The sequence below is a fragment of the Chryseobacterium sp. KBW03 genome (genome assembly GCF_003852415.1).
GTDB classification, from domain to species: Bacteria; Bacteroidota; Bacteroidia; order Flavobacteriales; family Weeksellaceae; genus Chryseobacterium; species Chryseobacterium viscerum.
Genome location: NZ_QAJO01000007.1, coordinates 115,344 through 230,686, shown reverse-complemented (window position 1 = coordinate 230,686; position 115,343 = coordinate 115,344). Strand labels below are relative to the sequence as shown.

Here is a 115,343-nt window from a genome sequence, read left to right as displayed (position 1 = left end):
AGATCTACAACGGCTCTATGCTTCCCTATGGTTGCCAGCGAGCCTTTATCATCATACTCATATTCTTTCCATTCGTCCTGATTTTTCTTTAATAGATTTTTACCTAAATTTTTTGCCTGATTAATGGCTACGTTAGCAACCTGAGGGTGCCCTTGTGGATACTTTGGTGTTTCCATATAGGCAATATCTCCGATCGCATAAATATTGTCGTACCCTTTTATTTTATTATATCGATCTACAATATATCTGTTTCGCATTAAATTTTCTTCCGGGAAACCTCCTACAACATTTCCGGTAACTCCAGCAGCCCAGATTACATTGTTGGAAGAAATTTCTTTTCCACTTTTAAGATGCACTTTATCTCCATCATAGTCTGTTACCACTTCTCCACTAAGAAAAGTGACTCCAAGATCCTTAAGGTACTTTTCCGATTTTTCTTGTGCTTCGCTGCTCATCACAGCAAGTGGTTTTTCGGTAGAGCTCACCAGAATAATCTTCAGATGGTCAAAGTTCATATAAGGGTAATCTCTTGGAAGAATATCTTTTTTCATCTCAGCAAAAGCTCCCGCAAGCTCCACTCCTGTAGGCCCGCTTCCTACAATCACGATATTCCAGTTTCCGTCATCGCTTCTGCTTTTTTCAATGATGAGTTTTTCAAAGGTCATCAGTACATGATTTCTGATACTGATGGCTTCCTGGGTATTTTTCATCCCAAAAGCTCTTCCTTCTAATTCCTTGTTTCCGAAAAAATTGGTTTTACAGCCCGTTGCAATGATGAGTTTATCATATGTAAATTCGGCTTCGTCGGTAATGACTTTATTGCTGGCAGGGTCTATTTCTTTTACCTCTGTCATCCGGAACTGTGTGTTTCTGGATTGCTGAAAAATCTTTCTGAAGGGGAAAGAAATGTTGGAAGGTTCTATCCTTCCTGAGGCTACCTGATAAAAAAGCGGCTGAAACATATGGTGGTTCATCCGATCCAGAACAATGACCTTTTTGTTCTTGTTATTCAATGTTTTTGCAAGCTGCAGCCCCGCAAATCCTCCTCCTATAATGATGATTTTTTCGCGTGTTTCCATAATACACAAATTTACTGATTTTATTTTAGCATTTAGCAGTGAAAAAAGTTAGTTTTGCAAAACTTTATGACACCAAAAAAGTACACCAAAAAAACTGCCAAACAGGTCCATAAATCAAGACGGAAGAAGTATTTTTTCCGAAGATGGGTAATATTGGGGATATTGATCGTAGCATTGATAGGAACCGGATTTTATTTAAAGCAGTCTGTAAGCTATTATTATGCAATGTACTTTAATAAGTTTAAGCACAAAAAACTTCACAACAGTGAAAAGGAAGCGGCAAGAATTCAGAGAATACTAAGCAGTAACCTGGATAAGACGTATGGTTTTGATGTTTCTCATTATCAAAACAGGGAAGATATCAAATGGGACAGTCTCAGTATTGGCAATAAAACAATCCCATTAGAGTTTGTCGTGATGCGTGCTACGATGGGAAACCGAAGTGCCGATAAGCATTTTGATGAATTTTGGGAAAGTGCTAAAAAACATGATCTTATCCGTGGTGCCTATCATTTTTACAGAGCCGATGAAGATCCCGTTATTCAGGCTAATAACTTTTTAAACAATGTAAAACTGGAAAGTGGCGACCTGCCTCCTATTTTAGATATTGAAAAAATTCCAAAGCGTAAGACCAATAAAAAATTGATTGAAGACCTGAAAGTATGGTGTAAAATCGTGGAGGATACGTATGGTCAAAAACCTATCATTTATACGTATTATCATTATTATAAAGATTTTCTGAAAGGTGAGTTCGAAGGTTATCCTTTATGGCTGGCCAATTACAATGATGTTCCCTCTCCTTCTCCGGATGATCAGTGGGATTTCTGGCAGTTCACAGAAAACGGTATTGTCCATGGCATCAACGCCAAAGTGGATATTGATATTTATAATGGAAACTCCTGGTCGTTAAAAAGACTGACACTGGATTAAAAATACGAAAGGAAGCTAGAAGCAGGGAGCTAATACTGACCGCATAATTTCATATCGGCTTTCAGAAATAATCTGTCTTATATAACTTCCAGCCTCCATCTTCACACTTCCAGCCTTTAAGATAATTTTAAAGGATATTCATCACGTCTTCCCAGGAATGCACTCTTTTATAAGTATTATTTTCTATCAGCTCATTATGAGGCTGGGTGAATATTAATCTTTCCCCTGAAAAATGATCCAGATTTTTTGGATAATCATCAATCATTACATCTCCGGAAACCACTTTTTTACTTCCGCAAAGAACAATCTGTTCCCAGGTGATGAATGGAAAATGCTCTGCCAGCCAGTCGTATTTTTCTCTTAAGCTATTGGGAAACTCCATTCCTGCAGATACGATATAGAGATCATATTTGTTATTCAGATATTCCATCGCTTCGCGGCTTCCTTTCATTACAGGTAAGGTTCTGAAAAACCCAACTTCATTAACGTGTTTTTTTCCATTGGGAAAAGACTCTATTTCAGGTTTACCCGTCAAATCACTGATTGGAATTTCTCTTCCTGTATCTCTTTTTTCAAATTGCACCAGCTGATGATATACATCCGCCATTACCCCATCCATGTCGACAATAACTTTTTTCATTACTTCAATCAGGTTTTTATATTAATATTTTTACTGTGCTAATTAAATTATAGGCTATCAAATTTACTGAATAGTTTTTTCAGACAATGGACACAGTCTATTAAAAAATTATAAATATTCATTTTATAAAAGAGGTTCAGGAAAATTTTAGGCTACATTTTCGTACTTTTGCGGTTCAATTCAAAATCAATATCAAACCATTACATTCCAATGAATTACGTTTCTGTAGAAAACCTTACTAAATCTTATGGCATCAAAGTTTTGTTCGAAAATATCTCTTTTCATGTCAATGAAGGTGATAAAATAGCCATTGTTGCCAAAAACGGAAGCGGAAAATCCACCCTTCTAAAAATATTAATGGGGAAAGAAATTGCAGACAGTGGCAATGTGATGATCAATAAGGATATTCAGGTAGTTTTATTTGACCAGGAAATCGAGTTTGATTCTCATCTCACTATTGACGAATTTATGATGACGCTTGATTCTGCGCCCATTCAGGCCTTAAAAAATTATCATAAATCATTACTTTCAACAGATTATGATTTCATTGAAAAAGCTCTGGCTGAAATGGAAATTCATAAAGCTTGGGACCTGGAGAATGATATGAAACAAATTCTCTCTCAGTTGAAAATCACAGATCTGGAAGCTAAAATGGGAACACTTTCCGGAGGACAGATCAAACGTGTGGCTTTAGCAAAATTGTTAACTGAAACAAGAGCCGAGCACCGTCACACTCTTTTGATTATGGATGAGCCAACCAACCACCTTGATGTAGAAATGGTAGAATGGCTTGAAAGCTATCTAAGCAAAGCCAAAATAACATTAATTCTGGTTACTCACGACAGGTATTTCCTTGACAGCGTTTGTGACATTATCTGGGAAATGGAAGATAAAAATCTATATTTCCACAATGGTTCGTATGCGACTTATCTTGAGAACAAAATGATTCGTGAGGACAATATGAATTCCACAATCGACAAGGCGAATAATCTTTACAGAAAAGAACTGGAATGGATGCGAAGACAGCCTAAGGCCAGAACTACAAAATCAAAGTCTAGACAAGAAGACTTTTACGAAACTGAAAAAATAGCTAAAACCGATACCCGAAAAGAGTCTCTGGAACTCGATTTTGAAATGAAAAGACTCGGAAATAAAATTTTGGAACTTCGAGATATTTCTAAAAGCTATGACGATAAATTATTAATAAAAGATTTCAGTTATCAGTTTCAAAGAGGTGAGAAAGTAGGAATTGTAGGAAAAAATGGTGCTGGAAAATCTACATTACTGAATATTATCCAAGGTCTTGAGCCAAAGGATTCCGGAGAAATTGAAACCGGAGAAACGATCAAATTCGGATATTTTTCACAAAAAGGACTGAAATATAAAGAAGAGGAAAGAGTAATTGACTTTATCAAAGAAATTTCCGAAAACTTCCCTTTAGCTAACGGAAGAACGATCTCTGCATCGCAATTTTTGAGGCTGTTCTTATTTGATGACCAAACGCAATACTCACCTATTTCAAAACTTTCGGGAGGTGAAAAAAGAAGGCTCCACCTGATGTATATTTTGTATCAGAATCCCAACTTTCTGATATTTGATGAACCTACCAATGATTTGGATCTTCCAACTTTGACTGTTCTGGAAAATTTCTTGCTCAACTTTCAGGGTAGTTTGATTATTGTTTCCCACGACAGATATTTCATGGACAGAATCGTAGGTCATGTTCTTGCATTTGAAGGAGATGGAAAAATCAGAAATTTTGTTGGAACTTTCTCAGAATACAGAGAAGCTAAAAGCCGTGAGGATGCCTTAGAAAAAAATACAGTATCAAAGCCAGAACCTGTAAAAGAAATCGAGGCAGTAAAAGAGGTTTCTGAACCTGTTTCTAAAAAAAGAAAAATGTCTTTTAAGGAACAACGTGAACTGGAAACCATAGAAAAAGAAATGCCAGAACTTGAACAAAAGCGTGCTAAAATAATGGATCAGCTTAATAATGAAACGGAATATGAAAAGGTTGCAAAACTATCTGCCGAGCTGGAAACTATTTCTGAAAAGCTAGAAGAGTATGAAATGAAGTGGCTGGAACTTCAGGAAATCCTTTAATAATAATGAATTAAAAATTATGAATTATGAGTTGGTATAAAGTTGACAACCGCTATTATTCTCCAACTCATAATTCATAAATCATAATTTATAATTCAATTACTCTTTCTTCATTTGCACTTTTCAGGGAAGCATCAATGATTTTCATATTCTGAATAACTTCTTTTCCCGGAGATGGCAGCGCATATCCAAAAACGATGTGTTCATAAATCTGCTGGTAATAATTCATGTAGTTTCCGGCTTCACTGGAAGTCAGTATTCTTTCTGTTTCAGAATTCTCATACAAGACATTTAAAATTCCGTCTGTTCCTTTTAACGGTTCAGCCCACTCTTTACCATATTCGGGAATCGCTCCTGCTACCAATTCGTTTTCCTGATTATCGGTTCTTTCCTGCAGGAAAGTTCCTTTGTCCCCATGAATAGTATAGGCATAATGTGCTTCTTTACTGAAAACCGATGATTTTAGTCTTACTCTCAGATCATTTTTATAGAACAGCAGGATCTCGAAATAATCATTCGCAAACTCCTTCCCTTTCATAGAAAATACATCGGCAAACAGTTTTTCAGGATATCCGAAATACTGCACTGCCTGATCTACAAGGTGCGACCCCAGATCATGAAGCGATCCTGAACCTACCTGATCCGGGCTTTCCTTATGCTGCTTTCCACTGGGTGTGGTACGGAATCTGTCGAAACGGATTTCAGCTTCTTTAATATTCCCTATTTTCTGATCATTTAATATCTTTTGTACCTGTAAAAAATCACGGTCAAATCTTCGGTTTTGGTACACGCTTAAGAACAGTCCTTTTTCTTCTGCCAGCTGCACCAGCTCTTCAGCCTCGGAAACATTGACTGTAAAAGGTTTTTCTACAATAATATTTTTTCCTGCTTCCAATGCTTTTTTTGCATATTCATAGTGTGTCTGAACCGGAGTGTTGATGATGACCAGCTCTATATCTGCTTGCTGAAGCATTTCTTCAACAGAGCGGTAAATGGTTGCTTCAGGATATTTTTCTTTTGACTCTTCTTTACTTCTTTCTACCACTGCAGAAATAAAAAATCCCGGATGCTCCTTTAAAAAGGGTGCATGGAAAACTTTCCCACTCATTCCAAAGGCACAAAGCCCTGCTTTTACCAATTGCATATTATAATTTTTAACAAATATATTCATAAAAAATTCTCTATCCCTTCGTATAAAGTAACTATAGAAATAATCCATGCCATTATTAACAGAATATGATTTAAATCATAAAATTATTTTTATCTATTCTAAACAAATACTTACATTTGCGCCTTATTTAAAACTGTTCTACATAAAAATAATATGAAAAGACAATTACTTTCTTTAGGTCTTCTATTTATCGCTGTTTCAGCGAGTTCGCAGATGAAAAATGCTGAAGCAGATACCATCAGAACCCAGACCATTGAAGATATCAACTTACACAAAACCGGAAATCCGAACCAGGCAAAGCCATTTTCAACAAAATCTAATTTGACGGTAATGGAAACCCCTCAGCCTATTGCCATTGTCACTCATGAAATTATTGAGCAGCAGCAGGCAAAACAGCTAAGTGATGTTCTTCAGAATATAAACGGAATGTACATTACTTCATCCAGAGGTAATTCTCAGGACAGTTTTGGTGGACGTGGTTTTATCTTGGGAAATGACAATATTTTCAAGAATGGAGCAAGGATAAACAGTGGAGTTTTCCCTGAAGTAAGTGGTCTTGAAAGAGTGGAAGTATTAAAAGGAGCCAACGCAATGCTTTATGGAAATACTGCTGCCGGAGGTATTATTAATATGATTACGAAAAAGCCTAAATTCAATTTTGGCGGAAGTGTAGGATTAAATGGTGGAAGCTGGAATTCTTACAAACCAACAGTTGATATTTACGGACCACTATCTAAGAATGTTGCTTTCAGAATAAATGGAACTTACGAATATGCTGAAAGTTTCAGAGATGTTGTACAATCTGAAAAATACTACTTCAATCCTTCATTTTTATTTAATTTAAGTGAAAAATCTCAATTAATTGTTGAGGCAGATTATCTTAAAAATAATTTCACCCCGGATTTCGGGATTGGATCTATTACTGAAAAAGACCAAAGCTATAGATTGAATGATGTTGTTTCCAGAAACGCGTTCTTCGGAACCGACTGGCAATATCAAAATGTACAGCAAGCTTCTACGAATGTAACTTTTAATCATCAATTTAACGAAAAATGGTCTTTGAATGCTACAGCTTCTTACCAAAACTATACTAAAGATTATTTTTCTTCTGAAAGAGTACAATGGGGCTACAGCTCACCTACTGCTACCAGACTTTCATGGAACAGACCTTTTGGTAAAACATACAATGAACAAAACTATACTTCTGCACAAGTAAACTTAAACGGTGAATTCAATACAGGAAAAATCAACCATAAAGTTTTGATTGGTGCTGATGCAGATTACAGCCAGGCAGATGCTTATACCTATACTTTAGGTGCTACTTCTAATGTTTTATTCTTAGATGACCCTTCAACATGGGGAAGTGTTGACATGCCAAGTTCTACCCTTAATACAAGAAACAGAATTAACACAAGAAGAATCGGGGTATATGCACAAGATTTCATTAGCTTAACAAAACAACTTAAAGTTATTGCAGGTTTAAGATGGTCTTATGTAGAAAACATGCCTACATTGACTACTCGTTTTACGGCAAATGAAAAATTTGAAGTATCCAATTCCTCAACTGCGGACAATGCATTTTCTCCAAAAGTAGGGTTGGTGTATGCTCCTAATGAAAACCTTTCAGTATTTGCAACGTATACTAACTCATTTGCTTCAAATGCAGGATATACTTCAGATCAATTTAATACGGTAAATACCAATCAACCGGTTGCGCAAGTTCAAAATCAGTTAGCTACTTTATCTAGACAGAGCATAAAACCATCAACAGTTGATCAATACGAAATTGGTGTTAAAAAGAATTTCTGGAACAATGCTTTAGCTGTTAACTTAACGGCTTATCAGATTATGTACAATAATTATTACCAAACCTATTGGTTCGCTTCTACTCCAAACGGAGCTCCGGTAAATTCAACAGATACGAATCTTAAAGAATTTGCAGGAAATATGAGAAGCCGTGGTGTGGAATTAGATATTACAGGAAATCCGACAGAAAACTTATCTATAATCGGAGGTTTCTCTTATAACAATTCCGTATATACTGACACTCCTGAAAAAGGATATGTTGAAAACCAAAGATTGGTAAGAACACCAGCTACAACAGCGAATGCTTCCGTTTTCTATAAATTTACAAACTACGTAAAAGGATTAAAAATCGGAGCTGGAATTTACTTTATCGGAGACAGAATCGCTGGGTGGAATGACACAAAATCTACAAACACAAGTAGAAACAACGTGAGTAGAATGTTTGATCTAAAAGACTATACAACAGTTTCTGTATCAGTTGGCTACGAGTGGAAGAAGTTCTCTATCCAAGGAAGAGTGGGGAACCTGTTTGATGTTGTAAATTACAATGTTCACGAAAATTATTCTGTGAACCCAATCACTCCGAGAAACTATTATTTTACTTTGACGTACAAACTTTAGAATTCTTTATATAATAATTCTTTCATTAAAAGTGGAAATTGCATTTTTGCAGTTTCCACTTTTGAAATTTAAAAACAAAAACAAACAATAAGATATGGACAAGATTAAAGACACAAGAAGCTTTATGAGAATCACCCACCGTTATCTGGGATATTTCCTTGCAGGTATTATGGCTGTGTATTCATTAAGCGGAATTCTTCTGGTTTACAGAGACACAGATTTTCTTAAGAATGAAAAGAAATATGAAAAAAACATCGCTGCCAACCTTTCAGAGAAAGAACTGAAAAAAGAGCTGAAGATGAAAGGTCTTGAAGTAGAGAAAACAGAAGGAAGTGTTCTTTATTTTAAGCAGGGAACGTATGACAGTGCAACCGGAAAGGCAAAGTATACTAAGAAGGAATTACCTTTCGTACTAGACAAAATGGTTTCTCTTCACAAATCTCAGTCTAAAGATGCAATCTCCCCCTTAAGTGTGTTCTTCGGAGTTTCTCTTTTCTTTTTTGTAATTTCAAGTTTCTGGATGTTCAATCCTAAGACGAAAGCATTCAAGCGTGGAATCAAGTTTACTATTGCTGGTCTTATTATTTCTATCATTCTTTTATTTATATAACAATATCAGAAAACTGAAAGAAGGAAAAAGCAAGCATTTTCATTACCAAATTTTTATCATAAAATTTTATCATTTTTATTTCAAGGAATATTTATCATTACGATATCACCATTAAATATGTTAAAAAAATAAAATAAATCCACCTTACAATATTAACGTTTATTTAGAAAAATTACGTAAAATTAAGAGTATGGCACATTTATTGTTTTTTCTATAATTCGTGAATAATAAACATTTAATTATTAAAATAATAAATTATGAAAAAACTTATTTTAACAGGGATATTAGCCGTAGCAGGCTTAACGGCAACTGCAAACGCTCAGATTCAGAAAGGTAATTGGATGGTAGGAAGCAGCTTGGCAACAAGTAATTTTGGATTGAATACAGGTGGTGGATACCAAATTAACCTACAGCCAAAAGGAGCTTATTTTATCGAAGATAACGTAGCTGTTGGGGGATATGTTAATTTAGGCATTGGTAAATCTTCTAATACCTCTAATACTAGGTTTGATTATGGCGTAGGAGCTTTAGGACGTTATTATCTTTCTCCTGGAGAACAAGGAGTAAATAACTTATTACACCACGGAAGATGGTTTTTCGAAGGGAACTTAGGTGTTGGTGGTTATTCTATCAGCAAAGGAGGTAACTCTACAACAGGTCTTGACTTCGGTGCTGGACCAGGGTATTCTTACTTTATCACTCCAAACATTGGTCTAGAAGGTTTAGTAAAATATGCTGGTGTTACAGGTTTCGGAAATCAAGGTTTAACATCTAACATTACTTTTAACCTAGGGTTTAGTATTTATTTACCAACCTCTAAAGCTAAGCAAGTTGTTAATGAAGTAAAGTAATCAAACGCTTTACTATACATACATAAGTATACATTGAAATCGCCTCGAAAAATTTTTCGAGGCGATTTTCGTACAAATTAAAACTAAACTATAAAAAATCAAATAAATCATGTATTAGGTTGCGGGGTGTATCTTAAGTACGGTTTTATTTCCGTTACCCCTTTTGGGAATATTTTCCTGGCTTCCTCTGTAGAGATGGTTGGAGGCACAATAACGTCTTCTCCATTTTCCCAATTAACAGGTGTAGCCACCCGATAATTATCTACCAACTGTAAAGAATCCAGCACTCTAAGGATCTCATCAAAATTCCTCCCTGTAGAGGCCGGATAGGTAATAATCAGTCTTACTTTTTTGTCTGGATCAATGATCAATAAAGAACGAACAGTAGCCGTAGCCGATGCATTCGGGTGAATAAAATCATAGAGTTCGGAAATCTTTCTGTCCTTATCTGCGATAATAGGAAACAATACACTTGTATTCTGCGTTTCATTAATATCTTTCACCCAGTTTTGGTGGTCCTCTACTCCATCTACACTTAACGCGATTACCTTTGTCCCTCTGGCATCAAACTCAGACTGCAATTTTGCTGTATACCCCAATTCTGTAGTGCATACCGGGGTATAATCTGCCGGATGTGAAAATAAAATCCCCCATGAATCTCCCAAATAATGATATAAACTGATATCACCTAAAGATGATTCTGCCTGAAAGTTGGGTGCTGTATCTCCTAGTTTGATCGACATAATATTCCGCTTTTATAGTCTACAAATTTAGTAGACTTTTTGGAACTGGCAAATTTTTTGCTGAAAATTTATATATTTAACTAAAATTTTATTCATGGAGAAAACCGGACTCACCTATATTGATTTGGTGTACAAGGTATTAGAGAATTGGTATGTAACTTTTGCAAAACTTACCCCAAAACTAATTGTCGGCATTTTAGTATTTACGTTCTTTCTGATTACCAGTAAATATTTAAGTCAGGCCGCCGTAAAATTATTTCACAAATTTTTCCCGAAAAGCCAAAAAGAAAGCTCGCTGGTTACTTTAATCAGCATATTCCGATTTCTGATCATGTTGATGGGAACCTTTATAGCCCTTGAAATAATGGGCTTCAGTGGTTTTCTTTGGAAGTTTATCGGAAGTTTAGGAGTAGCAGGAGTTATTGCCGGAGTCGCTTTAAAAGATCTTGTTTCAAGTATATTCTCCGGTATGCTGATCGGAATAGACAAAGCCTATAAAGTTGGAGATTATATTACAATTGGAGCACATTCTGGTACGGTACAGGAAATTGGTTTTTTAACCACCAAAATTCTTACGGATGACGGAAAGAAAGCATATATCCCCAATCAGGTCGTTTTCAATGCCCCCTTCTATAATATTACAGCCTCACCACAACGCAGAATTATTTTAAATTTTGAAATCCCTGCAGATGAAGATATCAGCAAAGCACAGAAAGGAATTCTTGATGTCGTTAAAAATCTTGATAATGTAGATAAGCTAGATACTGTAGAGGTGATCTTCACAGATCTGAAACAAGGCGCATTTAATCTTCAGGTGAAGTTCTGGATAAAAATAGGAGCTAATCTTGCACAGGTAAGAAGTAAGGCGTATTTAGGCATTAAAGAACGCTTTGATGCAGATAAAATTCTGTTGGTAACTCCTACGAGCATCAGTATTACAAGTGGAGAAAATATTGTACCTGAAAGTCATCAGGATAAGTAAAAAATCATTTATAAAAAGAAAACGTCACCTCAAAAAAGAGGTGGCTTTTTTATGGTGGTTCATTGAAGATGTTTAAACCTTATAGGTTTTAAAAACCTATAAGGTTTAGAATTTGAAAAAGTAAAATTTTTCTTCCTATATCCTTACAATTTCATCTCCGATAAAATTGTATACTTTATATTTCACCCTGATTTTGCAGATATATAAAAATCTGCGTAATCGCGTGATCAGCGAGAAAATTATAATATAAAATTTTGCGTCAGTATGTCTTTATCCAATAAAAAAACCGCTCCAAAAATGGAACGGTTTCTTATTTATTTGAAAATTTTAGATTACGCTAAAACTTCTTTTACTTTGTTTGCAGCTTCTTCTAAAGTAATTGCAGAGTGTACCGGAAGACCAGACTCGTCAATTAATTTCTTAGCTTCTACAGCGTTAGTTCCTTGTAATCTTACGATCAATGGAACCGGAAGGCTACCCATAGCTTTGTAAGCATCTACAACTCCCTGCGCTACTCTATCACATCTTACGATACCTCCGAAGATGTTGATCAAGATTGCTTTTACGTTTGGATCTCTTAAGATGATTCCGAAAGCAGTCTGTACTCTCTGAGCATCTGCAGTACCTCCTACGTCAAGGAAGTTAGCAGGGTTACCACCTGATAATTTGATGATATCCATAGTTGCCATTGCAAGACCAGCTCCGTTTACCATACAAGCAACGTTACCGTCTAGTTTTACGAAGTTAAGACCAGCTTCACCAGCTTCAACATCGATAGGATCTTCTTCTCTTGTATCTCTAAGAGCTTCAAGATCTTTGTGACGGAACAATGAGTTACCATCCAAAGTTACTTTAGCATCTACAGCGATAATTTTGTTATCAGAAGTTTTCAAAACCGGGTTGATTTCGAAAAGAGAAGCATCAATTCCTACATAAGCGTTATATAGAGAAGTAATGAATTTTGTGAATTCTTTGAAAGCATTCCCTTCAAGACCTAAGTTGAAAGCAATTTTTCTAGCCTGGAAACCTTGAAGTCCTAAAGTAGGATCAATCAATTCATTGTGGATCAAATGAGGAGTTACTTCAGCAACGTGCTCAATATCCATACCTCCTTCAGTAGAATATACGATTGTATTTTTACCTTCAGCTCTGTCTAAAAGAATAGAAACATAAAATTCTTTAGTTTCAGATTCTCCAGGATAATAAACATCCTCTGCCACCAATACAGAATTTACCAATTTACCTTCAGCAGAAGTTTGTGGAGTGATCAACTGCATTCCGATGATGTTCTGAGCGTTTTCTTTAAGTTTATCCATGTTTGGAGAGAACTTTACACCACCACCTTTACCACGTCCACCTGCGTGAATCTGTGCTTTTACAACCCAAGCCTGTGCTCCGGTTTCAGCAGTCAATTTCTCAGCAGCTGCTACAGCTTCATCTACGTTGTTTGCAACGAAACCACGTTGGATAGCTACTCCATACTTTGATAAAATCTCTTTTGATTGATACTCGTGAAGATTCATATTATTTTTATTATTTTATTTAAAAATTTAAAGGTTGACAAATTTACTAAAAATGAACAAGGTTAAAAAGAAATTTGTCGAACTTTTAATTCATTCTGCAACTTTAGGGACGATCTTCTCAGATTCAAAGCGGTGAATCTATGAATAATATGATAATGATCATAAAAAAACAGAATATCAGTCCTATATTCTAATGACATTTTAATCCCATTCTAATGTAGATAAGAACATTAACAAATCTCATCTCCTATCTTTGAAGCCCAGAAATAAAAGATATCTATGACATGAATTTTCATATAAAATTCACTTTGGATAAAAGCCTTATTTCATAAACTCAGAAAAATGTTTTCCGCTTATCATAATAAGTTTTCCGGAAAACGAAATGACATGTACTGAGACCGCATGTAATACTCCTGAGAAAATTCATCACCAAAAAAACAGTTAACCTTTTACTAAAGAAAGAAGAAAAAATGGAAATACCAGCTAATGAACAGGGAAAAAGGCTCATACGCTACATTACGAAAGAAAAAAAAGATGTTACCAATATTTATTTCTATGCTATTCTTAATGGTTTAGTCCTGCTAAGTGTTCCTTTAGGAATACAGTCTATTGTAAGTTTTGTAATGGGAGCTACCATGACAACTTCCATTTATATTCTCATATTTTTTGTTGTGGTAGGAACATGGCTTGCCGGGTATTTCAGGTTAAAGGTAATACAGATTATTGAAAAAATTCAGCAGAAAATATTTGTGGAATTTTCTATCGCTATTGCAGATAAAATACCTAAAGCAGATCTTTCTTATACCAGAAAATATTATCTCCCGGAGCTGGTCAACCGATTTTTTGACATTCCAAACCTACAGAAAGGAATTTCAAAAATTCTGTTGGAAATTCCCACCGCTCTGATCCAGATTGTTTTCGGAATTCTTTTGCTTTCTTTTTATCACGCATGGTTTCTAGCATTCGGAGCATTGGTGATTATTTCTGTGGTCATTATCTTCCGGTATACTATGGAAAGCGGGATCAAATCCAGTATTGAAGAAAGCAACAAAAAGTATGATACTGCAGCCTGGATAGAAGATATTGCAGGATCTGTGAAAACCTTTAAAATGCATTCTGAGAATCACCCTCACTTAAAAGGAACCGATGAAAGAGTGGTAGAATATCTGAAACACAGAACTTCTCATTTTAAAATTCTTGTATTTCAGTACAAGACCATTATCGCTTTTAAAGTCATTATTACATTAGCAATGCTAGCTATTGGGACGTATCTTCTGATCAATCAGAAATTGAATATCGGGGCTTTTATTGCCACAGAAATTGTTGTTTTAAGCATTATGTCTGCGGTAGAAAAGCTGATTGTAAGTCTTGAGAGTTATTATGATCTTATTGCCTCTTTTGCCAAACTTTCAAAAATCACGGAGCTTAAAGAAGAGCCCAACGGTGAAATTGTATTAGCTCAGAAAGAGAAGGGAACAGAGATAGAATTTAAAAATGTTAGTTTTTCATTTAATGAAAGTACTCTCATTTTTTCAGATTTGAATTTTAAAATTCGAGAAAACAGCATTACTGTTTTAACAGGTAAACTGGGAGCCGGAAAAACACTGCTTCTCAATATGATCACGGGATTTTTCGAGCCCAGCTCAGGAACAATACTATTGGACCGAATTCCTTTAAAAAACATTGATAAGCAGAAATTTAGAAATAATATAGGCCTGTACCTTGAAAATATGAAAATCATTCAGGGAACGGTGAAAGAGAATATCATATTGGGCAACTCCAAAAGCCATACGGAAGATATTCTTGAACTCTCAGAAAATATAGGAATAGAAAATATTTCCAGCATGTTCAGCAGCGGATTCTTCACTGAGGTAAGCGAGACTGATTCTGAAATCACCTTCAGTTCAAAGAAAAAAATACTGCTTCTGCGTGCTCTTCTTGGAGAAAAAAGGCTCATCATTCTCGAAAATCCTTTTGTGGGAATCCATGAAGAGTATCAGGATAAAATGATACAGTATCTCCAGCAGATAAAAGAAAAAACGACAATCATTATTGTGTCACAGGATCCTGAACTTCTGCAATATGCCGATCAGCATATTCATCTGGAAAACGGCACTTTAAAAACATATCAAAAAAAACAGTAAAATGAAATTACAGTCATTTGACAAAATATACCATATTCATAAGAAACCAAGGGTAAAAAGATGGTTCTTTTTTATTTTCATTGGGGGAATTATTACTTTATTCCTTCCCTGGACACAGAACATAAAAGTGAAAGGAAATGTAACTTCTCTTTATCAGGAACAGCGCCCGCAACAACTCCACTCTCCTATTCCAGGAAAAATTATCAGATGGAATGTAAAAAATGGAGATTATGTAAAGAAAGGAGATACTTTGCTGCAACTTTCAGAGATTAAAGATGATTATTTGGACCCCCTTTTAGTACAGAGAACACTGGAGCAGGTAAATGCTAAAAAAGGAGTCAGAAACTTCTATGAAGCTAAAGTAGGAACTGTTAAAAGCCAGCTGCAGGCACTACATTCGGCAAGAGAGCTAAAGCTTAGCCAGCTAAAGATCAAAATCAGCCAGCTAAACAACAAACTTATCGGTGAAGAGGCTGAACTGGAAGCTGCTGCCAATGAGCTTAAACTCTCCGAGGATCAGTTTACCCGGCAGAAAAAAATGTATGAGGAAGGTTTAGTTTCCCTTACCCAGTTTCAGCAGAGAAACATCTCCTATCAGAATGCCATCGCCAAAAAAACAGCTTCAGAAAATAAAACAGCTCAAACCCGCCAAGAAATTATCAATACAGGCATTGAACAGAATGCTGTGATTCAGGATTATACGGAGAAACTCAGTAAAATAGAAGGAGACCGCTTTCAGAACATGGGACAAATTGAAGGCAGTGACGGAGATATCGCCAAGCTTGAAAACCAGGTAGCCAACTACAAAGCAAGGCAGGGCCTATATTTCATTATTGCTTCGCAGGACGGTCAGGTGATACAACTCAACAAAACAGGGATTGGCGAAGTTTTAAAAGAGGGTGAAAACATAGGAACCATAGTCCCTACAACACTAGATTATGCCGTAGAGATTTTTATAAAACCGGTAGACCTTCCGCTTGTTAAAGAAGGGCAGCGCGTCATGTGTATCTTTGACGGTTTTCCGGCTATTGTATTTTCGGGATGGCCCAACTCCAGCTACGGAACATTTGCAGGCGAAGTGGTTGCCGTGGAAAGTAATATCAGTGCAAACGGACTTTTTAAAGCCCTGGTTATTGAGAATAAAGATGAAAAAAGATGGCCTCCTAAAATTAAAATGGGAGCCGGAGTACAGGGAATTGCTATTCTCAATGATGTTCCTATCTGGTATGAACTCTGGAGAAATATCAACGGCTTCCCACCGGATTATTATGAAGTGAAAAATGATCAAGCCACTAAATATGAAAAAACAAAATAAGCTTCTTTTTATACTAATCCTACTTTTTTTCCAACAGAGTAAAGCTCAGGACTCTCTCATGATTTCAGCAAAGGAGTTTCTGGAAGTAGTAAAGAATTATCATCCGCTGGCATTGAAATATCAGCTTCAAAATAAAATAGCCCAGTCAGAGATCACTAAAGCCAGAGGAAGCTTTGATCCGGTTTTGGGAGGAAAACTTGGAGAAAAAAACATTGACGGAGTGCCGTATTACAGACAGAAAAATATCGAGTTGGGTATTCCCACCTGGTATGGGGTTGATCTTACAGCAGGATATCAATATCTGGATGGTGAAAAACTCAATTCCAGTGAAACCAAAGGAGGCCTTTACAGTATGGGAATCACAGTTCCTTTGGCTAAAAATTTTTTGTATGATAAAAGAAGAGCAGTATTGGATCAGTCAAAATTTGCTTTAAAAATGACAGAAGCCGAACAGATTGTATTAACCAATGAACTTCTTCTTGAAGCAGAAAACACCTATTGGGAATGGACACAAAGCTTCGAAATTTACCAGATACAGACCCAAGCAGTTGAGATCAGCAGAAAGCGTTTAAAGTTTACCCAAAAAACTTTTGAATATGGTGAAAGAGCGGCTATAGATACTGTTGAGGCATCTTCACAACTACAGAACTTTGAACTTAAGCAGAAAGAAGCTTATTTAAACTTTATCAAAAACACCCAGCAGCTGCAGTTATTTCTATGGAAAGAGAATTGTGAAATTTATGAAATCTCACAGCTTATTTATCCCGCAGACCACCTTTCAGATCATACCGCTTACTCAGATTTTGAATTTCTATTACAGGAAATCAAAACAAAAGAAGCCGGCAGTCATTGGTCTGTATATTATTATCATCAGAAACATCATATTTTAGAAAGTGAACGGAAACTGAAATGGCAGAGCTTTCTTCCTAAACTTGATTTCACTTATAATTTTTTCAACAAAGAAAACTATCAGACGGATTATCTTCCCCTTTTTGATAACAATTTCCAATATGGCTTAAAGCTTGAAATTCCTGTATTCCAAAGGGAAGCCAAAGCAAGTTATCAAATGGCTAAAATTAAAATAGAACAAAATAAACTTGATACTGAATTTAAAAAGAGAGAACTTACGACTAAGATTGAAACCTATAAAAACGAACTTGTCAATTATCATGCTCAAATGAGCCTTTCACAAAACAATCTCGTGAATTATCAAAAACTTCTTACTGCAGAAGAAACAAAGTACACAAACGGTGAAAGCTCACTTTTCCTGATCAATTCGAGAGAAAATAAAATGATTGAGGCACAGGAAAAATTTATTTCCATCAAAACAAAATTTCTCAAAAGCTTCAATAAGCTTAAATGGATGAAAGAAAACTTCGCTTTATAAAACCAAAAAGTTCAGGAAATTCCTGAACTTTTTTATTGATATTCTGATTGTAAAAATACATCAGAAATTATTGTATAGATAAATATTCCTATTCTTCCGCTAATTTCTCAGACTGAGATCCAATGAACGGAATTTTCGGAGCCAGGAAATATCCTGTCAGGCTCGCAAATAATATCGGCACAAAATAGGTAAATCCGGTAAGAGTTCCCAAAATGATGGTTGTACTCATCGGGGTTCTTGTCACACAGGCATTGATGGCTGCCATACAGCTTACAATTGCTAAAGTGGTATCCACAGTTGGAAATAAATTGTGGATAATTAATCCCAACGTTGTTCCTACAAAAAACAGGGGAATGATAAAACCTCCTCTCCATCCCGAAGTTACCGTAATGGCAATGGCCAATATTTTAAAAATCAGAACTAAGATTAAAAAATTCAATCCGAAATTCCCGCCGATCAGCTGGTTGATTTCGTTATGTCCGAAGTATCTTGTAATGGGAAAATTATAGGCGATAATTCCTAAAATAATTCCCCCTACAAATGTTTTAATATAAATAGGAAATTGTCTGTATTCAAAAACTTTTTTGAAAAATTTGACTACAAAAATAAAGATCCATCCGAATAAAGTACCCACGATTCCAAAGGCTGTGGCATAAGCGAAGTCATATACTCCCGTGTAATGATATGCTTTCAGGTCCCAGGCTGCCCCAATTCCCAGATGGATGATCAAAGCAAACATCAGATAGCTGAAACAGCTTGCTACCAATGCAGGAATAATGGCTTTATAATACTCTACAGCATGTTTATGATGCAGAATTTCAAGAGAAAAAAGACTTCCTCCCAGCGGAGCTCCAAACAATGCTGTAAAACCTGAAGCCATCCCGGCAATACTCAAAGACCTCAGCTCTTCTCCTTTCAATCTGAAAATTTTCCCCAGCCAGGTTCCGGTGCTTCCAGTGACCTGTACCAACGGGGCTTCCGGTCCTAAACTTCCTCCTGATGCTACACAAAAAAGAGAAGAAAGGATCATTGAAGGATTATTCTTTGGCTCCAGTTTTCCTTTATTGAATCGGATGTTATTAACAATCAAATGAATTTCTCCGGGATCACCAATAAAATGAATGACTAGCCCAGCCAGCAATCCACAGATTGCCATCGTTGGAATCACCTGCCAGCCTTGAAATTCAGCCAGAAATTCGGTGAAATGCTCCAACACGATCCAATATCCGCCGGCAATGATACCGCCTACAAGACCTGTAACGGCCCACATAAAAAAAGTACGGCTGAACACAAACGGGTTAAATCTGATGGGCTGATCCAAAAGATCAAATGTTCTGATTAAGCGTCTTCTTCTATTGATTTTCATTTTAATTTATTTTAAATAGTAAAAGAATATCATCATTTGTCTTTACTGATTATTACCGTTTTGATAATACGTATCTTATTTATTCGAATCTTAATATAATGGGCTGTGCAAAGGTTTGGACAATCGGTTTTTTGTTATAAAGCAAAGGCTTTTCCAAGCCTCCGATTGCATACAGGAACAGTGCACTAATGATGCTGAATTCTGTATTAGATGATTCGCTATATTTTACTTTTTTGAACCTCCCATCCACATCAATTGTAAAATTCAGTTTACAACGATAGCTTTCTCCGTAAAAATCTTCCATTAAATAAATGGGAAAATCAAGCGTCAACCGTTTTTTCAACTCTTCAAGCTGTTGGTAGTTTTCAACCTCAGCAATATCAACGGATTTATTTTTCACTTCCTTCGGAGGCGTAATTCCTGTTTGAGATACATTATTTTCGACCTGTATTCCGCTCGCTGTTTTAAAGGAAATACTTGGATCTATTTTTCCGATGATCACTTCTTTGTCATAGATGCTTTGATACAGTTTTTTTAGATCCTTTAATTTTTCACCGTAAAAGCCTCCATACTTTTGACGATATAAAGCCGCATCTTTTTTGTAATCGTAGCGTTTAACACTATCGGAAAAGCGCTTTTGTATATTTTTTACTTCTGTTATAATAGTACTATTCTGTAATTTCTTTCCTTGGGCATTCATTTTTTGAACACTTAAACAAGAAATCATCAGCGCAACAAAAAACAGTAAAAAACGATAAGCCATGGTGGAATTCTTCAATAAAGAATCTAGATAATATATCGTAGATTTCATTTTTTGCCTGAATTGCAAAATTAAATTCTGTTTTTAGTAAAATAAAAAATAAGCATTCCCCAGCTTAAAATCATCATCAATCCTCCAAGCGGTGTAATAGGTCCTAAGAATTTAAGATTCATTCCTAAATAATCCTGCATGCTCAGGAAATAGATGCTCACTGAGAATAAAAGTGTTCCTGCAATCATTAAAATGGAAGTCCATTTTTCAGCAGAAGTTTCAAATTTTAAGATATATCCAATGATCAGCAGGAAAAAAGCTGCATACATCTGGTATCGTACTCCTGTTTCAAAACTTTCCAGTCTTTCCACAGCTAATATTTTCTTTAAAGCATGCGCACCGAATGCACCCAGGATCACAGATACCATTCCGTAAACCGCTCCAAAAACTAAAGTAATTGTTTTCATTTTATAACTCTTCTAATTCTAAGGTTAAATATTTTTTTGTTTTATGATCTTGCCAGGTTCCGATGATTTTATTTCCCTTCAGGTCGGCTTCCACCAGAGCTCTTGGGATCCATTCATTCAGTTCTTCACTATGATAATCATCTTCTGTGATAGAAAAATGGTTATGAACAAATTCTCCTCTCCAATTGATTGGCTTCTTATTCTTATCATACCAATAGGTGGCTGAGAAGGAATCGTCCTCATTGATTTCGTTAAATAAAACCGTAATAGGATATTTTCCGTCAATTTTTCCTTTGTATAATTTATTTCCGGGACCCGTCTGACCTATCTTTTCAGAACCTGATATTAGATTTTTCCCATAAATGCTCAAGTATTTTTCAAGTTCTTTATAGGTAAATTCAAGTTCATGGCTTCCCAGATCATCCAATGCCCGCATCGCATGGTTGGAGCATCTGCCTGCCACAAAAGTAATTTTATCCTTTCCAAAAAAATATCGGATCCCATTCAAAGTATAATCCATGAAGCATCCCTCATACAACCCAATCTGCTCCTGAACTTCTTCTGATGGTTTCTTTTCTGATCTTAATCTAGCAAGAAAGTCACTCACTCTTTTTTTGACTTTCTTTTGGATCAAACCATTGACCGTTTTGGTGCTTCCTGTTTGAAATAAATCTTCAGCATTGATATAGTTTCCTGTTCTCAGATCGAAATTTTTCCAGTCTGCAAATTCTTCAGGATATGCTCCCGAAGCTTCTCCATTGATCCCTATACTTAAAATATTTTTGGGCGTATCCAGTTTCTCCCAATTATAAAAATAAACATAATTGGAGTATGAATTCGTTGCTGTAGAAGCCAGTTTAAAAGGATTCCCGCCTGAATTCGGAATATATTCCAATTCGTTTACCTGCAGAAATGTATTGATCTTACTGGCAACCTCCGGATTTCCTGCATACGTAACAACAGGAAATACAAAGTTTTCAGATTTCGGCTGCAAATCATTTATTTTCAAATTTTTCTGCTGCGAAAAACTTAAACCGGAAATCAACAGGAAGAATACAATACTTTTTTTCACTATTTTGATTTTAGGTACATTAAAATGAACTTGGCAACCAAAGTAGAAATTCCCAGGATGATAAACATATTGGCAAATCTCTTGGAGCTTCTGAAGCCTTCATTATTCGTTTTCTTTAAAAAAAATCCGAAGAGAAGGAATACGATTGGCAAAATGATCTGTAACATTAGTTTCCTCTCATTCTGTTAAACTCATTGATCACCTCATGATGGCTTACCGTTTTATCTTTGAAATACGTCACAAAGTGCTGTTTTTCTTCTTCGGTAGCTCCCAATTGGTTCAGAATATTTAATAGGTGCATTTTCATGTGTCCTTTCTGGATCCCTGTGGTTACCAAAGAACGTAATGCACCAAAGTTTTGGGCCAGACCTGAAACTGCCAGAATACTCATCAATTCCTGTGCAGAAGGTTTTCCAAGAAGTGCTAAAGAGAATTTTACCAAAGGGTGAAGATTGGTAAGCCCTCCTACTACTCCAACAGAAATAGGAAGATCAATCCAGAATCTGAAAACTCCGTTGTCTGTAGTACAGTGTGTCAGAGATCTGTATTGTCCGTCTCTCGCTGCATAAGCATGTGCGCAGGCTTCTGTAGCCCTGAAGTCATTTCCGGTAGCAATCACAACAGCATCTACTCCGTTCATTACTCCTTTATTGTGTGTTGTAGCACGGTAAGGTTCAATTTCTGCAATGGTAACTGCCTGTTTGAATTTAGAAGCAAATTCTTCAGGAGAAATTCCACTGTCATCTTTTAAATCTTCCATTTTACAGGAAACCTCAGCTCTCACGATACAGTCAGGAGTAAAGTTGGAAAGGATATTCATTACGATCTGCAATGAATTCTTTTCGTCCTGAGTAAAGTCTTCGCTGGTAGCAACTTCCTGTCTCAATGTTTTCCCGAACTGCTCCAGACAAGAATTGATAAAGTTTGCTCCCATTGAGTCTACCGTATCAAAGCTTGCTTTCAACTGGTAATAATTCGGCATTTCTGCAGTTTTATCAACCAGAGCGATATTAAGAATACCTCCACCACGTTTTCTCATGTTGGCGGTAATATCTTCTGTTATTTCAAATAACTTTTTCTTTAAATTAAAATTAAAGAAATGTAATAGTTTGTGAGGCTCTACATTAAAAATAAAGTGGGTGTGTCCCAGTTTTTCAGTATTGATAATGGTTGTTTTAAAACCTCCTTTGTCGATCCAGAATTTTGCTGCTTTGGAAGCGGCTGCTACTACAGAACTTTCTTCAACAGCCATTGGAAGTGCCAATAGTTTTCCGTCGATCAAGAAGTTCGGAGCAATTCCGTAGGGCATATAAAAATTGGAGATGGTATTTTCAGAAAATTCTTCGTGAAGTTTCTGAAGATCTGCATCATCGTTCCAATACTGCTTTAATATATGTTGATATTCCTGGTTTCCTTCAAGGTATTCGTTTACGAGCCATTCAATTTTCCCCTGCTTTGGAAGCTTAGAAAAACCTTCGATTGGTTTATGATTCATGATATAAACTTTAATGAGCCGTAAATATAATGATTTTGAGGTTCTTTTTTGTTGATAACTTCTATGAAAAAAGGTTGACATTTATCAATTTTGGAACTAAATTTGAACAAAAATACAACAGTATTTAGATACAAACAATATCAAACATTTAAAAGTATGAATTTTGACCGCCTTAAAGAAAAGCTTGAAATCCTTGCAGATGCAGCGAAATATGATGTTTCCTGTTCATCAAGCGGAGGTACGAGGAAGAATAAAAAAGGAGCTTTAGGGGACAGTTCCGCAAGCGGGATTTGTCATACTTATACAGAAGACGGCAGATGTGTTTCTTTGCTTAAAATTCTATTGACCAATCATTGTATCTACGATTGTGCCTACTGTGTTTCCAGAAGTTCAAATGATATTAAAAGGGCTGCTTTTACGGTAGAAGAAGTCGTAGATCTTACCATCAGTTTTTACCGCAGAAATTATATTGAAGGGTTGTTTCTCAGCTCGGGAATTTTCAAAAATGCAGATACAACGATGGAAAGGCTTGTAAGAGTTGCCAAAAAACTTCGTCTGGAAGAAAACTTTAACGGGTATATTCATCTAAAATCTATTCCGGGAGCAAGCGATGAGCTGATGCAGGAAGCGGCTTTGTATGCAGACAGATTATCGGTAAATATTGAAATCCCCACAGAAAGCGGATTAAAGCTTCTGGCACCGGAGAAGAACAGACAGGATATGATCAGCCCGATGCGCTATATTCAAAAGGGAATTATTCAGTATCAGGATGAAAAAAAGATACTGAGGAAAGTTCCCAAATTTGCTCCGGCAGGGCAGTCTACCCAGATGATTGTGGGAGCAACCAATGAAAATGACCTGCAGATCATCAAAGTTGCCGATCATTTTTATAAAAATTTCAATCTGAAAAGGGTTTATTATTCGGGGTATGTTCCGGTTTTGGAAGATAAAAGGCTGCCGTCTTTAACAACGGAGGTTCCCATGCTTCGCGAAAACCGGCTGTATCAGTCGGACTGGCTGATGAGATTTTATGGTTTCAAAGCGGAGGAGATTTTAGATCCGAATGTTCCTTTCCTTGATCTGGAGGTAGATCCTAAATTAAGCTGGGCATTACGAAATCTGGATCAGTTTCCGGTGAATCTACAGACCGCAGAGTACCAAATGATTCTAAGAATTCCGGGAATTGGGGTAAAAACGGCCCAGAAAATTGTCAGTGCTAGACGTTTTCAGATCTTAACAATGGATCATTTGAAAAAACTGGGAGCAGCCGTCAACCGGGCAAAATATTTTATTGACTTCAATGCCGGGAATGCATATCTCAGATATTTAACCGATAAAAACTTTAGAAAGATGTTAGTAGGTGGAAGTTCATCCAAATTTCACAATCAGTTTTCCCAACAGCTGAGTTTATTTTGATCTTCAACACAAATGACACAAACATTTTCACGAATCATCACTAATTTATTGCTTCGATATAACAGCACATTTGTCATTCCAACGAAGGAAGAATCTTTCCAACCAACCAGATTCTTCATTTTATTTCATTCAGAATGACAAACCAACTCAATTTTAAATTTTAATTAAATACATGACAACCCTACTCTACGACGGAAGTTTTGACGGTCTTTTCACAGCGATATTTGAAGTTTTCGAATACCGTTATAATGATGTGGAGATTGCAAACAGGGAAAGGTTTCATCAGGAAAATATTTTTGCAGAGATTCATGAAGTCATTACCCAGCCAGAAAAATCTGAGAGAGTTGTTAATAAATTGGAACAAAATATTGGAAAATCCGGAATTCATCAGCTTTTGAAAGTTTTTTTATCTGAAGATCCAGAACTTGAAAACCTCATCTTATCTACTGTCAGACAATCCATCAAACATCCGGCAATAAATATTCTTGAAAATTTTGCAGACTCTGATATTTTAAAAATTTCTAAAATCTGTAAATCTGTGGACAGAGAAAGACACCGAATGACCGCTTTTGTCCGTTTTGAAAAAATGAAAGATGATGTTTTTTTCGCTAAAATAGATCCCGACTTCAATGTTCTTCCATTGATCAGAAAACATTTTAATGATCGGTATCAGGATCAGAAATGGATGATCTACGATCTACGGAGAAATTACGGAATCCTTTATGACCTGGAAAGCTGTGACTTCTTCTCTCCTGATGAAAAGCTGGATTTCCATCAGTATCAGCAGAAATTCCATGATGAGGAAAAAAATTACCAGACTCTTTGGCAGCGCTATTTTACAAAAACCAATATTGTGGAAAGGAAAAATATGAAGCTCCACATTCAGCATGTTCCAAAAAGGTACTGGAAGTATCTGACTGAAAAATGGTAAAATGATCCTCAAAAACTTTAATTGTGTTCTCGCTGATTAAGCTGATCACGTAGATTTTCAGTGATCAATTTCCTCCTGTATTCTTGTCATATCCGTCTAAAATTTGAATCAATAATTCCATATTGTGGATAACTTTTTATTTTGACGAAAAAACAGATCGCTTCAAGCTCTTTTGTGAAGCATACTATTTAATCAACTCATTTTATGATAGATATAATTCACATTAATCGAAAACCGACATTGTGGATAACTTTTTTTCAGTTAACAAATAGTTAACATTGGAACTATTTCAATAGTATTCTACATTTAAAAACTGAGCAAATAAAGTCATTCCTTAAAAGAATAAGGACTATGAAAAGGTTATATAAACGTATGTAAATCTGTAATTTATCTGATAAAAAACTAAACCTACATCTGCTTTTTGTGGATAACTTTTACTTTTTGATGGTTCGTAAGGCTTTCTTGACGATATATTGCGTTTCTTTTGTCGGACTTTCCCGAAGCCATTCATCACAGATTTCTACCACAAACTCGGGTTGTGATTTACTGGCATCATTCAGCCAATTACCGACACTATCTTGTACATATCTGGAAGAATCGGATCGCAGGGATTCTAAAATTTCCAGTCCTAATCCCGGATTTTGTTTTAAAACATTGATATGCTCACACCAAACTCCTCTTGGTCTGGTAGATTCACTGGCAAAGCGTCTGACGTTTTCATTATCATGCTGAGTCCATTCTAATAAAATGGATAAACTTTCATCAAGATTTTTTGAGATATCAGGCCGTACAGTCATCCAGCAGATTTCTCTCACTCCAAAATGAGTATCACAAGCGAATGCCTGAATTCTGTTTAATTTTTCATTAAGTTTTAATGCATCGTTTCTTCCAATAGTATAAGCAGCCCAGCAACGCACCAGGTCTGCCGGATGGGTTGAGAGTTTCTGCAGAAATTCATCATCTTTATTTTTTGTTGCCAAAGTAAGCAGTCCAACTCCAATAGCTTCATTAATGGTATTAACAGTTTGCTTTTTCAGTTGGTCAACATTTTCTAAAACCGGCTTCAAATATTCTATCCGATTATTCTGTTGAAGTAAATTTTCTAACAATAGCCTCTGATCTACCGCAAGCCACTCTGTAAGATTTGCCGTTTCAATGTCTCCCCGATTCAATTGTTCTAAAATATCCGGAGGAATCTCTTTGATGGAGCGGGCGCCTTTTCGTTTTTCTGCCATAGCACTTTTATGATTAATTTTACAAAAATCTGAAACTAAGTGAATATAAGCAATACCGCATATTTTTCACCCATAGGGATAAAAAAGTCAATTTTATGGAAACAAAGGAAAGAGCTGAAGAAAATAAAATTTGCCCATTAGAAGTAGCCGTGAATACAATTAGTGGAAAATGGAAAATTCCTATTGTATGGCAGATCAATGAAGGGAAAAAACGTCCGAGTGAGTTTCTTCGGGGAATCGCCAAAGTCGATCGAAGAGTTCTGAATCAGCAACTCAACGAAATGGTAGAGGATGGTATTCTGGAAAAGCAATCATTTAATGAGCTGCCACCACGCGTGGAATATACACTTACAGAACTCGGACAAAAATTGGTTGATATTCTTTGGCAGCTAAACGACTGGGGAAAACTTTTAATTCCTATTGATAAAAACAGGTAAATACTCCCCATTATTTTATCTCTCTCAAATGTAATATAGGTGGTAGTTTTCCACTAACTTCTATAAAATCGGTTACATTTGAGAGAAATAAAAAGTAAAAATAATATTGCGTGAGATTTTCAAACTGACAGCTTTCTTTCCTATCCATTACTCCTTGATGAGTTTATAATGTACCCAGCCTGAATTCTCCAAAAGAATTTTAATAAAATAAATTCCAGAACTGTATGAGGAAACTTCTTCCTGATACACTTTTGATCTGATATTTTTCTTTTTCATTACCATATTTCCTGAAGCTGTATAAATTTCTATGGCTGAAATAAGTTCTGCACTCTCAATTTTAAAAAATTCTGTTGCCGGATTTGGATATATTTTCAGCTTTTGACTATTCACCTCACTAACAGATAATTGAGATGTTGAAATTTGTTTGATTTTAGTTATCTGACAGTTTCCACTAAAAGCAGATAAGCTGACATTGTAAGTACCAGGTACTGCAAACTGATGAACTGGATTCTGTTGTACAGAAGTTGAACCATCTCCAAAATTCCATAAAACATTCGTAAAGTTTACCGATTGGTTCTGAAAATTCACATTCAGACCATTCATATTATAATTAAAATTTGAAAAAAGATTAAAACTTGAAAGATTCCAGTCGTTGATATTATTAAGAACGACATCATCAGCAATTCCCTGAAAATATGCGGCATCAGCCTGTGAAACTCCGGCAAGATAAGAGCTTTGAGATATATTTTCCTGATAAATTGAAGCATATATAGCAGAAGCAATTAAGTAGCTGCCATTCAAATTTGGATGTACATCTCCATAACTGGAATGTAAACGAAGGTCCTGAGTACTCTGATAATGCTTCTTGGCAGCTTCCCCCGCAGGAATCATCGGAATCTGCATCAATCCGGACATCTTGTGTATAGAATCTCTGATCTTTTGCTGGGTAATATAATAGTTCGGATAAGCATTGGCAGAAGCTATTCCATTGCTTATTTCATATAAAAAGATCTGGGCGCATGGACTGTATTTTTTGATAGAATCTTTTATACGGTTTCCTCTTTGCGCTGTAATACTAACCGGAAAACTAGCTCCTCCGGATTCACCTGTACCCGGCTGCATGACTACTTTGTCAAAAATATTGCTTCTGATAATATCATATAATGTGCTGTTACTTACATGATCTACAAACCCTGTTCCCCCCGGAGTATGCTGAACAGTCTGGATGGTCCTTCCTTTTGACTGGGCAATCCCGGAAAAAATATCCGGCATATTATTAAAATAGGTCATACTATTTCCGATAAACAATACTTTTTCTGTCGTATTTTGTGAAAAGATGTTAATCCAGAAACCCAATAAAAAAACAAATAGATATTTTACCATATTTACATTATTAAAAATAAACGCTTGAAATTACATATTCCTTTCCAATCTATCCGAGAATGAATGGTTTATTTTCATTTTCATTAATATTATTATCCAATTGATAAACAAAGATTTGAATACTTAATTTTAAAGCTGGTTAATATTAAAAATTTAAACACAAGTATCCTTAATAATGAAAAAAATTATACTGAATCTTCTCATTGCTTCATTAGCTTTGAGCTGCAGCAAAGAAAAGTTGAATGGCAGGCTTTTAGAAAAGTCTGGTAGAAACGAAAATTCGACAGCCCAAAATGCTTTATCCATCCATAAAGATAAAAATACCATCCGCGAAAGATTTTCTCCTCCGAAAGGATATACATGGGTGGAAGAAAAACCAGATTCTTTCGGATATTTTATTGAAAATTTTAAGCTGAAACCTTATGGAACTCAGATTTTGAAATATGATGGTACTCCTATTTCCACCCAACACCTTCATGAAGCCGTTTTTGATCTTGACACTGGAAATAAGGATCTCCAGCAATGCGCCGATGCCGCCATTCGTATGAGAGCTGAATATCTTTATAAAGCAAAAAAATTTGATGAAATAAAATTTCATTTTACAAGCGGAGACCTGTTTTCCTGGAATGATTATAAAAACGGAATAAGAGCTTTTGTCAGCGGAAATTCTGTAAGTTTCAGAAAAACGGCAGCTTTTGACGATTCTTATCATAGTTTCAGAGACTATCTGGATCTGATTTTCAATTATGCCGGAACGATTTCATTAAATAAAGAAACGAAACCGGTAACGAAAAATTCTGATCTGAAAACCGGGGATATTCTGATCACACCAGGCAGTCCGGGGCATATTGTTTTTATTTCCGGGGTCTGCAGGAATCAGGAAGGAAAAAAGTTGTTCTTGCTAAGTGAAGGATTTACGCCGGCTCAGTCTGTTCATGTGCTCTCAAATCCATTTAATCCTTATTTTACTCCCTGGTATGACCTTGACATCAATGCTGCGGAAACGAAAACAGCACGATATATTTTTAAACCTACAAACTTCAGAAGCTTTTAATAATTTATATTCAAAACTATTGGAAAGTTACTACGATAATCTGAACTTGTTTTTGTAAATTTGTGTTCGAAATTTTTTACTTGATGAAAGAGAGTGCTGTAAAAAAGATTGCAGTTCTTACTTCAGGAGGTGACTCTCCGGGTATGAATGCGGCATTAAGAGCCGTGGTAAGAACCGCCAATTACTATAATATCGAATGCTACGGAGTGAGAGAAGGCTACAATGGCCTTATCAACGATGATTTCCTGAAAATGGGAGCACGTTCCGTAAAAAATATAATCAACCAGGGTGGAACAATTCTAAAGTCTGCCAGATCCGCTGAATTCAGAACCAAAGAAGGCCGTCAGAAAGCTTACGACAACTGCGTAAAGCTTGGAATAGACGGATTAGTATGTATTGGGGGAGACGGAACGTTTACCGGTGCCAAAATCTTTAACGAAGAATTCGGAATCAGAGTAATCGGTATTCCGGGAACGATCGACAATGATATTTTCGGAACGGATAACACCATCGGTTACGACACTGCATTGAATACTGCAATGGATGCTATTGATAAAATCCGTGATACGGCTACTTCCCATAACAGAGTTTTCTTTGTGGAGGTAATGGGTCGTGATGCTGGTTTCATTGCTTTAAACAGTGGATTGGCAACAGGTGCTTTAGATATCCTAATTCCTGAGAAAAAAGATAGTATTGATGAGCTTTTTGCGAAATTCAGAAATGCTGAAAAAACAGGAAAGGCATCAAGTATCGTAGTGGTAGCTGAAGGTGAAAAATTAGCCAACGTTTATGAACTTGCAGAAAAAACAAAACTGACATTCCCTGACTATGACATTCGTGTAGCAATTCTGGGACATATGCAAAGAGGAGGTTCTCCAAGCTGTGCAGACAGAGTTTTAGCAAGCAGACTTGGATATGGTGCCGTAGTGGGATTAATGGATGGACAAAGCAATGTAATGGCAGGAATGCGTTCCAATGATTTGACGTATACACCTATTGAAGAAGCCATTAAAAAACATAACGAAATCAATAGCGATCTTTTGCTGATTTCAGAAATTTTAGCAATCTAATTATTTTTATAATCTAATAAAAACAAACTATTATGTCAACAATTAAAGTAGGTATCAACGGTTTTGGTAGAATTGGACGTCTTGTTTTCAGAGCAATGACTGAAAGAGACAACATTGAAGTTGTAGGAATCAATGACCTAATCAATGCAGAATACATGGCTTACATGTTAAAATATGACTCTGTACACGGTATTTTCCCAGGTGAAGTTTCTGTAGAAGGAAATGATCTTGTAGTAAACGGGAAAAGAATCAGAGTAACTGCTGAAAGAGATCCTAACAACCTAAAGTGGAATGAAATCGGTGCTGACTATATCGTAGAATCTACAGGTCTTTTCTTATCTAAAGATACTGCTCAGGCTCACATCAATGCAGGTGCAAAGAAAGTAATCCTTTCTGCTCCTTCTAAAGATGATACTCCAATGTTCGTAATGGGTGTAAACCACAAGGAACTTACTGACGATATCAAAATTTTATCAAACGCTTCTTGTACGACAAACTGTTTAGCTCCTTTAGCTAAAGTTATCCACGATAACTTCGGAATCGTAGAAGGTTTAATGACAACTGTACACGCTACAACAGCTACTCAAAAAACTGTTGACGGTCCTTCAGTAAAAGACTGGAGAGGTGGTAGAGCTGCTCTAAACAATATCATCCCTTCTTCTACAGGTGCTGCTAAAGCGGTAGGAAAAGTAATCCCTTCATTAAACGGAAAATTAACAGGTATGTCTTTCAGAGTACCAACTGTTGACGTTTCTGTAGTAGATTTAACAGTGAGAATTGAAAAAGCTGCTTCTTATGAAGAAATCTGTTCAGTAATCAAAGCTGCTTCTGAAGGTGAATTGAAAGGTATCCTAGGATATACTGAAGATGCAGTAGTATCTCAGGACTTCGTAGGAGATAAGAGAACTTCTATCTTCGACAAAGATGCTGGTATCATGCTTTCTCCTAACTTCGTGAAACTTGTTTCTTGGTATGACAACGAAATGGGTTACTCTAACAAGTTAGTTGATATGCTTGTACACGCTGCTTCTTTATAATAAGTAATAAGCGATAAGTAATAAAAACCTTCCCGATGGGAAGGTTTTTTTAGTTTTATATTCAGCAGATGGTATCAATTTACGATAACCTTTTTCATTAAAAAGCTTACTCGCTTTTCCCAGTACCTTTCTCAAGATCATTATTGAAGTTGAGCCCCCAACGTAACCCAAGTGTAGTAACCAAATCATTCTGATTTTCAAAGTTTTTTCCAAAACCTCCGATAAGACTTACGTTATCATTTATTTTATACATGATACTTCCTACACTTCTATAATCTTCAAAATCACCAAACCTGCGGATATATTCGTAGGCTACACTTAATCTATTAAATTCAAAATTCACTTTACCACCAAGATCATAAAAAGAATTTTTATCATAAGCATCAGCCTTTTTATTATAAATCATCCTATCGACAAGAAACCTATTAAGAATATACAGTTTAAGATAATTCTTTTTCTCTTCTTTGTCAGGACGATCTAAATTAATATTCCAATTCATCGTGAGCCATGTTCCAAACCGCCCAAAGCTTCCTGAAGAAAATCTCTCTTTATCAAAAAAATGATTATATGCACCAGCGAAGTCAATAGAAAATACAGGCTTAGATTCTGACAAATTATTTACGAATTTTTGGAATTCCTTCATCTTGGTGATATTAATTTCACTAAATTTTTTCTGATCAAATAAAGATTTACTAACCTTTACTCTAATGACATTATATAAATCACTAATATTAGATTTATTAATATTGAAACTTTCTTCATCTTTTGCTAAACCATCCATATCCTTGATGAGATCGTTTAGAGCTTCTTTCTCTAATGAAGATCCTTTAATCTGTAATTTAATACTGGTATAATTATCGTTAAAATCATCATACTTTGTATTGCTTGTTACGTTTATAAAATTTTTGCTGATTGTAGAACTTTCTTTTGCAGCCTCATTAGTAAGCCTATCATATTCAGTGTCATTAATTTTATTAAGATCTTTTACTTTCTTATCTAATAAATTAACATCTTCTTTATATTTTTTATTCATTACTCTGAATAAATTGGTTCGATAACCTACTGACAGGTTTTGGACACTATCATTCCTCACAAAGGCCATTGATATAGACTGATTGTGAACAAATCCTGAATGCATCTCATCTTCAAAATATTTTTTCACAGTCGTATTTCTTTTAAAAATCCAATAGGGATTAAATTCTACCCCATAATTTTGAGGGAGTCCATTATCTTTAAAAGAATTAATAATTGAAAGTCCAAATTCTTTTACTGTTTTTGGGGCTTCAATTGAAGTGACATTCTGATCTAATAATACGACAGCCGGGGTCGTAGGAATGTCTAAATTCTCTAGCTTCACTTTATTATTCATCTGAGAAAAAGATTTCAGAAAAATAAAACAGCATACAAATATCAGTTTTGCTTTCATCTTAATCTAAATTATGTCAATAGTTAATCTGGCAATATTATTTACAATATTAGTCGAATGATAATTTGAACCATTAACAAATGGGGTATTGATATCGTCATCTTCTACCAGTGCACATATGATGTCAACATTATTTGTGTCTGAAAGCAAAGTATCTATATTAAGCTGTTTTCCTACGAAATTGATCGTCCTGCCTAATTTATACCAGCTATATTTATCAGGAGGAATAGAACCATTACTCGCCTTAGGAGACGATTGTACAATAATCACCCCTCCGGGATGCACCGTAACATACGTTCTTGAGTATATTAGTGAGTTTGCTCTTACGCTTACTTTTAAATACAAAAAAGTATTTTGCGCTTGTTGTGTCTGAAATGTTGCCATGATTATTAATTTTTGGTTAAAATTTTTGAACTGTTATTAAAAACCGGTGCATTATCATTTTACATCAAAGGTTAGTGAAATTAGAGCACCCATGGTTATTAATTTTTATTTAAAGCTACGAGACTTTCCTACCACACGAAATACCACAAAAGGGTGATTTTATTTAACATAATTTTATTATTTTTAAGAAAACATTAACCAATGGAGAAAAAACATCTGACTCACGCAAAAAAACCGCATCCCCTCATTAAAGTATGGAATGACTATCCTGAAATTTTACAGAATGACAACAGAATATTGCCTATTCCAACGATTGAAAACATTATCGGAGAAGTCTTTGCTCCGGGAAAATTCTATTATTATGTCATTAATTTCGCAGACAGCACCATTATCTGTGATCACCACGAAGATATTCTGACAGTCCATGGTCTTAATAAATATCCCATACACCTGAAAGAAATTATAGACCTCATCCATCCTGACGACGTGGAATTTGTGATGGAAGCAGAGAGAATGTCCATAGAAAAAATAAAGGAAATAGACGGTTTTGATTACCAGCAGGAACTGAAAACCAGCTATTGTTTCAGAATGAGAACTTCAAAAGGAAATTATGAACTATTCCACCATCAGGCTTTACACACCTACAAAGATGAAAATGGCAGGCTTTTGCAGGCAGTTAACATCCATACCAATATTGAACATATCACCCACCAAAATTCTTATATTGTACTCGTTTCCGGAATTAACGGACGGGAAGATTTCCATCAGATGCAGTGGATGGAACACAATAAATCTTCTGAATCTACTTTCGTCATTTTTACCAAAAGAGAAGTCGAGATCATTAATTGTATTGCGAAAGGATACCCAACAGGAAAAATATCCAATCTTTTACATATCTCGGAAGAAACCGTACGTACCCACAGAAAAAATATTTTAAGAAAATCTGACTGTAAAAACAGCTCTGAACTCGTCAGGAAGACCTTTGAATGGGGATACCTGTAAACAGCTTATCACAATCCTGATAAATCTCACCAAAGAACTTCAGCATAAAACTTGTACTTTTATAGGTAAAGGAATGAACATGATACAACCAAGGTTTAAAGATTCTCCCCATTTCAAGGATTTTTGGGAAAAAGGTAACGGAAAACTTCTTATTGAATTTTCCGGAGCAGAAGTGAGTTTTGAAAATTTTGAAAAATTCGCACCCTTTTTTCATCATGCAGATGAAATGGGCGACGAGGTTGTAAAGGATGTTTATTTCACTAAGAAATTTAATGAAGCTTCCAAAGAAATTGAACATTATATAAGAAATGGAGTTTCCGAAACAGATTCAGTTCCCGAAAGTGTAAAAAAAATGTTCAGCCAGACGCAGAAAGTTCCCGATTGGCTTGATTACAATCTACTCAAAAGTGGCGCTGAACTTTGCATGAGAAGTAACCTCGACTCTTTAATTTCCCTAAGGGATTACTGTCTCATTGGCGGTTACGATTACGCTTACCTCAATAAACCACTCATCGTTACAGAAGCATTGAAAAAAGGAGCGGTAAAACGCCTTTCAGAAACACTGGATTTCTGGGTAAATGCAACCCGTTACAATGCACTGGAACTTCATGCAAAAGGGTATGAGTTTGCCATAAAAACCCGTCTGATTCACTCCTATGCAAGACTTTCCATAAAAAAACATTATAAAGACTGGGACACTGAAAACTGGGGTGAGCCCATCAATTCCTGGGATATGATGGCTACGTATATCGGGTTCAGCCTGGTATTTCTTCACAGTCTTCAAAAACTTGGAAATCGTTTTTCCGTTGAAGAGGAACAAGGAATGTTCCACCTTTGGAAATATGTAGGTTATCTTTTGGGAATTCCGGAACAGCTTCTTCCAGACGACAAGAAACAGGCTGCTGAGTATTTTTATTTATGGACTTCTGTTCAGCCGCCTTCCGATAAAGATTCTGTTCTTCTGGCCCATTCTTTACTGAATGAATCCCTGGAAAATCCTATTTTAAAATTTAAGTTTCAACGAAAAAACTTAAGATATCTGCACATCTGCTGTACCTGGTTTTTGCTGGATGATGAAGTCTGCAAAAGATTAGAGATCCCGGAAGTTTCCTACAAAAACCTGTTTCCAAAATCGAAAATACTTTTCAACAAAATTTATGACAGTCTGGTAAGCCGGGAGGCAAGAATACAAAGAGGAAATAAGGATCAGATGAAAGTACTGGAAGACTATTTGAACATCACCAAAAATTCTAATTTTCATTAAAAACTCCATTTTTGAAGGAAACTAGAAGCTGAAAGTGATTTCAATCTGAAATTTGATATCTCTCAATTTGATAAAAAAAATACAATGTTACATTTCTTCACTTTCCTTAAAGTTATCCGAAGAAAGTTTTCTCCTCCTCAAATTCCAGATCAGATACAATAAAAATAAGATAAACCAAACACTGATGATAACACTGATGAAAATTCCCATGATGGAAGGATGAAGATAATTCGGCTTGTAGAACAATCGGTCAAGGGTTGCAAATTTCTCTTTCAAGTTATTCCTTTCATAAGTATTTCGTATCTCATTCAAAGGCTCCTGCTGACGATCCCGGTAATAAAAAACATCTTTAGTCAGCTCTTTCGGAACGATATGCGTTTCTATATTATATTTTTTTAAAAGGACATTCAGCCTCTGAAAAGAATAAAGGAGTGAATCCTGATTATATTTGTAAAGCAAATTGTACCTTTTGACTGCATTTTGATATTGCTGCTGCTGTTCAGGGATTTTATGCAACGGAGAAAACAAACTTTTGTTTTCAAGAAAAATACACATCTTTTCGTCGTATTGAGGATGCACCTCTGCTCCTTTAAATATAATTTCGGTACTATCCCCTATCTCATTTTTAGAAATAATTCTTTTTTCCAGCTCCTTGGCATCAAGCCCAAGAAAATCAAGCACCAATTTCGTTTTATTGTTTAATTTTTCATGATTGGTACTCAGCATTCTTAGCGTATCAATACTGTAATAGCTGGATTGTGTTGAATAATAATCCTTATTATCTGGATCGTAGTACAGCGTATCTCTCTCTTCAATCACAGGATAAGGTTTGGGATATAAAATATTTTCGGGATTAAACAGTTTCTCTGAACTGTAGGAAGTATAGTTGTATAAAAAAGGCTGTAAGACATTTAGCAGCGTCTTGTCTTTATTAAGATCCTTTTCAGGCAATTCAGTTCGTAGCTTTGCATTTAATCCAAAACTATAACTGATGAAAAAGGTCAGTGAGAAAAATGATACCAACAGAAGTATAATCCCGATTTTCAAAATTTTTGAAAGTCCATCTCTTTTTTTGGAATGATTTCTAAGAAGTATAATAACAAAGAAAAACAAAAAAAGACCAGATATGAAAAAGTGAGAAATGGAGACATCATCATAAAATTTAAATCTATAAAATTCTGTATAAATATCAATTTTTTGAACACCTTCAAACTTTACATATCCGTAAATAAAATAAGCCAGGTGTATGACTGCTAATACAGCAAAAGATTTAATCAGAAATAGTTTCAATTTTCTGTCCATATTATGATCTTTAAAAACAAGGTTTTAAGATAAGCATTTTTTTATATTGGATAGGGATAAAACGATGGTGATAATCATCAATAAGTTATCAAAACGGGAAATCATTCATTCAATACTAGCTTCCAGCCTCATGCTTATTGCTTCCAGCTATAACTTTCCTATATCAAATTTATTTTTTCAATATTTCCTGATACCACATTCTGCATCTCATTCGTTATGAATAACATCACTCATAAAACTTTATCGTTTTTTAACTCTAAAAACAGATTCCAGATACAAATAATATTAGCTTTTGATATTTAAATTATGTATTTTTGAGAAATTATTTTAATAGCGATGAGTAACATTGATGATAAGAAAAAAGCACTTGCACTAGTGCTTGACAAGTTAGATAAAACATACGGGAAAGGGACTGTAATGACTTTGGGAGATGATGCCGTAGACAATACAATAGAAGTAATTCCTTCCGGTTCTTTAGGAGTAGATATTGCCTTAGGAATAGGTGGATATCCAAAAGGAAGAATCATTGAAATATATGGTCCTGAATCTTCAGGTAAAACAACTTTGACCCTTCATGCTATTGCTGAAGCTCAAAAGGCAGGTGGTATTGCAGCATTCATTGATGCAGAGCACGCTTTCGACAGAACATATGCTGCAAAATTAGGAATTGATCTTGAAAACCTGATCATTTCTCAGCCGGACAACGGGGAGCAGGCTTTAGAAATTGCAGATAACCTGATCCGTTCAGGGGCGATTGATATCGTTGTGATTGACTCTGTTGCTGCTCTTACACCAAAAGCAGAAATCGAAGGTGAAATGGGAGATTCTAAAATGGGTCTTCATGCAAGATTGATGTCTCAGGCATTAAGAAAATTGACTGCTACTATTTCAAGAACAAAATGTACCGTAATTTTCATCAACCAGTTGAGAGAAAAAATCGGTGTCATGTTCGGAAACCCTGAAACCACTACCGGAGGTAACGCTCTTAAGTTCTACGCTTCTGTAAGAATTGATATCAGAAAAGCGAGTGCACCAATCAAACAAGGTGACGAAGCTATTGGTAGCCGTGTGAAAGTGAAGATTGTGAAAAACAAAGTAGCACCTCCTTTCAAACAGGCAGAATTCGATATCATGTATGGTGAAGGAGTTTCTAAAGTAGGTGAAATTCTTGATACTGCAGTAGATATGGGAATCGTGAAGAAAAGCGGTTCTTGGTTCAGCTACGAAGAGACTAAACTTGGTCAGGGACGTGATGCTGTAAAAGATGTTTTAAAAGACAATCCAGATCTTTCTGAGGAATTGGAAAACAAGATCAAGGAAGAAATGAAAAAGAAATAATTTTTCAAACAAAATAATAGAAAAGGCAGTCTTCGGATTGCCTTTTTTGTTTTTAATACGGATAGGGCTATTTTTTTAAACGCAAAGATTTCATCTGTATATCGTAAGATTTTAAGAGAGCAAAGACGGAATCAATTTCATTGATTCTTTCTGAGCAAACGCATCATTTACCCCAAAACGTCATCAGCAACATAATCGCAATTCTCTGCATCCTTAAGATCAACTTTCGAATCTCTTATTCCTTTTTGTTAAAATAATCTTTCAGATTTTATTTACAATAAAAAAGAGGTCATTCCTTGGAACAACCTCTCTTTAGTTTTTATATTTTTAAAAATTATTCAGCAATTTTACCTTGCAGCTGGAGTGCTCCGGTTACCTTCATTCCTTTTGTAAGGGTTTCCAATCTTACATTCTCTTTATTGACAAAAGCATCAATCGTGAAGAAGTCTTCATTTTCTTCATTGGTGATCAATTTCAGTTTCAGAATATATCCTTTAACGCTGCCGTCTTCAAGCAATTCTGTTTCCTTAAAATCTACCAGTTGAGCAATAAAATCAAAACATGCATAATTAGGAAGATCCTGACTTGGTACATAGGTCGTGAAGTCCTCACTCATTTTAGTACCGTCTGGTAGATCATTATTGGTATGAACATCAAGAATGAAAACAATTCCGCTCACATTTACCTTCAGATGAGGCTGTGTCATATATCTGTTTCTGTTTTCAGCATAATCCGTAGCAAAGAACCAAACTCCGAAAGTATCTCTGGCAGGACCAGCGACAATCGCCTGTAAATTCAGTGCGTTTTCCCACTCTCTGATTGATCTTGTTTCAAAATCCAAAGTATAATCAGTTTTTACTTCCGGAATTATTGTGCTAAGCTCATCTGTAACAATGGTTTTGAATCTTACATCTTCAAATTCTGTTTTGCTTTTATCCTCACCAGCCGGATCAGCAACCGTAGATTGCATTAAAACATTGGTAAGATACTGACCGTAATCTTTAGTCTGGAAATTTTCGTGGCCAAAAATCCCGCTCCATGTATTCACAAGATTATGAATGTTAGATTTTCTTATGATAATTCCGGCCTCGTTAGTCGTTTCAGGAGCTGCAATTCCTTCTGTATTTGGGAAATAATCTCTGCCATCAACCAATTGATGATTCATAATCTCATTATTTTCTTCATGAGAAAACTCTGCAAAACCTTTATATGTAACATTTTGATTCTCGAAAACATAAGGTAGACCTGTTTTCGCTTTATCATCACCTGCAAAATGATACGCAAGAGAAATCCCTTTGAACTCCCCTTCCTGAATTGCCGGAGTATGATTTCCGTTATGATCAAACTGAGAGTGATACAAAATCATATAAGACTTGATCTTACCTTCCTGAAGTTCATTTTCAAATCTTTCTTCCATTTGTCCAATTGCCTGCTGTGGAGAAAGTGCATAAGCATCTTCTGTCACCATATAAGCAAAACCTTCTACCTCACCATTTTCTTTTTCAAAGGCAGAAATAGGAGTATATTCTCCTCTTAGCTGAAGTGCTATAGAATACACTATATAATCATTATAAGTCTTGATTTTTTCGTACTCACTATTTATTTTAGGCTCTTCTATTGGTTGCGAAGGAATTTCCGGTATTATTTCTACAACTTCTTCCACCACTTCCTCTACTACTTTTTCCTCTGGCATTTCCATTTCCTGAACCGGAGTACTCACATTTTCCTGACTGTTACTTTTCTTCTTAAAAAAATCAAAGATTCCCATACTGTTATTTATAATTGGCGGTAAATATAATAAAAAGCGACCAACAGATCCATCATAAAAAAATGCCATTGTGTCAGTTTATCCTTCTTCGCATTTTTTTTAAATATTTCTTAAAAAATAATCGGCGGAGCCTTGGGCTCCGCCGATTATTTTATCAATTAGGCTTATCATCTGTCAATTCAAATCCCCAATCTTTTCCTTTTTGGGTGGCCGGAACCCCTTTTGTCATCCAGGCCGGAGCTTTAGCACCTTTGAGATAATAATCAAAAAACTGCTGTTCACGGATTTGGATATCTTTTCTGTTCTGGCGCTTTACAAGATTATGATCATCCCCATTATAATTCAGAAGCCATACAGGTTTTCCGAGACGGCGCAATGCGGTAAACATTTCAATTCCCTGGTACCAAGGCACTGCTCCATCTTTATCGTTACTCATAATGACTACCGGAGTTTTCACTTTATCAATCATAAAAAGCGGTGAATTTTTAATATAAAGATCCGGTGCTTCCCATAGGTTTTTTCCTAATCTGCTTTGAGATTTTTCATACTGAAATTGTCTGTTCATCCCTGAAGTCCATCGTATTCCCCCATATGCGGAAGTCATGTTTACAACCGGAGCTCCACTCCAGGCCGCAGCATACATATTAGTATGAGCAATAAGATAGGCTACCTGATAACCACCCCAACTTTGTCCCTGGATTCCTATTTTAGTACCATCTACCCATGAATTTTGCTTTAATTTTTCAACTCCGGAATTAATATATTCCATTGCAGATTCTCCGGGAAAACCGTCAGTGTAAGAAATATCAGGAGTAAAAACCAGATACCCGTTGCTCACAAAATAAGAAATATTTAATCTTGAAGGTGTTGGAGCTGGTGCTACATAACGGTTCAGGTTATCCGAAAGTTTTTCATAGAAATAGACAATCATAGGATATTTTTTATTCGGATCAAAGTTTTCCGGTTTGTATAAAACTCCTGTAGATGAATTTCCTTTTGGTGTTGTCCAGTTTACCAGTTCGTCTGTACCCCAGTTATAATGGGTTTGTTGTGGGTTTGTATCACTCAGCTTCTGCTGCTTTGAAAAATCTGATGTGGCAAAAATATTGGGAGAATCCGTATATGACTCTTTTACTAAAATATATTCTTCCGTATTTTTCGCTTTTTGAAGACTCCTATATCCCCAGACATTTTCCATCTGAATCTTTACAGGATCAGAATTCGACTGAATAGAGGTTTTAAAAATTCCGTTCGCCTTAGATGTATTATCAAATGCTGACAAATAAATAGATGATTTTCGGTTTAAACTTTTAATATCTTTATCTAAGTCGTACGTATCAAATGTGATTTTATTTTTACGCCCAAATCCATTCGTGATATTTCTTGGCTTTTTTGAACCGTTTAGGAAAAACTCCCAAAGATCGAAACGGTCTCTGATAATCACAGACTCATCATTATCCGTCCAGGAGGCAATTCCATAAGAACTTGGAAAATCAGGCATATCAAACTCCTCATCCACGAAGGAAACCGGCAATCCACTGCTCAATGGAAGTGTTTGCTTTGTTTTAATATTATAGCTCAACCATTTTCCTTTTTCTCTGTCAAAAATCACAACGAATTTTCCCAGTGGAGAGACAGCTACTGCCCCGTTCAGGTTTTGGATAACTTCCGTTCTTTCCCCTGTCTTATTATCGATAAGGAAATAGGTTTTCTTTGTTGAGCCTTCCCATTGTGAAGAAATACGGTTATTCAAACTTGTAATACCTAGCGCAAATTCTGCATTTCCTTCGTTGACCAATCGTAAAGTATCCAAATCCTCGCTGTCAATATTTCTAAAGAAATCCGGTTTTTCTGTTTGCATTACGGCAGCATAAGATTTTTTCAAGTCATTTTTCAATTCCTTTAACTGTACCGTTTGCAGGTAATCATCCTTATAGTTCCAGATATCTACAACAGCATGGTCGTTTGCAATCATTGCAGTATCTTTTGCAATAGGCTTTGGGGCAACCCCAAAATACAGCTGCTTTCCATTTTTGCTGAATAGAGGTAACCGGTTTTCAGAAATCACCCAATTCTTTTTCATTTGTGAATGATCATTGGTGACAACTTCTTTTTTATTTCCTTTAAAATTAAAGTAGTACAACTGATACAATTTCACCAGATCATTCTGCGCAGAAGAAGTTCCCACAAATGCCAGCTGATTTCCTTCTTCATCAAAAGACAATTGTGAAAAATCGCCTTCCATTTCTGAAATTTTCGTTACCACTCCTTTTTGCAGATCTACTACCTGTACGGTTTGAAATGCATATTTCTTCGGCTTTGATTTGTCATTATCTTTTTTCTCCTCAGATTTTTCATCTGCGGATTCCTTTTCCTCTTTTTTATCCTTCTTGGCTTTCTCTTCAGGTTTCTTAGTGACAAAAGCTAGTTGCTTTCCATTTTCACTAAACTCATAGCGGACTACATTATCATACGTTGTAGTCTTCCCGTCCAAAAGGTTTCGCACAACCAACTGCAGAGGCTTTACATTTTTATCTTCATCTTTATTTTCGTCTCCGTCTTCTTTATCAGATGCGTCATCCGAAGATTTATCTTTTGTATTTTCCAGAAGATAAGCAACGTAAGAACCTGATTTTTCAGGAATTTTAAATGATTTTACATTAGGAATTTTCTCCGTTTTATCACTCAAAAAGTCAACTATTGCAAGGCTGTCTTTTGTTAATTTATTTTTTTTAAGCTTTTTATCCTTTACCGCTTTTATATCTTTATACAATGGACGGATTTGAAAAACAGCAAATCTGGAATCATTGGTAAAATCTACTTTTGTTCCCCTTTCAAACTTCTTTGAGGTTTTATTTTTCACTGAATATAAAGAAAGGTTAGGATTTCCTTCCTGAACATCTACAGAATAGGCAATCCATTTTCCGTCATTTGAGATTTTTCTCGCACCGATATTCTGCCAGCTGTCATAGACAGAATGGTCTAGAGGTTTTTTCTGTCCATACACCCAACAGGTCATTATGAGCAGAATAAAGACTGTACATTTCAACTTCATTTTCAAAAATTTTTAAGAATTAAAAATAAGATATTTCTTTGACAAATCCATATGAACTTGTTTCATTATCCATCGAAAAAATGTCATTCTGTCATCATTCCTCTTCATGGTATTTTTTTTGAGAAATATTATGCAAATTAAAAAATCTAAAATATGATGACTAAAGGAAATATTAATGTATCTGTGGAAAACATCTTTCCGCTTATTAAAAAATTTCTTTACAGTGACCACGAAATATTCTTAAGAGAGTTGATCTCCAACGCTACTGATGCAACATTGAAGTTGAAACATTTAACCAGCATTGGGGAAGCAAACGTGGAATACGGAAACCCAAAGCTTGAAGTTAAAATTGATAAAGACCAGAAAACCTTACGCATCATCGACCAAGGTATTGGTATGACTGGTGAAGAAGTTGAGAAATACATCAACCAGGTTGCTTTCTCAGGCGCTGAAGAGTTTCTTGAAAAATATAAAGATTCTGCAAAAGATTCAGGGATTATCGGGCATTTCGGTCTTGGGTTCTACTCTGCATTCATGGTGGCAGAAAAAGTAGAGATTATTACAAAGTCTTACAAAGATGAGCCGGCAGTACGTTGGATCTGTGATGGAAGCCCGGAATTTACTCTTGAGGAAACCACTGATAAAACTGACAGAGGTACGGAGATCATTCTTCATATTGCTGAAGATTCTGTAGAATTTTTAGAAGAAACAAAAATCCGTGAACTGTTATTAAAATATAATAAATTCATGCCTGTTCCGATCAAATTCGGGACTAAAACACATACACTTCCATTACCGGAAGATGCTCCTGAAGATGCAGTAGCTGAAACAGAAGAAGTAGACAACATCATCAACAATCCGGTGCCTGCATGGACGATTGCTCCAAGCGAACTGACCAATGAGGATTACATGAAGTTTTACCATGAGCTGTATCCAACACAGTTTGAGGAGCCTCTATTCAATATCCACCTGAATGTTGATTATCCGTTCAATCTTACCGGAGTTCTATTCTTCCCTAAGCTGAGCAATAATCTAAATATTGATAAAGATAAAATCCAATTATACCAAAACCAGGTATTCGTAACGGATGAAGTAAAAGGTATCGTTCCCGATTTCCTGATGCTTCTGAGAGGTGTTATTGATTCTCCGGACATTCCGTTGAATGTTTCCCGTTCTTATCTTCAGGCAGATGGTGCTGTAAAGAAAATTTCATCTTACATCACGAAAAAAGTAGCCGACAAAATGGCTTCTTTAATCAATGAAAATCGTGAAGACTACGAGCAAAAATGGAACGATATCAAGATCGTAATCGAGTATGGAATCATTACAGAAGAGAAATTTGCCGAGAAAGCAGACAAATTTACGCTGTACCCTACTACAGATGGAAAATATTTCCTTTGGGATGAATTGATTGAAAAAATCAAACCTATACAAACAGATAAGGATAACAAACTGGTTGTATTATACGCTACAAACGCCGATGAACAGCACAGTTACATCCAGTCTGCAAAGGATAAAGGATATGAAGTTCTTTTATTAGATTCTCCTATCACTCCGCACGTTATTCAGAAACTGGAAACTTCAAAGGACAATATTTCTTTTGCAAGAGTAGATGCAGATCACGTAAACAACCTGATCAAAAAGGATGAGCCTGTTATTTCAAAACTGAATGAAACGGAAAAAGAGTCTTTAAAAAAGAACGTGGAAGAGGCTATTCAGGATACTAAATTCACCGTACAGCTTGAAGATCTTGACAGCAATGATGCTCCATTTACGATTACCCAGCCGGAATTCATGAGAAGAATGAAGGAAATGCAAGCTACTGGCGGCGGCGGTATGTTCGGAATGGGAGGTTTCCCTGAGATGTACAATCTTGTTGTGAACTCAAACAGTGAGTTTTCTAATCAGATTTTAAAGACTGAGAATGCTGAAGAGAAAGATAATCTGATCAAATATGCTTTGGATCTCGCCAAACTTTCTCAAAATTTACTGAAAGGAAAAGACCTTACAGATTTTATACAGAGAAGCTATAAGCAACTTGAAAAATAATATACAAGAGACTGTTTCATTTTGAAACAGTCTTTTTTTATATGAAAAGTTTGGAAAAACGCAAAGACACCAGTTTTTTATATAACTCATGCTTTAAGATGTAAAGATTTTATCTCCGATAAAATCATGTACTGCATATTTTATTTTTTCTCACGCAGATTTACATAAACATCTACACAATCTGTATAATCTGCAAGAAAATTTAATTTTAGATTAAACGTTTTCCTTTGCTGAAAATCTTAGATTTTCTTGCGCCTTGAAATTTCTGTGACCTATTAAACTCTTTGCGCCCTTGCGTTTCCAACAACTCCAAAAACAGTCTGAAAATCACCAATAATTAATCTAAACCTTATAGATTTAAGTCTTGTCTCTAACCAAATAATCTTTGATCAATCGGAAGTTATTATGAAATAAACAACTGGTTCAAAGAAAATTTTTAACAATTAATATACACAGCATGCATATTATAAACCTTTTTTATTTTTTACCTTAGCCCTCATTCCTCTATTCTATATTTTTTCTACTTTTTATTGTATAGCTTATGCTTTTTTGCCATTTTTGTATAAAATGTCGGTCATGCAAAAAGAAAAATTACGCGTCATCAGAAAGCAAAAAGGCTACACGCAACAACAGGTAGCTGATTTTATCGCCACAGATGTATCTAATTACAGCAGAAAAGAAAGTGGTGATGTGAGGATCGTAAAGGATGAATGGGACAAACTTGCCCGTTTTCTGGATGTGCCGATTGAAGATATTTATGAAGAGGAAGAAGCTACAGTAATTGTAAATAATGATCATCCTGTATTTAATGATAGATCTTCTTCTGCGGGAGTAATTACTACTCAGAATAATTATGATAATATTCCGGGAGCTATCATTGAAAACCTACAAAACTATATTGCTTTATTAAAAGAGGAGAACGAAAGGCTGAAAGATGAACTAAAAGGTCTCCCAAAAGGAAGAAAATAATACGGTTTGAAACAGTAAAAAATATAGATGTCACTCATATTAAGTTATGGAGTGACATTTTTTTATGCAGATTATAATTAATTTTTTTTTGACGCGAAAGATTACTAATTCGAGAATTTTATTTCAGGTGGCATAGAGTTGTGACTTTGTCGCTGATGGAGCTTTGGGATAAATGATGTGTTTGCTTAGAAAGAATCAATTTCATTGATTCCAACTTTGCTCCCTTAAAATCTTACGATATAAAAATGAAAACTTTGCGTTAAAAAAACTCTTTAATTTAAATCCGTTGAAATTTACAATTCCTCCAACGGATTCCAGAACAGTTTTTTGAAATTTTTTATTCTGAAATTTTCAATAGTAATCCCTTCAGCTTCAAGTTTTGGCTGAAATTCCGGGACAGATAATACTCCTGAACTGGAAATAACCCGGTGAGCGGGAACATCTTTCGGGCATCCTCCCATTGCTTTTCCGACATGTCTGGAATGATTAGGATACCCAACTGCTTTTGCAATAGCACCATAAGTAGAGACTCTTCCTTTAGGAATAAGCCTTGCCACTTCGTATACCTGTTGTTTGAAAATTTCGTCCATATCCCTTTTTTGTTTTTAGCTGACTATCTTTTTTGCATCATTTTTGAACTATTACAGGCTCGATGATGTTTCATTAAAAGATAAAGATATGAAAAAATCATTTTTCAGGCTGTTGAATGCAGTCAATAAAAAGGTTCTCCCGAAGCTGAGTAAGAAAGATCCCAATCATCTGACTAAGATTGAAAAGGGAATTCTTGCCTATCGTTATTTTGTGCTGGTGAATTCGTTGGATTGATTTTTATTTTCCCACGGATTACACAGATTTTCACAAATGCTTATGTATGTTTTTTGGAGAATGTAAAGATGCAAAATTATTTTGAATACTAAATGTTGTGAGGCGCAAGGATTTTATCTTCGATAAAATTTTATACCACATAGTTTATTTTTTCTCATGCTGATTTTAAAGATTATGCAGATAGTATAAAAATCGGTGTGATCCGGGAGAAACTATATACCACTTATTTGAACCGTTAAGAGTATTTAAGTTGTAAAGAGTATTAAGGGAAATAGCTAAAGCTATTTTATGTAGCTATGTGCTTTATTTTTCATCAAAGATGAAACTTAATTATTCTTATTAATTTCACTTTCTTAATGGTTTAAATATTTTTTAGTTTTCAAAACAAATCTATTTCCAAATCATAAAATAAAAAAGCGCTTCAAATGAATTGAAGCGCTGATATTGTAATCTCTTTTGAGAATTGTATTCTTAATTTTCTAAGATATAAGAGAACATCAATGGTGCACAGATTGTTGCATCACTTTCAACGATAAATTTCGGTGTAGTGATATCCAGTTTACCCCAAGTAATTTTCTCATTAGGAACTGCTCCTGAATATGAACCGTAAGATGTTGTAGAATCAGAAATCTGGCAGAAATAAGACCAGAAAGGAATGTCATGCATTTCCATATCCTGATACAACATTGGTACTACACAGATCGGGAAATCTCCTGCGATACCTCCACCAATCTGGAAGAATCCAACTCCTTTTCCTCCTGAATTTTTAGTATACCAGTCAGCAAGGTAAGTCATATATTCGATTCCTGATTTCATTGTAGTAGCTGTAAGTTCTCCTTTAATACAGTAAGAAGCGAAAATATTACCCATTGTAGAATCTTCCCATCCTGGTACTACGATTGGTAAGTTTGCTTCTGCGGCAGCGATCATCCAAGAGTTTTCCCTAGGAATTTCATAATATTGCTCCAATACTCCTGAAAGGATCATTTTGTACATGAATTCGTGCGGGAAATATCTTTCTCCTTTAGCTTCTGCATCTTTCCAGATCTCTACAATATGTTTCTGTAATCTTCTGAAAGCTTCTTCTTCAGGGATACATGTATCTGTAACTCTATTTAAACCTCTTTCCAAAAGATCCCATTCATCCTGAGCAGTTAAATCTCTATAATGAGGAACTCTTTCGTAGTGAGAGTGTGCCACAAGGTTCATTAAATCTTCTTCAAGATTGGCACCTGTACAAGAGATGAAATCTACTTTTCCCTGACGGATCATTTCTGCAAGAATCTTCCCCAATTCAGCAGTAGACATTGCTCCTGCTAAAGTAATCATCATTTTCCCACCATCTTTAAGATGTGCAACATATCCTTTAGAAGCATCCACCAATGCAGCTGCGTTGAAGTGCAGGTAATACTTTTCTATGAATTCAGTTATCGGTTTGCTCATTTTTTTAATTTTTGCAAAGATAAAACTTAAAAACGGAATGCAGTCAAAGCACTTCAAGAAAGTACCGTAGAGGGATCTTTTTTTATCATTTGTTAAATTGCATTTGTTGGAAACGCGAAGGCGCAAAGAGTTTAATGCGTTGTGAAAATTTGAAGGTGCAAGAAAATCTAAGATTTTCAGCAAGGGGAAACATTAAATTTTCGTGAAAATCATACAGATTGTGTAGATGTTTATGTAAATCAGCGTAATCTGCAAAATCAGCCTGAGAAAAAAAATAAAATATATAATAGTACACAATTTTATCAAAGATAAAATCCTTGCACCTCACAACACATAACATTCAAAATAATTTTACGTCTTTGCGTTTTCCAACATTAAGTCTATAAAAAAGCGCAGCTCATACGAGCCACGCTTTCATTGTAATTCAACCTAATAGCATTCAACGGGAATTTATCCTTCCCAGGTTTCTACTTTCAGGATCTCAATCTTCCTCTCTCCATCTTTGAAAGGCCAGTCAATAACATCTCCTACTTTATATCCTACGACTGCAAGAGCAATATCCGACAGTATGGAGTGCTTATTCTTTTTAAGCTTTGCTTTGGTGGAAGGCACAAAAATATATTCGTGTTCAAAATTTAATGTATGATCTTTTAAAGTTACTTTCCTGTCAACCGTTACGATATCAGTTGGAAGATCTCTTCTCAAAACTTGTTTTGCTTTTCTAAGTTCTTCAGTAAGTCTTTTTTCTTCTCCGATGCTCACTTCTTTTCTTCTGAGTGTATCTTTTATAGCATCATAAATCCCGGTGGTTACAATAATATGATTGGACATTTTCTTCAATTTTTTTTAATTAAAATGCAGTTACTCCCTAACGATCCAATGTAGAATCCAGGCGTATGACAGCCTCCTTCTATAGAAAACCGCAAAAAATAATAATAAAAATCCGGAGTGATTCCCTGTCTTGAATCCTGACAGGGCTTAATTGATAAAGTCCTTAGAACTTTTCAGAAAAGAATCTGTATGAAGATAAAGTAATGACAGCAACAATCCTGATTGTCGGCTTCCTGCTGATAAAGAGATTGTTGCTGCCATTATTTATTATGAGATATTTTGTAATCCTTACAAATATAGCACTTAAAAACGGAATGTAGCAGCTGCACTTAAAGTAACCCTATGCAAACCTTCTTTTTGATCATCATCAAATTTGTATGTTACTCCATTGAACTTCATTTTATTCAGTGTACCACCACTTAATCCTACTTTTGGTCCTATCAGGAAATTCCTGCTGACCTGATATTGATAACCAAGGTCTATTTCTGCCCCTAAAGTACTTCCTGTACCTTTCACATCTCCTGTTTTTGTAGTATAAGACATTACTCCCAGCGCCACATCTGCAAATATTTTATGTCTTGTAGGTAAATGATTATTTGAAATGAGCCCGGAGAATCCGAAAAATGTAATATTATCTTTTGTGGTCACAGGAACAGAGACAGGCATTCCATTTACATATCCAAGCATAAACCCGTCACTGGACGCACTGTAGTTGGAATATTTCAAACCAAATGCAAGTCCTTTACTCACCTCATAATGGGCTGCAATATCAAAGTTCAACCCATTTTTCAGATCTTTTACATATTCTTTTTCTTCCTTGCTAAGCCCTGAAATTGTTTTTGCTGTTCTCCATGCATAGCCGACGGAAGGTCTGATGGAAAATTTTTGAGCAAAAGATATGATGGAGATTGAGAATAACCCCAGTGTTATTAATTTTTTTATCATGGTTTTAAAAGTTTTCGCAAAAATAAAGTTTTTGCGGGAGAAACAAGTTTAAAACCTGAAACGTCTGTTTTCTTTTTTATCCGAAATCTTTTTCTTGCTATCCAGTCTTTTCTGTTTCTGACCTTTTGAAGGTTTTGTTGCGGTTCTTTTTTTAGGAACGATAAGTGCTTTGTTGACGATTTCAAATATTTTCTCAATCGCTTTATTTTTGTTCATCAACTGGGTTCTGCTTTCGGAAACCGTCAGAAATAAAAAACCTTCTGCATTGATTCTATTTTTCACTTTATTCTGAATCAATACTTTTTCATCATCATTAAAAAATTCTGAGGCATCTACTTTCCAAAGTACGGTAACAGCAGTCTCCACTTTGTTGACATTCTGTCCTCCTGCTCCGCTGCTGCGGGAAGTTTTGAAACTGAGTTCTTTTGAAAAGTCTTTCATTGTTTTATTTTTTTTAGAGTCCAGATTCAAGAGCTAAGAATCATGATACATGCTAGAGATTTATATTTATATTTTTATACAATTCTATTCTGTTTACTTTTCCGTTGGGTGTCCGGGGAATTTCATTGATGAAAATAATTTCTTTTGGTTTATGGAAATTTTTCTCAAATGGTATTTCCGAAATTTTCCTGATCACCTCATCTGACTCCCCTCCTTCTATTACCAATATCAGTTTTTGCCCCAGGCTTTCATCCGGTAAACCGATAAATACAGCTTCATTCGAGAGTTCTTTTTTTACCAATACTTCAAGAGTTTCCGGGAAAATTTTTGCTCCTCCAGAATTGATAATGTTATCAATTCTTCCGAGAAATTTAAATTGTCTTTCATTCCTAATATCAACTAAATCATTAGTTTGCAATTCTTCAGCATTCACATTAGGAGCAAATATTTTCAGGCAACCTCTATCATCCAGCGAGATAGATACATTTTCAAAAGCTGTGAAATAATCTTCCTGCTGTGGCACCAATTGTTTTAAAGCGATATGAGAAAGCGTTTCCGACATTCCATAGGTTTCAAAAATATGGTTTGAAGTGCTGAGATTCATTTGTTGAATTTTATTTTTCAGACTTTCTGAAACTGCAGCACCCCCAATGATTAAATTTTTAATCAGATGGAGTTTTTCCAATGAGTTTTCTACCTGAAGCGGCGTCATAGCACAAAAATCTATTTCTTCCTCTAAGTTCTCAACAGGCTTCAGAGAAGGTTCTGCAATTCTTAATCTCAATCTTCTTTCTGCAGAACGGACAATCATCATTTTCCCCGAAATATATTCTACAGGCAGGCAGAGTAATGCCGTATTACCTTCTTCCAATCCCAAAAAGTTGCACGTCATCACTGCAGAATTGATCATTTTCTTTTTCTCAATTTCAAAAATTTTAGGGATACCTGTAGAGCCCGAAGTCTGTACATTCACCTCTGTTTTTTCTGAAAGCCATTCTTCGAGAAAAATTCTCACTTTTTTTTCAAATTCAGTATTAAATGATAAATTATTAATATTGAGATTATTGAAGTCTATCCGCATATTTTCCATAAATAAAATCCACAGTAAATTTAAAAAAAAAATCAAAAATCCTTGTATATAAATAAAAAAGATGTAAATTTGCACCACCAAAATAAAACAGACCTATAGTGTAACGGTAACACTCCGGTTTTTGGTACCGTCATTCGGGGTTCGAATCCCTGTGGGTCTACAAACCATCCTTTTTAAGGATGGTTTTTGTTTTTATCATTAACCGAATATTTTTCATTTAAAATTCTATCGTCCCGGATTTTATTTCCCCGCAAAAAGATCTTATCTGCTTCAATGAACCCAGAAATAGAAAAATCAAATTCTATTTTTTCATGTAAAACAGTAGAAAATTGAAAGAAGATATTTGTAAATAAGAAAAAAATATATAAATTTGCATCACCAAAATAAAGCAGACCTATAGTGTAACGGTAGCACTCCGGTTTTTGGTACCGTCAGTCGGGGTTCGAATCCCTGTGGGTCTACAAACCACCTTTTTAAAGGTGGTTTTTTTTATTCCTGATTAAATTCTTATAAAAAAACTATAACCTATGAAAAAACATTATTTCTTATTCTTTTCAATTTTTACCATTTTTTTGAATGCACAAAGCATTAGTTTAGATCCTACATTTGGAAATGGTGGGTATTGCATGTATGATGATTATAGAGAAGTATCGGATGCTGTAATGCTACCGGATGGTCAATTTATTACTGCAACGTCAACAGGTTCCATCACTATCAGAAAGGTAAACCAAGGCGGGATCGTTGATACGTCTTTTGGAACAAAGAATTATGATATGGGCAGCAATTCATCAGATAAAAGTGAATCCATCAAAAAAATTGTTTTAAATAATAACAAAATATTGATCTATGGAAGAGTTAATGCCACTCCAACCCACAGCTTATATGATTGGTTTCTGACCAGAATTAATCTGGACGGATCTCTGGATACCAGCTTTGGCACGAATGGTTTTACCACTCAATCTGTGAGCCAAAATGGTACAGCGGATGATTTTGCGGTAGATCAGAATGGCAACAGCTATCTTCTTATTTCTAACATGGGTTCTTATATGGTAAAAGTAAACCAGAATGGTGTGATTGATAATAATTTCGGTACCAATGGAAAGTTATCGCTTAATACGTTTTATCCTAAAAAATTCTACATCCAGAATGATGGGAAACTGGTCATGGCGGGTACTAAAACCAATACCTTAACCTACACAGAGGATTCTTACATCGAAAGAAGGCTGCCTGACGGTACCTACGATTCTACATTTGGCAGCAATGGATCTGTTTTTATTCCTAATACGGAAGGTTCTGCAGTCAAAAATTTTGAATATGATTATGCAAATAATTCCATTCTGGTATTGCATCAGAAAAGTTCTCCCTACCGAGGTACTTTCTTTTTATCTAAAATTCAAATTTCAGATGGTGCTTCTGTTTCTGGATTTGCTAATAATGGAAGAACAGCTAATTATAACTTTACCACTGCAGAAGAGCTGCAATTAGGTCAAATTACAGTATTACCCAATTCAAAAATAGTAATAATGGGGGCTATTATGAATATGTACAATGGTACTCCAAACCTTATCTATCAATTATTTATAACTAGACTGAATGCTAATGGAAGCGTAGATTATACCACTTCCAGCAACGGTTTTCAGTATTTTATGGCTGCACCTCCTACTACATCACTAAGAGCTGACTATATTAAAAAGTTATTTAATCTGAATGACGGTTCACTTGTTCTTTGCTATTCCGGAGGGAGTGTAACCCATGGCTCTAAGTCATATTTGACCAAATTTAACAGTGGTTTTTTAGGGCTGGATGACATTTCTGCTAAAGATCAGAATACTACTTTTACCCTTTATCCTAACCCGGCGGGTGATAACATTACGATACAAAATAATAAATACAGCAGCGAAAGTTTTGAGTACAGCATTTTTGATCTATCCGGGAAAAAAATTCAAAGCGGTTCTTCAATATTCAATGAACAAATGAATATTCAGAGATTAGAAAAAGGGAATTACATCATCCAATTTGAAACTAAAAAAGGAGATAGAAAGTCTTTGAAATTAGTGAAGAAATAAAAGCAGATATTTACACTACCCCCAAAAAGTTAGACACTTTTTGGGGGTAGTCTATTGTCAAGGCCTTTTATATCAGAAAATACGGTTTATTATTTTTTCAGATCATCAATCTCCTCCTGTATAGATTTGATTCTGTCTCTTAATTCCTGACTTACTTTTCCAGGAATTTTTTTAATTTTCCTTAAATCCAGAGCCAGCATAATAGAAGCTATTCCCATAAAAATAAAGGAAACACCTGTAAGGGTAACTAATGAAATTCCTGTAAACACGGGATTAAATATCAGCAACAGAGAAAAGATAATTCCTCCAACGCTGGCAAGAGCTACATTTCCCCAGCTCATTATTTTCATACTTTTCAGGTCGAAAGCAAAACCCAGCAATTGAAAGGAACGAAACAGTAAAGTAAATCCAATTACAAATGGAAGTACAGTCATCGAGATCTGAGGATTCGCAATAAGATAAACCCCAATTGCGGTAGTCAATAATCCACTGACTAAAAACCAGCCCCATCCCTGCAGGGATTTGCTATTCTGTAAGGAAAAGAATACTTCCGTAATTCCGGAGAATAGGAATGAAACACTGAAAAAAATTGAAAGGGTTACATACGTTGCAAGCGGCACACTGAATACATAAAATCCACAGATTAGAAAAATGATTCCAAAAATTAATGGAATGTACCAATGCTTTACCGTGTTAGTAAGCGTTTGAAACAAATTTGCCATAGGTGTGTTTTTTTAATTTTGCCTACTCTTGATAGCGGTTTTCGGCATACCCGCAGGAGATTTCAAACAGATAATAATTTTTCACCTTAATTTGAAATATAACCTCTTACTAAGATACAAAAAAACAAAGAAACGAGCCAGATTCTGAAAGTTGTTTTCACAAAAAAAGCATCAGATGAAGCCAATCTAATCATTGGGTTCACCTGATGCACAAAAAATCACTTAATTCTATGAATTTATTTTGCTAGGTTTCCGGCAGGCTGTTGCTGCGTAACGCAATGCACCATTCCTCCGTTTTCATATAGATTTCTTACATCTATTCCTATTACTTTTCTATCCGGATACTGCTCCTGGATAATCTTATTGGCAACTGTATCATTAGGATCTCCATAATTAGGAACAAGTACCACGGTATTAGCTACGTAATAATTTACATAAGAGCCTTTTTCTTCTAATTGCTTTCCGTATGCTGTTTTCACTTTGTTTTTGGTAGCAGGTACATAAACTTTTTTATATTCTTTTCCGTCCACATTGGTAGCGGTATAGAGTGTATTGACATCCTTCTCTGAAATCCCAAGCTCAAGAAGATCATCTTCATTCATGGTAATCATTTTATTATGATTAATAAATTTCATGAAACCATCAATGTGCATATCGGTAACGTCCAATCCGGTCACTCCATCAAGCCAAATTACTTTGGATACTCCGTAATAGGTTTCAAACATTTCTTCAGCTTCTTCCTGAGTGATATCTTTGTTCCTGGTAGCTCCTTTTTTCTGACTGATTACTGAACTTTTACAAGCCATCAACACACCATTTCCATCCGTTTCCACAGAGCCTCCTTCGTTGACCATTTCCTCATTCAGATCGATTACTTTTATTCCAAGATCACTGCCCAGCTTCTGTGGGATTGCGTCACAGTTTTCAAAATCAAATTTCTCGCCCCAGCCGTTAAAACCCCAATCTTCAATAAGAACATTTCCTTTATTATCTTTTACGAAAATAGGTCCGTTATCTCTGATCCATACATCATCAGTAGGATAAACTTTGAAATCAACATTCTTCATAGGAACTTTATTTTCCTCCAGAAGACGGATAATTCTATTTTTTTCCTCTGCATTATAAGCAATAATGTGAACTTTCTCCCCTGACTGAAGGGCCTTTGTCATATCTACCCATGTCTGCTCTACCCTTTTACGGTACGTCATCCCATGTTGATAGTGATGCGGCCATTGCAGCCACGTTCCTTCATGCCGCGAAGATTCTTCGGGAAAATGATAATCTGTTTGTGCCATACTTAATATAAAACTCAATACAAAAGTGAGTGTGAATAATTTTTTCATATCATTAAAATTTCTTTCCAATAAATACACCGAAATTGACATCGGTTTCAAAACTACTTCCTGTCTGTGAAATATTACTTCCTATTCCCAACTGCATTTTTTTCTTATTCTCTATTCCTAAACGGATAACCTGACTGCTGGACTGATGTTCTTTAAAACTGAAATCGGATTCTACGATCAACATGCTGTAAAGATTAAGCTTCTCATTGATTTTTGGAGTATATTCCAATAAAGTATAGAGTCCAAGTCCGAATTCTTTCGCATCAGTAGAATAGGTAAATGCAGGAAATACATTGATGGCGAAAACATCATTTTCTTTGCCATACGCCAATCCTACAGACGGCATGATATCTTTCTCTGAAATATGAACGCCTGCAGAAACACCCAGGTTCTTTATAATTCCATAATTAAGATTCTGATAAAGCTCAGGACTTACTTTTCCTAAGTCATAGTTGTAGCTAATAGTTCCTGAAGCAAAATAATTCCACTTGCCACTGAAATCTTTATTATATATTCCCAAAAGTTCAGTCTCTTTATTTCCACCATAAGCCTGAATAGAAATTTGTGACTTGACACAAAAAGGGAGTAGTAAGATGAGGAGAAGTATATTTTTCATTCTATTTGTTTTTTTGAAGTTCAATCATCATTGTGATGATTTGATGATGCAAAATTACGCCTATCAAAAAAACAAATCTTGTCCTAAATTGACATTCTATTCATACAAAGGAAAATAAATACAAGTGATAATATCTACTGTTTCCGACTGTAAATTATTCTTCAATTCTATCGGAATGATCCGGTAGAAGTTGTTATTCAACAAACCAAAACAATAGCCAAAAAATGATATATTTTCACCATATATCTTACTACCAATTTACAGAAAATAAAAACAAAAAAGGTGAAAATCATTTAATTTTCACCTTTCTAAAACCTATTTAAATTTGTTTTTATATTGTTATTTCGGTTTGTACAATTTGTACATTACGAATAAAAAGCCAATCCATACGGGAATCAGAATCACCTGAATTTCCATTCCTGTAATACTCATCAATCCTAAAATAAGAATCAAAAACGCAATACAGATGTAATTGGATACAGGGTAAAATATAGATGGGAATTTTGAATGAATTCCTGATGCATTGATTGATTTTTTAAACTTCAAATGGGTGTAGCATATCATCAGCCAGTTGATGATCAAGGTAGATACCACCAAAGCCATTAAGTATTCAAAAGCTTTTTCCGGTACCAGCTTATTGATGATAATACATATTCCGGCAAAGCAAGAAGAAATAATGATTGCATTAGTAGGAACGGAGTTTTTATTCAGTTTTTTCAGGAATTTTGGAGCATTCCCCTGCTGAGCCAATCCGAAAAGCATTCTACTGTTACTGTAAACACTACTGTTATACACCGATAAAGCCGCCGTTAAAACAATCAGGTTAAGAACATTCGCAATTAATGTATTGAACTGAATGACCTTACCAAAAAGACTGAATTCAAGACCGTTCAGGTTTTGGAAAACCATTACAAACGGGCTGGATCCTTCTGTAATATCTCTCCAAGGGCTTAATGCAAACAAGATTACCAAAGCACCTACATAGAAAATAAGGATTCTATAGATCACCTGATTGGTAGCCTGTGGAATGGTTTTTTCCGGATTCTTTGCTTCTGCAGCCGTAATCCCGATTAACTCCAACCCACCGAAAGAGAACATAATCATTGCCATCGCTGAAAATAATCCCGAATATCCGTTTTCTGTTTTATTAAATAATCCTTTGGGGAAGAATCCACCATCGTTCCATAAATTGGTAATTGTTGCTTTTTCTCCTCCTGTACCACTTATTAAAAGATATATCCCGAAAATAATCATAGCGATAATAGCCACTACTTTGATGATGGAAAACCAGAATTCTGTTTCTCCGTATACCTTCACAGAAGCCAGGTTAAGCGCATTGATCACAACAAAGAAGAATAAACTGGAAACCCAAAGCGGAATATCAGGCCACCAAAAATGAATATAATGACCTATTGCTGTAAGTTCTGCCATACTTACCAGGATATAGAGAATCCAGTAGTTCCATCCGGAAGCAAACCCCGGAAAATTTCCCCAATATTTGTAAGCAAAGTGGCTAAAACTTCCCGATACGGGTTCCTGAACAACCATCTCACCAAGCTGACGCATAATAAAAAAGGCGATAATCCCAGCTAAAGCATAGCCTAAAATTACTGATGGTCCAGCCAGTACTGCAGCTGGTCCAATTCCCAGGAATAACCCGGTTCCGATGGCACCTCCAAGGGCAATTAATTGAATGTGTCGATTTGTTAATCCTCTAACTAAAGTCTCGTTTTGTCCTGTTTTATTTTCGTTGCTCATTGAATGAATTATTCGGTCGCTAAATATATAAAAACTTTTGAGAGAAATTCACATTCCATGGGGTAAATTGACAATTCACTCTCCTTCAAATCGGAAAGCCCCTTTCTATTTATACCTTTGCTGGCAAAATGTAAAATATAATTACAAAAAGTGGTCTTAATCTATCGGATCAAGACCACTTTTTCACAATACCAATATTATTTTAATTCGCTATTTTATATCCAAACATAGTACTTGTCACTACTTCGTACTTGTTACCAGAAGACACCCCCGCTACAGAAACCATGCTTACCGTTTCTCCTGCGCTAAGATATGCTATGCATGAAATACTCGAACCAAAAACCCTCGTTACAGTAGGTTGATAGGATTGAACTAATATACTTCCTCCGTTACCAGGAGCATAGTTTTTTATCAGGTAAAGTACCGTCCAGGTAAAATTCGGATTTCCTGCCACATTCCCATTGTCAAACTGTGTAGATCCCTGAATCATATAGTATCCATCGTTGGGTGCCTTAAAAGCCCCTGTAGAGGTATTGAGTACATTTCCTTTATTAAGAACTGTACCTTGAGGATAAATAATTGCTGTCCTTATCCACGGATCAGAGGGAGTGGCAGTAGCATCACACATTTGTCGGCTTGTAGTAGACACCGCTGAAAACGGATAAGTAGATTCTGCTGAAGGAATACTGTTGGAGCTAGAAACCAGTACCAGCTCCCATGTAGTACCGGTAGTTGTTCCTTTATTAACCAAAAACGCATAATACCCGGGAGGAATCGTAATAGCAGGAACTCCCAACCCGGTTCCATTTTGATCATCAATCAATTCGGATCCATTAGCAGAAACGGTAAGTATTTTTCCTCCCGTATTTTTGAAGTGATAAGTACGTCCGGCAAAATTACCTGCACCATTGATAGCTGCCGGTAACGCTAATGTCCCATCAGCATTTCCGTTATAAGCAACATAATAATCATTGGCTCCTACAACACCACTTGCAGTAACTATTTTGTAAGTGGCAGCAAATGAACCATTGACAGTAAGGGCACTGCCGGGATTTGCAGTATTAATCCCCACATTACCTATCTGGGCTTTTACCAGAACACCATTTAAACCGGCCAATAAGGCCATGAAAAGCATCTTTTTTTTCATAAACAAATACGTATTTTTAGAATCTAAAGGGTCCTGAATAATATCCAATACCTTCAATTATTTAATGGAATTTTTCGCAATACGAACCTACTGCGAAAAACAAGTAAATAAAGTTTAGATCCTGTACGCATTTTTCCACAAAATCGTAGTGGTTTTATGACAAGAGCGGATGAGGGATTAATGTATTTCGTTATAAATATCAAGCAATTCAACCAGATTGGTAATCTTCAGTTTCTGATATACCCTTCTTTTGTAGGTACCTACAGTAGATTCTTCAATGTTAAGGGCATTCGCTATTTCAAGATTTCCATTTCCTTTGGCCAAAAGATTAAAAACCTGCAATTCTCTCTCTGATAAATCATCTACTGCTTTTTTCTTTTTATTCCCTTTCAATATTTCATGCATAATCTCCGGAGTATAATAGAACCCCTCTTTAAGGACAGATTCAACAGCTTTGACAAAATTTTCCGGATCACTCTGCTTATTCAAAAAACCATTCGCTCCTTCTTCAATATACTGCAGGGCAATATTTTCTTTGTAGGATGTAAATATTAAGATAAGAGTATCTTCAGAGATATTTTTGATCTCTTTGACCATAGATTTGAGAATGCTTCCCGGAAGTTCAATATCCAGAATAACGAGGTCATATTTTTCAGATTCAATTTTCTTTTTTGCTTCTCCATAGGTCTCTGCAAAATCGACTTCAAAATGATTAAAATTTTTCTCCAGGATCATAGCTGTACCGATTCTTACCACATGATGGTCATCTGCAATGAGTATTTTTTTTGTCATATTTTAATAAGGATTTTTATGATGGTTCCTTTAAGAGGATTTTTATGAAAAGTCATTTCGGAATTGATTTTCAGCATCAGCTGAACAACCATATGAAGGCCTAATCCATAATTTTTAAAAATCATATGTTCGCTGCCTTTTTTCTTAAAAAGTTCGGAATAATAAATTCGTTGTTCATCAGACATCCCACTGCCGGTATCCATAATACTGATTTCTATATGTGATCCTATAGAGGCAGATGTAATCGTAATTTCCCCATCTGAAGTATTTTTCACTGCATTATCGATGATATTATGAAAAACTGCAAGGAGAATATTTTTATTAAGCTTAGTATTCAGTTGGTGATCACAAAAATTGTATATAAATGTATTTTTCCTTGCTGCTATTTCTTCAAACAACAGCTTTTTTGTTTCAATCAGATCATAAATTGAATATTCTTCGTCTGTTGTATTTCCCTGCTTGTACAGTTCTGTATATTCTTTGAGACTTAATGTAAATTTATACAGCTGTTCCGAGGTTTTGTAAATGCTGTCAAAATATTTTTTCTGAGTCTTCAGATCTACCGACTGATTAAGTTCCTGTGAAAGAAGCGCAATAAATTTAACAGGGGTAGTAATATCATGGCTTATACTTTCCACCAGTTTTTTTTGATAATCGGATTCATTTTTCAGTTTATTATTGGTTTCCAGCAGCTCTTTATCTTTATGAACGAGTATATTTTCCAGCACCTTATTTTTCAATCTTAAAAAATTGGTCCTCATCTGTACAATTACTAAAACGATGAAAATAGCAATACCGGCAATTAGGATTTTAAAAAGAAGGGTCTGATAAAAATAGGCTTCAACTTCTACAGGAATTGTTTTATAAAAGAATTTTCCAGTTTCTGAAGATAAAAACCGAACCAAAAGAGTGTAATTTCCGGGTTCCATATTGGCCAGCCTAAATATTTTATCATTTTTAATATTAACCCATGGGCTATCCTCACTATCTGAAAATTTTGCCTGCAGGTAGATATTTTCCAAGTCGGAATAATAAGGAATATCAATATAGAGTTCTGCATTTTTATACCCACATTCCAGGAAGAGTTTATCTGTCAACTGTATCATCTTCCCTTTTACCTTTGCTCTTTCCAGATAGATACTTTTAGACTTTGGATAATAGGTTTTTACATTTTCTGGAGTAAAAAATACAAATCCCCCCATAGACGGAAACACAAATTCCCCATTCTTCAACTCATGAGCACAAGGATTGGCACTTCCGTTGAATTCATTATTTAAAAAACCATCCTTTTTAGTATACCGGTAATAAGTGAGCACTTCCTTCGGATCTTTGATATATTGCAGAAGGGTATTTTTATTCACTTTAAATAATCCATTATCAGATGAGATCCACAAATTGGAATTTTGATCTTCCAGTAAATAATGAGCATTAGCCAGAAAATCATTTTTATCGGATGGAATTTTAATTGCCTTTTGGTCTCTTATTAAAAAAATCCCTCTATTGTAAGTTGTAAACCAGACATTTCCATCTTTTGTTCTAATGATTTGTTTCACCGGAAGACCTTTCCCGATAAGCTTTACCACTTGATTCCGGCTAAGGGAAAACACATATATGCCACCACCACTTCCTAAATAAAGAAGATCTTTATTATATCTTAAAACAGCATCTATATTATCTTTACATGGAATGATTTTCTCAATTTCTTTAAAATGATCATGTTTAAATATATAAAGATCAGATTGTTGTCCACTAACAAGAGATGCCATGTACAGACCTCCGCTTTTGTACAACCCATCAATCTCCTTCCCCTTAAAAGAAATAGAATCATATTTTGTAAGTCCGCTATTTTTATTCCTTATATGAATAGAATTATTTTCGCGGTACACCAGATTCCCGGAATTATCCTCCAAAACATACCGCTTATCATAAGATTGAGGGGCCGAATATATTTTTTCTGACGAACCCCGAGAATATTTAATGCCTTCCTGTGTAAGAACAGAATGATCTCCATAAGGAACCGCTGCATAACAGACCTCATCCTGATAAGGTAAGCTTTTCCTGGATACAGAGAAATCGGATAGACTTAGAATTTTAAGCCCATTAATAGAGCTTCCTATGTATAATTGATGAGTAGTGTCATCATAAAACATAGCTCCGGAAATGTCTTTATCAATATCCCTGTACTCTAATAAATAAGTGAGTTTGAATTTCCCTTCCGAGAATTCGCTTCTGTATATTTTACCATGGCTGATTAAGAAAACCTGTCCGGTGATTTGCTGCCAATAAATTTTTGTTTCAGGATCTGTATACACAGAAGGTGCATTGATATAAGAATATTTACCTTGGTACAACTAAAATATTTTTTTGTATTCAGCATCAGCAATAAAAACATGATCCCCATGCACAAATAATCTTTTTAATTTATTGCGGGGGAACTTCAGATCAATTTTTGTATTGTTTTTACTTTTTTTATCAACATGTGTAATCCCATTATTTTCAAAATAATAAAGGTTCTTGTTCAGCCGGATATAGTAAGAATCTATATAAGAAACAAATCTTGTGGTAATATTATTTTTGACAAGTTGTTTATATACCTTCTGATTTCCTGTTCCCCCTGGCTTGAAAACCAAATTGGATGCTATAGCTTGTGGTTTTCTTTGAGAAATCAGAAGAATATCTTTTTCAGAAGCATTAAAAATAGTGATACTGTCTTTTTGTATGTTCCCAAAGAAATCACCAAAGCTTAGGTTTTTGAAGTTAAAATTTCTGTACTGGACAAAATTACTTCCATCATACCGTACAATCCGACCTTCCATAGATAACCAGATGAATCCATATTTATCTTTTATGATGTCTTTAATACTGTTTTGAGGCAGACCATTATCCATGTTATACCATTGGATGGTATAGCTTTGTCCGTTGATGCATAAAGAAAGTAGGAGTGAAATAAAGTAAAGAAGCTTCATTCAGTGAGACAGCGTTAGATTTATAACAAATATATTATAGAAAATTAAATTTATTGTAAACGTTTATCCACAATTATGTGAATTTTTTTCTACATAATTATTTATGAATAATTTATTGATTATAATAAATTTGAAAATCCAATACTTGTTCCCCATCAACGCCATGATCATCAGGCACACTAGAAACACAACTCTTTTTTGAGCAAAAAAGATGATCTCCCTCAATAGCTGAAGGAGATCATTATTTTATGATGACTTATATTGAATGTAAAGCGTAAAACTAAAGCCTACAAAAACTCTTTCGGAATCGCAATATTATTATTTTTCATGTACTCCAAAAGGCTCTGGTATTTATCTTCATTTCCGTCTGTTCCACATTTGTGCGAAATGCTGCAGATATCAGATGGCTTAATGTCTAAAATATTGGATATTTTAGTCAGTATCTCAAGGTTGATCTTCACCTTGGAATTTTCAATATCGGAATAGGCCTTCTGGGAAATCCCCATTTCAAAAGCCATATATTCCTGCGTAAGATCTCTGCCCCTACGTATTTTCCTGATATTTTGTCCACATACTTTCATCATTTTTGTTTTAGTAGTTTTCGGTATATTTTAGAAGATTATCTATTAGCCTCTAACAAAGGTAATAAATACCTTTGGCAAAACATTATACACGTTACATGATATTTATTTTCAATATAGAAAAGGCTTAAAAACAACCCTTTTTTCAGAGAAAATATCACTTCGGTAAACACTATTGGAATTTATGGAGACGCAAAAATTTAATTATGACAATAATATTGTCAGAGCATTCCTCTATGCGACTATCGCATTCGGACTTGTAGGATTTCTGCTGGGGCTTACGGCTGCACTGATGCTTTTTTATCCTGAATTACCTGAATTTTTATTCGGTACGGATGATACAACTATTAAAAGCTTAGCTTCGGGTAATATTCAGGGGCTGATCAATACTCAGGGAGCAATGGGCTTCGGAAGAATCAGAATGCTTCATACAAGTGCTGTAATTTTTGCTTTCGTGTGTAACTCCTTTTTCTGCGGTGCTTACTACAGTATGCAAAGACTTCTTAAAACCAGAATGTACAGTGATACATTATCATGGATTCACTTCTGGTCATGGCAGTTTATGATCGTCAGCGTAGTAATTACTTTCCTTATGGGAATCAATACTTCAAAAGAATATGCTGAACATGAATGGCCGATTGACATCTTAATTGCATTCTCATGGATCATTTTCGGAATCAATATGTTTGGAACTATCGCCAAAAGAAGAGTAAGACATTTGTATGTAGCCATCTGGTTCTATCTGGCAACCTGGATCGCTGTAGCAATGCTTCACATCTTCAATAACCTTGAAGTTCCTTTATCTTTCACAAGCTGGAAATCTTATTCTGTATATGCAGGTGTAAAAGATGCATTAGTACAATGGTGGTACGGGCACAATGCGGTAGCATTTGTATTAACCACCCCTGTATTAGGTCTGATGTATTACTTTATGCCAAAAGCAGCACAGCGACCGGTATTCTCATACAAACTATCCATTATTCACTTCTGGTCGCTGATCTTTGTATACCTTTGGGCCGGCCCTCACCACCTGCAATATACAGCATTACCGGCATGGGCTCAGGCAGTAGGAACGGGATTCTCCATTATGCTTATTGCACCGTCATGGGGAGGAATGCTGAATGGTCTTCTTACCTTAAGAGGAGCCTGGGATAAAGTAAGAGAAAATCCTATTCTAAAATTCTTTGTAGTTGCTATTACCTGTTATGGTATGGCCACCTTCGAAGGACCTTTATTAGCAACAAAATCATTAAATAAAATTGGTCACTATACCGACTGGGTGATTGGCCACGTACACTTAGGAGCTCTTGGATGGAATGGTTTCATGGCATTCGGAGTGGTATATTATCTGGTTCCGATCATGTGGAGAACAACCCTTTGGTCTAAAAAATTGGCCAACTGGCACTTCTGGCTGGGAACATTAGGAATTATCTTTTATGCTGTACCCATGTATATTGCAGGATTCACACAGGGATTGATGTGGAAACAGTTCAACCCGGACGGAACCTTATTATGGAAAAACTGGCTAGATACTGTTACAGCAATCATTCCTTACTTTAAAATGAGATTCTTAGGAGGTGTATTTTATCTTTCAGGGGCGATTTTAATGGTGATCAACGTTATCAAAACCGTTAAAGCCGGATCATTCCAGAAAGAAGTTCCAGCAGAGGCTCCTGCATTAGCCAATATCGGATCTTCAAGAAAAGAAGGCGAAGGGGTACACTTATGGTTGGAAAGAACACCTACTCTTCTCTCTATATTAGCTTTCATCACAATAGCAATCGGTGGACTCGTGGAGATTGTTCCGACGCTCTCACTTAAGCAAAGTGTCCCGACGATTACATCCGTAAAACCCTATACACCACTGGAGCTTGAAGGTAGAGATTTATATATCCGTGAAGGATGTAACGCCTGCCACTCTCAGATGATCAGACCTTTCCGTGACGAAGTAATGAGATTTGAAGGAAAAAACGGACAATATTCCAAAGCGGGAGAATTTGTATATGACAGACCCTTCTTATGGGGATCTAAAAGAACAGGGCCGGATCTTCACAGAGAAGGAGGCAGAAACCCAGATTCATGGCACTTCAAACATATGTACAACCCAAGAATTACTTCTGCAGGTTCTATTATGCCACGTTTCCCATGGCTGATCACCAATAAGCTGGACAGAAATGAGATGGTAGATAAAATGAAACTGATGAAAAATGTCTTCGATGTACCCTATACAAAGGCTCAGATCGATTCTGCCAACCAATGGGCAGATAACCAATCTAAAGCTATCGTACAAAGAATCTATTCTGAAGCCATTGATATAAAAGATCAGATGGTCAAAGAAAAAACGGTAAAAGGATCTGCCTATGTACCCCTTGAACAGAGAGAAATCGTAGCAATGATCGCTTACCTGCAGAGATTAGGTACGGATATTAAAACAACACAGGTACAAACAGCAAGCGTAGAGTAACATTTAAAATTGTATTGCAATGAAAACGAGAACCCCAATTTCAATATATATCGCAACAACGATAGGTTTAACGATCATGGCCTTTGAAATGTTCGCCGGAGATTCAGGATATTTTTCTTCCCCTTTTTTCTGGGCACTGATATTAATTGCTACTATCCTTCTGCTGATCATGAACTCGATTGGAGATCTGGTAGAAAATGAAAGCTTCAACAGATTATCAGAAGAAGAGAGAAAACAATATCTGGCAGAAAAAAACATTCCTTATTATCAGAAATTATGGAATTCTGCCTTCAAAAAGCAATCTGTGACGGAAGAAAAGGACATCCTTATCGACCACGGTTTTGACGGAATTACAGAGCTTGACAATTCTCTTCCAAAATGGTGGATAGGTCTATTCTGGTTTGGATGTATTTTCTGTGCAGTGTATCTTTTTGCCTTTTCTTTCACAGATTATGCCCATCCGGATGCAGAGTACACTAAAGAAACAAAAACCATGTTGGCTTCCATCGAAGAGTATGAAAAAACCGCCCCTCAGATCAATCTGGAATCTGCAAAATATAGTGCCGATAATATTGCCGAAGGACAGGAACTGTTTAAAACAAATTGTGTTACCTGCCACGGAGACGGTGGAAAAGGGGGTATAGGTCCCAATCTTACCGACACCCACTGGATTAATATGAAAGAAAAAAGCCTATTTAAAAATGTTTTCTGGATGCTTGAAAACGGCTCACCAAATAATCCTACCATGAGACCTTTCATCAAGGAAGGAACTATTACAGGAAGAGATGCTGAAAAAATTGCCGCTTATATTTATCATATCAACCAGGAGACAGCTCCCATTACAACTGCTCAAGGGGGTGCTGCCCCACAGGGAGAAGAAGTAAAATGGGAGAACGGAAACAACTAAAAAAATTATTATCTATCATATAAACCATGCCACGCCCCCTTTACAACTACACTAACTTTTGAATTTTCATTTTTGCTAACTAACCTTTTCAACATCAAAAAATGATAAAAAGGGGGCGTTTTTTACAATAACAATCCTTGTCTTGGCCCGTCTTACTCAACTATTCACTTGACAACTACAAACTAGAAATTCCATAAAAAGACAGCCAAGGCAGGATTTTTGCATTCGTAAAGGATACCACAACGAAGTTAAAATAATTTAGTATTATTATCTTTGTTAGAAACCACACCGAATTTGAAATTGAAAATCAACACCACAAAACTCTTAAGGCGTATTGTAATAACCTTTATTTCAATATTGGTTCTTCTTACCCTGTTGATACTAAGCTTAAGACTTCCAGCCGTTCAGAATTTTATTAAGGACAAGCTCATAGTTTATCTTGAGAAAAAAATCAAAACCAAGGTAAGCCTTGAAAGAGTCTACATAGGATTTCCCAACAGTCTTGTGATGGAAAACCTATATCTGAAAGGACAGGATGTAGATACTCTTCTTGCAGTCAAAAAACTGGATGTAGGACTACACATGCTAAAGCTTATCAATTCTACGGCAGATATTACTTCGGTGAGTATGGAAGGAGCCCGCGCCAACGTTGTGCGGAAACAGGATGGTAAATTCAATTTTGATTATATTATCGATGCTTTTGCTACCACTGATAAAGAAGAAAGCTCTTCTAAGCCATTTATTATTTCTCTGGATAAAATTAATTTAAAAGATATTGGTGTTACCTTCAATGACCAGCAGTCAAAGAATGATATTAAGCTCTATTTTAAATCGTTTGATACCAGGGTAAAAACGTTTGACCTTACCAAAAATAATTATGCGGTCAATGATATTAATCTTGACGGATTAAAATTAAAGCTAAAGCAGGGTCTTATAGAGGAAGTGGCAAATAAGGTTGAGAAAAAAGTAGATTCCCTCAACAAAAAGACACCGATTAACATTGGTTTGAGAGGCATTAAGCTTACTCTTTTCGATATCGATTACGGTGATGAAAATACCAAGACATTTGCAAAAGTTATATTCAAAGAATTGAGCACAAAGGTCAATAAACTTGATCTTGAAAACAATGCTTACAATGTAGCCAATGTATTTCTTTCCGGAGCAGATATTAATGCCAATCTTTATCTTCCTGCTCAGAATGCCAATCCGAAAACGACAAAAGATCCTGAGGTTTCCAAAGCTTCAGATCAGGATAAGGCCATGAAACTTCTCCTAGGAAAACTTGTTTTGAACGATGTAAAGGTCAATTATAACAATACTGCTATTGCTCCAACGAAACAGGGAATGGATTTCAACCATCTTAATTTTTCAAAAATGAATGTTGAGGTGAGAAGTTTCAAAATGGAGAATAATACTTTTGCAGGAACTGTAAATTCTGCAGAAATTCAGGAGGCAAGAGGGCTGGATATTCAGAAATTCAATACGGATTTTGTATATGCAGAAAAGGAAGCTTATCTCAAAGACCTTTATCTGCAAACCCCTAAAACAATATTGCGTGATGAGGTTATTTTAAACTACAATTCTATTGATCAGCTAACCTCAAACCTTGGTGCTGTAAAGATTTCAGCCAATATAAAAGATTCAAAGATAGGATTCTCTGACATTCTGAATATTGTTCCGACTTTAAAAAATACAGTACCATTCAACAAATACCCGAACGCTGTTTTAAATGTCAATGCCAATGTAAAAGGAAGTGTAAATGACCTTTTAATCAAGGACCTTAAAGTTTCGGGGCTGGACGAGTTGAGGGTAATGGCATCCGGGAAAATCAAAAATGCCATGAATCCTGATCAGCTGTATTATGATCTGAGAATTGGAGAATTTTCTTCCAGTGCCAAAACCATTTTCAATCTTGTCCCGAAAAATACAATTCCTTCCAATATTTCGCTTCCTTCTCATTTCAGTATCAAAGGAAATGCAAAGGGAACGACCAAAGTGGTGAATACAGATCTTAACCTCTACTCTACTTTAGGGAATGCTGCTATTATCGCACAGGTAGACATGCGTAGAAAAAATCATGAATTGTATGATGTGAAAGCAAATTTACAAGGGATACAGGTAGGAAAAATCATTCAGAATAAAGATATTGGTCCCATTACTGCACAGATTGCAGCAAAAGGTGAAAGCTTTGATTTTAAAAATGCCAATGCAGACTTAAAAGGGCATGTTGCTTCCGCAGTCTATAAAGGGTATCGTTATCAAAATATGAATCTTACCGGAAAGATCAACAAAGGAGCTTACCATGTGATTTTGGATTCCAAAGACCCGAATGCAAGTTTACAGCTGACCGCTTCCGGAGTGTATGATGAAAAAAATCCTACGGTAAAAGTGAATGGAGAAGTCATCAAACTGGATGTCAACAAGCTTGGTTTCTATGAAAAACCGATGATTATTGCCGGAAAAATTGATGGTGATTTCACCAGTTTAGATCCAAATAACCTGAACGGGTATTTAAACCTTAAAGATTTTGCCTTCTCGGATACCAAAGAAGTGTATCCTGTACAGGAAGTCAATCTGAAAGCTTCATCCACAAAGGATTCTACACAGATTATTTTCAATTCTCAGATCGCTGATGTAGAACTGAAAGGTAAATATAAACTTACTCAGATTTTTGGTGCTTTAACGAAAACTGTGAATCAGTATTATCAATTTCAGAAGCCGGATAAAACCCAGAAAATTGATCCGGGACAGCATTTTACCTTTACAGCGAAAATTAAAAATGATGATCTGATCAGAAAATTTGTTCCGGATCTGAAAGATTTTGAAACCATAAATCTGGTAGGAAATTATGATGCAGATTCTCAGAAAATTGAAATTGACGGACAGATTCCGCGATTGTTATATGGTGAAAATACCATTGAAAAAGGAAGCTTAAAGGTCACTAATGAAAACCAGGCATTGCAGTACAGTCTGAATGTTGCTGCTTTAAAAAGCTCAAGTTTTTCTTTAAATAAAATAAACATTGACGGAGATGTTGCTGACAATACAATCCGATACAATGTCACTACAAAAGACGAGAAAGATGCTACTCAATTCCTGATTGCAGGAAATGCAAAATCACTGAATGACATTACAGAAATATCTTTAAATCCGAACGGGTTAAAGCTCAATTACACAGATTGGAATGTTGCGGAAAACAACAAAATCCAGATCAGCAACAAAGGGATTCTGGCGGATAATTTCATTCTATCTAATGGAAACAGTGAAATCGCTGTTCAGTCTGAAAGCAATAATCCAAGCAGTCCTTTGAACATTTCGTTGAAAGATTTTAAAATTGAAACCATTACAGAACTTATTAAAAAAGATACAGTTCTGGCAAGAGGAACCATTAACGGAACGGCACAGCTTAGAGATATCACCAAAAAAATGACGTTCACTTCCGACCTTAATATTTCTGATTTGATCGTCTATGGAAGCCCTGTTGGAAATCTTGCCGTGAAAGTAAACAACGCTTCACCGAATGTTTTAAATGCTGATATTGCTCTTTCCGGAAATAACAACGATGTAAAAATTCTTGGAGATTACAATACTTCTTCAAGCACTTTTGATCTGAATATGGCGATTAACCAGCTTCAGATGAAGAGTATTCAGGGGTTCTCTATGAATGCAATTACCAATACAGAGGGGTATCTCTCAGGAAATCTGAAAATCACTGGAACATCTAATCAGCCTAATATTTTAGGAAAAGTAAAATTCAATAATGCAGGCCTTGAAATTGCAAAAACAGGAAGTGATTTCAGAAATCTGAGTGATGAAATAGATTTTACCAGCCGTGGAATTGAGTTTGATAAATTTAAAATCAAAGATAAAGACGGCAATGCTCTTGTTGTAGATGGACAGGTTCTGACACAGACATACAGAGATTTTGCTTTTAATCTGAATGTGAATGCTAAGAATTTCAAAGTTGTCAATTCAGAAAAGTCTAATGATGCGATCATGTATGGTGTTCTGGCGATTGATGCCGGGCTACATATCCGCGGAAACCTGGATCTTCCTAAAGTAGATGGAAAACTGAATGTAGGAGACAATACAGACTTTACATTTGTTCTTCCTCAATCTTCCCCGTCTTTACAGGAAAGAGACGGTATTGTAGAATTTATAGATCAGGATCAGGTAGTTTTAAATAAAACAATCAAAACAGATTCTCTCGACTCCAAAAGCCGTATCAAAGGGATGGATGTGAGTGTCAACATTGAAGTCAGCAAAGAAGCCAAACTCTCTATTATTATTGATAAAGTAAACGGTGATTTTGTAAAACTTCAAGGAGAAGCTGAACTGACAGGTGGAATTGATCCTTCCGGAAAAATGACATTAGTAGGAGTTTATGAGGTGGAAAAAGGAAGTTATGATCTTTCTGTGAGCTTGCTTAAACGTAAATTTGATATTCAGAAAGGCAGCACAATCACATGGACAGGTGAACCTACCATGGCGATCATGGATATTACGGCGGTCTATAAAACTGAAGCTGCTCCTATTGATCTTGTGGAACAACAGGTAAGTGGTGAAGGAAACGCTTCACTCATGAATCAGTTTAAACAAAGAATTCCTTTCAATGCATTATTGAAAATGAAGGGAGAATTATTAAAGCCTCTGCTTACCTTTGATATTACTACTGATGAAAAAAATAACTCTGTATCAACAAATGTAAAAGACATTGTTGATCAGAAACTTGCTCAGTTGAGAACTCAGGAATCTGAAATGAATAAACAGGTTTTTGCATTACTGCTTCTGAACCGTTTCATCGGGGAAAATCCGTTTGAAAGCGGAGCCGGAATGTCTGCAGAAACAATGGCAAGACAGAGTGTGAGTAAGATTCTTTCTCAACAGCTAAACAATCTTGCCTCCGGTCTGATCAAAGGTGTAGACCTTAATTTCGGTCTTGATTCTACGGAAGACTATTCCAGCGGACAAAAAAATACCAGAACCGACCTGAATGTAGACATCAGTAAAAAACTGTTGAATGACCGACTGAAAGTAACGGTAGGAAGTAACTTCGGACTGGAAGGTCAGGCCCGCCAGAACGAAAATATGACCAATATTGCAGGTAACGTTTCTGTAGATTACAGCCTTTCTAAAGACGGAAGGTATATGCTGCGTGCTTATCGTAAAGATGAATATCAGGTGGCTCTTCAGGGGCAGATCATAGAGACCGGAGTTGGATTCATTATTACATTGGATTATGATAAATTCCGCGAGATCTTCCAGAAATCTAAAGATAAGAAGCCAAAAAAGAATCAAAATAACCAAGTGGTAGAATTTAAATAATGAGTAAAAAGTTCCATATATATTGTAAGTATCTGTTGGTTTCCGGAGTGGCATCAACTGTAATTTCATGCAGCAATACAAGGTTTTTGAAAAAAGACCAGATGCTGTACACAGGTGCCAAGGTAAAGATTGAAAACGATACGATTTCAAAAAAAGAAAAAAAAGAACTTCAGGCTGCACTGGAAGCGAACCTTACTCCAAAACCTAATTCCACATTTTTGGGGATGCGTCCCAAGCTGTATTTTTATAATATTGCCAAAGAGCCGAAAAAGGATAAGGGGTTTAATTACTGGCTTAAATATAAAATAGGTGAAAAGCCTGTATTATTAGGTGATGTAGACCGTGAGTTCAATAAAGATATCATTGTCAATTATTCTGAAAATAAAGGATATTTCAATGCTAAAGCTTCTTATGATACGGTTTCAAAGAACAAAAAAGCGCAGGTTATTTATACGGTAAGACCGGGTTCCAGATATCTGATTGACGGGGTAAAGTTTCAGAAAGATTCTACTCTTGTCAATCAGGAGATTCAGAATTTAACGAAAAGAACATTTCTTAAAAACGGAAATCCATTTGACCTGGATGTCATCAAAGCAGAAAGGGAAAGAATTGATAATCGGTTAAAAGAAAGAGGTTTTTATTATTTCCATCCTGATAACATTATTGTACAGGCAGACAGTACTGTAAGCAAAAATCATAAAGTAGAGCTTAACGTAAAATTAAAAGATAACACGCCTGATTTAGCGACTCAGCAATTCAGCATTAATAATGTTATTGTATTCCCTAATTATAATATTCAGGATGTGAAAGAAGGGAAATACAGCATTCCAATGAATAAAGATTCTCTTTCCAAATATGCTTTTGATGATATTTACGTCATTGATCCTCAGCATAAATTCAAACCGAAGATTTTTGACAGAGCTTTATATTTCAAAAAAGGAGATCTTTATAACCGCTCCAATCACAATCTTACGCTGAACAGATTAATCAGTCTCGGTGTTTTCAAATTTGTAAAGAATGAGTTCGTGGTTTCGGATTCACTGAGTCATAAATTTGATGCTTATTATTTATTAACGCCAAGACAAATCCAATCACTTCGCCTGGAAGCTTTAGGAAGAACAAATTCTGCCAACTATGCAGGTAGTGAGCTGAATCTGAACTGGACACACCGAAATTTCTTCAGGGGTGCAGAACAATTCAAAGCAGCCATCTTCGGAGCCTTCGATTTCCAGATGGGAGGTTCTCAGGATGCCAATAATATCTTCCGTGCGGGAGCCAATGTACAGCTTTCCATTCCAAGAATTGTAGCGCCGTTCCGTTTTCATTCTTCCAGTGAATTTGTTCCAAGAACGAATATCACTTTGGGATATGAATTCCAAAACAGAACAAAATATTATACCCTAAATAACTTCACCGGTTCGTTTGGATATCTGTGGAAAGAAAATGCCCGAAAAGAGCATGAACTGAAGGTCATTGATATTACATTGGTCTCTCCAGCAAATGTTACTGATGAATACATGAGAATATCTGCCACCAATCCTGCAATGCGAAGAATTGTAGATAGGCAGTTAATTTTCGGACCTACCTATTCTTTCACGTACACCAATAGCATGCTGCCGAGAACCAATACCGTTTATTACAAAGGTACGCTTGATCTGGCAGGAAATATTACAGGGCTGGCTACAGGAGCTGATGTGAAAAAAGATAAGGAAAAGAAAATATTTGGAATTCCTTTCAGCCAATATGTAAAGATTGAAAATGATTTCAGATTCTATCATAAGTTCACTGAAAAATCTTCACTGGCAACGAGATTTATTGGAGGCATTGCCTATCCATACGGAAACTCAGAATTTATTCCTTTCTCCAAACAGTTTTTCTCAGGAGGTAGCAACAGTATCAGAGCATTCCGTGCGAGAACATTAGGACCGGGAAGTTTTGACCCGAGAACTATTGAGGAAGGGGCTTATTTTGATCAATCGGGGGATATCAAACTGGAATTAAATGCGGAATACCGCGCCAATCTTTATAAATTTTTAAATGCTGCCGTTTTTGTAGATGCCGGAAATATCTGGCTGCTTCACGATGACAAAGACAGACCGGGGGCTAAGTTTTCAAAAGATTTTTTAAACGAAATTGCGGTGGGTGCCGGAGTGGGTCTGAGACTTGATTTTTCTATCCTGATTCTAAGACTTGATCTTGCCATGCCACTGAGAGTTCCTTACTATCAGAAAGGAGATAGATGGGCCTTCGATAAAATTAATTTCGGAGACTCAAGCTGGAGAAAAGATAATCTTGTTTTAAATATTGCCATCGGATATCCATTTTAATATGATCAATACTGCTAAATTTTTCTGGGAGGTTCTGAAAGATACGTTTACAGAATGGAACAATTCTTCTGCATCAAAAGATTCAGCAAGTCTGGCCTATTATGCCATCTTTTCTATCCCCGGATTATTGATCATTATTATCTGGGTACTTGGGAATTTCTTTGGGGAAGAAGCGATCCGTGGGCAAATCAGCACGCAAATCAGCGGCATCATGGGACCCGATGTAGCCAAAAGTATTGAAAGTATGCTGGCAGGTGCCCTTATTGACAAAAAGAATATTTTTATGAAAGCTGTGGGAGTCGGATCATTAGTTTTCGGTTCTACCACCTTATTTTTTCAACTTCAGCATTCATTGAATACGCTTTGGGAGGTAGAGGCAGCTCCTAAAAAGGCACTCATCAAATTTTTACTGGACAGAGCCAATTCATTGGGAATGATTCTGATTTTGGGATTTCTTCTGATGACCACTATGATTTTATCTTCCCTGATCAGTCTGTTTAATAAAATAATTACTCAGTATTTTGGTTTTGAAACCTATATGCTGGTAGAGTTTGTGAATTTTGCGGTAGGTTTTGGAATTGTCATGTTCTTATTTGCCCTGATGTTTAAAGTACTTCCTGATGTTCTGATCAGCTGGAAACCGGTATGGAAAGGAGCATTTCTGACTACTATTTTATTTACTCTCGGAAAGTTTCTATTAAGTCTTTATTTTAATCAGATAAAACCCACTTCAGCCTTTGGTGCTGCCGGAACGGTCATCCTGATTATGATGTGGATCAACTATTCCTGTATGCTGATTTTCTTTGGCGCAGAATTTACCAAAGTTTATACGTACAAAAAAGGATATAAAGTTGTTCTGTCCAAGCATGCACGATGGACCCCTGCAAAACTGTATGCAGATAGTCTGAAGCAGATGAGTACCCCAAAAGAAGAGGATAAAACCCCGGAAACTTCAGAATCAAAGCAATCTTAAAGTATCAACTCTATTTATAATAAAAAAGCCTCCTGAAAATTCAGGAGGCTTTCTATTTTTACATTCTGTTTACTGTTCCGATTCCCAGCAGTTCTAACGATTTTTTTATCGTTTTTGCTGTTAGATCCGAAATATTCAAACGGAATTGTTTTACATTTTCATCTTCCTGATTCAGAATTGGATTATTCTGATAGAAAGAGTTGTATGCTTTTACAAGATCATAAACATAGTTCGCTACTAAAGCCGGGCTTAAAGTTTCCGCTGACTTGGCTACTACAGTTTTAAAGTTGGTCAACTGCATAATCAATTCTTTTTCAGATTGATTCAATTCAATATCAGCTGTTTCTGTGTTCAAAGTACCTGCTTTAGACAACAATGACTGAATACGCGCATACGTATATTGAATAAACGGACCTGTATTTCCGTTGAAATCGATACTTTCTGCCGGGTTGAAAAGCATTTTTTTCTTAGGATCTACTTTAAGCATAAAATACTTCAATGCTCCTAATCCTACCGTTTCATAAGAAGTTTCCTTATCTTCTTCGGAAAGGCTCTCCAGTTTTCCTAATTCCTGTGCCTTAGATTTTGCGGTCTCATACATTTCCTGCATCAGATCATCCGCATCTACGACAGTTCCTTCACGGGATTTCATTTTCCCTTCAGGCAGTTCTACCATTCCGTAAGAAAGGTGATACAACTGATCTGCCCACTCATATCCTAGTTTTTTCAGAATTTTAAATAAAACCTGGAAGTGGTAATCCTGCTCGTTTCCTACCGTATAGATAAGCTTCTGAATGTTATTTTGCTTAAAACGTTCAACCGCTGTTCCAAGATCCTGAGTCATATATACGGATGTACCGTCTGAACGTAACAACAGTTTCTGATCAAGTCCTTCATCCGTAAGGTCACACCAAACAGAACCATCTTCTTTCTGATAGAGTACTCCATTATCCAGACCTGCCTGAATAAGATCTTTTCCTAAAATATAGGTATTGCTTTCATATTGAACCTGATCAAAGTCTACCCCTAATCTTTTATAGGTCTCATTGAATCCTTTGTAAACCCATGAATTCATTTCCGCCCAAAGCGCTCTTACTTTCTCATCTCCATTTTCCCAATCCAAAAGCATTTTCTGAGCTTCTTTCATCAACGGAGCCTCTTTTTTAGCCTGCTCTTCTCCTACCCCCTGGCCTACTAAATCTGCAATTTCTTTTTTGTAGTTTTTGTCAAATTCTACGTAATAGTTTCCAACAAATTTGTCTCCTTTTGTATTGGTCGTTTCAGGAGTTTCTCCATGTCCGAATTTCTCCCAAGCCAACATTGATTTGCAGATATGAATTCCTCTATCGTTGATAATCTGACTTTTGATTACATCATATCCGGCCTCTTTTAAAATCTGAGCTACAGAGAATCCTAATAAGTTATTTCTGATGTGTCCTAAGTGTAACGGCTTATTGGTATTCGGTGAAGAGTATTCTACCATTACCATAGAATTTTTCTTCTCTATCGTAGAAAAGTTCTTGCTTACAGATCTGAAATTATCTACAAACAATTGGTTTTTCACCTTTACATTAAGGAAACCTTTTACTACATTGAAACTTTCGAACAGATCAGAATATTCTGTCAAAGCTCCTCCCAATTCAATACCAATATTTTCAGGATTTTTCTTAAGCTGTTTTACCAATGGGAATGTAACAATGGTAAAGTCACCTTCAAAATCCGTTTTATTTTCCTGAACTTCCAAATTGATGTCTTTCAATTGAAAGACATTTAAAATAACCTCCGAAAGCTTCTTCTCTATTATATCTTTAATATTCATGTGTATCTATTACTTTTTTAAAGACTATGGGAAATAGTCTTTTCTTCTCAAAATTTTAAAGTACAAATATACGGAAATAAAAAAACCGCCCGAAGGCGGTTTTATAGGTAAATAAGAATATTTATTCTTTTCTGAAAACTAAGACTGCCTCGTCATTTCCAGGCGTATTGTCCAAGTTTTTGCTGTTGTCATTAATTTTGAGTTCAGTATTGGAATAGGAATCTATTTCCTTTTTCAATGTTTTGGAAACCCCAGCTTCTGTATAAGTAAGAGTTAGTGTCTGATACATTTTATCAAAGGTCCATTTTCCTCCAAAAGAATCGAATAAATTACAATTCCCTGAAGAAGAAGACACATCATATCTTTCATAAGACCCTGAGAAATCCGGATTTATAAATATAATTCCTTTCTTTTCGCAATCAGTCAGCACGATATCTTTACCTCTGAATTCATACTTATATGGTTTCCAGGTTCCATTAATACTTACATTTTCATTTACAACTGTACGGTCATCATCACTAGAACATGATACAATACCCATTAAAAGAAGAATTCCAATAAAAAATCTCATATAAAAGTTTTTGTATTCTTCAAGCCTAGGAGTAGGCTTGAAGAAGTATTATTAATTTAAAATTTATCCCAAAATATTTTTGTCGATACTTTGTCACCTCCAATTTTTGAAGCTGCAGCATTCACATTTTTAGCATTTAGAAGATATTCCTGATCAGAATATTTCATTCTTACCGGCACTGATTCTACTACAGAACCTCCTGGATTTGCAAACACAGGGAAGTCTAATCTTCTTGCAAAATTCCATGCCTGGAATCCTTTATTGAACATTGCTATCCATGCCTGCTCTCCAACAGATTTTTTCCAGTTGGCCGCATTATATGGATTAGCTGCGATAAATGCATTTGCAGTAGTAGTATCAATACCATATTCAATCATTGAAGCCTGAATTGCAGCAGCATATAAAGTAGCAGGAGTACCTCCAACACTAAAGCCTCTCGCGGCAGCTTCAGTTCTTAAGAATTGAATTTCAGAATAATCCAATAAGAAACCTTGTGCATTTTCACCTGAAATAGCATTTGTAAAGTGAGAATAGCTGCTGAAAACATTCTGGTCGCCATAAACCCCACCAACATAAGCACCAGCAACCTTTGTAAACCATGTTGCTCTTCTTGGATCTGAAGTAGTATTCATAAAATCAACAAGAATATCAGAAGGAATAAAGTCATTTCTACCAGATTGAATTACATCCTGATAAACAGGGTTTGACAATAATCCTGATGGGAAAGTCTGCAATCCGAAATTATCTGCTTTTTCAGTTAATAATCCAGCGGTGTAAGCAGCTTCTGCATAAGTTTTAGCCAAAGCCGGATCAGAATCTGCTAAAGTTACTGCCATTCTGAACTTCAATGAATTACCCATTTTTTTCCATTTGCTCATATCTCCTTTATAGATCAAGTCATTGGTATATCCACTACCAGAAGTATTAATCATGGCAAGCGCAGCATCAATTCTCTTAATAAGGTCCAGATATACTGTTTTTGCGTCATCATAAGGAATCTCTGCACTTCCTGGATTTTCAGCTGTTGCTTTTAATGCTCCAAAATAAGGAATATCTCCATAAGTATCCACTAAATTGGCCCATGCATACACATTTACCAATTCAATCATGGCAATATTATTGTTTTTGGTAACAGCATCTACGCCTTCACTCTCAAGAAATCTTCTTGCATCTCTTAGTGCAGATAATACTCCCGGAGAGTTAATAGTTGCTGAGGCAGATGCCATCATACGATTATAGTGATTCCTTGGAATTGGTCTTGTCACCATATCGTAATTAGTCTCATCAGTATAAGTCGTTTCTGACCACTGCTGCGTAAAAAACCTGGTAATGTTACGGTTTACATTGGCAGACAGTAACTGATCAAGAAGTGCATGTTCAGCACTGGCAAAAAGTACTCCTGATGGAACTTCAGTTGGGTGTTTAGTATCTTCATTCAGTGAAGTGATGTCTCTTTCACACGATGTAAATGTTAACGCTAATGAAGCTAAACCTATAATTAAAAATAATTTTTTCATTTTCTAGAATTTTAAAGTTAAATCTATTCCAATATCACGAGTAGTAGGTAATACTCCAATAGAATTACCTTTAGATGCTAAACCATTCCCTGTACCCGCTTCCGGATCTGCATACGGTAAGTTTTTATGAATAATCCAAAGGTTTCTCCCTACAATTGAAATTTTTGCCTCACGAATAGATGTATTAGCAAGAATTGATTTAGGAAGACTATATCCTATACTTGCTTCTCTCAATTTTACGTAAGATGCGTCATAAACAAATCTTTTATTCGGCATTCTTCTATATCCGTCAACGTTACCAAAAGATCCAGGATTGATAGCAGGTGTTGTATTTACATTTCCATTTGGATTAACTCCCGGATGCACAAATCCTCCTTCTCTGTAGTCAGCAGTTTCTGCGTAAAGACCGGTTGCCAATCCGTAATACATATCGGTAGAGAATACGTCCCCACCTTTTTTCACATCAATAAGGAAACTTACGGTAAAATCTTTATAACGGAAGCTGTTTCTGATACCCCCTACCCAATCTGGTGTGATATTACCAATAACCTGATTATTATTTCTTAAATAACGACCTGTTGCAGGGTCTATTACTCTATCTCCATTAGAATTGTATACATAATCTGATCCTACTAAAGCACCAAAAGATTCTCCCACACGTGCGTTAAGGGATACTCCTCCCTGGTAACTTGCCATCAAATAATTTTGAGAATCACCATTTAATGCAATAACTTTATTTTCGTTTTTAGACCAGTTCACGTTAACATCCCATGTAAAATTATCTGTTTTAAATGGAGTACCGTTTAACTGTACTTCAACACCTTTATTGTCAATCTGTCCTGCGTTTACAAGGAATGTTCTATATCCTGTTGCAGAAGAAACCGGCAAGTTGATGATCTGGTCAAATGTTCTTGTTTTATAGATTGCAACATCAAAACCTAATCTGTTTTTGAAAAACTGAGCCTCCATACCGAATTCAGTTTCCTTAGATCTCTGAGGCTTTAAGTTTGGATTCGCAAGGAAGTAAGGTTGATCGAATAATCCTTCTCCTCTTGCTTTGAAGGTATTTACTAATCTGAAATTATTGGTAGAAGAACCTACTTCAGCATAGTTTGCTCTCAATTTCCAGAAGCTTAACCAAGGTTGTTTTACAAATTCTGATAGAATAACAGCACCGGTAACGGAAGGATATCCATAGCTGTTATTTCCTTTTGGCAAGTTGGAAGATTGGTCTACACGATAAGTACCATCTACAAATAAGAAGTTTTTATATCCAAAAGATGCTGTAGCATATAAACTCGAAGTAACCCATTTTGCATAATTTTCATCAGGCGGAAGGATTGTTCTTATTGAGTTTGATATTGCAAACAGACCTGGCTTAGACAAACCTCCTTCTGTGCTCATAAAAATATTGTCAACAAGATTTCTTCTAACGTTCCCCCCTGCAATCCCACTAACACTTAGATCTGAAGTAATATCAATTTTATAGTTAGCAAATAAATCAAAGTTGATCTCAGTGTTTTTCACATTGGTTCTTGCATATCCTGAACTTACATTAAGCTGTGAAGCACCAAACGCCTGAGGAAGAGATCCATTCATCAATCTCTCTTCTACAACCATTTGCAAATCATCATAAGATAATTTCCCTGTAATTCCGAAATTCTTAGAAACATCATATTTCAACTGGGCATAGCTGAATATTCTGGTTCTGTTGTCAGACTGATAATTCTGATATCTCTGGAAATAAGGGTTATTCCAATACTGAGGAGTTCCATCAGCCGCTGTAGATCTGTTCCAGGAAAAGTTACTGTTTCCGTTGTTAGTATAAGCATCTCTTAATGCCAGTACATCTACATTGGTCTGCCACCACTGTCTGAAACCAGTCACAACGTTATCAGAATATCCTGTTTCGTTACGACCTTTTGTATCTTGTAGAGTTAAAGTTGTGAAAACAGAGGCATGTAGTTTATCTGTGAAATCATGATTGAATTTCGCTGAAATTGTATTTTTTCTCAGCTCTGAATTAGGCATCAAACCATTGGAAAGCATATTGGAATATGATAAGGAAAGATTTGAAGTTTTATTTCCTTTTTCAATGGTAATTGTATTAATATATGTGACTGGTGTTTCAAAGAATTTAATTGGGCCATTTTTCGCGGCAACCCAAGGTGTGGCTTTTCCATAGTTTGGAGAAGAAGGATCAAATGAGTCCCATTGGTAAACCAATTGGTTAGGATTAAATGCCGGTCCATAAGAGGCATCATCTACAAAGTTGGCATAATTGTAACCTCCAGGTCCCGGATCTTCGTTCCATGCTTGTCCGCCATACCCTGCTCCATATTTTTTCTGGTAGGTAGGGAAAGTAGATTTATCAATAAATCCGGCTGTAATTCCTGAGTTTAAAGTAACCCCCCAGCTTCCATCGTTATTTCCTCTTCCGCTTTTGGTTACAATCAAGATTACACCGTCACTTCCTCTTTCACCATACAAAGCAGATGCAGCAGCACCTTTTAGTACGTTTACGGATTCAATATCTTCCTGATTTACATCTGAAAGAAAGTTACCATAATCGAATGTAGACCCGGTTACGGTATTATTATTAACTGGTGAACCATCAATTACAATAAGTGGAGATCCTCCTGATAAGGATTTATATCCTCTGATCAAAAGGTTCGCAGATCCGCCAAAGTTGTTGTTTGTATTTACCTGTAGTCCGGCCACCTTACCTGAAAGAAGAGATGCTACGTTACCGGTATTGGTAGTTCCACCGGTTAATTCTGCAGCCTTTACTTCTTCAGAAGCATAACCAAGAGATTTTTTCTCTCTTTTAATCCCGAGTGCAGTAACGACTACACCCTCAATTTCTTTTGTTTTAATAGTATCATTCTTCTGCTGGGCATTCGCAACAGCAATCGAGGAAGACATTACCAGAACAAGAAGACTTGCTGTTAGTTTCTTCATATCAAATTAATTTTTGTGACTTTACAAATTTGTAAAACTTTCTTAATATCACAAAGCAAAATCTAAAAAAAATGCATTTATTTCAATATTTTAAAACAAAAACAACAAAATAATTATTAAAATAAGTTAAAAACAAAATATTTAACAAAAACAATCCATTTAAATCTTAATTTTCTTTAAGAAATAATAACAATCATTTAAATTGATATTATCTATCACAAATCGTAACACATTAAGATTAAAACAAATTGAATATCAGTGACTTGAAAATTTAAAAAAGAGAAAAAACAGTTATAAACGGTCAATATACTATGCTAGACATATTTTTATATTGTAAAAAGAATTTCCCCTTTAAACGAAAAAAACCGCCCGAAGGCGGTAAAATATATTAAAATTGTAATTATAAAAATTAGTTTCTAGCCCAGAAAGGGGTATACTGATTTTTGCTAAATACATCTGCATTACTAATAGCCGGTACATTACTCGCATTACCAATATATTCAGAAAGAGGATAAATCAATCTGTTTGGTTTTGGGTTAGATGCTATTGTAGCTAATGGCGTCACAGGGAAACCAGTTCTTGTATAATCAAAGAATGACTGCTCTGGATTAACACCTGTTAAAGCAATCCATTTTTGAGTCATAATTGCTTCTATTTTGTTAGCATTAGTTCCTGTCCATCCTAGACCAGCAACATTTTGTATTGCAGCAAGATAAGCTGGAGCTCCTGTAGCTCCAAAGAAGCTGTAAGAAGCAGTAACAGCAGCAGTAAAGTTACCTGCTCCGTCAGAGAATAAACCTGGATATCTCAAAGCAGCCTCTGCTTGTAAGAATTTCGATTCAGCTCTAGTCATAATACAACCAGGTTTAGCTGATGCTTTAGCAACATAATCTGCAATATCTACATCACCACTTGGCAATAATTTAGGAGAATCCTTACCAATTGTAATACCATAACTAAATCTTGAAATAGATGATGGTACCCCTGGCTGGCCTGGTAAATTACCCTGTCTGATACCTGAAACTTTATCCCCTACAAGACCAAACATTCTTTCACTTCTACCATCTACAATTCCGTTAAATTTCTGATAAACCGGACGAGCATCTCCCCCAGGGTTACCATTTAAAATAATAGCAACATGTTCAGAAGCTACATTGATAGAATAGTTTGCAGCTCTTGTTCCAGAGCTCAGATATACAAAGAAATTGGTAAATGGATTTTGTTGTGCATCGTTAGCTGCAGAGTATCCTGGGTTTTCTAAAACATCTTCATCAATAAATTTAGCTCCACTAAGTGCTGCTAATTTTTGATCTCTATAAGCAGCCATGTCACCTGTTACGTTAGACATTCTTAACAGAAATCTTAATTTTAATGTATTACCAAAAGCGATCCATTTAGCCGTGTCTCCTCTAAAAACAATATCACTGCTTGGGCTATTTCCTGAACCTGATTCTAATGATTTAATAGCGTCATCTATATCTGTAATAGAAGCCTTATAAATATCTTCACCCTTATCATATTTAGGAGTCAAATTATCTTGTCCTTTAAAAGCTTGAGAATAAGGCATGTCACCATATAAATCAGTTAAAATCTGAACATAATTGGCTTTCATGATTTTAGCCATAGCTTTATGCTGAACATACTGATTACCTGGATCATTATAAGTAATGATTTTGTCAAAATTAGCTACCCCTTTGAAAATATTATCCCAAACATCATTATAAAACGTATTGGAAACATTGGGTTTATAATCATCAATAAATGGAGCTCCATATACCAATGAGTTTCCAGCCGTTGAGTTCATTACGACACTCGCAAATCTATTTAACGTCTGGGATTGTTTTGCATAAGTTAATGTTATTCCAACTGGAAGCAATTCATTAGGAGTAACTTTATCAATTGAAATATTGTTAGGATCTTCGTTTATATCAAGGTATTTGTCACATGATACTGAAGCAAATAACATGGTTATGGATAAAACCGCTGTCGTTATTTTTATATTTTTCATAATTTTTTTAATATTTTAGAATGTCGCTTTTAGGTTAATTCCAAAAGATCTTTGAGATGGATATTGCTCAGCAAGTGCAATACCTGCTCCATTTCCACTTGTATAAGAAGTTTCAGGATCTGCATAGTTTCTGTTTTCTTTTGAATATACAAAGAATGGATTTCTAGCAAATAAACCTACAGTAATACCCGTTACAAAAGTTGATGATAATACTGATTTCGGAACATCATAAGATAAAGCAATTTCTCTTACTTTGAACGCAGTAGCATCTAATACCATCGGCTCACCCAATCTTTGTAAAGATTGTGAACTGAAATATCCAGCTACACCATCATAGTCTGCAGTTCCTCCAACAGGCGTATTGTTCTGAACATATTGTCCGCCCACCATCTGAACTGAGTTAGGAATCACATATCCTTTACTTCTATCAAAACCAGCAGTTTCTTCGCTAGCTCCGGTAAACGTCAAGAGACTCTTACTAAATGAAGCAAATTTACCTCCCTTACGATAGTCCATCGTAGCAGAAAGCGTAAAGCCTTTAAATTTAAGTGAAGTATTAAATCCAAGTGTATAATCAGGAGTAACTCTACCCATACTGCTTAATGTAGTATTTTGCAATGGAACTCCATCAGCTCCTACAATAACTCTTCCTTGATCATCTCTCTGGAAAGTTGTTGCTTTGATAACCTGAAGATCAGAACCTTTAACTGCAAATACTCCAATTCCAACAGTTGTAAATGGTACCGCAAGAGCAACTTCATCCAATCCGTTTGGTAAATCAAGCACAGTAGATCTTGATTTAGCAAAAGAAGCTCTTACATTCCAAGTAAAGTTTTGAGATTTAAATGGAGTAATCCCTAGGTCAATTTCAAATCCTCTCATTCTGGTTTTACCAAAATTATCTTTCAGGTTACTTATTCCTGAAGCATTTGAAACGTTTGCATTAGTAATCAAATCTTTAGTATCTGACTGATAAATTGACCCCTCTAGTGTAATACGATCATTTAAGAAACCTAACTGAACATTCAAGTCATATGTAGAAATAAACTCAGGTCTGATTGTTCTATTAGTTTGCGTAGCATCTATTCCATATCCTGGTAGATTTGGGAAAGGATATCCTGCAGGAGCAATACCTACATTGGAAGTATCATAAGGCAGTACACCAGATGTATTACCTACCCTAGTATATCCTGGCGCAATTTTGATGTAATTGATAATATTATTACCCTTCAAAGCTTCAAAAGCTTTTGTAGGAATAAATGAAAGACCTACAGAGTAATACGGATATGACTTATTATGAACTTGTCCATTATAATAGGTAGACAATACAGAACTTTCTTCAATTCTGAAAGTAGAGTTCAAGAATAAGTAATCTTTGTAAGATAAATCTAAATTGGCAAATCCAGCAACAGTTCTCTGTCTTGTTGTTGTATTCTCAAAAAGAATGTTATCCAACACAGTTGCACCTGCCGAGTTTCCTGGCTGAATAAGGTTAGTAACGTTTCTGATATCATACCATCCCGGAACAACTAAGTTTGTCCCTCCCATTGATCTGGCAGTTCTATAGCTATCCTGAATATTGTTACCAATGTTTAACTTCAAATTAATATTATCCGTAAGGTCATAATTAAAGTTTAACATTAAGTCACCATAATAACTTCTTGTACTAACAGTACGGTTGATATAGTACGAATCAAAGTTAGAGCTCCCTGTATAATCCTGTAATGTTCCACCATCTAACACAAGTCCACTTCCATTGTACACTTGACTCGCTTTGAAACCATCATCATGATTATCAGATCTGGAATTATTTAAATATAAGTTTCCAGTATATGTTAAATTAATATTTTTATTAAAATCATACTGCAATGATAAGATTCCTGATAAATAATCATTAACCGTATTCTGTCTTGTATGTTCTAATTGATAATAAGGGTTCTTTGTAAAAGCAGACAAACCTCCTGCAACACCAGAATTTCTGTATTTTCTAATATCATTCATTGAAGGCATCTGTAGGATATCACTATATAAATCAGAGCTAGATTGGTTAGTAACCTTACTAATATAGTTAACAGTTCCATCTATTCTTAATTTATCCAGCTTTTTCCCTGCTTTCAATAAGAAGCTATTTTGTCTTAACTGATCACCTTCAACAACAAAGTCATTTTCTAATCTGTTAATGGACAACATTGCATAAGAATCTGCCCCTCCAGAATTAATAGTAACTCCATTTTGTAAAATCACTCCATTTTTGAAAAACTTCGAGAAGTGGTTGTCTACAGGAGCATATTTTTCATAGATAAAACTACCATCTGCCTGTGGTAACCCTGATGGAACCATTTGTCCTCCAATATTTGGATCATTGTAAGCAGGTCCCCAAGACATATTTTCAAAAGGCACGTAAGTTGTTCCATTATAATTTGGATCTCCAGCACTAAAAGCTGGCTCATGAGGATACCCCTTGCCATATTGCTTTTGTATTATAGGAAATTTGAAAGCTTGGCTCATCTGGATTGAAGATGTCAGCGTAAACTGCATCTTTTCACCCTTCGCTCCTTTTTTAGTTGTTACAATAATAACCCCATTCACCCCTTGCTGTCCATAAAGAGCAGCTCCTTGAAGTCCTTTAATTACGTTTACGTTTTCAATCACCTCTGGTGGTAACTGAGCTAAAACAGAAGCAGAAGAAATTACATTATCAATTACAACTAGAGCTTCATTCCCCCCTGAAATTGATTTATTTCCTCTGATTACAATCCTACTTGATGCTCCTACACTGTTATCTGTCTGCGTAATCTGCAACCCAGACACTTTACCTGTTAGAGCCTGAACTGCATTCGGAGCAGAGGCCTGGTTTAATTCCTTAGTACCTACTACTTGTTGTGCATTGGTAATGGCGTCAACCTTTTTCTTAATACCTAAGGCACCAGTAACTACAACTTCTTCAATAGTCTTAGTTTTTATTGTATCTCCCCCTTTTTCTTGGGCATTTGCAATAAAAAAAGATGAAGAGAGTGCTACAATAAGTACACTAGTTGTTAATTTCTTCATGTTATTTCAATTATTTTTTACAGGCTACAAATTTGTAAAACTTTCTTAAAAACACAAAACAATTTCTTAAAAAAATATAAAATTTTAAACTATTACCAATAAAAACACTTTATAAAATGCTAATATTTGTTAAAAACAAATATTTTAACAAATATTTAAAATAAAAACAATCAATAATTTTATAATATATCAACATTATCTATTTAATACTTTTTTAACAATACTATATAAAAAAAAGACAAAAAAACATCCATCATGCATACATTTAAGCAATAAAAAAAAAGAAACCACTACAAAACCATAAAACACACATCACAACCTTTAATTCTTTTTTCTTCACAAAGTAGGGAAAAAATCACAAATCTCAACTACAACAAGAATATCATCAATAAAAATTGTTATAAAATAGTAATTTCATAATCCGTTTTAAACTATGAAAAAATATTCTTTATATCATAAATAGATTAGTTTTTTATAATTTTACATTTCTTTTTCTAAATAAAATATGGAGCTAATAAAAAACTGGTCAAACCTTTACATCGAAGCGGGATGTGATGAAGTTGGAAGAGGATGTTTAAGCGGGCCAGTAGTGGCAGCGGCGGTAATTTTAGACGATGATTTCAAACAAAATCTGGTTAATGATTCTAAAAAATTAACGTTCAAAACCCGTATGGAACTGGATAGCTATATCAAGGACAATGTGAAAAACTATGCTATCGCAGAGCTTCCACCTTCGTTTATTGATGAGCATAATATTCTCAATGCAAGCATTCATGCCATGCATCGTGCCTTGGATAAACTGACGATAACTCCGGAACTTATTTTAGTGGATGGTAACAAATTTCATCCCTATAATTATATTCCACATCAATGTATTATTAAAGGAGATTCTAAGGTTTTATCCATTGCTGCAGCATCAATTCTTGCCAAAAATTACAGAGATAGATTAATGATCCAACTCCATGAAGAACATCCTGAATATGGATGGGACACCAATTTTGGCTATGCAACCAAAAAACATCAGGAAGCCCTTATCAAGCATGGCCCAACTGTACATCATAGGCAATCCTTCAGACTGAAATATGATTGAAAACAATTGATGTTCATTTATTAAATTCACACATACTGATTATAAATTTAAAATTATTCTAAATAGTACGCATAAAAAAAGAGAAGCAATTGAATAATTGCTTCTCTTTTTTTACGTTATAATAAAGGAAATTATTTCTTTTTATTTTTTTGCTGGCCCTGAACCTGTTGTTGCTCTTGAGCTTTTTCCATCATTTCTCTCATCCTCTTCTGGAACTTACCTTCTGCTTTTGGTTTTTCCTTATTAGATTGAATCTGAGCATGAATTTTCTTCTCATCCAGAATCACATATTTAATAACAAGGATAATTAAGATGTTAATTGCATTCGATACAAAATAATACCATGAAAGACCTGAAGCGGACGTATTCAAGAAGAATAGGAATGTAATCGGGAAGATATACATTAATACTTTCATATTGGGCATTCCTTCCTGCTGAGGCTGCTGCATATTTCCTGAAGTCATTACTGTATAGATCAAAATAACAACCGTACAAGCCAATGCAAAAATACTCAGGTGATCTCCAAGGAAAGGAACTTTAAATGGAAGTTTGATCAAATCATCATATGCTGTCAAATCCTTTGCAAACCAGAACCCCTGTCCTCTAAGATCAATAAAGTTCGGGAAGAAACGGAACAACGCATAGAAAATTGGAATCTGAACCAATGCAGGCAAACATCCCGCCATCTGATTCACTCCTGCTTTTCTGTAGATCTCCATGGTAGCCTGTTGCTTTTTCATTGGATCTGCATCCTTAAACTTAGCATTCGCTTCATCAATTTCAGGACGAATTACTTTCATCATTGCACTCAATTTATGCTGCTTATACATAATTGGTGATAAGATCAGCTTCACAATGATTGTCATTACAAAAATTACCCAACCTGCTGATAATCCCCAAGCAGCAATAATACCATATAGCCACATGAAGAAATAACGGTTCATCGCTCCGATAAACGACCATCCTAATGGAAGAATCTCATCAAAGTTTTTATCATAAGATTTAAGCAATGGTAAATCCAACGGCATGAAGTACCAAGTGAAATCCTGGTTCAGCTCACTTCCGGTCATCTGAACAAAACCTTCATAGTTTAATTTCTTCAAATATTCTCCTTCTTCAACATTCTCCTGATTTCCTTTGCTGTGAGTAAATCCGTTTTTAGCTTCAATTACTGAAGTGAAAAACTGCTGCTTCACACCAATCCAGTTAAGAGTTTCCTTATCCTCCTCCATTGTTGTTCTTCCATCATAATCATAGTCTTTATAATTATTGAAAGCATAAGAGAATTCTGAGTGAGACTGCTCCTGAGCTCTACCCTTTTCTAGGTTTCTTACATTATAATCCCAGATGAAATCTGCTTTATTGTCTGAAGTAATTTTTGAAAGCCCCTGAGTTCTCACTTTAAAATCAAGAGTGTATTTAGGAAGCAGTGTGTAAATAAACTGAATTACAGCACCATTGTAATCTGCAGTTAAGGTTACTGCATTTCCATTAACAGTAGGTGAGAAAACTAAATCTTTAGTATTGATAACCTTTCCTGTTTTATCTTTAAACTGAAAACCGTAGTTTGAGTTATTTTTATTGATCAGATAAAGTGGCTGATCTGCATTGTCTGTTTTGTGGTTGTAAGCTTTATACTTTAAAAGCTCTACTTTGGAAACCTGTCCTCCTAAGCTTGAAAATTCAAGTTTCAACTCATTATTTCCAAGGCTTGCCGTCTGGATTGCGTTAGGAGTTACATTTGGATTGATATTGTTTGCCTGAGTTTGTTTTACGGCATTTTTCACCTGTTCCGTTTTCTGCTCCTGAGCTTTTAACTCAGCTTCTTTCGTTTGTTTGTTCTGGAAATAGAACATAAAACCGAAGAGAACAAGGCATAAAACCGCGAAACTAATCATTTGCTTCTTATCGATTCCGTTGTTTTGTTGCATTTTATTTTTGTTATAATTAAAATTTCCTATTCTTAAATTACCACAGAACTATAAGAAAACTGATAAATCTGTAGTAAATTTCAGCTGACAAAAATACTGTTTTTTTATCAAAACTCTATACTATAATACATTAGTATATAATAAACTCAGGCTGAGAAAAATCAACCTGAGTTTATTAGTAGACGTTTATGATAAAATTTTACCTTATTTCTTTTCGCAAGCCTTAATGAAAGCTCTGAATAAAGGATGCGGCGTCGCTACCGTACTCTTATATTCAGGGTGATACTGAACTCCTACATAGAACGGGTGATCAGGTAGTTCCAATGCTTCTACCAAACCTGTTTCAGGGTTGGTACCTGTAGCAAGGAAACCATTCTTTTCAAATTCCTGAAGGTAATCACTGTTAAATTCATAACGGTGACGGTGTCTTTCAGAAATATTTTTGCTTCCGTAGGTCTCATATAGCTTAGATCCGTTTTTCAAAGCACATTTCCAGGCTCCAAGACGCATCGTTCCTCCTTTATCTACTACATTTTTCTGTTCTTCCATTAATGAAATTACAGGATCCGGAGTTGCTGTATCAAATTCTACTGAATTCGCTTTTGTATGTCCTAAAACATTTCTTGCAAATTCAATCGTCATGATCTGCATTCCTAAACAGATTCCCAACATTGGAATTTTATTCTCTCTTGCATATTTTGCGGTAAGAACTTTTCCTTCAATTCCTCTGTCTCCGAAACCTGGAGCTACAAGGATACCATTTACTCCTTTCAGAGTCTCTTTAATGTTTTCCTCAGTAATATCTCCACTGTATACCCATCTTACTTTTACTTCAGTTTCAAGGTCAGCTCCTGCGTGTTTGAATGCCTCAGCAATTGAAATATAGGAATCCTGAAGGGAAATATATTTTCCAACCAATGCGATTTCTACCGTTTTCTTAGGATTCTGGAATTTCTTCAAGAAGTTCTTCCAGTCTTTAAGATCAGCTGTTTTATCGCTTTTCAGATCCAGTTCTTTCAAAACTACATCATCAAAATTCTGCTTCTGCAGATACATTGGAACTTCATAGATCGTTTCCAAATCTTTACATTCAATAACATTTTCCAAAGCAACATTACAGAATTGAGCCAGTTTTGCTCTCTGATCTTTTGGAATTTTATGCTCTGTTCTGCAAACTAAAACATCAGCCATAATTCCACTCTCCATCAATTGACGAACGGAGTGCTGAGATGGTTTTGTTTTTAATTCTCCACTTGAAGCCAGATATGGCAATAATGTTAAGTGAATCACCATAGAATTATTATCTCCCAGTTCCCATTTCAGCTGACGAACAGTTTCAATGTATGGTAAAGATTCGATATCCCCTACAGTTCCTCCGATCTCAGTAATAATGATATCGTAGTTCTGTTTTGAAAGGATTTTAATTCTACGTTTGATTTCGTTAGTAATATGAGGAATTACCTGAACTGTTTTTCCAAGGAAATCTCCTTTTCTTTCTTTTTCAATTACAGTTTGGTAGATCTTTCCTGTAGTAACGTTGTTGTTTTGGGATGTAGGAGCATCAAGGTAACGCTCATAGTGGCCTAAATCCAGATCCGTCTCCGCACCATCTTCGGTCACATAGCATTCTCCATGCTCATAAGGATTCAAAGTTCCCGGGTCAATATTGATATAAGGATCAAGTTTTTGGATGGTTACGTTAAAACCGCGTGATTTTAGCAATAGCCCCAGAGAAGCAGACACGATTCCTTTTCCCAAAGATGAAGTTACACCTCCTGTCACAAAGATGTACTTTGTATTCTTTTTACTCATTAGATTAGGTTTGTGCAAAGTTATGGGAAAAAGAAATACAAAGCAATTATTTACATTTTGAAAATAGAAAAACACCACTCAAACAATTATAAAACCTGATAAAAAAAATTATCTATATTTGATATAAGCAAATGACACAAAGCAATAACCATCATGATTTCCGTATATAAACTCAAACCAAAATTTCAGCAGCTGCTCACTCCTGTTTTATTATTTTTACATAAGAATAGCATCACAGCCAATCAGATTACGATCAGCTCTATCCTATTATCTATGGTGATCGGAGTATTATTCTGGAATGCAGATGTTTCGAAATGGTTCTTCCTAAGCCTGCCAATCGGATTACTTCTGAGAATGGCCTTAAATGCTCTGGATGGAATGATGGCAAGGAAATTTAATCAGACAAGTAAGCTTGGAGAGGTCTTAAATGAAGTGGGTGATATTGTTTCGGATGTGATTGTTTTTTTTCCTCTTCTTAAATTTCAACCGGAAAGCTTGTATCTTATTGTCATCTTTATTATTCTGAGTGTCATTAATGAATTTGCCGGATTGATAGGGAAAATTGTAGGAAAAGAACGACGTTATGATGGTCCTATGGGAAAAAGCGACCGTGCACTTATCTTGGGATTATATGGTTTACTGATATTTTTTGGAGTCAATATTACCTCTATTTCCCAGTATATTTTTGGAATTATCATTGCTTTACTCATCATCAGTACTTATACACGACTTAAGAAATCTTTGAATGAAGCCTGAAGAAAATAAATTCGCAGATGTCCCTCTAAGGGTAAAAACATGGATCTATATCATTATTGTTTTTGCGTTGGGTATTTTACATCCTCTTGCTATGGCACTTTTTGTCTCGTGGATAGGGCTGCAATCATTCCTTGAATTTTCAAAAATGTTTAAAGTCCCCGTGAATCCTGTTATTTCATCAATATTCATAGGAATCTCCCAGTTCTATTTATTGTTTTATTTCAACATTGAAAATTATCTTTTATACTCTTCCCTTTTAGGAATATTTGTTCTTCTTTATTTCTTATTAATAAAAGCTTCAGCAAAACAACTATATGGGGTTTCCATAGCCTTATTGGTATGTCTTTTTTCTTTCCCCCATTTATTATGGATAAGAAATAGTACCCATGGTATCAGTGCCATTATTTTTATTGTGGTAGTAACGGAACTGAATGACGTTTTTCAATATTTGATGGGAAAATTTTTCGGAAAACATAAAATAACCCCTCAGATAAGTCCCAACAAAACATTGGAAGGCCTTATCGGCGGAGTTTTTCTCACCATTATTTTAAGTAATATTTTAGGATATTTTCTACTTAAAACCGATATTTTAACCAACAGTATTTTAGGACTTATTTTGGGGATCTCGGGATTTTTCGGAGATATTTTCATGTCTTATTTAAAAAGAAAAACCGACGTAAAAGATACAGGAAACCTTCTTCCCGGACATGGCGGTCTGCTGGACAGAGTGGATAGTCTGATCTTCAATGCTCCATTATTCTTCTGGGCACTTCCTCTTCTGATAAAAAATTAAAGCAATGGATGAAAAATTTAAAAGGGCAGTTATCTTTTCAGGAGGCGGAACAAGATTGATGATTTATCTTGGGATCTTTGCAGCTCTGGAAGAACTGGATCTCAAACCGGATGTCCTTATTGCTTCCTGTGGAGGATCATTTGCTGCAACTGTTATCAATGCTTTTCCTGATCATCTTTCCCGGAAAGAATATCTGAAGTCGGAGGAATATTTTGAATTTGTTTCCGGTACTATATTAACAAAGCAAAAGAAGCTTTCAAGAATAGGTCTTTTCTCCTTGAAAAAGCTATTTGACAAAAGAAACGCACCTTTTGTTGAAGATGTTTTCAACCGATATCTTGTTGAGCTGCCTCAGGATTTGTCTGACTGTTTTCCAACCCTAAAAAACGTAACGTTTTCAAAAGAAATTCCTACCGTAATCATTGGTTCAGAGCTTCTCTTCAGTTCAGAAGAAACAAATCAACCCAGAAACAGAAAAAGATTATATCAAAAAGTAATTTTCACTGATCCTGAAACGGCAAAGAGGATTCATCCTGAACAAATCATCAGCAATTCTGAAAGTTTTAAAAACAGTGCCGTTGAAGAATCGCTCAAAATCATCACCAATTTTTCCTTACTTGAAAGCACCCGGGCTTCTGTTTCGGATATGTTTTATGTAAAACCGGCATTTTTTCAGGGAAGATATTTTGCAGGCGGAGCTATAGATCTTGTTCCTGCTGAACTGGCTCAACATCTGGCTCAGGAAATCATCACCGAAAAAAAACAATCTTACAATCCGGTGGAGGAAGCACTCGTTCGTTCCGTCTTTGGTTTTAGCGGAAATGAAAGACTTTCTGAAACAGAAAAACTTTTATCTGATTTTCAGATTGATACCACCAACATCAAACAGGAACTGGAAGGGCATTATCTAAAAAAGGGAATCAACTGGAAAAAGTTTGAGATTGATTTTTCATTCCCAAAAAGTTATCAACAATTTGTGAAAGACATGGAAATACAGTGGCAGTATGGGTTTGATCAGACAATGAAGAGTATAAAAAAGTAATAACAAATATTTCAATTAAAAATGTAAAAATTCCCCTCCTCTGGAGGGGTGGCAAATTGAAAATTTGACGGAGTGGTTTTTGAAATAGATTTACGTTTTGGCTAAAGCCAATGCTATTACATCTATTGTGATTACGAGCTAAAGCCCGTGTCTATTGAATATATTAGCTTTATTATAATTATATGAACCATTAAGGAAGATTTAAGAAATAAAGTATAGTTAAGATAAATCATTCTGATTTTTAAGCTTAAAGCGAAGCTTATCTTAATACTCTCAACATCTTAATACAATCTTCATGTTTCAAAAAATAAAAGTTTAGACAGCTTCATTAAAAAACATTATTCCTGTTTTCACTTTTAAAATCTATTTTTACATAAAATTGAAAACCATCAAACACTCATGAACGTTTTTATCGCAGGCGGAACTTCAGGGATTGGCTATGCTCTGGCTAAGCATTATCTTTCTAAAGGATATTGTGTAGGAGTCTGTGGAAGAGATCTGACCAAAATCCCGGAAAATCATCATAAAAATTTAAAAGCTTTCCAAGCAGATGTTTGTGATATGAATGCTCTGTTATCCACATTGCAGTCTTTTCTTGTGGATAAAAACGGGCTTGATATTTTCATCAACTGTGCAGGAAGCTATGCAGAAGATGTTGCGGGAAGAATTTCATACGAAGAAGCAGAGGAAATGCTGCAAACGAATATTCTGGGAACGATCAACTGTTTCGAAGTTGCAAGAAAAGTAATGAGAAACAAGAAAAAAGGAAGTATTGCTGTGATTGCTTCTGTCTCAGGGATTCTGGAGTATGAAAACTCTAGTCTTTATACGAAGACAAAGCGATCTGTGATACAGATTGCCGATGCTTACCGCCGTGCCTTGAAGCCTTTTGGAATTTCCGTTACCACGATTGCCCCCGGATATATAGATACTGAAAAATTAAGACAGCTTAATCAGGATGATTTAAGCAAAAAACCATTTCTTACAGATGTGGAAACTGCGGCATCTATAATTTCTGAAGCTATTGAAAAACAGAAAAAACGTATTATTTTTCCTTCAAAAATGAGATGGATGATGAAATCTTTATCTCTACTTCCTTCTTCATTATTAAATATCATCATGTTCAGAAAAGCCAGATGGATGAAAAACGACTGACAGTACAACAGAAAGTATATGCCCTGACTTTATGTGCCATCGTATTTATGATGGCGTACAATTTTGCAGCATGGTATGTTTCAACATTAACTGAAATTCCGTCTTTTGTTTTTGAATTTGAAAAATATATCCCTTTCATCCCATGGAGTATTATTCCTTATATGACGAGCGGTTTCTTTTTCTGTGTGGTATTTTTCTGCTGTCAGAATAAAGAACAGTTTAGAGTCTTAATACAGCGAATGCTCTTTGCAACCATTATTGCCGGAATTTGTTTCTTATTATTTCCCTTACAATATTCCTCGCCCAAACCTGAAGTCAGCAATTCTTTTCTTGGGTATTCTTTTCAGTTTTTAAAAGTATTTGATTCACCTTTTAACCAGGCTCCTTCATTACATATTGCCTATGCTTTTATTTTCTGGTCTGTTTTCAGGAATTTAAAAAAAGGAAGAACATTATTAATGCTTTGGCTTATTTTGTTGGGAATTTCTACCTTGACGACTTATCAGCATCATTTGATTGATATTATTGCCGGAAGTATTCTTGCCCATCTTAGTTTTATCCTCTTTCCTTATAGTAAAAATGATTTTCTGTACAGAAATTTCCATGTAGCCAATATGTATTTTTTCTCAGCATGGATATTTATTTTACTGGCACTTTTGACGGATAAATTCATTGGGCATACAGGATTGGTTTTACTGTGGCTGGCTCTGATGAATATGCTGATCGGATATCAGTATCAGAAAAACAATATCTTCTTTTTAAAAAATAAAACCGGAGATATCCCGTGGGTAAAAAAGATTTTCTATTTCCCTTATTTACTGATATACCGGATATTTTGGAAGTTTTTCCGGAAAAACAAAACTCCTGAAGAAATCCTTCCCAATTTGTATATTTCATCAAGACCCAACTATGAAGCTGTCAAAAATTTTGAACTTACCCCAACTACATTTGTATATGATGTATCGGCCGAAATAGAAGAACTTCCTGTAATAAAAAATACAGCCAACTATCATTCTGTTCCTTTTTTGGATATTGGGACATTTGATATTCACGAGACTCAAAAATTGGTTACAAAAATCACAGAAAATTACAGACAACTTCCTCCAGGCGGAAAAATCTTAATCCACTGCACCATGGGATTCACCAGAAGTTCAGTGATCGGAATTTTAGTAATCAAAAATACTTTATCTTTACCCTTAGCAGAAGCAATAACCATAATGAAAACCCACAATAAGCATGCTGTAATTCATACTTATCTGAAGGATTTTCTCAAAAAATTTTAATCTATGAACAGCGGACATTTTAAGAGTTTTGACAACAGTGAAATTTTCTACCGTGAGTGGAATTACCAGCCTCATCAGAAAAGTATCATCATCATCCATCGTGGGCATGAGCATTCTGAAAGACTGAATGATATTTCCACATCTCCTCAGTTTTCAAAATACAACATCTTCGCATTCGATCTGCGTGGGCATGGTTATACAAAAACCCAGACCTCATCTGTTTTTATGGACTATGTAAGAGATCTTGATTCATTTGCTAAGTTTATTTGCTCACAATACAATGTGAAAATCTCAGATATTTTCGTTGTTGCCAACAGTATTGGTGGAGTTGTTGCCTCTGCGTGGGCTCATGATTTCGCCCCGTGTATTGCTGGAATGGCACTTTTGGCTCCTGCTTTTAGAATCAACCTCATCGTTCCACTGGCTAATGAAATGATTACTTTAGGAACGAAGCTCAAGAAAGGTCTGATCATTAAAAGTTATGTGAAATCCAAAATGCTGACTCATGATCCGGAACAGCAAAAAGCATACGACACCGATCCTCTTATCTCGAGATCGATAGATGCAGAACTTCTCATTGATCTTGCAAAAGCCGGAAAACGTCTGGTGGAAGATGCCGAAGCTATAGATACCCCAACTTTAATTCTGGCTGCAGAAAAAGATCATGTCGTTTTCAATAAAGATCAGAAAATATTCCATGAAAAACTGGATACAGATTTGAAATACTATGAAGTTCTTCCAGACTTTTTCCACGGCATTTTATTCGATACCGGAAAGGAAAAAGTGTATGATAAAATTGTGGATTTTGCTGAAAAATGCTTCAACAGAAATGTAAAACAAGCCTCTCTTTCTCCTGATCCTTTTTCTGTAAAAGAGTATAAAGACCTGCAAAATAATGTCGGCAATACCCTGAATTTTAAAATGCAGAAATTGTCTTTAGGAAAGATCGGAAAAATAAGCAATGGAATGGCCATCGGCTTGAAGTATGGATTTGATTCCGGAGCTTCATTGGATTATGTTTACCAGAATCAGCCGAAAGGGAAGTTCGGTTTTGGGAAAATGATGGATAAAAATTACCTTAATGCTATCGGCTGGAAGGGAATCCGCATCCGAAAACAGCATTTGCTTCAGCTGCTAGAACAAAATATACACACTCTGCAGCAGCAGGGAAGACCGATTAAAATACTTGATATTGCAGGAGGAACCGGAAATTATTTATTTGACATCAAAGAAAAATATCCGGATGCAGAAATTGTCATCAATGAATTTGTCACATCCAATATTGAAATTGGGAAAAAGGTTATCCAAGAAAAGAATTATCAGAAAATCCATTTTACCAATTTTGACTGCTTTGATCCACAGACCTATCAAAAACTGAATTTCGAACCTAATATCACCATTGTATCCGGAATCCTTGAGCTTTTTGGGGATAACGAAATGGCCAGTAAAGCGATTCAGGGAGTGAATTCTATTTCAGAAAAGAATGCTTATATCGTTTATACAGGACAACCATGGCATCCACAATTGAAAATGATCGCCTATGTTCTGAACAATCATCAGAAAAAGGATTGGATTATGAGAAGGCGTTCACAGAAAGAACTGGACAGAGTTATGGCTTTTAATTCCGTTCAGAAGGAAAATATGCTGATCGATGATTTTGGAATCTTTACTGTTTCTTCCGGAAAAGTGAATGTTTCAAATTAAAAATATCTTTAATTTTTTCATCGATTTTCAATGAGCTTTATACATGAATTGGTCCCAACTTTGGCATTGATTATTTTTAACCACAATAGTCACAAAAGTTTTAAACACTTAAGTTTTTTTTAGAGCTAGGTGTACTTTTCTGCGGACTCATTTTAATCTTACTTAAGTGGACTAAAGTGTTTTAAAATGAAAGCTTTTTTCACTTTTGTATTTTTGTAAGGTTTAAACAATTTCCATAAAAAAAGGTTTCCCATTTGATTGGAAAACCTTTTTTTATGTTATATTTTAAATATTACTGCTTAACCAGTTCAAAATAAGCTGTTACTTCAACATCTTTGGCAATACCTGCTCCGGACGGATCATATTTGATTCCATAATCCAAACGGTTCACTGTAAATTTTGTCTGAATCCCCATTATTTCTTTTCCGTCTTTATTTTTTGTAATTCCCCCAAATGTCACAGGAACACTTATTTCTTTTTCTACCCCTCTCATCGTCAGCTTTCCTTTCAGGATATAGTTATTGTTCTTATCTTTTGTGATAGAAGAACTTTTAAATTCAATCGCAGGAAATTTGGCAGCATCGAAAAACTCTTCACTTACAAGATGTCTGTCTCTCATATCCACTCCGGTATTTATGGTACGAACACTTACCGCAAAGCTTACATCTGCATTATCGAGATTAGCTCCGCTATTGACCACTCTTCCGTCAAATTTATCGAACCTCCCCTGTACAAAGCTAATTCCCATATGCTTAATATTAAAGTTGATGGAAGAATGCATGGTGTCTGCTTCCCATGTACCTTGTGCCAATGCAACAATACTTAAAAGCATAAATGCGAAAGATAAAAATACTTTTTTCATTGTAATTATATTTTACATTACTATTTTAATTGAATGAAGCTAAGATATGAAAGATATTTCTACCATAGCGGTATTAGTTTTTAATATTAAATCCATTTAGATTCTGTAAAAAAAATGCTTTTTTATAACTTCGCAGTATGGCAAAACTGAAAACAGCATATTTCTGTCAAAACTGCGGAACCCAATATCCCCAATGGCTGGGACAATGCAAAAGCTGCGGAGAATGGAATACTTTAGTAGAGGAAGTGGTTGAAAAAACGTCTCATAAAACTCCTCCTTTCTCAAAAACCAAGCAACATGTTATCAATATTGTTGAAGTGGAAACCAGCGAAGAACCGAGAATCAAAACTCCTTCTGAAGAACTGAACCGTGTCCTGGGAGGTGGGATTGTTTTAGGTTCTGTTACGTTGATTGGTGGTGAGCCCGGAATCGGAAAGTCTACTCTTCTGCTTCAGCTTGCTTTGAAAATGAAGAAAAAAGTCTTCTATGTTTCGGGGGAAGAAAGTGCTTCTCAGATCAAAATGAGAGCAGACAGGCTTACCGATATCCAAAATCCGAACTGTTTTCTTTACACGGAAACATCATTGGAAAAAATCCTTCATGAAGCTAAGAAGCTGGAACCGGATTTCATGATCATCGATTCTATTCAGACCCTGCAGTCTCAGCTGATAGAGAGCTCTCCTGGAACAGTTTCCCAGATCAGGGAATGTTCCAATGAGATCATCAAATATGCTAAAGAAAACAATACTCCGGTATTCCTCGTAGGACATATCACCAAAGATGGCCAGATTGCCGGACCAAAAGTGCTGGAACATATGGTAGATGTCGTTCTGAACTTCGACGGGGACAGAAATCATCTTTTCAGATTGTTAAGAGCTAATAAAAACCGTTTTGGATCGACTTCCGAAATTGGAATTTACGAGATGGTCTCACAGGGACTAAAGGAGATTAAAAATCCTTCTGAAATTCTGATCACCAAAAAATTTGAGGAACTGTCTGGAAATTCAGTTGCTGTAACGCTGGAAGGAAACCGTCCTATGCTTCTTGAAATTCAGGCATTGGTAAGCACAGCAGTGTATGGTACCCCTCAGAGAAGCTGCACAGGTTTTGATTCTAAAAGGCTGAATATGCTTTTGGCCGTTCTGGAAAAAAGAGCAGGTTTCCAACTGGGAGCGAAAGACGTTTTCCTGAATATTACCGGAGGGATAAAAACAGACGACCCGGCACTGGATCTGGCCGTTATTGCTTCTGTTCTTTCATCCAATGAAGATATTGCCATCTCAGAACACTACTGCTTCGCAGGAGAAATCGGATTAAGTGGAGAAATACGTCCTATAGCGCAGGTAGAGCAAAGAATTACCGAGGCTGAAAAACTGGGGTATGAAAAGATATTTGTTTCCAATCTTAATAAAATTCCGAAAAGAAAATTTGGGATTAAGATTGAAGAAGTGAGTAAGATTGAAGATTTTCATGAGAGACTTTTCTAGAATTATTGTGAATGGTCAATGAGGGAGTTCGAAGTGAATTCATCATTCACCATTCATTATTATATCTACGATCCACATTTAATTCATACCTTTAAGTTATGAATTACCTGGCTCATTCTTTTCTATCTTTTACCGACGGACAGATCGTGGGGCAATTTCTGGAAGATTTTATCCGCAATAGAGATCGTTTTTCTTTCCCGAAAGATATTCAGGACGGGATTACCCTTCACAGGGCTATTGATACATTTACAGACTCTCACCCTGCCATTCATGAAGCCAAAAAGGTTTTTGCACCTTTGGTAAGATTGTATGCAGGTGCATTTGTAGATGTTTCGATGGATCACTTTGTAGCCAGAGATCTTTCACTGAACTCTCTGCCAGAGTGGAAAGCCCATTCTCTCAGGGTTTACAAAGCTCTGAATGCCAATGAGCAATGGCTGCCTGAAAATTTCAAAAAAATGCTTGTCAAAATGGAGCATGACGACTGGCTTTATAATTACCGTGAAGATTGGGGAATTAAATTCAGTGTTCAGAATGTGCTGAATAAAGCAAAATATCTGGATAAAGATATTCCTGTATTTGAAGCTTTTTTAAAGAATAAAGAGCATCTTCAGCAATGTTATGATGATTTTTTTCCTGATCTGCTCGCCCATGCGAAAGGGATCAATACGCTGCTTCAGCTGGAAAATTAATATTTTAGAATTATTTAAAACGCAAAGTTGATATTAAAATAACTCATTACAAGTGAGCTAAGCCGCTGGCTAAACTGTATGAATATTCGTTCGCTTAAAGGGAATCAATGAAGTTGATTCTACCTTTGCTCCCTTAAAAACATCATACAATATGTTAAACCTTTGTGTAAAATTAAAATAATCCAAACAGAATTGTAGAGCTACCCAACTTCTATAGCTAATCCATCATATTTTTAAAACTGCTTATAAAGATAACGGTTAGGATAGGTAAGTTTTTCACTGCTTCTTTGTCCGTTCACAATGATATGAACGATATTAATCTGATCATCAAAAAGGTTATAGAGAAAGCTTACTGCGGTTTCTACTTTTTTAGGGCTGCTGGTTACTTCAGATTCAAGAAAGACATTCACTGATTCCTGGTCTTCTTCATAGCCGATATAGTTTACTTTCAGAAACTTGTTATCTGCCTTTAATTTGAAATATTCTGCGCAATATTTTTGTAAGGCTTCATTCAGTTTTGCTTTGTATTTTTCATCATTAAAATGAAAAGCTCCTCCATATTTTTTCCCTAAACCATTTTCCATGTCATCGAGAAAGAATCTTCCTGTCACTTCAAATGTTCTGGATTTTGCATTATAATTAATTTCTACAGAGCCTACATGATAGGGGTGAAAAGCTTCACCTTCTGTAAAACTCTGAAATACGATTGTTAATAATAAAAGAAAACTCCAAAAAAACTTACCCGGCATGAATTTTATTTTATAGCAAATATAAAAAAAGCAACAGTTATAGAAACTGTTGCTTTTATATTATCATTTGATTGATAAAGATCTATTGTTTAATTACTTTTTTCGTAATTTTTGTATTATCATCCAGTGCAATCGTAAACAGATAGGTTCCTCTTACCAGTTCAGAAATATCAATTTTCCCTGAATTTGTATTCACATGTACAGTTTTAATCAATTTCCCTGAAACATCGTAAATGGTTACTGCTGCTTTAGAATGTCTTCCTAATACTACATTTACAAAATCTTTCGCCGGATTCGGAGTGATATTCACTTCTGAATTGATCTTAACATCTGCCGTACCCAGCGTTGTCCCTGTTTTAACAAAATATCCTCCAAAACCTGTTGTCTGGAAGCTCACTTCCCAGTATTGGTAGGTATCATTCCAGATAATATCAGCAATGTCAGGAGTGATAATGGCTGCTGTTCCTCCAAAAGAAGCGGTGGTACCTATAGTACTTGTTCCTGTATATTTTTCGATAAGAAGATTGGCTTTATTGGCAACATCGGTAGGTGAAATAGGTAATTTTACTCCACTTGTAAGATTATAAGCATCGAAATCAGCCTGTTTGAAGTATAAAGTTACTTTTCCGGTTGCCGTGGTAGTGTTTGCATCCGAATTGATTTCATATCTTCTTGCTACATAATTGGGCTGTGCATTGTCTACCCATACTTTTGAAGTTACATTTCCTGTTACTGTACTCGCCGTTTCTTTTTCAACTCTTGAGATCAGCTGGCAGTTATTGGTAAAGTAGTTATATCCATTGGCTGCTGCACTTGTTTTAGTTTGATTGGAATTGGCTAAGTTTTTCACTTCAGCAACATTTTCATAGACTATGGCTCTCATTTTAAGATCAAAAGTTCTTGAAGTCCATGAAGTACCATCTGTGGAAGTTTTAGATCTGTTGTTGACTACTGCGCTTTCAGCTTTCATAGCAATTCTTCCTCCTAAGCCATTTACGACGATATAAAATTCTTTTCCGGTTACCATTTGTACGTTCAGATCGGAAAGATTTACGTAGTTCCAGCTATATCTCTGTGTATTATTAAGCCATGAAGTAATGGTTTTAGTGGCAATAATATCTCCAGGATTTCCGCTGGCATTCACTTTTCTGATTTGAATATCTACCGGAATATCTGAAGGGATTGAAGATCCTGTCATAAATGAGAAACCTCCCAGTTTCCCTGTCAATGTTGGTGTATATCTTACCGCAAGGGCGATATTATCAAAATAATAATTAGCTTCCGTACTGGCAACAATGTAAGGTTCATCATAACCTACAGTCTCAAAATTGGATTTTACACAACCTAACTCATCGGTAACTGCTTTATAAATATCCAATTTACCATATCCCCATCTCATGTTTGGAACCGTACCCGTTGCACCGTCCATTCTTGCATTAGCAGTAAGACGTGCTTTCACCTGTGCTGCCGTTAATGTCGGATTCGCCTGAAGCAATAATCCTACCGCTCCCGCTACTCCCGGTGATGACATACTTGTCCCCTGGTTTTTCACATAATAAGTAGTTCCCGCAATAATATCTGTTGCTGCAGGAGCAGAATTACTGGATCTTGATGAAATAACATTCTGACCGGAACCTGCAATTTCAGGTTTTTGAACCCCATCTACTCTTGGTCCCTGTGAACTGAATGAAGAGATGGACTCCTGCGGAGTTGTGGTAGAATAAGCAGCTGTACTATACCAGCTGGGTCTTCCCATATAAGAAGCTACTGTAATAGCATTAGAGGCATTCCCCGGAGACCCTACAATATATTCATTATCACCGTTTTGTAAAGTGGTTGCCACTCCCTGACTATACAACCAGCCATGGGTTGTGATCTGCTGTGCTCCGTTGTTGGTAATTTCTAATGTATAATTCCCCTGAGCATTCGTAGTTCCTGAAGTTCTGGTAATTATCAGCTGAACATATCGTTTGTTATTATCATTTCCCCAATAGTTATACATCGTGGCTGTAAGATCTCCTCCCAGTATACTGTGAGCAGTAGTAGTACTTATATTTTGGGTATACACCTGTCCATCGGGAGTTGTTAGCTTTGCTGTAACAGGAGTGTTATCATTGGCATACATAATGAATGAAAATACCGTTCCTGCAGAGGTGTTGCTTGCTACCGTAAAATTATAGGTCTGTGAACCATTAGCTTCGATATCAACTTTTCTGTGAAGATTGGCTCCATAATCGTTACCTGCAGAAATAACGACTACTCTTCCTGCTCCTGAAGTCGTAAAATTGTTAACCGCCACTTCATGGCTTGAAGTTCCGTCATGGGCAGTTCCCTGTCCGCCAATACTCATATTGACAACGATAGGTTTATTGAGAGCCGTAGCTACATTTTTGAAATAAGTTAAAGCATTAATGGTATTGGTTGTAGGAAAAGATCCGTTCCCACCTTTTACAAAAACAATATCTGCATCAGATGAAAATCCTTTATGTCTTTTATCGGTAAAAGCAGCTCCGTTTCCAGCAGCGGTACCCGAAACGTGTGTTCCATGTCCGTTGGTATCATTTTCACGAACGAAACCTGTTGGTGTTCCATCCAGTTCATCTTCAATCTGTGCTCTTGTATATTCTACACCAGTTCCAAACCCTACTGGAGCAATTTCTCCCGCTTGTGCAGTTAATGTCTGATCCCAGATGGAAACAATTCTACTTTTGGTCTGGTCATCCGCTTTTCTGAAGTCAGGATGTTTCCAGTCTATTCCACTGTCAAAAATTCCCACCAGAATGCCGGTACCGTTATAAGCTGTATTATTAAAAACTCCATCCTGCAAAAGACTTGCTCCGGACTGAGCTCTGCTCGTATCGTTATGAAGTTCATCAAATGTTGGCCCCATTACAGAGGTTACATAGGGAAGTTTCGTCAGTCTTTCAATATCTTCAATAGAAGCTAAAGCTGTAGAAAAAGTAGGTAACTGGCTCTGAACAAGAAATCCGTCAGCTTTCAGTTTTTCGGGTTCTTTCGTATAGATAATACATGAATACATTGTTTGTGCCCCCTTAGAAGTCACCACCAAATGCTGATCAAGTTTCATATCGGGGCGTTCCAGTTCTTTTACAGATCTTCCATTGGTGATACTCTCTTTATTTTTCAATAAAATATCAAACCGGGAATCCAATTTCTGTACCTGCCCGTAAAAAGCATAGGAATATAATCCCAAAAAGGCTGCTGTAGCATTTCGTAGAAGCTTCGCTCCTCCATGTGAAATGTGTACTTTTGTAAAAAATAATTTTTTAATATCCATTTTCATTTTTTTATCAATGCAATTATACAATTTTTATCCGACATGGAAATAACTCACATTATTGATAGTTATTTAACATAAAATACAATAAAAGACATAAAATTAAGTTTGTTTTCATAGAATATTCAAAACTCAACAATTTATCATTATAATGCAGGATTTTCTTTTTTATTTAAACCTTGGATGGGAACATATCATCTCTTTGGATGCCTTAGATCACCAGCTCTTTGTTCTGGCTTTGATCGCCGTATATTCATACAGTGACTGGAAGAAAATACTAATACTTGTCACCGCATTTACAATAGGGCATTCTATAACATTAGCCTTAAGTATACTGGATGTTTTCAGGGTTCCTTCAGATTGGGTTGAGTTTTTAATTCCTTTGACTATCGTTGTGACTTCTTTGGATAATATTATCATGAAGAACCAGAAGCAGACCTTGATGCGCGCCAATTACTATCTGGCATTGATTTTTGGCCTTGTTCATGGAATGGGATTCGCTAATACAGCCAGAGTAATGATTGCGAAAAGCCAGAGCATTGCTCTCCCTCTTCTTGGGTTTAATATCGGGCTGGAACTAGGACAAATTGTAATTGTTTTTGGTATTCTAATCACTTTATTTATTCTGCTGAACGTTTTTAAGGTCAATAAAAAAGACTGGATTCTGTTTGTATCTTCCGGAGTATTTGCTTTATCCTTAAAAATGACTTTGGAAAGAATTCCTTTTTAAAAGTTAAATATTTTTATTATTTCAACAGCTTATTATTATCTTTGATCATTAATAAATCATTTCGGTTATGAAACTAAAAGTTGTTATACTTTCACTTTCTGTATTTGCATATACAGGTTTCACCGCACAAAATATTCAGAATAACCCAGGCAGCAACCATGGCAATAAGTTTGAGCAGCTGGGAACTATTCTTCCAACACCTAACATTTACAGAACAGCTTCCGGAGCTCCCGGACACGGATACTGGCAAAACAGAGCTGACTACAACATTTCCGCTTATCTGGATGAGGATAAAAGAAATTTGAAAGGTTCAGAAACAGTTACCTATTACAACAATTCTCCTGATGAGCTGGATTATATCTGGTTGCAGCTTGATGAAAACGAGCATTCAAGTATCAGAAATGCAGGATATGATAATTCATCTGTTCTGCGCCCTTCAACGACTGATCAGCAGCTTAAAGTTTCTGAGCTGCCGGTAAAAGATAATGGGTATGGAGTCAGTCTTGAAAAAGTAACAGATGCTTCTGGTAATCCTCTGAAATATACAGTGAACAAAACCATGATGCGTATTGATCTTCCTAAAGTTCTGAAAAAGGGAGAAAAGTTTGTTTTCAAAGTAGACTGGAACTACAATATCTCCAACAGGATGAAAATGGGAGGCCGTGGAGGATATGAGAACTTCCCGGAAGATGGGAATGATCTTTATACTATGGCACAATGGTATCCAAGAATGTGTGTATACAGTGACTTTCAGGGATGGCAGAACCATCAGTTTACCGGAAGAGGTGAATTTGCCTTAGTATTTGGAGATTTTAAGGTAACCATGAATGTACCGTCCGACCATATTGTAGGTGGAACCGGAGAATGTAAAAATTATGATCAGGTATTAACGTCTGATCAATTATCAAGATATAGAAAAGCTGAGAACGCCTCTGAGCCCATCGAAATTGTAACATTGGATGAAGCTAAGAAGGTAGAAAAAAATCATTCAAAACAAAGAAAAACCTGGGTTTTTGAAGCGAAAGATGTTCGTGACTTTGCATGGACTTCTTCCAGAAAATTTGTCTGGGACGGAATGCGTGTAACGATTCCTGAAAACAATAATAAAGTAATGGCAATGAGCTTCTATCCAAAGGAGTCTTATGGTCTTTACAGAAAGTTTTCCACAAAAGCAGTTGCCCATACCGTTAAAACTTATTCAGAATTTACAATTCCTTACCCCTATCCGGTAGCTCAGTCTGTAGAGGCTGCCAATGGAATGGAATATCCAATGATCTGCTTCAATTTCGGAAGAACTGAAAAAGACGGAACGTATTCTGAAGGAACCAAAAATGGAATGCTCGGCGTGATTATTCATGAAGTGGGGCACAACTTCTTCCCGATGATCATCAATTCTGATGAAAGACAGTGGGCATGGATGGATGAAGGTCTTAATACCTTTACAGAATACCTTACGGAAGAAAAATGGGATAATAAATTCCCTTCGAAAAGAGGACCGGCATGGACGATTGTAGATTATATGAAACTTCCGAAAGACCAGCTGGAACCTATAATGAGCAACTCTGAAAATATTGTTCAGTATGGACCGAATGCCTATTCAAAACCTGCTACAGGGTTGAATATTCTTCGTGAAACGATCATGGGAAGGGAACTTTTCGACAAAGCATTTAAAACCTATGCCAAAAGATGGGCTTTTAAACATCCTGAACCTGCCGATTTATTCCGTACAATGGAAGATGCCAGCGGTGAAGATCTTGACTGGTTCTGGAGAGGCTGGTTCTACGGTACAGATCCTGTAGATATTGCCATTGATAAGGTAACGGTAGCAGTTCCTAATCTGGAAACGGATCCAAAAGCAGCTGCTGAAGTAAAATATCAGGTTGAAAAACCTTTGGTAAACAGTTTTGAGGACCTTTCGAAGATCAGAAACAGAGAAGACAAGAATATCAAATTCTATGTGGACGGAGACAAAGATGCCCAGGATTTCTATTACAGATATGACAGAGGGCAGGAAAAGGTTGACAATAATAAGGAATACGCTATTAAAACAGAAGCAGGTCTTCCTTTGGATGCTAAGGATAAAAATCAATTTAAAAATATTACAGCGTACCAAATTGACTTTGTGAACAAAGGCGGATTGGTAATGCCTATTATCCTTGAGTTCACTTTTGAAGATGGTTCAAAATTATATGACAAATCCGCAGCTCAGATCTGGAGGCTGAATGAACAAAAGGTTTCCAAAACGTATTATTTTGATAAGAAACTGAAATCAATTCAGCTTGATCCAATGCGAGAAACCGCTGATATTGATACTACAAATAATTTTTGGAGCAGTGCCGGATCCGGTACGGAAACTTCAAAATTCCAGCTTTTTAAACAAAAACAGGAAGCGGGTTCTGTAAGAGGCGGCGCCAGCGGGAAAGTAAATCCGATGCAGGCTGCAGGTAAGAAATCATAACATAAAAAAAACTGTCTACGGGCAGTTTTTTATGTTTAAACAATATCCCTCTTTACAATAGATTATAGTTTCAAACTAAATAACAACCCAAATTTCAATCCATTATAAACAATATAAATTTATTATCACTTCACCAGAGCCCCAAATAGACCTATGAGCAGTTTAGAAAAAAATAAAGAAACCGTGAGACGCTTCAACAAAGAAGTAATTGAGCAATGTAATTTAGAATCTTTCAGACAACTTATGGATGATGATTTTATTAACAGAACAGCACCTCCTGGTAGCAACGATGGTAATGGAATGTGGAATACATTTTTCAATATTTTAAAACCTGCATTTCCCGATCTGACTGTAGAGATCTATGATCAGATTGCCGAAGAGGATAAAGTAACAACAAGAAAAGCAATCATTGGAACCCATACAGGAGTTCTTATGGGAATAGAACCCACAGGAAAGCAGATTAAAATTGATGTGATAGATATTGTACGTCTAAAAAACGGAAAATATGTAGAACATTGGGGTATTAATACACTCCCGACTATTTTATCGGAACTCAGAAAAACAGAATAATACTTCCTTCAATTTAAATTTTCCCACCCGGGATTTCCAATTATTATTCGATCCTATCAATTGTGTTATTCTTCATTCCTGAAAAGATTGGGTAAAAATAAAATCTATCCCAATACCAACATCTGTATTTCATCTACACAAAACACAACAAACTGATATAAAAAGTATTATCTTTAAAAAACCATAAACACCAATGGTCAAAAACCTGATTGACTTTAAATGTTCAGGCTTTATAAAAATCAAAATATTACTTATGAAAAATGCCAAATTACTGAGCAGAAACGCTCAAAAAGCGGTCAAAGGTGGAACTGTCTCTGCCAGACTTGTATGCTGCGAACGCGATGATAACGGAAAATGTACTTTATGGATCGGGCCGGGACAAAATTGTCCTTAGTATGATCATCTCATAACAATTCAGAATAGAGCCGGAAATTTCCGGCTTTTTTTATTTTAGCTTAAATGTTCTTTTACATTCTTTTTATAGGTTCTTCCCAACGGAAGATGCTCTCCACTTTTCAGATACACATTCCCGGAATCATAAGAATTGATATGGTCTGATAACACAATATAGGATTTATGAATCCTGATAAATCCAAAATGCTGAAATTTTTCTTCAAAATTGGACATTCTTTCAAGGATCATATACTTTTTCAATGGGGTCATCAGCACAATATATTCTCCGAATCCCTGTATCCACAGAATATCTTTGAGAAAAACCTTATTCATCACATAGTTCGATTTGAACATAATATAATCTTCCTGATGACGGTTATTGGCTGGATTTTTAAATTGAAAAAAATCCTTTGCCTTATTGACAGCTTTTTTAAAAGTATCAAAATCTACTGGTTTTATAAGATAATGAACGACATCCAATTCAAATGCTTTCACTGCATATTTTGATTCCAGGGTAAGGAAAATACACAGCGGCGGATCGGGAAGCTGTTGTAATAGCTCTACTCCATTTATTTTAGGCATATTGATATCAAAAATAACCAGATCAACTTTGTTTGCTTTAAGAAAAACCAAGGCTTCTTCCGGATCCTGAAATGACCCCAGCAGCTCAACATCTTCCAGCTGGGCACAATATTGCTTGACAAGCTGTAAAGCAGGGTATTCATCATCAACATTTACTACAGTCAGATTAGCCATTTATTTTAATTTTTAAAACAATTTTATATTGATTATTTTCTTCCGGTCCTGAAAGGAACTCAAATTGACCGGCATACCATTTTTCTAATATATGAAGAACTGCATCATTTCCCAATCCGTGATAACCCGTTTCTACCTCACGAGCCTGATAAGCAGCTATAGAATTGGTAATTTCAAACAACAATTCCGAACCTTCTATGGTACAGGATAGGTTGATAAAGCTTCTCTCCTCTTCTCCTATGGCAGAATGTTTCAAAGCATTCTCAAACAATGTAAGGAGTATAGAAGGCGGGATTTCTGCAATATCAAACTCGTCCTGATCCTGAAGGTTTAAAGTGATATTAAGTAGGTTATTGTATTTTAACTGATACAGATCTGCAAGCGCTTTAAGCGAAGAAAGCTCCTGGGCAACACTTATTTTTTCTTTCCCGCTGTCATAGATAATATATTGTAATAGCTTACTCAACTGCAAAATAGAATCAGATGTCTTTTCTGTATGCGTAAAGCTGTTGGCATACATATTATTAAGGGTATTGAGTAAGAAATGAGGATTCAGTTTGGATTTCAATAAATCCAGATAAAGCTGTTCTTTTTCTTCTCCAAGATTGATCACATCCTGCTCTATAAGAAATTTATCTTTTGTAATTCCTAAAAACGAGGCAACAAGAATCACGATCCCCTGAGAGATATAGACATTATAAAGGAAACTTACGTAATACCCTTCTTTAGTAAAATTCATGCTAAAAACTGCCGGTTCCCAAAGAATCCTGAAAAGACTGGAAACCAAAAAGGCAATCAACGCATATAAGATAAACTCTGGATATTTGTTGGATAAATAGAAATAAGGAACAAGATAGTAGTATACCAGATAATAGATCCCGACATTCAAAAATACATTCAAAATAATGCTCCAAATTAATTCAAAACCATTCAGGAAGTAGTTTTCGGTGAAATAAGTGATCAGAATGAAGATAAAAAAGAAAAAAATATGCTGAAACCTCAATAAAAATTTCCAGCGGTACTTCATAAGGCTTTCCAGAATCTTACCACTAAATAAAACCCTTATAATCAATAATATAATAATAAAATTTATGATTAAAAACATACTTCGAGCCTTATTTTCAGCTTTACCAAATATAATATCTTTTTATCTCAAAATGCAGTTCGTTGAGAAAAACTGTCATTGATTGAAAAAATCCAGGTCCGCTCTTCCTAATAAATATATTTGAGAAACTGCAATGTTAATCAAATATTACATGAAACTTAATATAAAATCAACGCTTCTTTTATCATTATTCTTATTGAATGGACTTTTATATAGTCAGAGTAAGGATAATTATAATATGTGGTTTCAGTACCTGATGTCGGCAAAGATTACCGATAAAAGTACCTTAACCGCCCTTACACAATACCGTTCTTTCGATTTGGCTTATGACACAAGACTTTTTCTTCTCAATGCCTACGTGGATTATGAAGTGGTGGAGAATATAAGACCTGCTGCAGGAGCGATGTTTTTGGTCCTTGAGTCATACAATGCGGATGATTCTAAAAAAATACGATATGAGAAAAGACCCTTTCAGCAAGTCACTGCCGAGTATTTTATCGGCAGAACTTCGATATCTAACCGTCTGAGAGTAGAAGAACGTTTTCTCAGCAATCCTGATGAATTCCAGGTAAGGCTCCGATATCTGATCTCAGTCAGAATTCCTTTCAATAAAAAAGGAGAAAAAGAAAAACTCTACGGCATTCTTAAAAATGAAATAAGAATGAATATTGAAAAAGAAGAACCTTTCGACAGCAACCGTATCACTGCCGGTCTCGGGATCAAAACCGGAAAAAATTCTGCACTGGAAATCGCTTTTATCAATCAGTTGGAAACCGGAAAGACCAGTAACTATGGATTCATAGGTTTCAGAAACACTTTTGACTGGAGAAAAAAACAAAAATAATCATATCATTAACAGATAACATACTATGCTTACATTTCTTGGATTTTTAATGATTTTTATATTCATGGTGCTCATCATGAATAAAAAAATGACTCCTCTTACCGCCCTTGTGCTCGTTCCTGTCCTCATTGCTGCAATAGCAGGTTTTGGACCGGAGCTGGGGAAAATGATGAAAGACGGGGTAAAAGAAATTGCTCTTACGGGAGTCATGCTGATCTTTGCCATCCTTTATTTCAGCTTAATGATTGATACCGGGCTTTTTGAACCGCTTGTGAACGCTATTCTAAAAGCCGTTGGAGATAATCCTGTAAAAACAACGATCGGAACTGCACTCCTTACAACGTTGGTTTCGCTGGATGGTGATGGATCTTCTACTTATATTATTGTAGTAGCAGCCATGCTGCCTCTTTATAAAAAACAGGGAATGAATCCCCTGGTCCTTACCTGCATCATCATGCTTGCCGGAGGAATTATGAATATTTTACCTTGGGGTGGCCCTACTGCCCGCGTAATGAGCTCACTGAAACTTGGACATACTGAAATATTTGTCCCGATGATTCCGGTTATGCTGATCGGTATTGTATGGGTATTTATAGTGGCATATATCCTTGGGGTAAAAGAGAGAAAAAGAATCGGTAAGCACGGAAAATACACAAAATACAGCCAACAGGATATTGTAGGAGAAAATGATCCGGCATTGCGTCGTCCCAAGCTCCTTATTGTCAATCTGATCCTTACTGTTGTACTTCTGTGCGTGATGATACTTGACATTATTCCTCTTGGAATTGCGTTTATGATTGCGTTTTGTATTGCTTCCGTCATCAATTATCCCAAACTTAAAGATCAGCAGAAAATTATTGCAAAACATTCCGGGAATGCGCTGTCTGTAGCGGGAATGATCTTTGGTGCAGGGATTTTCACAGGAATTCTTAACGGAACAGGGATTATGAATTCTATGGGAAACAGTATCATTGGTATTGTTCCGAAAGACTGGGGAAGCTATCTTAATGTCATCACTGCAATATTCAGTGTCCCCCTCACCTTTTTCTTAACTAATGATGCCTATTATTTCGGAATATTACCCGTGATCACTGCTACAGGCCATCAGATGGGTATTCCTCCTGATATTTTAGGACGTGCCAGCCTTGTGGGTCAGGCTTCCCATTTATTAAGTCCATTGGTTCCTTCTACCTATTTACTGGTCTCTTTAGCAGGAGTGGAATTTTCAGATCATTTAAAATTTACCCTGAAATGGGCGATAGGATCTTCTATTGTTATGTTACTGGCAGCGTTAGTCCTTCACATTATATAAGATTATATTTATAAATTCGTATTCTCATCCCACCTATAATGACAGCTCAATCCAGGCAAAAAACATTTACAGACTCCTATTTGAGAAATCTTAGTCTCTATGTATTCACAGCAATTATCTGTGGAGCATTGGCAGGCTATTACTTTCCTGAAATCGGGCGGCCGCTGGAAAAGGTGAGTCATTATTTTTTTATGCTTCTTGAGGTCCTTATTGTTCCGGTGATCTTCATCGCTGTGACGTATGGGGTAAGTTATATTTTCAGTATTGAAAATGCTTTTAAAATTACGTTACAGATGATTATTTATTTCCTGATCATCACTTCGGTAAGCATTGCATTGGGAATTGGGTTTGGTCTTCTTTTAAAACCGGGAGTGAATACGGAAATATCTCTTTCAATGGTTAATAAAAGTTTACCGAAACGTTTTTTAAGCTATTCAACCAATCCGCTTTATCTCAGTAATTATGTACTATTTCTTTTATTATCAATCTCTGCCGGGATAGCTATAGGCCTGTCTAAAGGAAAAAATAAGCTGCTCCGCATTTTAGATGAGGGGAAAGACCTGTTCTTTAAACTGATAAAATATGTATACATTTTCCTTCCCATCGTTATCTTCTGTAATATCGCTTACGGAATCTCAGTGTATGGGATTAATACTTTGCTGCCATTAAGCAAAGTGGTAGCCACAGTGTATCTTGCCTGTCTTGTTTTTATTTTTGGAATTCTGGGACCTGTAACACACTTGTTCAAAATCAATCTCTGGGATTTTTTAATCAGCATTAAAGAAGAGATTATCCTTGTGGTAGCTACTTCTTCTTCCAAAACAGCTTTCCCCATGATCTTTGAAAAAATGGAATC

At 35.8% G+C, this 115,343-nt stretch carries 89 protein-coding genes and 2 tRNA genes (2 of these 91 cut by a window edge); 45 read left to right on the top strand and 46 right to left on the bottom strand.

The window, feature by feature from the left end; genetic code table 11:
* Window positions 1-1,079, bottom strand: the 5' portion of a protein-coding gene (locus tag DBR39_RS16935; RefSeq protein WP_109738347.1) for an NAD(P)/FAD-dependent oxidoreductase. The gene continues 184 nt to the left of window position 1, outside the view; only the first 1,079 of its 1,263 coding nucleotides appear in the window; it begins with the start codon at window positions 1,077-1,079; the stop codon falls past the left edge of the window.
* A gap of 66 nt (window positions 1,080-1,145) precedes the next feature.
* Between DBR39_RS16935 and DBR39_RS16930 the strand changes: the two genes are divergently transcribed.
* Window positions 1,146-2,009, top strand: coding sequence for a glycoside hydrolase family 25 protein (locus DBR39_RS16930; RefSeq protein WP_185147208.1), 864 nt, complete (start codon window positions 1,146-1,148; stop codon window positions 2,007-2,009).
* A 127-nt stretch (window positions 2,010-2,136) separates the two neighbouring features.
* Here DBR39_RS16930 and DBR39_RS16925 read toward each other — a convergent pair whose 3' ends face one another.
* A complete protein-coding gene (locus tag DBR39_RS16925) occupies window positions 2,137-2,649 on the bottom strand; it encodes a 5' nucleotidase, NT5C type (protein WP_124535060.1) in 513 nt (170 codons plus the stop codon).
* Window positions 2,650-2,859: 210 nt separating this feature from the next.
* Here DBR39_RS16925 and DBR39_RS16920 point away from each other — a divergent pair, with 210 nt between their 5' ends.
* Complete coding sequence (locus DBR39_RS16920) at window positions 2,860-4,752, top strand: ABC-F family ATP-binding cassette domain-containing protein (protein WP_124535058.1); 1,893 nt, start codon at window positions 2,860-2,862, stop codon at window positions 4,750-4,752.
* A gap of 88 nt (window positions 4,753-4,840) precedes the next feature.
* Here DBR39_RS16920 and DBR39_RS16915 read toward each other — a convergent pair whose 3' ends face one another.
* Complete coding sequence (locus tag DBR39_RS16915) at window positions 4,841-5,896, bottom strand: Gfo/Idh/MocA family oxidoreductase (protein WP_124535056.1); 1,056 nt, start codon at window positions 5,894-5,896, stop codon at window positions 4,841-4,843.
* Between the two features lie 180 nt (window positions 5,897-6,076).
* Between DBR39_RS16915 and DBR39_RS16910 the strand changes: the two genes are divergently transcribed.
* The 3 genes from DBR39_RS16910 to DBR39_RS16900 all read left to right on the top strand — a co-directional run bounded on the left by DBR39_RS16910 (window position 6,077) and on the right by DBR39_RS16900 (window position 9,811).
* Window positions 6,077-8,350, top strand: a complete 2,274-nt coding sequence (locus DBR39_RS16910) for a TonB-dependent siderophore receptor (protein ID WP_124535054.1) — start codon at window positions 6,077-6,079, stop codon at window positions 8,348-8,350.
* A 94-nt stretch (window positions 8,351-8,444) separates the two neighbouring features.
* Window positions 8,445-8,960, top strand: a complete 516-nt coding sequence (locus DBR39_RS16905) for a membrane protein (RefSeq protein WP_047379059.1) — start codon at window positions 8,445-8,447, stop codon at window positions 8,958-8,960.
* Between the two features lie 257 nt (window positions 8,961-9,217).
* Window positions 9,218-9,811 (top strand): hypothetical protein, encoded by a 594-nt coding sequence (locus tag DBR39_RS16900; RefSeq protein WP_103233121.1) that lies wholly within the window; start codon window positions 9,218-9,220, stop codon window positions 9,809-9,811.
* A gap of 107 nt (window positions 9,812-9,918) precedes the next feature.
* On the opposite strand, the gene DBR39_RS16895 is transcribed toward DBR39_RS16900, so the two are convergent.
* Window positions 9,919-10,554 (bottom strand): peroxiredoxin, encoded by a 636-nt coding sequence (locus tag DBR39_RS16895; protein WP_124535052.1) that lies wholly within the window; start codon window positions 10,552-10,554, stop codon window positions 9,919-9,921.
* A gap of 94 nt (window positions 10,555-10,648) precedes the next feature.
* On the opposite strand from DBR39_RS16895, the gene DBR39_RS16890 reads away from it, so the two are divergent.
* Window positions 10,649-11,536, top strand: coding sequence for a mechanosensitive ion channel family protein (locus DBR39_RS16890; protein WP_103233119.1), 888 nt, complete (start codon window positions 10,649-10,651; stop codon window positions 11,534-11,536).
* A gap of 332 nt (window positions 11,537-11,868) precedes the next feature.
* Here the strand turns inward: DBR39_RS16890 and sucC are convergent, their stop codons facing one another.
* The gene (gene sucC / locus DBR39_RS16885) at window positions 11,869-13,059 is read right to left on the bottom strand and encodes an ADP-forming succinate--CoA ligase subunit beta (RefSeq protein ID WP_103233118.1); all 1,191 of its coding nucleotides are present in this window, start codon (window positions 13,057-13,059) and stop codon (window positions 11,869-11,871) included.
* A 470-nt stretch (window positions 13,060-13,529) separates the two neighbouring features.
* On the opposite strand from sucC, the gene DBR39_RS16880 reads away from it, so the two are divergent.
* The 3 genes from DBR39_RS16880 to DBR39_RS16870 are packed head-to-tail and all read left to right on the top strand — an operon-like array spanning window position 13,530 to window position 17,905.
* A complete protein-coding gene (locus DBR39_RS16880) occupies window positions 13,530-15,203 on the top strand; it encodes a peptidase domain-containing ABC transporter (protein ID WP_124535050.1) in 1,674 nt (557 codons plus the stop codon).
* A gap of 1 nt (window position 15,204) precedes the next feature.
* Entirely contained in the window at window positions 15,205-16,518 is a 1,314-nt protein-coding gene (locus tag DBR39_RS16875) for an HlyD family secretion protein (protein WP_124535048.1), read from the top strand.
* Complete coding sequence (locus tag DBR39_RS16870) at window positions 16,502-17,905, top strand: TolC family protein (protein ID WP_185147207.1); 1,404 nt, start codon at window positions 16,502-16,504, stop codon at window positions 17,903-17,905. Before DBR39_RS16875 ends, DBR39_RS16870 begins: the two co-directional genes overlap by 17 nt.
* A gap of 88 nt (window positions 17,906-17,993) precedes the next feature.
* Here DBR39_RS16870 and DBR39_RS16865 read toward each other — a convergent pair whose 3' ends face one another.
* The 6 genes from DBR39_RS16865 to DBR39_RS16845 form a co-directional block, all read right to left on the bottom strand.
* The gene (locus tag DBR39_RS16865) at window positions 17,994-19,271 is read right to left on the bottom strand and encodes a chloride channel protein (protein WP_124535044.1); all 1,278 of its coding nucleotides are present in this window, start codon (window positions 19,269-19,271) and stop codon (window positions 17,994-17,996) included.
* Between the two features lie 79 nt (window positions 19,272-19,350).
* Entirely contained in the window at window positions 19,351-19,971 is a 621-nt protein-coding gene (locus tag DBR39_RS16860) for a hypothetical protein (protein ID WP_124535042.1), read from the bottom strand.
* 131 nt (window positions 19,972-20,102) lie between these two features.
* Window positions 20,103-20,489, bottom strand: a complete 387-nt coding sequence (locus DBR39_RS16855) for a DUF423 domain-containing protein (RefSeq protein WP_103233115.1) — start codon at window positions 20,487-20,489, stop codon at window positions 20,103-20,105.
* Window position 20,490: 1 nt separating this feature from the next.
* Complete coding sequence (locus tag DBR39_RS16850; protein WP_124535040.1) at window positions 20,491-21,561, bottom strand: hypothetical protein; 1,071 nt, start codon at window positions 21,559-21,561, stop codon at window positions 20,491-20,493.
* Window positions 21,561-21,728, bottom strand: a complete 168-nt coding sequence (locus DBR39_RS24310) for a hypothetical protein (protein ID WP_165828264.1) — start codon at window positions 21,726-21,728, stop codon at window positions 21,561-21,563. Before DBR39_RS24310 ends, DBR39_RS16850 begins: the two co-directional genes overlap by 1 nt.
* Window positions 21,728-23,056 (bottom strand): hydroxymethylglutaryl-CoA reductase, degradative, encoded by a 1,329-nt coding sequence (locus DBR39_RS16845; RefSeq protein ID WP_124535038.1) that lies wholly within the window; start codon window positions 23,054-23,056, stop codon window positions 21,728-21,730. The genes DBR39_RS24310 and DBR39_RS16845 overlap by 1 nt, the downstream gene beginning before the upstream one ends.
* A 156-nt stretch (window positions 23,057-23,212) precedes the next feature.
* Here DBR39_RS16845 and DBR39_RS16840 point away from each other — a divergent pair, with 156 nt between their 5' ends.
* Together DBR39_RS16840 and DBR39_RS16835 are read left to right on the top strand one after the other, a co-directional pair.
* The gene (locus tag DBR39_RS16840; protein ID WP_124535036.1) at window positions 23,213-24,472 is read left to right on the top strand and encodes a putative DNA modification/repair radical SAM protein; all 1,260 of its coding nucleotides are present in this window, start codon (window positions 23,213-23,215) and stop codon (window positions 24,470-24,472) included.
* Between the two features lie 172 nt (window positions 24,473-24,644).
* Window positions 24,645-25,403 carry a TIGR03915 family putative DNA repair protein gene (locus tag DBR39_RS16835; RefSeq protein WP_124535035.1) on the top strand — a complete coding sequence of 253 codons (759 nt, stop codon included), beginning with the start codon at window positions 24,645-24,647 and terminating at the stop codon, window positions 25,401-25,403.
* Window positions 25,404-25,837: 434 nt separating this feature from the next.
* Here DBR39_RS16835 and DBR39_RS16830 read toward each other — a convergent pair whose 3' ends face one another.
* A complete protein-coding gene (locus DBR39_RS16830) occupies window positions 25,838-26,638 on the bottom strand; it encodes a DNA alkylation repair protein (RefSeq protein WP_124535033.1) in 801 nt (266 codons plus the stop codon).
* A 95-nt stretch (window positions 26,639-26,733) separates the two neighbouring features.
* Here DBR39_RS16830 and DBR39_RS16825 point away from each other — a divergent pair, with 95 nt between their 5' ends.
* Window positions 26,734-27,075: a winged helix-turn-helix transcriptional regulator gene (locus tag DBR39_RS16825; protein WP_124535031.1), complete on the top strand. Its 342-nt coding sequence runs from the start codon at window positions 26,734-26,736 to the stop codon at window positions 27,073-27,075.
* A gap of 147 nt (window positions 27,076-27,222) precedes the next feature.
* Here the strand turns inward: DBR39_RS16825 and DBR39_RS16820 are convergent, their stop codons facing one another.
* Window positions 27,223-28,458 carry a T9SS type A sorting domain-containing protein gene (locus tag DBR39_RS16820; protein ID WP_124535029.1) on the bottom strand — a complete coding sequence of 412 codons (1,236 nt, stop codon included), beginning with the start codon at window positions 28,456-28,458 and terminating at the stop codon, window positions 27,223-27,225.
* 175 nt (window positions 28,459-28,633) lie between these two features.
* On the opposite strand from DBR39_RS16820, the gene DBR39_RS16815 reads away from it, so the two are divergent.
* From DBR39_RS16815 to gap, 3 genes are all read left to right on the top strand, one after another.
* On the top strand, window positions 28,634-29,512 hold the full coding sequence (locus DBR39_RS16815) for a DUF4846 domain-containing protein (RefSeq protein WP_124535027.1): 879 nt from the start codon (window positions 28,634-28,636) through the stop codon (window positions 29,510-29,512).
* An 83-nt stretch (window positions 29,513-29,595) separates the two neighbouring features.
* Window positions 29,596-30,582, top strand: a complete 987-nt coding sequence (gene pfkA / locus DBR39_RS16810; RefSeq protein ID WP_124535025.1) for a 6-phosphofructokinase — start codon at window positions 29,596-29,598, stop codon at window positions 30,580-30,582.
* Window positions 30,583-30,614: 32 nt separating this feature from the next.
* On the top strand, window positions 30,615-31,619 hold the full coding sequence (gene gap, locus DBR39_RS16805; protein WP_124535023.1) for a type I glyceraldehyde-3-phosphate dehydrogenase: 1,005 nt from the start codon (window positions 30,615-30,617) through the stop codon (window positions 31,617-31,619).
* A gap of 106 nt (window positions 31,620-31,725) precedes the next feature.
* Here gap and DBR39_RS16800 read toward each other — a convergent pair whose 3' ends face one another.
* Both DBR39_RS16800 and DBR39_RS16795 read right to left on the bottom strand, forming a co-directional pair.
* Window positions 31,726-32,988, bottom strand: coding sequence for a hypothetical protein (locus DBR39_RS16800; protein WP_124535021.1), 1,263 nt, complete (start codon window positions 32,986-32,988; stop codon window positions 31,726-31,728).
* 63 nt (window positions 32,989-33,051) lie between these two features.
* Complete coding sequence (locus DBR39_RS16795) at window positions 33,052-33,429, bottom strand: hypothetical protein (protein ID WP_124535019.1); 378 nt, start codon at window positions 33,427-33,429, stop codon at window positions 33,052-33,054.
* 201 nt (window positions 33,430-33,630) lie between these two features.
* Between DBR39_RS16795 and DBR39_RS16790 the strand changes: the two genes are divergently transcribed.
* On the top strand, window positions 33,631-34,431 hold the full coding sequence (locus DBR39_RS16790; protein ID WP_124535017.1) for a response regulator transcription factor: 801 nt from the start codon (window positions 33,631-33,633) through the stop codon (window positions 34,429-34,431).
* Between the two features lie 73 nt (window positions 34,432-34,504).
* Window positions 34,505-35,695, top strand: a complete 1,191-nt coding sequence (locus tag DBR39_RS16785) for an oxygenase MpaB family protein (protein ID WP_228447856.1) — start codon at window positions 34,505-34,507, stop codon at window positions 35,693-35,695.
* A gap of 87 nt (window positions 35,696-35,782) precedes the next feature.
* Here the strand turns inward: DBR39_RS16785 and DBR39_RS16780 are convergent, their stop codons facing one another.
* Window positions 35,783-36,997 carry a hypothetical protein gene (locus DBR39_RS16780; protein WP_124535013.1) on the bottom strand — a complete coding sequence of 405 codons (1,215 nt, stop codon included), beginning with the start codon at window positions 36,995-36,997 and terminating at the stop codon, window positions 35,783-35,785.
* 336 nt (window positions 36,998-37,333) lie between these two features.
* Between DBR39_RS16780 and recA the strand changes: the two genes are divergently transcribed.
* Window positions 37,334-38,335 carry a recombinase RecA gene (recA, locus tag DBR39_RS16775; RefSeq protein ID WP_103233584.1) on the top strand — a complete coding sequence of 334 codons (1,002 nt, stop codon included), beginning with the start codon at window positions 37,334-37,336 and terminating at the stop codon, window positions 38,333-38,335.
* Window positions 38,336-38,669: 334 nt separating this feature from the next.
* On the opposite strand, the gene DBR39_RS16770 is transcribed toward recA, so the two are convergent.
* Window positions 38,670-40,103, bottom strand: a complete 1,434-nt coding sequence (locus tag DBR39_RS16770) for a hypothetical protein (RefSeq protein ID WP_124535011.1) — start codon at window positions 40,101-40,103, stop codon at window positions 38,670-38,672.
* A 154-nt stretch (window positions 40,104-40,257) separates the two neighbouring features.
* On the bottom strand, window positions 40,258-43,158 hold the full coding sequence (locus DBR39_RS16765; protein WP_124535009.1) for a prolyl oligopeptidase family serine peptidase: 2,901 nt from the start codon (window positions 43,156-43,158) through the stop codon (window positions 40,258-40,260).
* Between the two features lie 156 nt (window positions 43,159-43,314).
* Here DBR39_RS16765 and htpG point away from each other — a divergent pair, with 156 nt between their 5' ends.
* A complete protein-coding gene (gene htpG / locus DBR39_RS16760) occupies window positions 43,315-45,207 on the top strand; it encodes a molecular chaperone HtpG (RefSeq protein ID WP_124535163.1) in 1,893 nt (630 codons plus the stop codon).
* Between the two features lie 576 nt (window positions 45,208-45,783).
* A complete protein-coding gene (locus tag DBR39_RS16755; RefSeq protein ID WP_124535007.1) occupies window positions 45,784-46,176 on the top strand; it encodes a helix-turn-helix transcriptional regulator in 393 nt (130 codons plus the stop codon).
* 293 nt (window positions 46,177-46,469) lie between these two features.
* Here the strand turns inward: DBR39_RS16755 and DBR39_RS16750 are convergent, their stop codons facing one another.
* Entirely contained in the window at window positions 46,470-46,766 is a 297-nt protein-coding gene (locus DBR39_RS16750) for an MGMT family protein (RefSeq protein WP_124535005.1), read from the bottom strand.
* Window positions 46,767-46,854: 88 nt separating this feature from the next.
* Between DBR39_RS16750 and DBR39_RS24305 the strand changes: the two genes are divergently transcribed.
* Window positions 46,855-47,001, top strand: a complete 147-nt coding sequence (locus tag DBR39_RS24305) for a hypothetical protein (protein ID WP_165791608.1) — start codon at window positions 46,855-46,857, stop codon at window positions 46,999-47,001.
* A gap of 471 nt (window positions 47,002-47,472) precedes the next feature.
* Here DBR39_RS24305 and DBR39_RS16745 read toward each other — a convergent pair whose 3' ends face one another.
* The 5 genes from DBR39_RS16745 to DBR39_RS16725 form a co-directional block, all read right to left on the bottom strand.
* Complete coding sequence (locus DBR39_RS16745; RefSeq protein ID WP_103234154.1) at window positions 47,473-48,444, bottom strand: deoxyhypusine synthase family protein; 972 nt, start codon at window positions 48,442-48,444, stop codon at window positions 47,473-47,475.
* Between the two features lie 450 nt (window positions 48,445-48,894).
* Window positions 48,895-49,275: a GreA/GreB family elongation factor gene (locus tag DBR39_RS16740; protein ID WP_124535003.1), complete on the bottom strand. Its 381-nt coding sequence runs from the start codon at window positions 49,273-49,275 to the stop codon at window positions 48,895-48,897.
* Window positions 49,276-49,578: 303 nt separating this feature from the next.
* Window positions 49,579-50,220: a hypothetical protein gene (locus DBR39_RS16735; protein ID WP_124535001.1), complete on the bottom strand. Its 642-nt coding sequence runs from the start codon at window positions 50,218-50,220 to the stop codon at window positions 49,579-49,581.
* 48 nt (window positions 50,221-50,268) lie between these two features.
* Window positions 50,269-50,661, bottom strand: a complete 393-nt coding sequence (arfB, locus tag DBR39_RS16730; protein WP_124534999.1) for an alternative ribosome rescue aminoacyl-tRNA hydrolase ArfB — start codon at window positions 50,659-50,661, stop codon at window positions 50,269-50,271.
* 52 nt (window positions 50,662-50,713) lie between these two features.
* Entirely contained in the window at window positions 50,714-51,742 is a 1,029-nt protein-coding gene (locus DBR39_RS16725; protein ID WP_124534997.1) for an AMP-binding protein, read from the bottom strand.
* Between the two features lie 98 nt (window positions 51,743-51,840).
* Between DBR39_RS16725 and DBR39_RS16720 the strand changes: the two genes are divergently transcribed.
* The 3 genes from DBR39_RS16720 to DBR39_RS16710 all read left to right on the top strand — a co-directional run bounded on the left by DBR39_RS16720 (window position 51,841) and on the right by DBR39_RS16710 (window position 53,817).
* Window positions 51,841-51,911: transfer RNA gene (locus DBR39_RS16720), tRNA-Gln, on the top strand.
* Between the two features lie 230 nt (window positions 51,912-52,141).
* Window positions 52,142-52,212: transfer RNA gene (locus DBR39_RS16715), tRNA-Gln, on the top strand.
* A 66-nt stretch (window positions 52,213-52,278) separates the two neighbouring features.
* On the top strand, window positions 52,279-53,817 hold the full coding sequence (locus tag DBR39_RS16710; protein ID WP_124534995.1) for a T9SS type A sorting domain-containing protein: 1,539 nt from the start codon (window positions 52,279-52,281) through the stop codon (window positions 53,815-53,817).
* Window positions 53,818-53,906: 89 nt separating this feature from the next.
* On the opposite strand, the gene DBR39_RS16705 is transcribed toward DBR39_RS16710, so the two are convergent.
* The 9 genes from DBR39_RS16705 to DBR39_RS16665 form a co-directional block, all read right to left on the bottom strand.
* Entirely contained in the window at window positions 53,907-54,539 is a 633-nt protein-coding gene (locus DBR39_RS16705; RefSeq protein ID WP_124534993.1) for an HdeD family acid-resistance protein, read from the bottom strand.
* Between the two features lie 236 nt (window positions 54,540-54,775).
* Complete coding sequence (locus DBR39_RS16700; protein WP_124534991.1) at window positions 54,776-55,882, bottom strand: agmatine/peptidylarginine deiminase; 1,107 nt, start codon at window positions 55,880-55,882, stop codon at window positions 54,776-54,778.
* A gap of 4 nt (window positions 55,883-55,886) precedes the next feature.
* Window positions 55,887-56,498: a hypothetical protein gene (locus DBR39_RS16695; protein WP_124534989.1), complete on the bottom strand. Its 612-nt coding sequence runs from the start codon at window positions 56,496-56,498 to the stop codon at window positions 55,887-55,889.
* A 339-nt stretch (window positions 56,499-56,837) separates the two neighbouring features.
* The gene (locus tag DBR39_RS16690; protein WP_124534987.1) at window positions 56,838-58,256 is read right to left on the bottom strand and encodes an amino acid permease; all 1,419 of its coding nucleotides are present in this window, start codon (window positions 58,254-58,256) and stop codon (window positions 56,838-56,840) included.
* Window positions 58,257-58,458: 202 nt separating this feature from the next.
* Window positions 58,459-59,403: a hypothetical protein gene (locus tag DBR39_RS16685; protein ID WP_124534985.1), complete on the bottom strand. Its 945-nt coding sequence runs from the start codon at window positions 59,401-59,403 to the stop codon at window positions 58,459-58,461.
* Between the two features lie 177 nt (window positions 59,404-59,580).
* Window positions 59,581-60,195 carry a response regulator transcription factor gene (locus DBR39_RS16680; protein WP_124534983.1) on the bottom strand — a complete coding sequence of 205 codons (615 nt, stop codon included), beginning with the start codon at window positions 60,193-60,195 and terminating at the stop codon, window positions 59,581-59,583.
* Window positions 60,192-62,546 carry a sensor histidine kinase gene (locus DBR39_RS16675; RefSeq protein ID WP_124534981.1) on the bottom strand — a complete coding sequence of 785 codons (2,355 nt, stop codon included), beginning with the start codon at window positions 62,544-62,546 and terminating at the stop codon, window positions 60,192-60,194. Before DBR39_RS16675 ends, DBR39_RS16680 begins: the two co-directional genes overlap by 4 nt.
* Window positions 62,547-63,161 carry a hypothetical protein gene (locus DBR39_RS16670; RefSeq protein WP_124534979.1) on the bottom strand — a complete coding sequence of 205 codons (615 nt, stop codon included), beginning with the start codon at window positions 63,159-63,161 and terminating at the stop codon, window positions 62,547-62,549.
* 287 nt (window positions 63,162-63,448) lie between these two features.
* Window positions 63,449-63,745: a helix-turn-helix domain-containing protein gene (locus tag DBR39_RS16665; RefSeq protein WP_228447855.1), complete on the bottom strand. Its 297-nt coding sequence runs from the start codon at window positions 63,743-63,745 to the stop codon at window positions 63,449-63,451.
* A 181-nt stretch (window positions 63,746-63,926) separates the two neighbouring features.
* Here DBR39_RS16665 and ccoN point away from each other — a divergent pair, with 181 nt between their 5' ends.
* From ccoN to DBR39_RS16640, 5 genes are all read left to right on the top strand, one after another.
* On the top strand, window positions 63,927-66,206 hold the full coding sequence (gene ccoN / locus DBR39_RS16660) for a cytochrome-c oxidase, cbb3-type subunit I (protein ID WP_124534977.1): 2,280 nt from the start codon (window positions 63,927-63,929) through the stop codon (window positions 66,204-66,206).
* A 19-nt stretch (window positions 66,207-66,225) separates the two neighbouring features.
* Complete coding sequence (locus DBR39_RS16655; RefSeq protein WP_124534975.1) at window positions 66,226-67,113, top strand: cbb3-type cytochrome c oxidase N-terminal domain-containing protein; 888 nt, start codon at window positions 66,226-66,228, stop codon at window positions 67,111-67,113.
* A 294-nt stretch (window positions 67,114-67,407) separates the two neighbouring features.
* Entirely contained in the window at window positions 67,408-72,438 is a 5,031-nt protein-coding gene (locus DBR39_RS16650) for a translocation/assembly module TamB (RefSeq protein ID WP_124534973.1), read from the top strand.
* Window positions 72,438-74,765: a BamA/TamA family outer membrane protein gene (locus DBR39_RS16645; protein WP_124534971.1), complete on the top strand. Its 2,328-nt coding sequence runs from the start codon at window positions 72,438-72,440 to the stop codon at window positions 74,763-74,765. Before DBR39_RS16650 ends, DBR39_RS16645 begins: the two co-directional genes overlap by 1 nt.
* A gap of 1 nt (window position 74,766) precedes the next feature.
* A complete protein-coding gene (locus DBR39_RS16640; RefSeq protein WP_124534969.1) occupies window positions 74,767-75,738 on the top strand; it encodes a YihY/virulence factor BrkB family protein in 972 nt (323 codons plus the stop codon).
* 58 nt (window positions 75,739-75,796) lie between these two features.
* Here DBR39_RS16640 and argS read toward each other — a convergent pair whose 3' ends face one another.
* The 6 genes from argS to DBR39_RS16610 form a co-directional block, all read right to left on the bottom strand.
* The gene (argS, locus tag DBR39_RS16635; protein WP_124534967.1) at window positions 75,797-77,557 is read right to left on the bottom strand and encodes an arginine--tRNA ligase; all 1,761 of its coding nucleotides are present in this window, start codon (window positions 77,555-77,557) and stop codon (window positions 75,797-75,799) included.
* Between the two features lie 121 nt (window positions 77,558-77,678).
* A complete protein-coding gene (locus DBR39_RS16630) occupies window positions 77,679-78,128 on the bottom strand; it encodes a lipocalin family protein (RefSeq protein WP_103233731.1) in 450 nt (149 codons plus the stop codon).
* A gap of 56 nt (window positions 78,129-78,184) precedes the next feature.
* Window positions 78,185-79,645, bottom strand: coding sequence for a SusD/RagB family nutrient-binding outer membrane lipoprotein (locus tag DBR39_RS16625; RefSeq protein WP_124534965.1), 1,461 nt, complete (start codon window positions 79,643-79,645; stop codon window positions 78,185-78,187).
* Between the two features lie 3 nt (window positions 79,646-79,648).
* On the bottom strand, window positions 79,649-82,606 hold the full coding sequence (locus DBR39_RS16620; RefSeq protein ID WP_124534963.1) for a SusC/RagA family TonB-linked outer membrane protein: 2,958 nt from the start codon (window positions 82,604-82,606) through the stop codon (window positions 79,649-79,651).
* A 409-nt stretch (window positions 82,607-83,015) separates the two neighbouring features.
* Window positions 83,016-84,614: a SusD/RagB family nutrient-binding outer membrane lipoprotein gene (locus DBR39_RS16615; protein WP_124534961.1), complete on the bottom strand. Its 1,599-nt coding sequence runs from the start codon at window positions 84,612-84,614 to the stop codon at window positions 83,016-83,018.
* Between the two features lie 15 nt (window positions 84,615-84,629).
* Window positions 84,630-87,665: a SusC/RagA family TonB-linked outer membrane protein gene (locus tag DBR39_RS16610; protein WP_124534959.1), complete on the bottom strand. Its 3,036-nt coding sequence runs from the start codon at window positions 87,663-87,665 to the stop codon at window positions 84,630-84,632.
* A gap of 505 nt (window positions 87,666-88,170) precedes the next feature.
* Here DBR39_RS16610 and DBR39_RS16605 point away from each other — a divergent pair.
* The gene (locus tag DBR39_RS16605) at window positions 88,171-88,755 is read left to right on the top strand and encodes a ribonuclease HII (protein WP_124534957.1); all 585 of its coding nucleotides are present in this window, start codon (window positions 88,171-88,173) and stop codon (window positions 88,753-88,755) included.
* 131 nt (window positions 88,756-88,886) lie between these two features.
* Here the strand turns inward: DBR39_RS16605 and yidC are convergent, their stop codons facing one another.
* Window positions 88,887-90,686, bottom strand: a complete 1,800-nt coding sequence (gene yidC, locus DBR39_RS16600; protein ID WP_124534955.1) for a membrane protein insertase YidC — start codon at window positions 90,684-90,686, stop codon at window positions 88,887-88,889.
* Between the two features lie 204 nt (window positions 90,687-90,890).
* A complete protein-coding gene (locus tag DBR39_RS16595) occupies window positions 90,891-92,498 on the bottom strand; it encodes a CTP synthase (RefSeq protein WP_124534953.1) in 1,608 nt (535 codons plus the stop codon).
* A 153-nt stretch (window positions 92,499-92,651) separates the two neighbouring features.
* On the opposite strand from DBR39_RS16595, the gene DBR39_RS16590 reads away from it, so the two are divergent.
* The 6 genes from DBR39_RS16590 to DBR39_RS16565 all read left to right on the top strand — a co-directional run bounded on the left by DBR39_RS16590 (window position 92,652) and on the right by DBR39_RS16565 (window position 99,231).
* Window positions 92,652-93,254, top strand: a complete 603-nt coding sequence (locus DBR39_RS16590; RefSeq protein ID WP_124534951.1) for a CDP-alcohol phosphatidyltransferase family protein — start codon at window positions 92,652-92,654, stop codon at window positions 93,252-93,254.
* On the top strand, window positions 93,244-94,047 hold the full coding sequence (locus tag DBR39_RS16585) for a phosphatidate cytidylyltransferase (RefSeq protein ID WP_124534949.1): 804 nt from the start codon (window positions 93,244-93,246) through the stop codon (window positions 94,045-94,047). Before DBR39_RS16590 ends, DBR39_RS16585 begins: the two co-directional genes overlap by 11 nt.
* Window positions 94,048-94,051: 4 nt before the next feature.
* Window positions 94,052-95,089, top strand: coding sequence for a patatin-like phospholipase family protein (locus DBR39_RS16580; protein ID WP_124534947.1), 1,038 nt, complete (start codon window positions 94,052-94,054; stop codon window positions 95,087-95,089).
* A 399-nt stretch (window positions 95,090-95,488) separates the two neighbouring features.
* Window positions 95,489-96,244, top strand: coding sequence for an SDR family NAD(P)-dependent oxidoreductase (locus tag DBR39_RS16575; RefSeq protein WP_124534944.1), 756 nt, complete (start codon window positions 95,489-95,491; stop codon window positions 96,242-96,244).
* Window positions 96,157-97,527 (top strand): phosphatase PAP2 family protein, encoded by a 1,371-nt coding sequence (locus DBR39_RS16570; RefSeq protein WP_124534942.1) that lies wholly within the window; start codon window positions 96,157-96,159, stop codon window positions 97,525-97,527. Before DBR39_RS16575 ends, DBR39_RS16570 begins: the two co-directional genes overlap by 88 nt.
* Before the next feature lie 3 nt (window positions 97,528-97,530).
* Entirely contained in the window at window positions 97,531-99,231 is a 1,701-nt protein-coding gene (locus tag DBR39_RS16565; RefSeq protein WP_124534941.1) for a bifunctional alpha/beta hydrolase/class I SAM-dependent methyltransferase, read from the top strand.
* Between the two features lie 292 nt (window positions 99,232-99,523).
* Here the strand turns inward: DBR39_RS16565 and DBR39_RS16560 are convergent, their stop codons facing one another.
* Window positions 99,524-100,093 carry a YceI family protein gene (locus DBR39_RS16560; protein ID WP_124534939.1) on the bottom strand — a complete coding sequence of 190 codons (570 nt, stop codon included), beginning with the start codon at window positions 100,091-100,093 and terminating at the stop codon, window positions 99,524-99,526.
* Window positions 100,094-100,230: 137 nt separating this feature from the next.
* Between DBR39_RS16560 and radA the strand changes: the two genes are divergently transcribed.
* Both radA and DBR39_RS16550 read left to right on the top strand, forming a co-directional pair.
* Window positions 100,231-101,580 (top strand): DNA repair protein RadA, encoded by a 1,350-nt coding sequence (radA, locus tag DBR39_RS16555; RefSeq protein ID WP_124534937.1) that lies wholly within the window; start codon window positions 100,231-100,233, stop codon window positions 101,578-101,580.
* A gap of 98 nt (window positions 101,581-101,678) precedes the next feature.
* Window positions 101,679-102,272 carry an ACP phosphodiesterase gene (locus tag DBR39_RS16550; protein WP_124534935.1) on the top strand — a complete coding sequence of 198 codons (594 nt, stop codon included), beginning with the start codon at window positions 101,679-101,681 and terminating at the stop codon, window positions 102,270-102,272.
* A gap of 233 nt (window positions 102,273-102,505) precedes the next feature.
* Here the strand turns inward: DBR39_RS16550 and DBR39_RS16545 are convergent, their stop codons facing one another.
* Window positions 102,506-103,021, bottom strand: coding sequence for a DUF6702 family protein (locus DBR39_RS16545; RefSeq protein ID WP_124534933.1), 516 nt, complete (start codon window positions 103,019-103,021; stop codon window positions 102,506-102,508).
* An 82-nt stretch (window positions 103,022-103,103) separates the two neighbouring features.
* Window positions 103,104-106,319: a S8/S53 family peptidase gene (locus DBR39_RS16540; RefSeq protein ID WP_185147206.1), complete on the bottom strand. Its 3,216-nt coding sequence runs from the start codon at window positions 106,317-106,319 to the stop codon at window positions 103,104-103,106.
* A 151-nt stretch (window positions 106,320-106,470) separates the two neighbouring features.
* Between DBR39_RS16540 and DBR39_RS16535 the strand changes: the two genes are divergently transcribed.
* The 4 genes from DBR39_RS16535 to DBR39_RS24300 all read left to right on the top strand — a co-directional run bounded on the left by DBR39_RS16535 (window position 106,471) and on the right by DBR39_RS24300 (window position 110,471).
* Window positions 106,471-107,049 (top strand): HupE/UreJ family protein, encoded by a 579-nt coding sequence (locus tag DBR39_RS16535; RefSeq protein WP_124534929.1) that lies wholly within the window; start codon window positions 106,471-106,473, stop codon window positions 107,047-107,049.
* Between the two features lie 67 nt (window positions 107,050-107,116).
* Window positions 107,117-109,507 (top strand): M1 family metallopeptidase, encoded by a 2,391-nt coding sequence (locus DBR39_RS16530; RefSeq protein WP_124534927.1) that lies wholly within the window; start codon window positions 107,117-107,119, stop codon window positions 109,505-109,507.
* Window positions 109,508-109,660: 153 nt separating this feature from the next.
* On the top strand, window positions 109,661-110,077 hold the full coding sequence (locus DBR39_RS16525; protein ID WP_124534925.1) for an ester cyclase: 417 nt from the start codon (window positions 109,661-109,663) through the stop codon (window positions 110,075-110,077).
* A gap of 253 nt (window positions 110,078-110,330) precedes the next feature.
* Window positions 110,331-110,471: a hypothetical protein gene (locus DBR39_RS24300; protein ID WP_185147205.1), complete on the top strand. Its 141-nt coding sequence runs from the start codon at window positions 110,331-110,333 to the stop codon at window positions 110,469-110,471.
* Window positions 110,472-110,527: 56 nt separating this feature from the next.
* On the opposite strand, the gene DBR39_RS16520 is transcribed toward DBR39_RS24300, so the two are convergent.
* On the bottom strand, window positions 110,528-111,226 hold the full coding sequence (locus DBR39_RS16520) for a LytR/AlgR family response regulator transcription factor (protein ID WP_124534923.1): 699 nt from the start codon (window positions 111,224-111,226) through the stop codon (window positions 110,528-110,530).
* Window positions 111,219-112,331 carry a sensor histidine kinase gene (locus DBR39_RS16515; RefSeq protein WP_228447854.1) on the bottom strand — a complete coding sequence of 371 codons (1,113 nt, stop codon included), beginning with the start codon at window positions 112,329-112,331 and terminating at the stop codon, window positions 111,219-111,221. The genes DBR39_RS16520 and DBR39_RS16515 overlap by 8 nt, the downstream gene beginning before the upstream one ends.
* A 151-nt stretch (window positions 112,332-112,482) precedes the next feature.
* Here DBR39_RS16515 and DBR39_RS16510 point away from each other — a divergent pair, with 151 nt between their 5' ends.
* The 3 genes in view from DBR39_RS16510 to DBR39_RS16500 are tightly spaced (at most 38 nt apart) and all read left to right on the top strand, a layout consistent with a single transcriptional unit that may run on beyond the window.
* Window positions 112,483-113,175 carry a DUF2490 domain-containing protein gene (locus DBR39_RS16510; RefSeq protein ID WP_124534921.1) on the top strand — a complete coding sequence of 231 codons (693 nt, stop codon included), beginning with the start codon at window positions 112,483-112,485 and terminating at the stop codon, window positions 113,173-113,175.
* A gap of 25 nt (window positions 113,176-113,200) precedes the next feature.
* On the top strand, window positions 113,201-114,487 hold the full coding sequence (locus DBR39_RS16505; RefSeq protein ID WP_124534919.1) for a CitMHS family transporter: 1,287 nt from the start codon (window positions 113,201-113,203) through the stop codon (window positions 114,485-114,487).
* A gap of 38 nt (window positions 114,488-114,525) precedes the next feature.
* Window positions 114,526-115,343: the 5' portion of a dicarboxylate/amino acid:cation symporter gene (locus tag DBR39_RS16500; RefSeq protein WP_124534917.1), read on the top strand. It continues 391 nt past the right edge of the window; the window shows 818 of its 1,209 coding nt (coding positions 1-818); its start codon is at window positions 114,526-114,528; the stop codon falls past the right edge of the window.

What these genes read in the sequence shown, in the direction of transcription:
- DBR39_RS16930 (WP_185147208.1), top strand. Translation starts at nt 1,146, where the DNA reads ATGACACCAAAAAAGTACACCAAAAAAACTGCCAAACAGGTCCATAAA.
- DBR39_RS16925 (WP_124535060.1), bottom strand. Translation starts at nt 2,649, where the DNA reads ATGAAAAAAGTTATTGTCGACATGGATGGGGTAATGGCGGATGTATAT.
- DBR39_RS16920 (WP_124535058.1), top strand. Translation starts at nt 2,860, where the DNA reads ATGAATTACGTTTCTGTAGAAAACCTTACTAAATCTTATGGCATCAAA.
- DBR39_RS16915 (WP_124535056.1), bottom strand. Translation starts at nt 5,896, where the DNA reads ATGCAATTGGTAAAAGCAGGGCTTTGTGCCTTTGGAATGAGTGGGAAA.
- DBR39_RS16910 (WP_124535054.1), top strand. Translation starts at nt 6,077, where the DNA reads ATGAAAAGACAATTACTTTCTTTAGGTCTTCTATTTATCGCTGTTTCA.
- DBR39_RS16905 (WP_047379059.1), top strand. Translation starts at nt 8,445, where the DNA reads ATGGACAAGATTAAAGACACAAGAAGCTTTATGAGAATCACCCACCGT.
- DBR39_RS16900 (WP_103233121.1), top strand. Translation starts at nt 9,218, where the DNA reads ATGAAAAAACTTATTTTAACAGGGATATTAGCCGTAGCAGGCTTAACG.
- DBR39_RS16895 (WP_124535052.1), bottom strand. Translation starts at nt 10,554, where the DNA reads ATGTCGATCAAACTAGGAGATACAGCACCCAACTTTCAGGCAGAATCA.
- DBR39_RS16890 (WP_103233119.1), top strand. Translation starts at nt 10,649, where the DNA reads ATGGAGAAAACCGGACTCACCTATATTGATTTGGTGTACAAGGTATTA.
- sucC (WP_103233118.1), bottom strand. Translation starts at nt 13,059, where the DNA reads ATGAATCTTCACGAGTATCAATCAAAAGAGATTTTATCAAAGTATGGA.
- DBR39_RS16880 (WP_124535050.1), top strand. Translation starts at nt 13,530, where the DNA reads ATGGAAATACCAGCTAATGAACAGGGAAAAAGGCTCATACGCTACATT.
- DBR39_RS16875 (WP_124535048.1), top strand. Translation starts at nt 15,205, where the DNA reads ATGAAATTACAGTCATTTGACAAAATATACCATATTCATAAGAAACCA.
- DBR39_RS16870 (WP_185147207.1), top strand. Translation starts at nt 16,502, where the DNA reads ATGAAAAAACAAAATAAGCTTCTTTTTATACTAATCCTACTTTTTTTC.
- DBR39_RS16865 (WP_124535044.1), bottom strand. Translation starts at nt 19,271, where the DNA reads ATGAAAATCAATAGAAGAAGACGCTTAATCAGAACATTTGATCTTTTG.
- DBR39_RS16860 (WP_124535042.1), bottom strand. Translation starts at nt 19,971, where the DNA reads ATGAATGCCCAAGGAAAGAAATTACAGAATAGTACTATTATAACAGAA.
- DBR39_RS16855 (WP_103233115.1), bottom strand. Translation starts at nt 20,489, where the DNA reads ATGAAAACAATTACTTTAGTTTTTGGAGCGGTTTACGGAATGGTATCT.
- DBR39_RS24310 (WP_165828264.1), bottom strand. Translation starts at nt 21,728, where the DNA reads ATGTTACAGATCATTTTGCCAATCGTATTCCTTCTCTTCGGATTTTTT.
- DBR39_RS16845 (WP_124535038.1), bottom strand. Translation starts at nt 23,056, where the DNA reads ATGAATCATAAACCAATCGAAGGTTTTTCTAAGCTTCCAAAGCAGGGG.
- DBR39_RS16840 (WP_124535036.1), top strand. Translation starts at nt 23,213, where the DNA reads ATGAATTTTGACCGCCTTAAAGAAAAGCTTGAAATCCTTGCAGATGCA.
- DBR39_RS16835 (WP_124535035.1), top strand. Translation starts at nt 24,645, where the DNA reads ATGACAACCCTACTCTACGACGGAAGTTTTGACGGTCTTTTCACAGCG.
- DBR39_RS16830 (WP_124535033.1), bottom strand. Translation starts at nt 26,638, where the DNA reads ATGGCAGAAAAACGAAAAGGCGCCCGCTCCATCAAAGAGATTCCTCCG.
- DBR39_RS16825 (WP_124535031.1), top strand. Translation starts at nt 26,734, where the DNA reads ATGGAAACAAAGGAAAGAGCTGAAGAAAATAAAATTTGCCCATTAGAA.
- DBR39_RS16820 (WP_124535029.1), bottom strand. Translation starts at nt 28,458, where the DNA reads ATGGTAAAATATCTATTTGTTTTTTTATTGGGTTTCTGGATTAACATC.
- DBR39_RS16815 (WP_124535027.1), top strand. Translation starts at nt 28,634, where the DNA reads ATGAAAAAAATTATACTGAATCTTCTCATTGCTTCATTAGCTTTGAGC.
- pfkA (WP_124535025.1), top strand. Translation starts at nt 29,596, where the DNA reads ATGAAAGAGAGTGCTGTAAAAAAGATTGCAGTTCTTACTTCAGGAGGT.
- gap (WP_124535023.1), top strand. Translation starts at nt 30,615, where the DNA reads ATGTCAACAATTAAAGTAGGTATCAACGGTTTTGGTAGAATTGGACGT.
- DBR39_RS16800 (WP_124535021.1), bottom strand. Translation starts at nt 32,988, where the DNA reads ATGAATAATAAAGTGAAGCTAGAGAATTTAGACATTCCTACGACCCCG.
- DBR39_RS16795 (WP_124535019.1), bottom strand. Translation starts at nt 33,429, where the DNA reads ATGGCAACATTTCAGACACAACAAGCGCAAAATACTTTTTTGTATTTA.
- DBR39_RS16790 (WP_124535017.1), top strand. Translation starts at nt 33,631, where the DNA reads ATGGAGAAAAAACATCTGACTCACGCAAAAAAACCGCATCCCCTCATT.
- DBR39_RS16785 (WP_228447856.1), top strand. Translation starts at nt 34,505, where the DNA reads ATGAACATGATACAACCAAGGTTTAAAGATTCTCCCCATTTCAAGGAT.
- DBR39_RS16780 (WP_124535013.1), bottom strand. Translation starts at nt 36,997, where the DNA reads ATGGACAGAAAATTGAAACTATTTCTGATTAAATCTTTTGCTGTATTA.
- recA (WP_103233584.1), top strand. Translation starts at nt 37,334, where the DNA reads ATGAGTAACATTGATGATAAGAAAAAAGCACTTGCACTAGTGCTTGAC.
- DBR39_RS16770 (WP_124535011.1), bottom strand. Translation starts at nt 40,103, where the DNA reads ATGGGAATCTTTGATTTTTTTAAGAAGAAAAGTAACAGTCAGGAAAAT.
- DBR39_RS16765 (WP_124535009.1), bottom strand. Translation starts at nt 43,158, where the DNA reads ATGAAGTTGAAATGTACAGTCTTTATTCTGCTCATAATGACCTGTTGG.
- htpG (WP_124535163.1), top strand. Translation starts at nt 43,315, where the DNA reads ATGACTAAAGGAAATATTAATGTATCTGTGGAAAACATCTTTCCGCTT.
- DBR39_RS16755 (WP_124535007.1), top strand. Translation starts at nt 45,784, where the DNA reads ATGCAAAAAGAAAAATTACGCGTCATCAGAAAGCAAAAAGGCTACACG.
- DBR39_RS16750 (WP_124535005.1), bottom strand. Translation starts at nt 46,766, where the DNA reads ATGGACGAAATTTTCAAACAACAGGTATACGAAGTGGCAAGGCTTATT.
- DBR39_RS24305 (WP_165791608.1), top strand. Translation starts at nt 46,855, where the DNA reads ATGAAAAAATCATTTTTCAGGCTGTTGAATGCAGTCAATAAAAAGGTT.
- DBR39_RS16745 (WP_103234154.1), bottom strand. Translation starts at nt 48,444, where the DNA reads ATGAGCAAACCGATAACTGAATTCATAGAAAAGTATTACCTGCACTTC.
- DBR39_RS16740 (WP_124535003.1), bottom strand. Translation starts at nt 49,275, where the DNA reads ATGTCCAATCATATTATTGTAACCACCGGGATTTATGATGCTATAAAA.
- DBR39_RS16735 (WP_124535001.1), bottom strand. Translation starts at nt 50,220, where the DNA reads ATGATAAAAAAATTAATAACACTGGGGTTATTCTCAATCTCCATCATA.
- arfB (WP_124534999.1), bottom strand. Translation starts at nt 50,661, where the DNA reads ATGAAAGACTTTTCAAAAGAACTCAGTTTCAAAACTTCCCGCAGCAGC.
- DBR39_RS16725 (WP_124534997.1), bottom strand. Translation starts at nt 51,742, where the DNA reads ATGCGGATAGACTTCAATAATCTCAATATTAATAATTTATCATTTAAT.
- DBR39_RS16710 (WP_124534995.1), top strand. Translation starts at nt 52,279, where the DNA reads ATGAAAAAACATTATTTCTTATTCTTTTCAATTTTTACCATTTTTTTG.
- DBR39_RS16705 (WP_124534993.1), bottom strand. Translation starts at nt 54,539, where the DNA reads ATGGCAAATTTGTTTCAAACGCTTACTAACACGGTAAAGCATTGGTAC.
- DBR39_RS16700 (WP_124534991.1), bottom strand. Translation starts at nt 55,882, where the DNA reads ATGAAAAAATTATTCACACTCACTTTTGTATTGAGTTTTATATTAAGT.
- DBR39_RS16695 (WP_124534989.1), bottom strand. Translation starts at nt 56,498, where the DNA reads ATGAAAAATATACTTCTCCTCATCTTACTACTCCCTTTTTGTGTCAAG.
- DBR39_RS16690 (WP_124534987.1), bottom strand. Translation starts at nt 58,256, where the DNA reads ATGAGCAACGAAAATAAAACAGGACAAAACGAGACTTTAGTTAGAGGA.
- DBR39_RS16685 (WP_124534985.1), bottom strand. Translation starts at nt 59,403, where the DNA reads ATGAAAAAAAAGATGCTTTTCATGGCCTTATTGGCCGGTTTAAATGGT.
- DBR39_RS16680 (WP_124534983.1), bottom strand. Translation starts at nt 60,195, where the DNA reads ATGACAAAAAAAATACTCATTGCAGATGACCATCATGTGGTAAGAATC.
- DBR39_RS16670 (WP_124534979.1), bottom strand. Translation starts at nt 63,161, where the DNA reads ATGAAGCTTCTTTACTTTATTTCACTCCTACTTTCTTTATGCATCAAC.
- DBR39_RS16665 (WP_228447855.1), bottom strand. Translation starts at nt 63,745, where the DNA reads ATGATGAAAGTATGTGGACAAAATATCAGGAAAATACGTAGGGGCAGA.
- ccoN (WP_124534977.1), top strand. Translation starts at nt 63,927, where the DNA reads ATGGAGACGCAAAAATTTAATTATGACAATAATATTGTCAGAGCATTC.
- DBR39_RS16655 (WP_124534975.1), top strand. Translation starts at nt 66,226, where the DNA reads ATGAAAACGAGAACCCCAATTTCAATATATATCGCAACAACGATAGGT.
- DBR39_RS16645 (WP_124534971.1), top strand. Translation starts at nt 72,438, where the DNA reads ATGAGTAAAAAGTTCCATATATATTGTAAGTATCTGTTGGTTTCCGGA.
- DBR39_RS16640 (WP_124534969.1), top strand. Translation starts at nt 74,767, where the DNA reads ATGATCAATACTGCTAAATTTTTCTGGGAGGTTCTGAAAGATACGTTT.
- argS (WP_124534967.1), bottom strand. Translation starts at nt 77,557, where the DNA reads ATGAATATTAAAGATATAATAGAGAAGAAGCTTTCGGAGGTTATTTTA.
- DBR39_RS16630 (WP_103233731.1), bottom strand. Translation starts at nt 78,128, where the DNA reads ATGAGATTTTTTATTGGAATTCTTCTTTTAATGGGTATTGTATCATGT.
- DBR39_RS16625 (WP_124534965.1), bottom strand. Translation starts at nt 79,645, where the DNA reads ATGAAAAAATTATTTTTAATTATAGGTTTAGCTTCATTAGCGTTAACA.
- DBR39_RS16620 (WP_124534963.1), bottom strand. Translation starts at nt 82,606, where the DNA reads ATGAAGAAACTAACAGCAAGTCTTCTTGTTCTGGTAATGTCTTCCTCG.
- DBR39_RS16615 (WP_124534961.1), bottom strand. Translation starts at nt 84,614, where the DNA reads ATGAAAAATATAAAAATAACGACAGCGGTTTTATCCATAACCATGTTA.
- DBR39_RS16610 (WP_124534959.1), bottom strand. Translation starts at nt 87,665, where the DNA reads ATGAAGAAATTAACAACTAGTGTACTTATTGTAGCACTCTCTTCATCT.
- DBR39_RS16605 (WP_124534957.1), top strand. Translation starts at nt 88,171, where the DNA reads ATGGAGCTAATAAAAAACTGGTCAAACCTTTACATCGAAGCGGGATGT.
- yidC (WP_124534955.1), bottom strand. Translation starts at nt 90,686, where the DNA reads ATGCAACAAAACAACGGAATCGATAAGAAGCAAATGATTAGTTTCGCG.
- DBR39_RS16595 (WP_124534953.1), bottom strand. Translation starts at nt 92,498, where the DNA reads ATGAGTAAAAAGAATACAAAGTACATCTTTGTGACAGGAGGTGTAACT.
- DBR39_RS16590 (WP_124534951.1), top strand. Translation starts at nt 92,652, where the DNA reads ATGATTTCCGTATATAAACTCAAACCAAAATTTCAGCAGCTGCTCACT.
- DBR39_RS16585 (WP_124534949.1), top strand. Translation starts at nt 93,244, where the DNA reads ATGAAGCCTGAAGAAAATAAATTCGCAGATGTCCCTCTAAGGGTAAAA.
- DBR39_RS16580 (WP_124534947.1), top strand. Translation starts at nt 94,052, where the DNA reads ATGGATGAAAAATTTAAAAGGGCAGTTATCTTTTCAGGAGGCGGAACA.
- DBR39_RS16575 (WP_124534944.1), top strand. Translation starts at nt 95,489, where the DNA reads ATGAACGTTTTTATCGCAGGCGGAACTTCAGGGATTGGCTATGCTCTG.
- DBR39_RS16570 (WP_124534942.1), top strand. Translation starts at nt 96,157, where the DNA reads ATGGATGATGAAATCTTTATCTCTACTTCCTTCTTCATTATTAAATAT.
- DBR39_RS16565 (WP_124534941.1), top strand. Translation starts at nt 97,531, where the DNA reads ATGAACAGCGGACATTTTAAGAGTTTTGACAACAGTGAAATTTTCTAC.
- DBR39_RS16560 (WP_124534939.1), bottom strand. Translation starts at nt 100,093, where the DNA reads ATGAAAAAAGTATTTTTATCTTTCGCATTTATGCTTTTAAGTATTGTT.
- radA (WP_124534937.1), top strand. Translation starts at nt 100,231, where the DNA reads ATGGCAAAACTGAAAACAGCATATTTCTGTCAAAACTGCGGAACCCAA.
- DBR39_RS16550 (WP_124534935.1), top strand. Translation starts at nt 101,679, where the DNA reads ATGAATTACCTGGCTCATTCTTTTCTATCTTTTACCGACGGACAGATC.
- DBR39_RS16545 (WP_124534933.1), bottom strand. Translation starts at nt 103,021, where the DNA reads ATGCCGGGTAAGTTTTTTTGGAGTTTTCTTTTATTATTAACAATCGTA.
- DBR39_RS16540 (WP_185147206.1), bottom strand. Translation starts at nt 106,319, where the DNA reads ATGGATATTAAAAAATTATTTTTTACAAAAGTACACATTTCACATGGA.
- DBR39_RS16535 (WP_124534929.1), top strand. Translation starts at nt 106,471, where the DNA reads ATGCAGGATTTTCTTTTTTATTTAAACCTTGGATGGGAACATATCATC.
- DBR39_RS16530 (WP_124534927.1), top strand. Translation starts at nt 107,117, where the DNA reads ATGAAACTAAAAGTTGTTATACTTTCACTTTCTGTATTTGCATATACA.
- DBR39_RS16525 (WP_124534925.1), top strand. Translation starts at nt 109,661, where the DNA reads ATGAGCAGTTTAGAAAAAAATAAAGAAACCGTGAGACGCTTCAACAAA.
- DBR39_RS24300 (WP_185147205.1), top strand. Translation starts at nt 110,331, where the DNA reads ATGAAAAATGCCAAATTACTGAGCAGAAACGCTCAAAAAGCGGTCAAA.
- DBR39_RS16520 (WP_124534923.1), bottom strand. Translation starts at nt 111,226, where the DNA reads ATGGCTAATCTGACTGTAGTAAATGTTGATGATGAATACCCTGCTTTA.
- DBR39_RS16515 (WP_228447854.1), bottom strand. Translation starts at nt 112,331, where the DNA reads ATGTTTTTAATCATAAATTTTATTATTATATTATTGATTATAAGGGTT.
- DBR39_RS16510 (WP_124534921.1), top strand. Translation starts at nt 112,483, where the DNA reads ATGAAACTTAATATAAAATCAACGCTTCTTTTATCATTATTCTTATTG.
- DBR39_RS16505 (WP_124534919.1), top strand. Translation starts at nt 113,201, where the DNA reads ATGCTTACATTTCTTGGATTTTTAATGATTTTTATATTCATGGTGCTC.